This is a genomic window from Paenibacillus sp. JJ1722 (genome assembly GCF_048282685.1).
GTDB lineage: Bacteria > Bacillota > Bacilli > Paenibacillales > Paenibacillaceae > Paenibacillus > Paenibacillus polymyxa_B.
The window spans coordinates 4,473,161-4,588,503 of record NZ_CP182500.1 but is presented as its reverse complement, the minus strand read 5'-3'; the positions used below and the strand labels follow the sequence as shown (position 1 = coordinate 4,588,503).

Genomic DNA, 115,343 nt, shown 5'->3' with positions numbered 1-115,343 from the left:
ATACCGATCAGAATATGAATGATTTTGGCAAACCCGCGAAACAACACCGCACCGAGAACAGTGACCCCGAGTGTAACGAGCGAAAGAGTAATCGTTTTGGGATCTGGAGACCAGGCTTTAGTAGGATCGGCATTGATAATGCCTGCCATGCCTGCTGCAACCGGAACCAGTTCCAGACCGATTAAGGCTACGATGGAGCCCATAACAGCTGGAGGAAAAACGACGTCCAGCCAACGGGTTCCGGCATATTTAATTACCAGTGCGACGAGGCAGAAAATAATACCTGTAACGATGAAAGCACCGAGGGCCATAGCATAGCCGTTGCCGCCGGGATTGTTTTTAAGCACAAGACTGACGGGAGCGATAAAAGCGAAGCTAGAGCCGAGATAGGCGGGAATTTTGCCGCGGCAGATCCATATGTACAACAATGTGCCAATACCGTTCATTAGCAAAATCATGCCGGGATCGACGCCGAAAATATTCGGCACCAGCACAGTGCTGCCAAACATGGCAAACAAATGCTGTACGCTGAGCAGGAACCCGGGTCCTGCCGGTAGCTTTTCATTAACTTGAATTTCGCGTTGCAACGCAGTTCACTCCTTAGTTCTTTCAATTATTCTTATATACATTAATTACTTTTCGTAATTTTTTCAATATAATTCGTTTCATTTCGTCAACAATCCTCATTTTACTTATCCATGTGTGACAGAATAATGCGACAATGCCAAACCTGTAATAGTTGACGTGCGACGTGCTAACCGTCATAATTGTAGGAAATCACTTTTAAAAGGGAACCTTTGCGCGACATTGATCGGCGGGTTCCATTTTGCATAGAAAGGACACGGAATAGAGCAGAATGGGGATAGAGCAATTACTTAAAAAGGCCGGGGCCTATACCAGAGAAGCAGATCTTATCCGCATCAGGGACGCCTATGATTTTGCCGAGCAGGCCCATTCCGGCCAGACTCGTAAGTCCGGTGAACCTTATATTCTGCATCCGCTTGCGGTTGCTGATATCGTCGTTAATATGCAGATGGATACCATCTCCATTATCGCCGCTCTTTTACATGACGTTGTGGAGGATACGACGGTGTCTTTGGCGCAGATTCGCGAGCATTTTGGCGATACATGTGCGATGCTTGTCGATGGTCTGACGAAGCTGGAACGTATCCAGTTCCGTTCCAAGGAAGAACAACAGAACGAAAATTATCGAAAAATGTTTATTGCTATGGCGCAGGACATTCGTGTCATCGTCATTAAGTTAGCAGATCGTCTGCATAACATGCGTACTTTGAAATATCAGTCAGAGGAAAGCCAGCGTCGGATTGCTTATGAAACGTTGGAGATTTTCTGTCCGGTTGCGAATCGACTGGGTATTTCAGCCATTAAATGGGAAATGGAAGATATTGCTCTACGCTATCTGAATCCTCAGCAGTATTATCGCATCGCTAATTTGATGCATAAGAAGCGGGCCGAGCGGGAGCAGTTTATTGATAATGTCATACAGCGTATCAGAGAGAAGCTGGAAGAGATGGGCATTCAGGCTGATCTGTCCGGACGCCCTAAACATATTTACAGTGTGTTTAAAAAAATGACGACGAAGAACAAGCAATTCAATGAGATATATGATTTGCTGGCGATTCGAATTATTGTGGATAACATTAAAGACTGTTACGCCACACTGGGGATTATCCATACGTTGTGGAAGCCAATGCCGGGGCGGTTTAAAGATTATATCGCTATGCCTAAGGCCAATATGTATCAGTCCCTTCATACGACAGTAGTAGGTCCCAACGGGGAGCCTACCGAGGTACAAATTCGCACAGTGGATATGCACCGTACCGCTGAATTCGGGATTGCGGCCCATTGGGCCTATAAAGAAGGCAACGGAGCAAACAACACTAACTTTGAGGATAAAATCACCTTTTTTCGAGAAATCCTGGAGCTGCAAAATGAGGCGAAGGATGCGTCGGAATTTGTGGAATCGCTCAAAATGGACTTTTTCTCAGACCTTGTGTTTGTGTTTACTCCTAAGGGAGAGGTCATTGAGTTGCCGGCCGGATCCGTTCCGCTGGACTTTGCTTTCCGTATTCATACCGAAGTTGGCAATCGAACGATTGGCTCTAAGGTAAATGGAAGAATCGTACCTTTGGATTATCGACTTAAAACCGGTGATATTGTCGAAATTATGACGTCCAAGCATTCTTATGGACCTAGTCAGGACTGGCTCAAAATTGCTCAGTCCTCTCACGCGCGCAGTAAAATCAAACAATGGTTCAAGAAAGAAAAGCGTGAGGAGAATGTTGAAAAAGGCCGCGAAAATCTGGAACGTGAGCTAAGAAAACGTGATATCGAGCCATCGGTGTGGATGAGCGACGACAAGCTTCAGGAAGTGGCACAGAAGTTCTCTTTTAACGATTCCGAAGATATGCTGTCTGCGATTGGCTTTGGTGGTATAACCGCAGCGCAGGTCTGTACACGTTTGACAGAGAAGCTGCGTAAGGAACAAGAAGAGGCACGGTTGATCGAATTGACGACCGAGGTCAAGGAGTACAAGCCGCAGGGCGAACGGAAAAAAACACCGACCAACGGTGTCAGCGTCAGAGGCGTCGATAATTTGCTCGTTCGTTTTGCACGATGTTGTAATCCCGTACCGGGAGATGACATCATCGGCTATGTAACACGTGGACGCGGCGTATCCGTTCACCGGACGGATTGCCCGAATATTCCTTCGGGTACGGGCGAAGATCAGGCGCGCGTGATTGAAGTGGAGTGGGAAGAAGCAGCGGAAGTCAATTACAGCGTCGATATTGAGATTACGGGGCATGATCGCAACGGTTTGCTGAATGAAGTGCTTCAGGCCATTTCTGAGAACAAAACCAGCTTCTCGGCCGTTACAGGTCGTACAGATAAAAATAAAATGGCGATGATTCACATCACGATTCTCATTCGCAACACGGATCATTTGCATTCTGTTGTCGAACGGATTAAACGGGTGAAGGATGTATACACTGTGCATCGGATTATGCAATAACCTTATTAAGCGTACAGATAGGTTTATAGCCTTTGTAACACATCTTGGGTAGAAAGACCCATAGGCTGCTAAAAGAGCCGTAATACGGCTGTGAGCACCTTTTAAAAGGGAAGGTTAAAGGAGATATCGGATAGGCGATGAAGATCATTATTCAGCGCTGTAAAGACGCTCAGGTGACGGTGAATCAAAAGGTGGTCGGCAAGATTGGAACCGGATTAATGCTGCTGGTTGGTATTGGTCAGGGAGATACAGCAGCCGATGCCGTTTATTTGGCGGATAAAACAGCGGGATTACGTATATTTGAGGATGCTGAAGGTAAAATGAATGACAGCGTTCTGGATGTCGGTGGAGCCATTTTGTCTGTCTCTCAATTTACGTTGTATGGTGACTGCCGTAAAGGAAGAAGGCCTAACTTTATGGGGGCGGCCAAACCAGAGGAAGCGGAGAAGCTGTATGATTTCTTCAACAGTCAGCTTCGAGCCAAGGGCCTGGAGGTAGAAACGGGAATTTTTGGGGCTATGATGGATGTTTCATTGACGAACTGGGGCCCAGTGACACTGATTTTGGATACCGAACGTTCGTAACTATGCATTCATGGCGTGATCTGAGTAGAATAAAATAGCTGTTCAGAGGGACCATAATGTCATCCTGATTGGTGATTAGCCAGGCGGATAGCCTAAGGGTGACAGGAGAGACGAAGCTATGCGTCAAACCCCAAAAATGGACGGGCATCGAAGCACTGTGCTGCTTTTTCCCGGTAGTATGCAGGAGGCAATCAGCCTTACTCGTAATGCTGATACGTTATTGCAGCATGTTGCAACAGCCATCGACAAGCCGGGACGCGGTGCTTTGCCGCGCAGGTAACATCGGGTTAAATGGAGCGTTAATGAGGTTCTACCCGAAAGCAGCACAAAGAGGTCAAAAACAAAATATGTAGCATTGAATTAGTGCAGGAGCCGAAAGGCTCCTTTTTCTTTTCCACCGCTGCGAATTGTTATAAAAACTGATCAAGCGGGTAATAACAAAGCGTGATAGACAAACAAACTTAATTTTAAACTTGTTTTGAGGATAACCGGAAAGGAGATCTGAACATTAATGAGTAAAATTGCATTTTTATTGGCTGACCAATTTGAAGATTCCGAAATGAAGGTACCTTATGATGAATTAAAAAAGGCTGGACATGAGGCAGATATTGTTGGGCTGAAGCAAGGTGAGAAAGTGAGCGGTAAGCAAGGTAAAGCAAGCTACACTATTGAAAAAGCCATTGCAGATGTGAAATCAAGTGACTATGATGCAGTTGTTATTCCCGGCGGATCCTCCCCGGAAAATCTACGACTGGATGCAAATGTTCTGAAATTTGTGACTGAAATTAATGAGTCCAAAAAAACGATAGGCGCTATCTGTCACGGACCACAAATTTTGGCGAGTGCTGATTTGTTACAGGGCCGGACGATTACAGCTTATCCTCCATTGAAAGATGACTTGATTAATGCGGGTGCTCATTTTGAGGATCGAGAGGCGGTTGTGGATGGTAACTTTATTACGTCTCGGACCCCTAAGGATGAGCCTGCCTTTGTGCGTGAGTTATTAAAAGTATTGTAATCTAAACGCGAATATTTCTTTAGATTAATGCCAGTACAATTCCCAAACGAGGAGGATTTGATATGGCAAAACAGATTCAGGCTTATTTTCGCACAGAAGATGAAGCTGAGGGTGCCAGAGCTTCGCTTCAAGCTTATAGAACCGAACATTTGGAAGTAGGTGCTTTGGGTGATACGCTCGGCCGGGAGACGAGAGTTTTAATTCCGCTGGTCCCCTATAACAATACAGGCTCTGTGAGCACAGGAGGCTCTGCGGGTGCGGCAATCCCTGCGGCGGGTGCTTATGGCGAGAATATTCTACCAGATGCGAAGGATGACCAGATTAACTCTGGCTCAGCCCAAAGGGATCTGGATGAAGATCGGAACGGAACAACGAATCATGATGGAGGGTTGCTCCGTGCGACAGATGTGTATATTAATGGTGATCAAGATGAATTGCGGTATGTATTATCAGCAAAGGTGAATGACGCCGATTATGATGAGGTCATTTATAAGCTACGTTCCAATCGTGGATATGTATCGCAGTTGGATTAAAGCTGAGAGCGCGCCACAAGATTGTCGATACTTGAGGGATTTAGCCGCAAAAGAGTGACTGTAATACAATTGTAATATTCAAAACATCATTCCTTAATATTCGTTGTTTATAATAACAGCATGACCCCCTTTTGATATATCTTTTTGAACCTGCGGACCGTTTCCGCAGGTTATTTTCTTTTTATAAGCCTTATTTTTCCGATTATAGGGAGAATGTCTTGACTTTGTCGAAGCGGTTCATTAAAATCATAAAATAATGAAAAATGATTTGATGACGGGACCAAGTACTCCGAACCCACAAGCGCAGAGAGGAATTTCCAGGCTGTAAAAATTCCCTTGATGAGCGGATGAATGACCTCCCCGAGAACAGGCGGCGAACAATTGAGGAAACCCTACTGAAAGTGCATTGCAACTGTGCCTACAGTGGATGGTCCTGCATAATAGCCGTACTGCGCGTTACGGGCGTTATACGTATGAGCGGAGTCAGCATAATGCTGACGGGCAATGAGTGATTCTTATGCTGGTTGTCTGGGCAAACTCCGGAATGTGGGTGGTACCACGGGTGATTGTAAACGACAATCCCTCGTCCCTGTTAATGTTAACAGGACGAGGGATTTTTTGTTTTATATTGAAAGTGGAGCAAGAAGAAAGTGCACAATACGAAATACAACGATGGGGGGATACGTTAATGGCCTTTCAAAAACCGACAGGAACACAGGATTTGCTGCCGGGCAGTGTAGAAAAGTGGCAAGTTGTCGAGGAAAAAGCCCGTGAGATTAGCCGCCGCTTTAATTACCGAGAGATTCGTACGCCAATGTTCGAACAAACGAATTTGTTCGTTCGAGGTGTGGGTGAAACGACGGATGTGGTGGAAAAAGAAATGTATACTTTTGAGGATAAAGGGAAGCGCAGCATGACTTTGCGTCCGGAAGGAACAGCAGGGGTTGTCCGCTCCTATGTGGAGAACAAACTATACGGGGAGCCGGATGTAACTAAGCTGTATTATATCGGCCCGATGTTCCGGTATGAGCGTCCACAGGCTGGGCGTCAGCGTCAGTTTCACCAATTTGGAATTGAAGCATTTGGTGCGGTCGATCCGGCGTTGGATGCAGAAGTTATTGCTTTCGGGTATCAATTCTGCCGTGAGCTGGGCTTGAAAGGAGTACAGGTGGAGATTAACTCCGTCGGTAATGCAGCCAGCCGGGCAGCTTATCGTCAGCATCTGGTGGACTTCTTGATGCCAATTAAGGATACGTTGACCAAGGAGAGCCAAGCACGCATTGAGCGTAATCCGCTGCGAGTGCTGGATAGCAAAGATGACCAGGGCAAATTTGGAGGTGCACCTTCGATTTTGGATAGCTTGGACGAGGAATCTCGCACACACTTTGAGAAAGTGAAGCAAAATTTGGATGCCATGGGCGTGGAATATACAGTTAACCCGCGTTTGGTACGGGGGCTGGATTATTATACGTTGACAGCGTTCGAATTCAAAGCTGAAGGAATTGGTGCCATAGATACGATCGGTGGAGGCGGCCGCTACAACGGATTGGTTGGAGATTTGGGCGGACCGGATCAGCCGGGCATTGGTTTTGGCATTGGACTGGAGCGAATTCAGCTGATCCTGGAACATCAAGGTGTCAAACTGAACGAAGCCAAGCCGTTAGATATCTATATGGTAGCATTGGGAGAAGCAGCAGAAACAGAAGTGACCAAACAACTATTCAAGTTGCGTCAAGCCGGATTTTCCGCGGAGCGAGATTATCTGGGACGTAAAATGAAGGCGCAGATGAAATCAGCCGATCGCTTTAAAGCAAGGTATACTGCGATTCTGGGTGAGGATGAGCTGGTTCAAGGTGAAATCGCACTGAAAAACATGGAAACTGGCGAGCAGCGTACCGTTAAACTGGATCAGCTGGTGGAAGAATTAGGCTAAAGAAAATGGTGTAACATCAATCGGTGGAGCTTCCTCTGGTTGTCATATAGCATTAACTACTAAACATAAACAGGAGTGTGTATTATGAAAAGGAGTCATGAATGCGGCGCATTGACTCATGCGCATATCGGAGAAACAGTTACATTGAACGGTTGGGTACAAACCCGTCGTGATTTGGGGGGCGTACTTTTTATTGACCTGCGCGACCGTAGCGGAATTGTACAAATTGTGTTTAATCCGGCATATTCCGGTGACGCACTGCAAATTGCGGATCGTGTTCGTAGTGAATACGTGCTTGAGGTTACCGGTACTATTGTTAAGCGTGATGCAGAAACGATTAACCCGAACCTGCCAACAGGTGAAATTGAAGTGCGTGTCACTGAAATTGAAGTATTGAATGCGTCCAAAACACCTCCGTTCTTCATTGAAAATGGTGTAGAAGTGGACGAGTCTCTGCGTTTGAAATACCGTTATTTGGACCTGCGTCGTCCGGAAATGTACCAGACGTTGAAACTGCGCTCCAAAGCAGCAAAAATATTCCGTGACTTCCTGGACGGAGAAGAGTTCGTCGAGGTGGAAACACCAATTTTGACGAAAAGCTCCCCAGAGGGCGCACGTGATTATCTGGTACCTAGCCGGGTGCATGAAGGTGAGTTTTTCGCCTTGCCGCAATCGCCACAACTGTACAAGCAATTGCTGATGGTGAGTGGCCTGGAGCGCTACTACCAAATTGCACGTTGTTTCCGTGATGAAGATTTGCGTGCTGACCGTCAGCCTGAATTTACGCAGGTCGACATCGAGACCTCCTTCATGCAACAGGATGACTTGCTGCCAATGATGGAGCGTCTTATGGTGAAATTGTTCAAAGAAACCGTTGGGGTAGAACTGGAAACACCGTTCCAACGGATTACACATGCTGATGCGATGGACAAATACGGCTCGGACAAGCCGGACCTGCGTTTTGGCCTTGAGTTGATTAAAGTCAATGATATCGTGGCAACTAGTGGTGTAAAAGTATTCGCTTCCGTAATTGAAAAGGGTGGCGAAGTAAAAGTCCTCAATGCCAAAGGATGTGGCACTTGGAGTCGTAAGGAGATTGATGACCTGGGTCCTTACGCTGCACGCTATGGAGCTAAAGGCTTGGCTTGGATTCAAGTGAAGGAAGGCGAATTCAAGGGGCCTATCGTTAAATTCTTCACACCGGAAGAAATCGAAGCATTGAAGGAGCGCACAGGAGCCGAAGAAGGCGATCTGTTACTCTTCTCTGCGGATAATAAAAAGGTAGTTGCTGATGTATTGGGCGCACTTCGTCTGAAAATTGGCCGTCATTTGGGACTGATCGACGATAACAAATTCAAATTTGCCTGGGTTGTAGACTTCCCGCTTCTCGGCTATGACGAAGAACAAAAACGTTATGTGGCGGAACACCATCCGTTCACCCGTCCGAAGGACGAAGACCTTGGCCTCTTGGATACCGATCCAGGTCAAGTTCGTGCTCAAGCCTATGATATCGTACTGAACGGCTACGAAGTGGGCGGCGGCTCGATGCGGATTTACAAACGTGATGTTCAGGAGAAAATGTTCAAAGCTCTCAACCTGGCGCCGGAAGAAGTTACTGATAAATTCGGCTATCTGTTGGATGCGTTCGAATATGGTACGCCTCCACATGGTGGTATTGCCTTCGGTTTTGACCGCCTCGTGATGTTGCTTGCAGGTCGTACAAACCTGCGTGAAACGATTGCATTCCCGAAAACAGCTAGTGCGACAGACCTGCTTATGGATGCACCAGCCGAAGTAGATCAAGCTCAATTGGAACAGCTTCATATCCGTATTGCTCCGAAGCCTGTTGCTCCTAAAGCTTAAGACGTTTGCAAGTGCCATCCATTGGCATGAGATAGCTTATAGAATGCCATGAACCCGTTACCCTCATATGGATAATGGGTTCGTGGTTTGTATGCTGGAGTTCAGGCATAGAGTTTAAATCAGTGAGGGAGGATATACCATATTGTTGCATCAATTTTCACGAACGGAATTGGCCATCGGAACTGAAGGTCTAGAGGTTATGAAAAATAGCACGGTGGCCGTGCTGGGTATCGGCGGTGTCGGTTCGATTGCAGTGGAAGCGCTGGCGCGCACGGGTGTTGGACGTATCATTTTGATTGATAAAGATGTTGTAGATATCACCAATATTAATCGCCAGATACATGCGTTGACAACGACGGTAGGCCAAAAAAAGGCTGATCTGATGGTAGAGCGTGTGAAGCTGATTAATCCTGAATGTGAAGCGATTGCACTGAACATGTTTTATACGGAAGAAACATATGAGGAGCTGTTCAAGTACGAACTGGATTATGTGCTGGATGCTTCGGATACGATTATTTACAAAATTCATTTGATTAAGGAATGCCTGAAACGGGGGATTCCGATGATCTCCAGTATGGGGGCTGCGAACAAAATGGATCCGAGTCGTTTTCAAGTTGCAGATATTTCCCAGACGAGAATGGACCCGATTGCCCGTGTCATCCGCACCAAGTTGCGCAAGGAAGGTATTACCAAAGGCGTCAAGGTTGTATTCTCCGATGAAGAACCAATGAAGCCACGTGAAGAAATTACAAAAAAAATTGTACCTGCAAACGCACCTGAAATCCGGAAGGCGAAGCAGCCGCCTGCAAGCAATGCATTTGTACCTCCGGTAGCAGGACTGATCATGGTTAGTGTAGCCGTGAAGGATTTGTTAGAACATGCTGGTGTGTAAGTTGCAAAAATAGCATGGCAGTTCATTCGTAGATTTACATCAGTATGTATTCACTTTAAGACCTGTAGTTCTGTGCATCACATCCTTTGTGTCACAGTTGCTACAGCTCTTTTTTGTTTTGAAAAAGCGCAGCTTACTGCAAACAGATTGAACAACTTGCTGGAGGGTTTTGGTATGAAGGATGGACTGTGGTCCAGAAGTCTCGGTTTCAAGCCCGAGCATCATTGGAAAAAGGAATTAGCCGCTGGGGCCATTTCTTATTTTTCCGTTGTATACATTGTTATGGTTAATGCAACTATTTTGGCAGATGCCGGGATTCCTCTCCAAGGGGCGATGCTCGGGACACTGCTGACATCAATGATTGGCTGCCTGCTTATGGCTTTTGGTGGGAAATCTCCAATGGTCGTTGTACCAGGTATGGGGATTAATGCCTTTTTCACTTATACGCTCGTACATTCTATGAAGCTGAGTTGGCAGGAAGCGTTGATGGTGGTTGCCATCACAGGGATCTTATTCGCCATTGTGGCCTTTACATCATTGTACAAGCTGATTAGCCAAGCGATTCCCCATAATTTGCAGCACGGAATTACGGTAGGCATTGGTTTGTTTTTAACCTTTATCGGATTGCAAAAAAGCGGCATCGTGATTGCTCATCAGACGACTTTTGTGGCTATTGGCCATTTTAATGATCCCAAGGTAATTACGGCTTGTGTAACGTTGCTGCTCGCTATTGTATTGTTTGTGCGTAACGTTCAGGGAGGTTTACTAATTAGCATTTTGGCTGGAACTGGGCTTGCTTATTTACTGGGAGCTGTAGAGCCTACAAGCACGGTACGAACCTCTGAAACGGTGCGACAGTATGGGCAATTGTTTGGAGAGCTTTCCTTTTCAGGCATTGTCTCGGTAGCTTTTTGGATCGCTGTCTTTTTGCTCCTACTCATTGTACTATTCGAGAATATTGGTATGATTACTGCACAAACCAACATGATCGGAAGACCGGATTTATTTAAAAACAGCTTGCGTGTGTTGGCTGTAACCAATATCTTTGCCGGTATTTTGGGCAGCAGTCCGGCGGTAGCCGCTGCGGAATCGACGGCTGGTATTGCAGCGGGGGGACGCTCGGGAATGACACCGCTGGTAACTGCTATTTTATTCGGGGCGACGTTTTTCTTTATTCCACTGTTGGCTTATATTCCTGACAGTGCCATTGCGCCCGTGTTGATCATCATTGGGGGTCTAATGGTGCAAAATGTGCGAGAGATGGATTTCAGTGATTTTACTGAAGCGTTTCCTGCATTTCTGATCATGGTGATGATGCCCTTTACTTACAGTATTGTAGACGGGATGGCATTTGGTTTTATTGCATACCCCGTAGCCAAGCTGGCAGCAGGACGGGGCAAGGAAGTGCCTGTCGCATTATATATCATTTCTGTACTATTTGTGGCTAACTTTGTGCTTCATTCTCTGGTGTAGTAAACTCGAAGATAGATTGTACTGTTCATACCCGCGCAGAGCGCGGGTGTTGTTGTTTGAACAAGAATGGTCAGACAGGAAGCGAGGTTGATGGTATATGGAAAAAGAACATCATATACACCGAGATGAGCAGGAGGACCGGATGAAGGAAAAGCCGGGTAAAAGACCCGATAAGGCTGGCATGGGGCGGTTTATCAAATTGATTGCGAGTGCGCATCCGCCCAAGGCCATTCTGATCATCGCCCTGATTCTGACGCTGATTCAGACCACTGCTGGTTTAATCGTACCCATGATGACCAAAGGGTTGATTGATGGCTTGACCTTTTCTTCATTAAACCGTATGGTCATTGTTGGTCTGCTTGGCGCTTTTGTGCTTCAAGCGGTGGCTTCGGCGGTTTCTATCTATATGTTGAACTATGCTGGGCATAAGATTGTGGCTAATTTGCGCAAACGCTTATGGCATAAAATCTTATCTCTACCTATCCCTTACTTTGATCGAAATCGATCAGGAGATACGATGAGTCGTGTCACCAATGATACAAGCCTGATTATGAACTTAATTACGGAGTATCTAGTCAATCTGATTTCTAATGTGATTGCAATTATTGGTGGTATTGCATTGTTATTTTATCTGGATTGGGTGATGACGCTCATTATTATGGCTATTGTTCCGCTAACAGCCCTGATTTTATTTCCTGTAGGCAGAAAAATGTACCGTATCTCCAAAAAACAGCAGGATGAGATGGCAGATCTGACCTCAGTGTTGAGTCAGGTTATCGGCGAAATCAGACTGGTGAAGGCCTACGGAACCGAAAGCAGAGAGGCTCAGGCCGGTGAGGATCGTATTTACCGGATGTTCCGCTTCGGTTTGCAAGAGTCACGCATCCTAGCCCTTGTAGGTCCCATTTCTACCTTCTTGTTGACTGCAGTGCTGGTCATTATATTGGGTGTTGGTGGTGTTCGTGTCGCATCGGGTGTGCTGACCGCTGGGGATTTGGTGGCTTTTATTTTGCTGCTGTTTCAGGTGATCACACCGATGGCACAATTCACGACCCTGTATTCACGACTACAAAAGGTGGTTGGGGCTACTGAACGGATTCAGACGATTTTAGATCATGAAGAGGAACCGCTCGAGTTGAAGCAGGAAGCGGCAAAAGAGAGCAGAGATATTATACTTCGTGATGTTGCCTTTTCCTATACTGAAGGTGAAGAGGTCCTTCATAATGCGAACTTGGTCATCCCGGCTAACCGGACGACAGCATTCGTGGGACCGAGTGGAAGTGGGAAGTCCACCTTGTTTTCATTGTTGGAACGCTTTTATGTGCCGGATACAGGGGAAATTCGTTATGGAGACGAACCGATATCGTCATATACACTTTCCTCCTGGCGCTCCAAAATTGGTTATGTATCGCAGGAAAGCTCAATGATGACCGGAACGGTCAGAGATAACATTACATATGGCTTGGGGCGCGAAGCTGACTTGGAAGAAGTGAGACGAGCAGCCACGATGGCGTATGCGGATACATTTATTATGGATCTACCTCAAGGCTACAACACTGAGGTGGGAGAACGGGGAATGAAGCTGTCTGGAGGGCAGCGTCAACGGATCGCTATTGCGCGTGCGCTTCTTCGTAGCCCTGACATTCTCATGCTGGATGAGGCTACATCTAGTCTGGACAGCTCATCTGAGCATGAGGTACAGAAGGCCCTAGCGAACTTGATGGAAGGACGCACGACGATTGTCATTGCTCATCGTTTGTCTACAGTGGTTCACTCCGATCAGATTATCGTGTTGGACAAGGGCAAGGTGACCGGTGCAGGAACTCATACTGAGTTATTAGAGTCCCATCAGGTGTACCGTGAGCTGGCTCAAAAGCAGTTTGTGGAGATGGGGGAAAGAAGTATGGAGTATTAGAGGCCGCTTCGCGTGTGATTTGATCCTCCGATCGCTCCGCTTCTTCGGATTCAAATCACACGCTCCACTGGTGCCGCAAGGCTTCATACTTTTGTAAAAGAATAGGGAAAAAGGCGTATTAGGAAATAAGGTTGGATTTTTATGGTTAAATGTGTTACGCTTACTTTCCTTTTTTTGTGTCGGAGCAAGTGAATGCGATGCAGAAATCGAGACTTGATATTCTTAGGAGGTAACTGAAATGGAGAATGAGTTTCAAAGTGCCTATCAAGAAGAACAGCATAGGCTGTCGCTTGCTATGGAGGAAATTGATCGGAGATTGGAACGGCTTCGCAATACGCCGGTGTACACCGGGCATGATTTTACGGAGCAAGTGCTGGAATCGGCACGGGAGGAAAAACGTCAGGCTTTGGCCAAAAGCTCACAGGAGCCTTATTTTGGTCGTATGGATTTTGACGAGCGTGGCAGAGGGCAGCGGAAGCCACTTTATATCGGTAAAATTGGAGTGGAGCGTGAAGAAACGTCAGCGTATCCGCTGGTGATTGATTGGCGTGCACCGATTGCCAGCTTGTTTTATTCGTTTACAGGTGGTGAAGAAACCGCGTCTTACGAAGCTCCTGAGGGAACCATTGAGGGCTTGGTCTATCTGAAGCGTAATGTTGTCATTCGCAAAAAAATCCTGGAACGGGTAGCCGATACATATAATCGTGAAAGCGACGAGCCTGCCGTTTCTGATGAGTTTCTCGTTTATCGTTTGGGAGAAAACAAGGATAACCGTTTACGGGATATCGTGTCTACCATTCAGGCGGAGCAGGATAAGATCATCCGCGCGGCCAAAAATACAGCCCTCGTTATTCAGGGGGTAGCGGGTAGTGGCAAGACGACGGTAGCGCTGCATCGTCTCGCATTTTTGCTGTATCAATACAAGGATCAGGTATCAGCGGACAAAATGGTAATTTTCGCACCAAACCATATGTTCCTTGACTATATTTCAGATGTACTTCCAGAGCTGGGGGTCGGGAATATTCAGCAAAGTACATTTGCAGACTGGGCACTGGACTTATTGGGTTTGGATTTACCTTTGGCTGATCCTGCCGAAACATTATCTTATTGGTTTGAGAGTGGCAGTCTGAGAAAGGAATCCATGGATGAGGCGCCGGGAAGATTCAAGGGCTCGGTTCACTTTATGGAGTTGCTTCAAGCTTTTGTTGAACGACTGGAGCCCATCTCCGTGCCCGAGGGGGATTTTTCACCATGGGATGGAGCGGTGCTGCCACAAGCTGAGATTTTGAATTGGTTTAATGAGGAATATAAGCCTTATCCGCTCGCGAAGCGGAAGGAGCGTGTGCTGGCAAGAGTGCACCGCTGGATTGAAATGGAACTGAAAAAGTCGCCTTCGGCGGCAGCGCTCAAGGAACGCAAGAAAAAGGCAGGGACACGGGAAAAGGCATATGCTAAAAAATGGCCACAATATGACGCACTGACGCTCTATAAGCAGCTTTTTCAGGCAGCTAAAGGGTTACCCGCAGATACGGCTGCGGAGATGAAGGCTTCTCTGCCGACTGCTATTTTTAAGACCACACAGTCGGACCTGCGAAAACAGATTATCCGTGAAGAAGATCTGACTGCGTTAGTGTATCTTCACGTGCTGATTCATGAGGTAGAGTCATCTCAACGTTTTGACCATGTGGTCATTGATGAAGCGCAGGATTTTTCACCTTTTCATATCGCATTGCTGGATTTGTTCGTGAAAGGGCATTCCTTCACTATACTGGGCGATTTATCGCAGGGCATTCATGAATACCGTGGCGTACATGCGTGGGAGGAAATGAGTTCTCTTTTTGCGCCGGAACATACAGGGTATTTTGCACTTACGCGGAGCTATAGATCAACCTTGGAAATTATAGAATTTGCAAACACGATTTTGGAGCAGGGAGTTCGCGGCGGTATTACGGCAGTTCCGGTATTTCGTAGTGGCGATCCGGTGCGTACGATGTCTTACGACTCATCGGTGCGTGAGCAGAGTTTGCTCACCGCTCTAAAAGAGCTGTCCTCCAAGGAGTATCGTACTGTTTCTGTGCTGACCCGTACCTTAAAAGAGGCTGTGGAGCTACATGAGGTTTTCACAAGCGCGGGGTTGGATGTGAATTTGATTGACGGTGGTAAAAAGCAATATGAAGGCGGATTGTCGGTACTGCCTGTGTACCTATCCAAAGGTCTGGAGTTCGATGCAGTTATTGTGGCGGATGCCGACCATGAGCATTATGGAGAACGGGCATGGGATGCCAAGCTGCTGTATGTAGGATGTACCCGTGCGCTGCATGAGCTGTGGCTATTGCATGATGGCTCACTTCCTAGTTACGTACAGGCACAGACGGAGTAAACAGAAAAGCGTTGTAAAGCATCGCCTGAGTTGTTGTATTCCTTTTTGTTTACTGTTTATCTTAGTGATGGAAATTAGGAAGTCATGTCAGTCGAAGAACAGCCACGAAATTCATCTTTCGTCTAAGGCTGTTCTTTCTTTTTTTGTGGGCGACTGACTTGGAGATCTACAGCTGTGCCGTGACCATGCTATCTGCAACTTGTTAACGGATATGGTAGAATAAGAGGCGGTTTACACTGTATCAGGATTATAGATGACTTGAATTTTCATGATTTTTAACCGTATGAGCGAACATAATATAGTAGGTTTTCGAAGAAAAAGAGAAAGTGTTCGTTCATAAACCATAAGGAAGTGAATGAAATGGACTTATTTTCATATTCCCAAGAGTCAACGCCAAGCAATCGGTTGCTTGCGGATCGCTTGCGTCCGACTTCGCTGGATGAATATATTGGACAGGAGCATGTTGTGGGTCCGGGTAAGCTGCTGCGAAGAGCTATAGAGGCAGATCAGGTCTCTTCTATTTTGTTGTACGGACCACCGGGGTGCGGCAAAACGACGTTGGCACATATTATCTCGCAACACACGCAAGGCGATTTTGTACGTCTGAATGCTGTAGAAGCATCTGTGAAAGACGTAAGAGAAGTCATTGACCGTGCACAGACGAATAAATCGATGTATGGCAAAAAAACCATTTTGTTTCTCGACGAGGTACATCGTTTTAACAGTTCACGTCAGGATGCACTGTTGCCTGCGGTGGAAAAGGGCACGATCGTGTTTATTGGCGCCACGACTGAAAATCCCTTTCACTACGTCAACGGCGCTTTAATGAGCCGTTCTACGCTGTTCCAGCTTGAAGCGCTAACGCAGGAGCATTCGCTGGCTGCTATGCGCCGCGCCTTGAGTGATGCGGACAAAGGGCTCGGCTACATGCAGCTTCAGGTCGATGAAGCTGCACTGGCTCACATTGCGTCCATGGCGAACGGCGATATCCGCCGCGCTTTGAACGCGCTGGAACTGGCGGCGCTCACGACGCCTCCGCTGGCAGACGGCACGATTCACGTGACACTGGAAGTCGCAGAGGAATCCATTCGCCGCCCGATTGTCAAAGCAGATGAATCCACGCAGTATGACGTGCTGTCGGCCTTTCACAAAAGCATTCGCGGCTCTAGCGACGCCGCGCTGTTCTGGTTCCTGTATGCCGTAGAAAAGCTCGGCATGGACCCGATGACCTTTATCCGCCGCCTCATCGCGGCGAGCAGTGAGGACATTGGCCTGGCGAACCCGCAGGCAATGGTGCAAGCGGTGAGTGCGCTTGAAGCTTATCGCAATAACGGCTGGCCCGAGGCCAAACTGAACATTGCACAGGCCATTTTGTTTGCCGTGGAAAGCCCCAAATCGAATGCCGTATATACAGCGATTTCACGGGCCATGTCGGCTATGGACGATATCAAATCGGCCGAGGTGCCACTCCATTTGCGTGACGCACACTACAAAGGCTCGGAAAAGCTCGGTCATGTTGGCTATCAATATCCACATAATTATCCGAATCATTATGTGAAGCAGCAATATTTGCCCGATTCGATAGCAGACCAAACCTTCTATCAGGCTACTGAGCAGGGGAATGAGTCCAAAATCAGGCAAAACCAGCGGTGGCGGGATTCACAGTCTTAATATATGTGCGACTTCATATACAGAGTGTGTACGATATCGTCACGTTACACCATGATCGTGCAAGAGCGAAGAAGGGGATAAAAAGATGAAAGACGTGCTATTCGTTGCTGCGGGCGGAGCGCTTGGAACCTCTACCCGTTATGGTCTGCAATCGCTGCTGCCTGCGGCGGGTGCGGATTTTCCACTTGGTGTGCTGCTAATCAATTGGATCGGCTGCCTGTTTCTGGGTTGGTTCTTTACGGTAACCTTGCGATCATGGCGGATCAAGCCGCGATTGCGACTTGCCATCGGAACAGGCTTTACAGGGGGCTTTACCACCTTTTCCACCTTTGCAGTGGATGCTGTCCGCCTCACGGTTCACGATCGTATGCTGACGGCTGTGTTGTACCTGCTGCTTAGCGTAGGCGGAGGGCTGTTTTTGACATGGATAGGTATCCGCCTAGGTTCAAAAATGACGCAGGCTGCTCCCAAGGAGGAACGCTTATGATCTGGTGGGCAGCGGCAGGCGGTATCGTGGGTACACTGGCGAGATACGGGCTTGGCATGTGGGCCGGAAAGAGGTTTGGTACCGCATTTCCGTGGGGGACGTGGATCATTAACGTCAGCGGTTCATTGCTGCTAGGCTGGCTCTATGGCGAGTTTACGCAAAACCATTTGTCTCCTGCACTCTGGATGCTGCTAGGAACAGGTTTTTGTGGCGGCTACACCACCTTTTCCACATTTGGCTATGAATCTCTTCAACTGATGGAGCGTAAAGAATACCGACGCATGGCTATGTATGTACTGTCCTCTGTCGTGGTAGGAGTTGTAGCTGCGGCTATCGGGTACAGAGTCAGTTAAGCTTTATACATTTTCGAAATAACACGTAAAAATGCAATAAAAAGCTTCCAATCCCGTACTCAAGGCATTTTCAGCCGTGATAAGGTTTCGGAAGCTTAGTGCTGTACCTATACAGCTATTTTTTATCTCGTTCTTTGTACAATTCAGGTAAAAGGGATTCAAGTTCAGGTCTTGGATCAGGATCAGACAACTTCATTTCCTCCAGCGTTTGGACGGCAATCCGTAGCACAGTATAATCCCTATACCAACGGTTGTCTGAAGGAACGACATACCAAGGAGCTTGTTTGGTTGCGCTTAGCTCTAATACATCCTCATAATACTGGGTATATTGCTTCCAAAATTTTCGTTCCTGCAAGTCACTTGGATCGAGTTTCCAGTTTTTGTGAGGCTTTTCAATTCGGTCGATCAGCTTTTCTAACTGAAATTGCTTTGAAATATGTAAAAAGATTTTAACCACCTTTACACCATTATCCAGCAACAACTGTTCAAAATGCTTGATATGCTTAATATTCCGTTTGGCCTGCTTATCGGATATCTGTCCGTGAACACGTGTAATCAGCACATCCTCGTAATAAGAACGGTTAAATGCTGCAATATATCCACGTCCTGGGGTAACGCTATGAGCACGCCACAAGAAATCATGACTTAATTCCTCAGCCGTAGGTGATTTAAAGCTGTGGACAGTCACCCCCGCAGGGTTAAGGTTGGAAAATACCTGTTTGATGACGCCATCTTTGCCGCTGCAATCCATACCCTGAAATACAAACAAAACGGATTGTTTTTTCTCTGTAAATAATTTGCTTTGTAATTCCGTGAAGCGTTCCTTCAATTGATCTGTTTCCTGTCGGATTTCTTCTTTATTTTTGATATTCTTCGTATCCTTGGGGTCCCATTCTTTCAAAGAAACTTTTTTACCCGGTGTCAGCATTCCTAATGAATCAGACATAAAGGCACGCTCCTTTTCAATTGAAGTATGATCTTGTCTACATCATATACCCAAATGAGGATGTTATCAAAAGTTCCTTATGTATTAATGGTCTTTCAAGTTAATTCGAAAAGGATTACATAGGGAAGAAGTTAGAAGTCCATTGTAGCGATCTTATTTAAATATGACGGTTCCTATTTTAAATGGGAAGCATACCAATGGATTAAAAAAGGGACGTGCATACACCATGGAAAATTTTTTGCAAGGAATGTTTGTCCAGCATGACAGACATCATAAAGAGCAGATTATCAATTCTTTACAAGCCATTACTAAAAACATCTTTCATTAAAAAAGTCGCCTCCCAAATCTGGAGAGACGACTTTTTTAATTCCCTGCTATATCAATGCAAAATGGTCATTTTATTTAAACTGTTTCAGGCTGAAGTTTTTCAACCTTATCAATGGTTCCGCCACCCAGACAGCGTTCCCCGTCGTAAAATACAACAGCTTGTCCAGGCGTAATGGCCTTTTGATGTACATCGAATATGACATGCACGGTTCCATCCGCAAGCCATTGTAAAGTTACTTGCTGATCAGGTTGGCGATAACGGAACTTGGCTGTGCAACGGAATTCGCTGGTCGGACGAGTATCTGCGCCTTCAATCCAGTTCACGTCCGTTGCAATCAGGCTGGTAGAATACAGACTGTGGTGACGATCACCTTGTACCACATACAGAATATTCTTCTCCAGATCCTTATCCGCTACAAACCACGGTTCGCCTGAACCCGATCCGCCAATGCCCAAGCCTTGTCGTTGACCCAGTGTATAGTACATCAGACCATCGTGACGTCCTTTGACTTCACCAGTAGCGATATCCACCATGTCTCCACCTTTTGCAGGCAGATATCCACTCAGAAACTCCTTGAAATTACGCTCGCCGATAAAGCATACGCCTGTGCTGTCTTTCTTCTTGGCCGTATACAGTCCCGCAGCTTCCGCAATTTTACGTACTTCTGGTTTCGGCAGATGACCGATGGGAAACATCGCTCGGGACAACTGTGTTTGGCTTAATGCATTTAGGAAATAAGTCTGATCCTTGTTGCTATCCACACCTCGCAGCAAAGTAAAGTGGCCGTCTTCTTCCACAACCCGTGCATAATGTCCAGTAGCAACATAATCTGCTCCCAAATCCAGCGCTTTATTTAGAAACTCGCCGAATTTAATTTCACGGTTACACATGACATCCGGGTTGGGTGTGCGTCCAGCTTTATATTCATCAAGAAAATAGGAGAATACTTTATCGAAGTATTCTTTCTCAAAATTGACGGTATAGTAAGGAATGTCGATCTGTTCACAGACGCGGCGCACATCCTCCGCATCCTCCTCAGCCGTACAACGGCCAAATTCATCCGTGTCATCCCAGTTTTTCATGAAGATGCCGATTACGTCATAGCCCTGCTCCTTCAGCAGCAGCGCGGTAACGGATGAGTCGACGCCACCGGACATCCCGACGACGACACGGGTTTCATGATTGGCTTTAGCCATGGTCATCACCCAATTCTTTCAATATTGTTGTAGAACCCACCTATTGTAACATAAACGATAATAAGATACGATGTTTGGACGATCAAACGACACGGCGAACGATGGAAGAAAGCTATATAAAATGGGCTAAAGCTGTTCCAAATCGCTCGAAAGCAACTTTTTTTAAGATTGTTACCGTAATGTTTCCCTTTACCTGCCCTAATATGTTAACATAAGCTGAGGGTTAGGATCGGAATAGAGAGGTTTACAACACCAGTTATTCCGCGTGTTTAACGGAATTGTTACTATAAGTGAGGTGGCACAATTGAAAATATCAACGAAGGGCCGTTATGGTCTGACCATTATGATGGAACTTGCAGCCAGGTTTGGCGAAGGTCCAACTTCTTTGAAAAGTATTGCCGAAAAAAATCAGCTGTCAGAGCATTATCTGGAACAGCTCATCGCACCTTTGCGTAATGCAGGTTTGGTAAAAAGTATCCGAGGTGCTTACGGCGGTTATATTTTGGCGAATGAACCGGCAGGAGTAACAGCGGGAGACATCATTCGTGTACTGGAAGGTCCGATTTCTCCGGTCGATTTCACGGAAGAAGACGATCCGGCAAAACGTCAGCTGTGGCTGCGAATTCGTGACAGCATTGCTGAAGTGTTGGATTCTACTACACTTAAGGACTTGATCACATACCAAGAACATGATGAATTGGACAATTACATGTTCTACATTTGAGGTGGATTAACATGAACAGAATTTATCTGGATCATGCCGCATCGACTCCTATGCATCCTGAGGTTGCGCAGACTATGATGGACATCATGACCGGCCAATATGGCAACGCTTCGAGCGTTCATGCCTTTGGCCGCGATGCCAAGCGCACCGTCAGCGCTGCTCGGGATGCCGTTGCGGCCTCTTTGGGCTGCAAGCCTGAAGAAATTATATTTACGAGCGGAGGGACAGAAAGCGATAATCTGGCCCTGTTTGGGACGGCTACGGCAGACGGCCGTACTTCCGGGCATATGATTACAACCGCGGTTGAACATCACGCAGTGCTTCATGCTTGTGATGAGCTGGAAAAAGCGGGGTATGAGGTGACTTATGTCCCGGTCAACGGTTTTGGACGCGTGAACCCTGCGGATATCGAGGCTGCCATTCGTCCGGACACTTTTTTGATCAGCATGATGTATGCCAACAATGAGGTGGGCGTCATTCAGCCGATCTCAGAAGTAGGGCAGATTGCGAGAGAACATGGCATTGTATTCCATGTAGATGCGGTTCAAGCTTACGGTCATATATCCATCGACTGCCGGAATCTCCCAATTGACTTACTGAGTGTGTCGGGTCATAAGATTAACGGACCACAAGGGGTGGGTGCATTATATATCCGCCAAGGTACACGCATTCAGCCGCTAATGCATGGGGGACTTCAGGAAAAGAAACGCCGTGCCGGGACAGAAAACATCGCCGGTATTGCGGGTCTGGCTAAAGCCGCAACTCTAGCTAATGCTTCCATTGAGGAGCGTGGGGTGCACGATACGGTTCTTCGCCAGACACTGCTTAAAGGGTTGGAAGACACTCTGGGTAGCCAAAATTTTGTAATTAACGGTGATCCTGATCATTCTTTACCTAATGTCCTTAATGTTAGCTTTCCGGCCATTGGTACAGAGACCATGCTGATGAACCTTGACATGGAAGGAATCGCAGTAGCAAGCGGATCAGCCTGTACTTCCGGATCTCTAGAGCTATCGCATGTATTGCAGGCGATGGATCTTCCTGAAGATGTTTTACATTCAGCGATTCGGTTTAGCTTCGGTTTGGGTAATACTACGGAAGAAATGGAATACACGGCCAAGAAAATTGAAACCATATGGAAGCGGCTGCGTACTAGGTACTAGGGATTTCTCCGCATTTTAATAAGAAGGGAGGGGCGGTTTTCCATTTCATTGCATGAACGGAAGCAAGGTCTGACAGGCATGTAGGAAAAGGACCGCACCTTCGTTCGGATTGCAGAATGAGGAGGTACCCTATATATGAAGCTTCAAGATATGATCGGACTTGCCGTTTTCGATGTGGAGGACGGGAAGCAGATTGGTAAAATACATGACTTTATGGTGACAGCTGATTGGCGGATCACAGGGATCGAGTTGGAAGGAAAAGGGCTTTTTTCTTCTCACGTGAAAATGGTTGCTTGGGATGACATCGTTGCTTACGGTGAGGATGCGATCATGATTCGCAATCAGCAGGCTGTCCGTAAAACGGAGGCCCATGATATACAACATACGTACTTGCTTGGACCCGGTAAACTGAAGGATCTATCCGTGCTAACAGAGGAAGGGCTTATGCTCGGGCACATCTCGGATGTTTATTTTGACCAGGAAATGGGCAATAACATAATAGGCTTGGAAATCAGCGATGGTTTTGTATCGGATATTATAGAGGGGCGGAAATGGCTGCCCTGCACCGAAGATATGTCCATCGGGGAAAATGCTGTTATGGTTCCCCCGTTAAGCGAGCAGCGTCTGGAAAAAGCCATATATTCTGTTAATGGATAGGGTGAGTTTATTGAGATGTCCGAATTGTAATTCCAAAGATATCGGCAAAATCGGCTCCCATCAATTTTATTGCTGGGGATGCTTTATCGAACTTCAGGTGAATGGTGAAAAAATGTCTGTCTACCAAGTGGAAGAGGATGGAACGCTCAGTTCGCTGGACGACCTATTCTTTGGAGATGAGATGGCACAACAGGACTTGCCGCAAATTCATGCTTCTTCCTAAGCTTGACACCGAAAGTGGACAGGCTGCTTGCTAAGAGGTGTGATCTACATACGCTTAGTAGGTTGGATAATGCTTGATAAAAACAACGAAGAGGGTGCCCCAAACGGCCATATTGGCTGGGGCACCCTCTTTTGTATACCGTTTTTGTGAAGATGGTTAGTTCTACAATTTAAAGCGTTTGACCTCTTCCAATAAAAGATCTGCATGAGAATCGAGTTTGGCAGAAAGGTCGGCAATATTGTTCATGGCATGACCTTGTTCTTGCACAGAGGAAGCCACTTCCTCTGTAGATGCTGCACTTTGTTCAGAAACAGCGACAACGCTGGAAATGACATCGGAAATATGTCCAGCATTCACACGGAGATGATCTGTAGCGGCGGTAACGTCCTCAATTTGGGCAAGCATATGCTGAGAAGCCCCACGAATGGATTCAAACGCCTGTCTCGTTGCAATGGCAGCATGCTCCTGTTCTACAGTTACAGCAAGAGCCTTCTTCATTTCCTCCGCGCTTTGTACTCCTGCAATTTTAATTTCTTCCAGCTTACTCATGATACTGTCACTGGAACTGCCCGCTTGTTCAGCCAGCTTTCTCACTTCTCCCGCGACGACGGCAAAGCCTCGTCCGTGTTCTCCGGCCCGTGCCGCTTCGATGGATGCATTGAGGGCCAGCAGGTTTGTTTGTGCGGCGATATCGTGGATGGCCCCGGCCAGCCGCTCAATATCCTGAGTTTTCAGCGCGAGCGAATCTACGGCTTCTCCTGCCGCAGTCGTCGTTTGTCTGGACTCGGCGGCCAGTTTCGCTTGACGTTCTGCTGTTTCATACCCTGCAAGCACGGCAGAATCTGTTTCGAAAACGGCAGTTTGGGTCCGTTTAACACTTTCGCCAATCTGGTCGATGGAGCCTGTCATGTGAGTCAGCTTCTCAGAGCCGGAATATACAGCTTCAGCCTGATCGCTCGCTCCTTGGGCAAGCTCCTGAACTGCACTGGAGATTTGTGACGCGATGGTTCCAGTATCCTTAGCGTGCTGATGCATATCATGGGAAGCTGAGCTGACATCGCCCGCCGTATCTGATACCTTGCGCAACAGGTGAGAGAGATTATCAGACATGATATTAAAATCTGTCCCCAGGCTGGCAATTTCATCTTTACCTTTAACATCCACACGAGCGGTCATATCGCCTTCAGCTATACGTTTGACATTCGCTTGGAGTCTGCGAATCGGCTTAATAAAGTTGTTTGCCGCCCAGATCGCCAGCAGCATAGCGACAACCAAGATGATAGCAACCGTTATAATCAACATATTACGAGTGGAGTAATACTCCTGAAAAGCAATATCTTTGGAAATGGACAACCCTACAATCCAGCCTGTGCTAGGCATCTTTTTAAAATAAAGCTGACGGTCACTACCATTATAGCTATAGTCTGTTTCTCCCGAAGCTGCGCTCAGCAGGGCCGCGGTTGATGAACCCAACTCGGGATTGTCCTTGAGGTTTTTGCCAGCCAGCTTGTTGTCTGGGTGCGCGATCACGGCTCCATTTTGGTCAATCAAAAATGCGTAGCCCAATCCGTTCAAGTCTATGCTTTTAATTATTTTTGTCATATCGTTGAGCATTATATCCTCGCTGACCACACCAGTGACGGAGCCATTCGAATTTTTGAGAGGCTTCGCAATAGAAATGGTGAAATTCGTACTATTTGCATCAATGTATGGGGACGAGTAATACATTTCTCCCTTGGTTTTGGCATCCTTGTACCACGGTCGAGCGCGAGGATCATAACCTGCTTCAAACCAGCCAGATCCATCCCAGTAGGCTCCATCTTCAAAGCCTGCGTAAATATTGGAAATATTTTGATCTTTATAGTTTTGAAAAGCTGCCTTCAGAGATACGGCTTTGGCATCTGATGAAATATCGCTGGATTCCAGACCTGCAGCCAATGTTTCAATAATTTTGGCATTACCACCTATCCATCCGTCGAGCTGATTGACGGTTTCGGAGGTTTTGCTGTTCATAAGCTCTTGGATATCATGATTGGCCTGATTTTTAACGCTTGTCATGCTAATGATCGACAATGGCCCAGCTGCAACGATAACAATGCAAGTGAAAAGGAGAATAAGCTTGATTTTTAAGTTCATGTAACGACCCCCGATGTTTCAGAAATGTGAAAACTTAAAGTAGTGCTTTGTACTTATATCGTCAGATGGAATGACTTTGTTAATTGTTTTCATCCGTTTTCATCATTTTTTTACAATGGTAATCTATGGGGCATTCCAGACTCGCGGGAAGGATTAAAGTAGAGGTACAGGCATATACTTAAAGGAGGCTAGTCCAGTAAGGGGGCACGAAATGGAGCAATTAACGAAAAGTAGACTGTTCCGGTACGGAATATGGACGCTGCTGGGACTTGTCATTCTATATTTTATCTGGCTGCTGCGACCTTTGTTTTTGCATTTGTATGAATTTCTGAAAACAATCATTGCTCCGTTTGCGGTAGCGATGATCATCTCCTATGTACTTAATCCGGTTGTCAGTATGCTGGGCGGTCGCAAGGTGCCTCGAAGCGTAGCTGTGCTGCTCATCTATGCTGTGTTTTTAGCCAGTCTCGTTGTGATTCTGATGAACCTGATTCCGATGTTCATTGAACAACTGGATGAGCTGAATGAGCATCTGCCTGAGCTGACCATGCATGCACAAGGATTAATGACGAATATGGATAGCGGCATTTTGCCCCAAGGGGTGCGAACGGGTATGAATCAATGGTTTTTCCAACTAGAGAATCGGATGGCAACAGGGATTTCTAACTTTATGGATAACATCGGCGGGATGATCAATATGCTGTTCAATGTGTTCATTGTACCGTTTCTCATTTTTTATATTTTGAAGGATTTTGATGTGTTCGAGCGGACGATTGTGTCTTACCTCCCGCGTTCTCGTCGCAAGGCGATTGTAACGGTACTTAAGGAAATTGATCAGGCGCTTGGCAACTATGTCAGGGGACAATTACTGGTATGCGTCATTATTGGAGTGATGGCTTATCTCGGATATATGCTCATTGGCATGCCTTATGCGCTGTTGCTGGCAGGAGTGGTTGCGATTTTTAACATCGTTCCGTATTTGGGCCCCTTTTTGGGAGCCGCTCCGGCAGTAGTCATGGCTTCTACGGTCTCCTTAAAAATGGTGCTTTTGGTCGTGGTCGTTAACACCTGTATTCAAGTGTTGGAGAGCAATGTCATTTCTCCCCAGGTGGTGGGACGAACGTTGCATCTGCATCCGATAGCCATTATTTTCGCTCTGCTAGTGGGTGGGGAAATTGCGGGAATTACCGGCTTGATTTTAGCGGTTCCCGTGATGGCAGTCTTAAAGGTAGGACTTCAGCATTTTTTTGCTTATTACGTGAAGCGGAAAACAATCTGATTTTGTCCATACACCGTATGTATCTTGTCTGAAATCGCGTTGACACGGCTAAATGACACGGATATACTGAGTTGAGTATGTTTAAATGTGTTTATCCAGTAGGGAAAGCTCATTTCGAAGTGCGGGCTGAACCCGCCGGGATGCTCCCGTTACCAGTGAAAACAAGGCGATCGATCGTCCGTTAAGCAAATGTTGGTGTGCAGCTTGCGCATGGGCATTTCGTACAGAGGGGACGGCGTTAACCAGGGTGGTACCGCGATACAATCGTCCCTGATCCGTTCAGGGGCGTTTTTCTGTTTTTTTATGGCCTGTGCCAGGAACCAGTGACACCATAATTAGGAGGCTACTTATATGAAAGCTAGTGAAATCCGCTCCAAATGGCTGGAGTTTTTTGAAAGCAAGGGACATGTGATTGAACCAAGCGCGCCGCTTGTTCCACATAAAGATCCTTCCCTGCTGTGGATTAATGCGGGTATGGCACCGCTTAAGCCTTATTTTGACGGACGTGTGAAGCCAGAAAATCCACGTATTGCCAATTCGCAAAAATGTATCCGGACGAACGACATTGAGAATGTCGGCAAAACGCGCCGTCATCACACCTTTTTCGAAATGCTCGGCAACTTTTCCATTGGTGACTATTTTAAGGAAGAAGTCATTACATGGGCATGGGAGTTTCTGACGGATCCAAAATGGATTGGTTTTGATCCGGAACGTCTGGCTGTAACTGTGTATCCTGAGGATGAGGAAGCGTACAAGCTGTGGAACGAAAAAGTTGGACTTCCTGCCGAGCGTATCATCAAATTGGAAGATAACTTCTGGGATATCGGTGAAGGCCCTTGTGGACCTTGTACGGAAATCTTTTATGATCGTGGCGAAGCCTACGGAAGCGACATGACGGACCCTGAAATGTATCCGGGGGGAGAAAATGAGCGTTATCTGGAAGTTTGGAACCTCGTATTCTCACAATTCAACCATAACAAAGACGGCAGCTATACGCCGCTTCCGAACAAAAATATTGATACAGGGGCTGGATTGGAGCGTTTTGCATCCATTTTGCAAAATGTGGATTCCAACTTTGATACGGATATCTTCCAGCCACTAATCCAAAAAACAGCGGCGATGGCGGGAGTAAAATATAACGAAAATGTGGACAGTGACGTGGCTCTTAAGGTTATTGCTGACCATGTCCGCACCGTAGCTTTTGCAATTGGTGACGGTGTGCTGCCTTCTAATGAAGGACGGGGTTACGTGATTCGCCGTTTGCTGCGCCGGGCTGTGCGCTATGGAAAAATGCTGGGCATGAACCGTCCATTTATGTTTGAGCTGGTGGAAACCGTTGGGGATGTCATGGGTGTGTATTACCCTGAGGTAGTGGACAAGCGTGATTTCATCATCAAAGTGATCAAAACGGAAGAGGAACGCTTCCATGAAACACTGACAGATGGATTGGCAATTTTGTCCGATATCAGTGCTCAGGCGAAGGCCGAAGGTCGCAATGTCATTAGCGGAGCAGATGCTTTCAAACTGTATGATACGTACGGGTTCCCATTCGATCTCACAGAGGATTATGCGGACGAGCAGGGCTTGAAAGTAGACCGTGAAGGTTTTGATGAAGCGATGCAGGAGCAACGCAAACGTGCCCGTGATGCTCATCAGGACAGCGCGAGCATGAAGATTCAGGGCGGAGCTTTGTCCGATCTGGCGGTTAAAAGTGAATTTGTTGGATATAATGACCTCGTAACTGAGTCTAAAATAGTGGCGATTGTATATGAAGATGTACTGGTGGACAGTGTTAGTGAAGGGCAGTCTTGTCAGGTCGTGCTGGATGTGACTCCTTTCTATGCCGAAAGCGGAGGACAAGTCAGTGACCAAGGCTTGCTGCGTGGAGGTACGGTAACTGCGAAGGTCGAAGGGCTGTTTAAGGCGCCACAAGGTCAGCATGTGCATCAGGTTGTTGTAGAAGCCGGTGAGCTGAACGTTGGCGATACGGTGAAAGCAGAAGTAGATCAAGCTTCACGTGGAGAAATTGAGAAAAACCATACGGCTACACATTTGCTTCACAAAGCGCTTAAAGAAGTGCTGGGTGACCATGTCAATCAAGCGGGTTCTTTGGTAGAGCCTGGGCGTCTGCGTTTTGACTTCTCCCATTTTGGAAGCATTACACCAGAAGAGCTGGCGGATATTGAACTGCGTGTAAACCGTGCCATCTGGAGCCAACTGGATGTTAGTATTGAACTGAAACCGATTGATGAAGCCAAGGCTCTCGGAGCAATGGCGCTGTTCGGTGAAAAGTATGGAGATATCGTACGGGTCGTTAAGGTAGGCGATTACAGCATTGAACTATGCGGTGGCTGTCATGTCAGCAATACTTCGCAAATTGGCTTGTTCAAGCTTGTCAGCGAGAGCGGCATTGGATCAGGTGTACGTCGTATCGAAGCGGTGACTGGACGTTTTGGCTTTGAATATATGGAAGGTCAATTAGAGCTGTTGAAGGTTTCGGCTGGGCTTGTAAAATCCAAGCTGTCTGAGGTGCCAAAGCGTATCGAATCTTTGCAGCAACAAATTAAAGACCTCAGTCGTGAAAATGAATCGCTGCAAAGCAAGCTGAGCGTTATTGAGGCGGGCCAGCTGACCGATCAGGTCGTGCAAGTAGGCGGGGTGCAGCTGTTGGCTGCACGCGTGCAGGCTTCCAGCATGGATGCGTTGCGTGCGATTGCTGATGAACTGAAAGGGAAACTTCCGGCTGCTGTGCTGGTGCTCGGCGCTGCAATGGACGACAAAGTTAATTTTGTCGTAGCAGTTCCGGCAGAGCATACCAAGGCTGGACTTCATGCAGGCAAGCTCGTGAAAGAAATTGCTGCCGTATGCGGTGGCGGTGGTGGCGGACGACCTGACATGGCGCAAGCCGGTGGTAAGGATGCCAGCAAGCTGGACGAAGCACTTCAACGTGCGCATGAACTGGTGTCGGCAGCCTCACAAGGATAAAGTTCGATAATTTTTGCGGATTTTTGGGAAAAAACGGGCTTAGATATTTCCTTGTAGGGCTTTGCTTATGGTATGATGTAAAAGAATAAGCTGGCATAAACATGTACACATGTTTTGTGGAAGCGAGGTGTCAACAATGGATTCCATGGACAAAACGGTCAAATTTAATGTCAAGGCAGATGAGAAGGAAGCTTCTGCTCAGGAGATTTTGTTGACCGTATATGATGCGTTGGTAGAAAAAGAATACAATCCGATCAATCAAATCGTCGGCTATTTGCTATCCGGTGATCCGGCTTATGTGCCACGGCATAATAATGCCAGAAGCCTGGTACGTAAAAAAGAGCGCGATGAGTTGATTGAAGAGTTGGTTCGTTTCTATCTCGCCAAGCACCGTTAGGAGACAGGCATGAAAGTAATGGGATTGGATTACGGGGATCGCCGAATTGGGGTCGCCGTAAGTGATGCCTTCGGCTGGACCGCCCAAGGATTGGAAGTCATAGAACGACGCGGTGACGACAGCGAGTTCGGTAAAATTGCAAATTTAGTTCGTGACAATGAGGTGGGCGAGGTTGTTGTAGGTTTGCCAAAAAACATGAACGGAACCGTGGGTCCACGCGGTGAGATTTGCATCGAGTTTGCGAACCGACTCAAGGAGTTACTGGGTTTACCCGTTCACCTTTGGGATGAACGGCTGACGACGCGTTCGGCGGAGCGTACGCTTCTGGAGGCCGACGTCAGCCGAAAAAAACGCAAGCAGGTGGTAGATAAACTGGCCGCAAGCCTGATCTTGCAAAACTATTTGGACGCACACAGTACAAGGTGAGGGGGATTTCGTAATGGCTGAAAATCAAGTGGGTATGGAAGAAGAGCCGGAAATTATTTATATTGCCGATGACGAGGGCAACGAGGAAGAGTTCGAGGTCATTATGAAGTTTGAGGTAGATGGTTCCGAAGCGAAGTACATGATGGTTGCGCCAGTGGACCCTGAAGCTGATGAGTCCGATGTGTACGCCTTCCGTTACGAGGAAGAAGGCGATGATATTAAATTGTTTGTGATCCAAGACGATGCCGAATGGGAAATCGTCGAAGAGACCTTTAATACATTTGTAGAAGAAGATGAAGAGGAAGACGGGAAATGACGAGCTATTCACGTGAAGACCTGAGTTGGACCTCTGATTTGAAGGAAACGTTCGACGGCGATGTAGAGCTGCAGGATGAACAGGGCCATGCGATTCGCATGGAATTGGAAGCAGAGTTCAAGGTAGGTGAGCAACGGTACGCCGTATTGCGTAGACCTGGGGCTGCTGTTGGCGAACATGAACTTTACCATGTAAGCTCATCCACAGACGGCGAAATCTCCATCACCACCATTGAAGATGATGATGAGTGGGAAGATATTTCCGAGCTGTACGACGAATGTACGTTGCCGGAAGAACTGTAAGTCTGGATAACGATGAGATCAAACCTGAAAGGGCGGACCAGTCCGCCCTTTTTGGCTGTGAAGGAGTTGGGTGGATGTGAAGCGAAGGACAAGGATGTTTACGTTATTTCTACTGCTTATCATTATAGCAGGAGGTGCAGCCCTCTATATCTGGAATGCCATGCAGCCTGTTCAGCCCCAAACACAACCCGTTGCTTTTACGGTGGTGCAGGGAACAGGAACATCGGCTATTGCAGATACGCTGGAGCAAAAGGGACTTATACGTAATGCGCTCGTGTTTAAGGCTTATGTAAAATTCAAACAGCAAGGAAGCGGATTTCAGGCCGGAAAATATGAGGCGAAGCCTGGCGCAACCTTTGATCAGTTGATTACTAAGTTATCGGCTGGAGATGTTGTCAAAGAGGAAATGATTCGTTTTACAATCCCGGAAGGTTTTACGATTAGACAGATGGCTGATAAGCTGCAAAAGGAAGGACTGGCAGACCGGCAGCAATTTTTGCAGCTGGCCAACGATCCGTCCGCTTTTGACGTCGCGCTAGTGCGGGACATTCCAAAGCAGGCGGGGCTTCGCTATGCGCTGGAGGGCTATCTTTTCCCGGAAACCTATGAGCTGAAAAAGGGTAGTACGGCCAAAGATATTATACAGGTGATGCTAGAACAGACACAAAAGCGGTTGGAAACTGTTTCCGATTTGGATGCGAAGCTGAAACAGCGGGGTGAAACGCTGCATCAACTGCTGACAGTTGCTTCTCTCGTAGAGCGCGAAGTGGTTGTGGAAGATGAGCGGTCTGTAGTAGCTGGCGTCATTTATAACCGACTCAAACAGGATAAGAAGCTGGAAATTGATGCTACAGTTCAATATATGCTGGATAAGCAAAAGGAACGGCTGTATTACAAGGATTTGGCTGTGGAAAGCCCTTATAATACGTATATGCATCAGGGACTTCCACCAGGGCCGATTGCAAGTCCCAGTCTGAAATCAGTGACAGCGGCTTTACAGCCGAAAGCTACAGATTATTTGTTTTACGTGACCAAAAAAGATGGGACACATGAACATTTGTTTGCCAAAACGTATAAAGAACATTTGCATAACATTCAGGTAAGTAACCGTAAGACAAATTAGGAGGTGAGCCTATGGCTTACAAACCCGAACTACTGGCAACTGCCAGCTCTCCGGAGGATGCCCGCCATATGCTGGAGGCTGGAGCTACTGCATTACTTATTGGAGATGACCGCTTTGGAATGCGGCTGCCGGGACATTTTACACCGGACCAAATCCGTGAAGTGGTGGAAGAGGCACGGAAGCATACGGCGCAGGTATACGTATCCATGACGAATTTGATGACGAACGAGCTATTACCACTCCTTCCCGAATATGTGCAGACCCTAGCTGGATGCGGCATAGACGCCATTGAGTTTAATGATCCCGCAGTGCTCATGGCCGTGAAGGAGTACGCCCCGCATCTTAAGCTGTTCTGGAACGGTGAGATGATCTCCACCAACTTCGCAACCGCCAACTATTGGGGTGAAAAAGGAGCTTCCCGGGTCATTTTGGCTCGTGAGCTCAGTATGGATGAAATTACCGAAATGATACCAAAGTTGAACATAGAAGCACAGGTTCAGGTACATGGCATGACCAATATTTATCACTCCAAGCGTAAGCTTGTTCAAAGTTATATGCTGCACCAGGGACGTAATGTAGAAGGCGATTTGGGTAGAGGGCGCGGCTTGTTTCTGATTGAAGCAGAGCGGAAGGAAGAGAAGTTCCCCATCTACGAGGATATTAATGGGACACATATTATGAGTTCAGATGATTTTTGTATCATGGAGGACCTGCATATTCTGATGGAGGCGGGCGTGCATAGCTTTAAGATCGAGGGCTTATTGAAACCTACGGCTTACAATGAGGCGGTTGTTCGTGCTTATCGTAAAGCCATAGATAATTATACAGCTGACCCGGATGCTTATGCTTATGATGAAAGCTGGCTGGATGAAGTTCGCCGTCTTCAAGATCCGGAACGGGAACTTTCCTTCGGATTTTTCTATAAAGAGCAGGTTTATTAATTTTAAAATGAATTCACAGAGGGGGGAACGTCATGGGGACGATAACCAAAACGAGAAAATATATAGGTAAACGGAATCGTCTGGATAAGCCGGAGCTATTGGCTCCTGCCGGAAATCTGGAAAAGCTGAAGTTTGCCGTTCACTATGGCGCGGATGCTGTATATATTGGTGGACAAAAATATGGTCTGCGTTCTAACGCCGATAATTTCAGTTTTGAAGAAATGCGCGAAGGTGTAGAATTTGCTAACAAGTACGGTGCTAAGGTGCTTGTAGCCACCAATATCTATGCCCACAATGAGGATATTGCCGGAATCGAAGAATACTTGCGCAATCTGTACGAGGCAGGAATTCATGCCGTTATCGTCGCTGATCCGGCTATTGTATCCGTGGCATTGCGTGCTGTTCCTGGATTGGAAGTGCATTTGAGTACACAGCAGTCCACACTGAACTGGCAAGCGGTAAAGTTTTGGAAAAACGAGGGACTACCGCGTGTGGTACTGGGACGTGAGACCAGTCTGGAGGAAATCGAAGAAATTAAAAAGCATGTGGACATCGAAATCGAAGCATTCGTCCATGGTGCGATGTGCTCTTCATTTTCCGGCCGCTGCGTGTTGTCCAATCACTTTACAGACCGTGATTCCAATCGTGGAGGATGTTGTCAGTCTTGCCGCTGGAAATACGATTTGTTTGAGGATGCCCGCCCAGGTGAGGTTTGGATATCTGAGGAAGAGGCACAGGAGAGCAATGCACTGAAACAGTTCCAGCTTGGTGTTAACCAGCTTCCACTGTTCGAAGAGAGCGATAATGCCTTTTCTATGGGTTCCAAGGATCTGTGTATGATTGAAAATGTCCCTGATCTGATTGATGTAGGTGTAGACAGCTTTAAAGTGGAGGGACGTATGAAGTCCATTCACTATGTGGCTACCGTCGTGAATGTCTATCGTCAAGCGATTGATTCCTACATGGCAGATCCTGAAAATTATGTGCTCAAACCAGAATGGATTGAAGAAATTAACAAGGCAGCCAATCGTCCGTTGAATACAGGGTTTTTCTACGATACACCGGATCATGAAGATCATATTTATGAGCCGGAAGAAAAGGCAGTCCCTTATGATTTTGCCGGACTGGTCATGGACTACGATGCCGCGAGTGGCATTGCAACCATTCAACAACGGAACCATTTTAAACCAGGGCATGAAATCGAATTTTTCGGTCCGAACGGAACATTCTTTAAACAAACGGTCGGAACGATCTGGGATGAGGAAGGCAACGAATTGGATGCTGCTCGTCACCCGCTTCAACGAATTAGAATGAAGGTAGATCAGCCCGTATCGTATTTTGATATGATGCGTAAAAAGAAGTAAATAAGCCTTAAGTCACAGGTGAAAAGATTCAAAAGCCTCTCCTATCGGTTGGAGAGGCTTTTTTTTGAATAGTTTTCTAGGGAAAAAGTTTCACAAAATTTAGTTGATACTCAAAGGAAAGCTACATTCCTTGTCGAATAGTTCCGATAGAAGTTATATAGATAATAGATACATAATGGATGACGTGGAATTAGAAACTAATTATATGGTGGTAGGTGAGAGAAATGGGTTTACGGAAAAAAGAGGGGAATACAGCAAAAAGGCAACCCAAGAAAACGGATCAAATGCAGGGTTTGAAAGGCAGTAAAGTGACAACGGATAAAGAGGAACAAAAGGTTGCGGTGTCTTCGAAGGTTGCCCCCTGGGTAGCTAAGGCGACTCGTAAAGGTACACACAATTTAAAGCGTTTACTTAAGCCGGAAAGGTACAGTAAAGATTTCATGCATTTGGTCAAAAACTATAATCCGATACGTTCGGTTGGAATGAAGTTGTTTCTGATCTTTTTTGCGGCAATTATGTTATTTGTGGTCAGCTTGGGGATGCTCTCATACTACAAGGCTAAAAGTACGATTGAGCAAAATGCAGCTACGGCTTATCAGCAGACCGTTCAGCAAACTTCAGAAAAGCTTGATATTATTCTAGAGCGCTTTCAAGACACATCAACACAGGTATTTTTCGATACTGAATTAAGTGATCAGTTGCAAAAGGCTGTAAAGCAAGATAAAAATCCCTTTGCATCTTTTGTTGCTATGGGCGAAGTGAATAAGAAGCTAACGAATCTTGCTTTTACGAATAAAGCGATTGATTCAATGTACTTGTACCCGGAAGAAACCAATTTAGCTGCTATGGGCACCGGAACACAAAAGGATGTACGGCAGGAAGAGTGGTTTAAGGATATTTTGAAAAACAAAGGAATTGTTTGGCTACCTACGCAGGTGAATGACAATGGTAGCAAGACCTTTCGTCTGGCACGCTCCATGAACAGCATGTCCGGGTTGGGAGGGACTTATGTTCTGGTTATGGATTTAAAGTCCAGTGCGGTGGAGGACGAGTTAAAAGGTATTAATTTGGGTTCAGGCAGTATGATTAGTCTTGTGACAGACAAGGGTGAGTTTGTAGGTTCTAACAATGAGGGCTTGGCAGGAGGAAAGACAAAGCTGGATTACGTGTCCAAGCTTGAAGGGATCGAAGGAAATCAAATTATGGAGCAGGAAGCAGACGGCAAAAAGCAAAGTGTGCTTGCGGTTCATAATACACTGGGAACTTCCAAGTGGATTCTCGTGGGTGTAGTACCTGTATCTGAGCTGGTGAAAGACGCTAAGGGGATACTAACTACAACCTGGATATTTGCCGCAGTGGCTGCACTCATTGCATTGTTCATTGGCCTGTGGATCGTGCGTCTCGTGGCTCGTCCATTGACACATCTGAAGGATTTAATGGTCGAAGGCGCCAAAGGCAACTTGCAAATCCGAACGAACTATAAGGCTCAGGATGAAATTGGGCAGTTGTCAGAAAGCTTTGATACGATGATGGAGCAAATTACATTGCTGGTAGAACAGACGAATGCCTCAGCTCAGGAGGTTCTGAATACAGCGACGGAACTAGGCGATGCCTCGAAGAAGACAGCCATTTCAGCCAAAGAAATTGCAGCAGCAACGGAAGAGATTGCTCATGGCGCCGCCAGTTTGGCAACAGAGGCTGAACGTGGCAGCGGACTTACCGGGAATATATCTCAGCAAATGGATACGGTTATGGCTTCCAATCATGAAATGAGTCTGGTCGCACAAGAAGTTGAACAATCCAGTGAACAAGGGACCATTCAGCTGAAAAATCTATTGAGCAAGACTAAGGTTACGGAAGAAACTACGCATGCTCTGGTGGGCAAAGTAGATGAACTGAAGAAGACAACTTCCGATGTCTTTAAGGTGCTGGACGTATTACAGGATATTGCTAAACAAACGAACATTCTATCACTGAATGCGACGATTGAAGCAGCACGAGCGGGGACGGCTGGGCGTGGTTTTATGGTGGTAGCTAATGAGGTTCGGCAGTTGGCTGAACAATCACGTCAAGCTATTCGTACGGCTACAGGCATTACTAACAACATCGTCAATGAAATGAATGAAACGGTACAGGCATTATCTGAGGTGTACCCGCTGTTCCGGGAACAGATGGGAGCCGTGCAGGAAACAACGGACATTTTCCAATCGGTTCAGCAGCAAATGGGAGAGTTCGCGCTACGATTGGGAACGGTCACTGCCTCCATTCATCATCTGAGTGAATCGCAGACCACTTTGTCCGAGGCAATGACCAATGTAAGTGCGGTAGCCGAGCAATCCTCAGCTACTTCGCAGGAAGTCGCTTCGCTCAGCACTGAACAGGCTAATATTGGTAATCAACTGGTAGGTTTGTCGGATAAGCTGGAAGGAGTATCAGTGAACTTGAAGGAACAGCTTTCGCGGTTTACGGTGTAGATATAACAAAACCATGGAACTCAGGATTGTCACTGATCTCCGTGGTTTTGTACTTTTTATTAGTAGATGTGCTTAAAAATCCCTCAAGAAGGAAAGCAAAAGATGAATACAAACACAAAGGTAGCTTGGGTTGTACTGGCCATTACCATTTTTATTACGGTTTTTTATTCGTTAGACGAGTTTTTAAATTGGAGCCCAGAAGCAGACATCACAAGATACAAATAAATTTGGAAACCCATTCACGTTAAAAGTTGAGTGGGTTTTCTTTTTCAACTACAGGACATACTACTGGAAAAAAGATGAAAGAAGGATGGGTGTGCCGAGGCGTGGTAGCAGTTTCATACGAAAACGTCGAATTGCATATATGGGCTTGGGGGTGATGGCGCTACTGCTGATTTTATTATTCCGACTGGCTTGGATTCAGGGGACAGCGGGCATTCATATGTCCGTCTATGGGGGGCATTCGCTTAAGGAAATGTCAGCACGTCAGCGACAGGAGGGCATTTCTATCGACTCTGGACGTGGACAGTTTACGGACCGGCATGGGCAACCCTTGACTGGCGGAGTCGTATGGGCGCCAGTGCTTTTTCCCGATGTAGATGGCAAAGCGGCTTTACATGGCGAAGAACTGGCCAAGCTACTGCGTACGAATAAAAAGCAACTACTGACACGATGGAAAGGGCTGCAATCCCCGCTCATATGGCGAGATGGGCGCGGAGAGCCCGTACAAATCAATCTGAATGAAGCAGGCAAGCTGCTGAAGCTAGCTCCTTCGCTTATTGAGCTTGTACCTTATGCGAAACGTTACAGGGATTTGCCCAATGGCAGGCAATGGCTTGGCTTTCTGTATGAACGTGCCGACCGAGCGAGTGAACTGCCGATGGGGGCAGCCGGGCTGGAAAGAACGCTGGAGCCGCTGCTGAGCGGCGTCGGTGAAACGTTCGTCTCCCGATTTGTAGATGCGCAGCGTCGTCCATTGACTCATATACCGTTGCGTGTCAGTGCTCCATCCAATGGTCACTATCCTTTACAAGTGCAGACTACAATTGATCTACCTATACAGGAACAGATTGAAAAGCTGACGGAATCTAGTCATTTGGCAGAAGGGGCGGTGGTAGTGCTCGATGCAGGCAACGCGGATGTACTGGCGATGGTGTCTCGCCCTTTTTATAATCCCGGGCATGTTGATCCGCAGAAAAAAACAGACTGGTCTAATCGTGCCCTCAAGGCGATAACGCCTGGATCCATTTTTAAGTTGGTTACGGCTGCTGCTGCACTTGAATCAGGTGTTGTCCAACCGCAGGAACAATTCCATTGTCATGGAACTTATGGCAAGTACGGTTTGGCTTGCTGGAAAAAAGAAGGACACGGTACCCTGAACCTGGAGGAAGGGCTTGCCGTATCCTGTAATAGTGTGTTCGCTCATCTCGGCGAACGGCTTAATCCTAAGCAAATTCAGGCCACAGCCTCTGCACTGGGATTGAGCCGAACTGTGGGCTGGCAGGAGCGGAATCTTGCAGGACTACCTCAATTCAGACCGCTGGATCACGAAGAAAAGGGAGCCGTATTCGGCTCCCATACGAACGCGTCTGATCCGGGCGTACGTGTACAGACAGCTATCGGTCAGCGCGATGTGCTGGTAACGCCTCTCCAAGCTGCCAATCTCATCGTCACCTTGTTGCACGAGGGTCAAGTACATGCACCACGCCTCGTCAAACGCATCAGCTACGCAGACGGTAGCACCTTACTGGAACTACCTGCTCATGCTGCACCTTCACCCGAGGGCAGCCGTTTGATTCACACATCGACGGCTCGCACGCTTCGTGAAGCAATGGAAAAGGTTGTGACACAGGGGACTGGTGTCTCCTTGCGTAATAAATCATGGAATCTGGCCGGCAAATCGGGTACGGCCCAAGCTTTAAAGAACGGTCAACCTATAAATCACCAGTGGTTTATAGGGTATGGTCCGATAGAGCGGCCTCGTTATGCGGTCGCCGTCCTTGTGCAAAATGCTTCAACACATTCTGCAAATCAAGCTACAGTACTGTTTGGTCAAGTAATGGATCTGTTAGCTCAATCCTCCTGAGTACCACGAGTAGCTTCACGATCTTCCTCCTGGATTTTTACGATAAACGGGGGCTCGTCAAATTCCTCTGTCGGAAACCGAATCCATTTCTGCAGATAGCCTTGCTGCCACAATTCCTTGAGCAAAATGATCAGAATGGGAGACAGGATTAATCCGGCCAGTCCAAAGATGGACAACGATATAATGGCAAAGGAAAGCATCAGATAGGCAGATGAAACACCGATGGAATTACCAGTGATTTTAGGCTCTGCCAGCTGGCGGACGATCACCGTCACAGCCATGACAATAAGCAGGCCTACAGCCAGGCCGGTATTGCCTGTGATGAACAGATACACGGCCCACGGAATAAAAATAACAGGCACACCCAGCAAGGGCAGAATATCAAACAAAGCTGCCACGAGCGCTAATGATAGGGCATTATCCACTTGCAAAATGAGTAAACCTATAAATACGAGGACAAAGGTAATCCCTACCAGTAGAGCTTGAGCCTTGAGAAAAGCGGAGATGGCTTTAAGTACGTGATTTTTTAGAAAAAGGTAAGCAGTTTTTAGTGTCTTGGGTGTTTTACTACGGGCAATGCCCTTCCAAAGATTAATTTCCATACTTAAAAAGAACGCTAAAATGATGGCAATGGCAAAGTTGCCCATAAAAACAGTGAAAGAACTGAGGAACTGTATGAAAAAGGATAATCCTAGCTGTGCCCACTTCGTAGCAATGGTGGTGGCAGTCGCAAAATAATCATTCACACGTTCAGTAACACTCGGAGGTAAAGCAGCGATTTTATCTTGAGAAAGATGAAGATATCGCGTGAATTCCGCTTGGATAATCTGAGTATATTGTGGGAGGTTTTGCGCGACTTTCGTAAATTGCGTAACTAGAATCAGGCCCAATCCGAAAAAAATAGCAAGTAAGAGGATGATAAATAGCAATACGGAGAGTGCGGAGGCAAAAGGCTTTTTCATTCCTTTCCGATGAAAATAACGGGCAGCAGGTTCAATGCACCAGAACACGACGAACGAAAGGAACACAGGTGCGGCAAGTTGATACAGTTTGCTGGATACGAACATAATTAAATACACGGTTAATACGATCAAACCGATATCAAAAACGGTACGCCAATATTTTTTGTACAAGGGAAGCATATGTATACAACGACTCCTTTTAGATTTTTATTTATTGTACACTAAATTGGACCTCAATGCTGACCATATGCAATAGCGAAATCTCGGCATGTTTGCTTCATTGTGATAATATATAAGTAAGTGAGTTTTCCTCAGGAAGCCTGCTTGGGGAGTTCAGAATAGAAAAGTGGGGATAAAACGTGCAGACTTTGCTGTTATGGATGTTTTACATTTCAACTTTTTATGCTTTTATTCCGGCGCTGGTTAGTCGTATATTTGGTTTCCGGGTGTTCAGGCGCGGCAAAAGTGAGCAAGAATATGCACTCACCTTTGATGATGGCCCTGATCCAGTGTATACATCACAGCTGCTTGATTTACTGAAGCGTTTTGATGCCAAGGCTACTTTTTTTGTTGTTGGGATAAATGCAGAAAAACACCCTGAGCTTCTGAAACGCATGCATGATGAAGGTCATCTAATCGGTATTCATAATTATGTGCACAAATCGAATTGGCTTATGAGGCCTGTTACCGTCAGAAGACAAATTGCTCAGACAGAGTCAGTCATTCGTCGAGTAACTGGCGAGGGAACGACCTTTTATCGCCCACCTTGGGGGATAGTGAACTTTTTTGATATTTCCAACACCCATGGTCGTCGAATCGTATTATGGTCCTCCATGTTCGGGGACTGGAAGGCCAGCATCGGAGCGAAACAATTAGCGGAGAGAATGCTCAAAAAGCTGAGGGGTGGCGAAGTGATGCTGCTCCATGACTGTGGTACGACATTGGGGGCAGACGTGGAAGCGCCCCAGAATATGCTAATCGCACTGGAGAAGCTGCTGAGGGTCGCCCAAGAACGACAATTACGCAGCGTACGGGTGGATACATTGTTTTGCCGTCAGTCTGTCAATAAACCTACTGCCTCCGAGATGTCCAGTACGGGCTGGTTAAAAAGAACGCTGGTATTTGGATGGCTCCAGTATGAGCGGCTATTCCATGTTTTGTTTCGTCTTCGTCCCGTAAGCAAGGAGGATACGATCTTTTATTATCGTCGCCGTATCTATCATGGGCCAAATGTAAATATGGAGAACAGCAGGTGGTTAGAAAAAGGGGACCCGATAATTGAGCTTCATTTTGATAATAGAAAGTTATTTCAATTGGGTTCGACGGCAAAGTCGATGGTACATCTAGCTATTCAATTAATTCGGATTGTAAAAAAACAACTTCCTGATCTGGCCCAACGCATTGTACATGATTCTGAAATGAAGGGTGTAAAGGCGATATACGCAGTAAGTATGATTCATCGGGGACCAGAGAAGTTGGGATTTCAAGTTCGGGAGCTTCCCAAAGGACTGTTTAAGCATGTGTCCACTGTATATCTAAAGCTGTTATTTCGTGTTATCCATCCTTTGGGTTCAGAGCAATTGAGTGAAAAAAAAGATGTAATGGTACCGAAACTGATTGTGATGCCAATGGATACCTTGTTTGACCGTTTTCATCAGGGAGGCTTACACCGCTCAGACGAAGCTCTTGAGCAAACAGCACAGCGAGATGATGTCCATACACTCAACAGCGAAATGACTGAATAGGCTAACCCTAATGACCTAATAAAAAAATCCTCTCGATCCTTTGTTAGGGTCGAGAGGACTTTTAGCTGTTTATAAAGTAATCCTATCTTGGCAACGCATTTAGATTTTCATAATTCCGCCGTTACTTGCGTTCGTTACCAGCTTGGAATAACGTGCCAGGTAACCCGTTTTTACCTTCGGCTCAAAGCCTTTCCAGTTGGCGCGACGACGTTCAAATTCTTCGTCCGTAATGTGGAGCTCAATCTTACGATTGTTTAAGTCCAGCTCGATGATATCGCCGTCCTCAACAAAAGCGATAGGTCCGCCTTCTGCGGCTTCAGGGGAAATATGACCGATGGAGATACCACGGGAAGCACCTGAGAATCGTCCGTCTGTAATCAGACCCACCTTGGCACCAAGCCCCATGCCCACGATTTGTGAAGTTGGAGCGAGCATTTCAGGCATACCAGGTCCGCCCTTTGGACCTTCATAACGGATAACAACAACGTGTCCTTCATTAATTTTACCGTTGGCGATACCTGCCAGTGCATCTTCCTGTGAATCAAAGCAGATAGCAGGACCTTTGTGATAACCACCAACCGAAGGATCAACTGCACCGACTTTAATGATGGAGCCTTGCGGTGCCAGATTACCGAATAATACAGCTAGGCCGCCACGTTCAGAATAAGGGTTGTCCAGTTTATGGATGACGTTAGTATCCAGAATTTCCTGACCTTCTACGTTTTCACGAATAGTTTTTCCGGTCACAGTAATACAGTCTCCATGCAGTGCGCCCGGTTTCTTCAACAATTCATTCAGCACTGCGCTTACGCCGCCTGCATTATGGACATCCTCAATATGATAGTCGGAAGCAGGTGCCAATTTGGACAAATGAGGTACGCGGTTTGCGACTTCATTAATACGTTCGATAGGGTAGTCAACTTCTGCTTCATGGGCAAGTGCCAATGTATGCAATACTGTATTCGTGGAACCGCCCATTGCCATATCCAATGCAAATGCATTATCAATAGCTTCTTTAGTCACGATATCACGTGGTTTAAGATCCAGCTTAATCAATTCCATCAATTGGCGTGCAGATTGTTTAACGAATTCTTTACGTTCTTCTGCTACTGCGAGAATGGTGCCGTTACCCGGCATAGCCAGACCCATTGCTTCTGCGAGACAGTTCATGGAATTCGCTGTGAACATCCCTGAACAGGAGCCACATGTCGGACAGCCATATTGTTCTAATTCAAGCAAGCTTTGATCGTCGATTTTACCAGCCTGATATGCACCTACGCCTTCGAAGACGGAGGTCAGGGAAATAGAGCGTCCGTTCTTGTCTTTACCAGCTTTCATAGGACCGCCGCTGACAAAAATAGTTGGAATGTTAACGCGCAATGCGCCCATCATCATGCCAGGGGTAATTTTATCACAGTTAGGAATACAAACCATGCCGTCAAACCAATGAGCGGAAACGACAGTTTCCAGAGAGTCAGCTATAATTTCGCGGCTTGGCAGAGAATAACGCATACCGATGTGTCCCATAGCAATGCCGTCATCTACACCGATGGTGTTAAACTCGAAAGGTACACCGCCTGCTTCACGAATGGCTTGCTTGACAATTTTGCCAAATTCCTGCAAATGGACGTGGCCCGGTACGATATCAATATACGAGTTGCATACCGCAATAAACGGTTTGTCAAAATCTTCTTCCTTGACACCCGCTGCGCGCAGCAAGCTGCGGTGAGGAGCGCGGTCAAAGCCTTTTTTAATCATATCGGAACGCATTTTCGTCTTAGCTGTCATGATGCTGGTTCCCCCCCAAAGTATAAAAATAGTATGGCGTTCAATGGACGCCGTAATAGCGCAGATGTTTTCTAAAGAGTCTATCATAGATGTGAGCTTTTTTCTACATATATGAAGATTTTGAAAAAGTACAAGAAGTGTTCTCTAATCAACAATATATAGATATGACCAGTTTTATTTGTCTATATATTGCATTTAGAAGAGTTAGAATTTGATTCTATTAAAAATATGTATACTGACATGTTTACGTATCAGTTAAAATATGAAAGAGCCCATTCTGCAATAAAGCGGATGGGCTCAAGCTTGTTTTATGTTAAAGGAGGGCGGAGGATGACATTACACCTTAATTTCTGCCGCCTTTACGACCGATGTCTCTGTAGAAATTTTTGTCATGCGACTCAGCTGTAGCATCGCCGCCTTTTTTGCCGATTTCCTGATAAAATTCTTTATCGTGAGAGTTTGCGGTTGCTTCCCCGCCTTTTTTACCAATCTCCTGATAAAATTCCTTATTGTGCTTCTTGGAAGTAGCTTCTCCACCCATACGACCTGCTTCTTCGCGACTCATTTTCCCCTGATTTTGATTACGTGCCATTACAAATCACTCCTTAATAAAAAAGTTGTTTTTTGTTGCGCGCATCCTTTACTTACCACATCACGCCTGTATGAAACAGGCCCCAAGTGGAGTAAAGAGGGGGTAGACTCGCTTACATGTTCGTCTGTGAGTGGGTTGTCGCGTGTTCAATGTTAAATAAAAAATGGATAAAAGATTACGCGGACCGTCTAAAAGGATAAGGAGCTGGCTTTAGCATCCACTCTACCTGTGGCTCAATCAGAGGTCGTGTTGCAGTTCGAACCCAAGGCATGGTCAACATACAGCACAGACCTGCAGCACACACTACAATCAACATGACTTCCACTGGAGTATCTATATATTCGTAGACTCCCTTTGCAACGACGGTACGGACGATCAAACCATGGAGTAAAAAGACATATAGTGTCCGTCTCCCCATCTCGGTTATACGTCCTGTGACAGCTGGAACAAAGCTTAGGAACGCCATGGATGCTATCCATTGAACTCCATAAATGCCGATGCGGTAAATTCCTGCGTACCATTCGGTATGGCCCAATTCACCGTAAGTCATGTTGCCATACAGCCAGCCTGCTGGGATGCCGAAATACGACGTTCCCGCCAGTACCATAAGCAGAAGAGATACAACGCCAGCGATTATGCGGACTGGAGCTGTGAAGAACCGTCGAACGTCTGCATAATTCAAATGATAACCTGCTACAAAGTAAGGCAAATAAACAAAGGTTCTGCATACGCTCAGCCATATACCATCCACAGGGAGATACCCGACGAGGATACCCAGCAGCACGGATATACCCAATTGGAGGACAGGTGGTATTTTCTGAAAAGACAGCATCAGCAGTCTCCAACAGATATGGCTGGCAAGGAACCAGAGTAGCAGATAAGGAGCAAAGAACGAATGATGGATATGGGGAACGTGGAAGAGTGCAACATCCAAGATCGAATAGAGCGATTGAAAAATAAGATATTGCATACCGATCTGAAGCAGAACTTTTCGGCCTGCTGATCCGGTCAAAGAAGTTTGGGCAAAGTAGCCTGTAACGAGTACAAACAACGGCATATGAAACATGAATATCCAGCTGAACCATTGTTGGGCAATATGAAGTGAACCGACTAGAGGCTCCAGAGCATTCCCTGCAAATACGCATATGATCAACAGAAATCGCAAATTGAGAAAGAAGCTTTCCCCTTGTACATCATGGCTTGTCGTCATGTGTTTCCCTCCGAACGGCTTCTGCCGACTAAACTATTTAAAAAATAATTCTTTACAAGGAACAAGGTACGATACTCTGGACATTACTATTGTGATTTTATTCACAATAGTAAGCGTTATCATAACCTTATTGTGTGGCGAAAGCTTGAACACCGGACAAAGATGGGCTAAGACGTGGAAATGTATACTGATTTGACCCTGTATGTGCAACGATGTTACCCTAACAAGGCTAGTTACGCTGATGAATACAGCGGTACATTTTATATTCAATTACGAATTACGAGGTACGAAAGGCGAAAGGAACTTTTACAATGAGAAGAAGAACAAGAAGATCATACAATTCATATGGGACACGTGGTCCTCGGAAAATATGGAAAGTTCTCTTAGGCATCCTGATTGTTATTGCACTGATCGCAGGGTGGGGAGCATGGAAGGTATTTACGCCTTATCAGCCTGACGAGACGGCTGCTGCTGCACTAGCTGAAGTAGCGGATGCTGTGAAAGTAAATGAACAAGAACATTGGGTCGGTTTTGAGCCTGCAAAAAGAAGCGGAGCCGGAGTCATTTTGTACCCAGGGGCATTGGTGAAGCCCGAAAGTTATGCGCCCTTGGCACGCCGTCTGGCGGAAAAGGGTCATCATGTGATCATTGCAAAAATGCCACTCAACCTTGCATTGATCTCCCCGGATTTAGCGAATGAAGTGCTAAAGGCATATCCGAAAGAAGCGTTTGTTATTGGAGGCCATTCGTTAGGCGGTGTGATGGCGGCCCGATATGCAGCTGCACATCCTGATCAGGTCAAAGGTGTATTTTTCCTCGCCTCCTACCCGGATAACAAGGGTAATTTAAAGGATAAAAATCTGCCCGTTATTTCTCTACTGGGAAGTGATGATGGAGTCGTCCAGATGGAAAATGTCCAAAGTGGAAGAACTTATTTACCAGCCAACACGCTGTATTTTACAGTCGAAGGGGGAAATCATGCCCAATTCGGCAGTTATGGTGTCCAAAAAGGGGATAATCCTGCAAAAATTAGCGCTGCCGAGCAATGGAATCAGACGGTAACGGCTTTACAGGACTGGATGAAAGAGAGTGTGGATGGGGCTCCTAAGAACCAGTAAAGGAGGTGTGCTGCATGTCTGAGCTGATCGTGCAGGGGGAGCGGTACCCATGCCGTGGTATTTTATTGGATAAAGATGGAACGTTGCTGGATTTTATTCAGTTGTGGGGCCCCTGGGCTCGTTCTATACTGGATATGATGGAGCAGCATCTTACCGTGGCGGGTGCCGGTTTTACAGTGGAAAAAGGTACCGTTCTAGGTACTGTTCACGATCTAGAGGGACGTGTGATCGGTTACGATCCTTCTGGCCCACTAGCCATGGGGACGGTGGACGAAAGTACGGGGGTACTGGCTTGGCAGCTTTATACTGCTGGTGTACCGTGGAATGAGGCTGTGCGGCTTGTCCGCGACTTTAATAAAACGGCGATGGCTGATATTCGGCGACATCGGGCAGCGAAGGTGTTTCCAGGATTGCGGACGTTGCTTGAGCAAAGCCGCCATGCCGGGCTGAAGCTGGCGGTTGTGACCTCTGACAGTACAGAGGCTGCACAGGAGCATTTGGAGTGGATGGGGCTGACATCCTATTTTGACGAGATTATCGGACATGATAGGGTTACATACGGCAAGCCTGACCCGGAAATGGCTGAAAAAGCCTGCGCATTACTAGGATTGTCGCCGGCGGACGTGGTAGTCATCGGAGACAGCAATGGGGATATGCAGATGGGCAAGCGTGCCGGAGTACGGCTCGCTATTGGATTTGCGCCAGAAGCAGAACGTTCTGGTCATTTGCTGGATGCGGATAAGGTTGTTCGTGGATATGAAGAGCTGGAGGTGCGTAGGGTATGAAAGTTAATACGTTGGCGGAATGGATACAGCAATCGCAGAATATTGTTTTTTTCGGCGGAGCAGGGACATCGACGGAAAGCGGTATTCCGGATTTTCGTTCGGCAGCAGGCCTGTATCAAAGTGAGGAGAAATTGCCTTATTCCCCTGAGGTTATGCTGAGCCGTTCATTTTTTGTGAAGCATCCTGAAGTGTTCTTCGACTTCTATCGTAGCAAAATGCTGCATCCCGATGCGGAGCCGAATGGTTGTCATCATTTCCTCGCGTCATTGGAAAAGCAAGGCCGTCTAAAAGCGGTTGTGACACAAAATATTGACGGATTACATCAGGCGGCAGGTAGTGTGAATGTACTAGAACTTCATGGCTCGGTGCATCGCAACCACTGTATGGAATGCGGACGCTTTTACAATCTAGATGAAGTGATGAACAGCTCTGAGGTTGTACCCAAATGTCCGATAGATGGAGGAATTATCAAACCGGATGTCGTTTTATATGAGGAGGAGCTGAATCAGGATACCATTATTCAATCCGTTCAGGCTATTTCGCAGGCTGATTTGCTGTTAATTGGAGGAACGTCGCTGACAGTACATCCTGCTGCGGGCTTGATTACTTATTTTCGTGGTAAACATACGGTGCTGCTGAATACAGATCCCACCTCGTATGATCATAAGGCGGATCTTTTGATCACCGATCCAATCGGTAAAGTTATGGAAAAACTTGCTCATCAATTAGGTCTGTAATCGTTTTCTTGTCAACGCCTGGATAAAAGCGCTATGATGATGTTGTGATGGACATTACAATGTTTCGAGAGAGGCTGGGATAGCATGGTTTATTTAGCTGGCGAAGATCGTTATGAAAGTATGAAATATAACCGTACAGGGAGATCAGGTCTAAAACTGCCGGCTATTTCGCTGGGCTTGTGGCACAATTTTGGCGGAATTAACAACGCGGAGAATGGCCGTAGCATGATTACTCGCTCCTTTGATCTGGGAATTACGCATTTTGATTTAGCTAATAACTATGGCCCTCCTGCGGGATCAGCTGAGGAGTTTTTTGGACAAGTATTAGCCAGTGATATGAAACCGTACCGGGATGAGTTGGTCATCTCCACCAAAGCGGGCTACAATATGTGGGCAGGGCCTTATGGTGACTGGGGATCTCGCAAGTATATGATATCTAGTCTGGATCAGAGCCTGAAGCGGATGGGGCTGGACTATGTCGATATATTCTACTCTCACCGATTTGATCCTAATACGCCGCTGGAAGAAACGATGGGAGCACTGGATCATATCGTACGTTCAGGCAAAGCGCTGTATGTGGGTGTGTCCAATTATAGTGCGGAGCAAACAGCAGAAGCAGCTCGCATTCTGAAGGAGCTGGGAACACCGCTTCTGATTCATCAGCCGAAATACTCCTTGCTCGACCGCTGGATTGAAAACGGATTACAAGATGTACTGGACGAAAACGGGGTAGGCAGCATTGCCTTTTGCCCGCTGGCTCAGGGGTTGCTGACCAATAAATATTTGAACGGAATCCCCGAGGATTCACGTGCAGCGAGTACATCGGTTTTCCTGAATGAGAACCATGTAACGCCAGAGACACTTCGCAAGGTACGCGCCCTGAATCAGATGGCTGCTGCACGCGGACAAAGTTTGGCTCAATTCTCGCTGGCCTGGGCTCTGCGCGGCGAACGTCTGACCTCTGTCTTGATTGGGGCAAGCCGTGTAAGCCAAATTGAAGAAAATGTTGCTACCTTATCCAATCTGGACTTTTCTCAGGAGGAATTGGATCGAATTGATTCGATTCTGAATGCCGGGAACTGACAGGACGGCGGCACAGCCTAATGGCGAAAGTTAATTTGTAGTCATCGGCCTAATTTCGTGTTCTCTTATACAATATAAATTAACAGCCCGTATCCGTTTGAAGGATGCGGGCTGTTTAAGTCTGCTTTACGACTGTGGGTACTGCTTAACCTTGCTTCGGTACTCGGTTGGAGACTGACCACAGAAGCGCTTGAATTGACGTGAGAAATATAAGGAATCGGTTAGTCCGACCGAAGCGGCCACTTGCTCTACTGATAGTTCAGGACGCTCACGCAGCAGTTGACGTGATTTGTCGATTCTTAGCTTAAGCAGATAGGTGACGGGGGAGATGCCCGTTTCCTTTTTGAATATCCGTGACAAATACGCACGGTTATAACCAAGTCCTTCAGACATTTGCTCAATGGAAACGGGATGTGCGTACTGAGTGGACATATATTGCACCATCTGCTTGACTGTACGTTGAATTTGCGAATCCGCCCCGGACGGATCAGCCCAGTCACTCAGGTAATTGCCTGCTTCCCCCATAATCAGATACAAATAGCCCAAGGCTGAAAGATGAGAACTAGATTTTCTGCTGTAAAAGGCCAATTGCATTTGTTCCAAATAACCGGGGATGGGACTCTGATCGGAAGCATGGAAGACAGGCTGGTGAACACGCAGCCCTGCCTCCTGTACCACCTGCTCAGTATGGTGCCCGGTAAACGCAGACCAACGATAACGCCACGGTTTCTCTTCATCAGAGGTATAGCTCACCAGCTGACCGGGATGAATAAGGAAAAAATCGTTTTCTTCAAGCTGATATGTGTGCTGTTCCGTTCGGAAGATACCTCTGCCCGATTCTACAAAGTGTAGCAGATAGTAATCATAGATTTTCGGCCCTACGGCATGACCGGATTTGGTTTGGCTCTCTCCTGCAAAAAGCACATGCAGCGGGCTATTTTCATAAAACACCGGATTAGAGGCGACGGCATAACTATATGAATACGCTTGCAAAATAGGGTCATCCTTCCTGCATTTGTGAATGGTTTAGCGGATGCGGTATACTTACATTGTACATATCCAAGTCACATTTATCCATAGCTTAAACACATGGATGCATTACATTGTGTGACGCTTTCATTTATACTGAAATCATAAGAGATGTCAACCTGATTAAGATGTTACAGGGAAGTCAGGGGGACCTTTACTAACGGTATATGAGGTGGATGCGGATATGAACTCTACTGAATTAAAGAAACATTTTATTGAGAAATATGGTGAAAGCAGCAATGAACTGCGGATATTTCATGCACCTGGACGTGTCAATCTGATTGGAGAGCATATCGACTATAACGGTGGTTATGTACTCCCGGCTGCGCTGGAATTCGGAACGACGCTAATCCTTCGTGCGCGCAATGATGATGAAATTCATTTTGCTTCAACAAACCTGTCGTATGAAGTGTCTATCCCCCGTGGAGAAATAGGTAAAAATAAAACGGATGAGTGGGTGGACTATCCGGTGGGTGTGCTGGTGGAATTGGCTGAAAAGGGAGTTTATCCGTCTAACGGATATGACCTGCTCTATCATGGAGAAATACCGAATGGTGCTGGATTATCCTCCTCAGCCTCCATTGAGGTTGTTACAGGATACGCGTTTCTCACGATCGAAAAACAGGAAACAGATACGGTCGAAATCGCTTTGTTGTCCCAGCGGGCAGAAAACAATTATGTTGGTGTCAATTGCGGCATTATGGACCAGTTCGCTGTAGCGAACGGAGCAGCTGATCATGCAATTCTACTGATGTGCGATACGTTGGATTACCGTAAAGTGCCATTCCGCACGGGGGCTTATAAGCTCGTGATCGGCAATACAAACAAGCGTCGCGGTTTGGTGGACTCAGCCTATAACGAGCGTCGTAGCCAGTGTGCCGAAGCACTGTCCATTTTACAGCAGCAGGAGCCGTCACTGGAATACCTCGCTCAGCTGGATGAGGCGCGTTTCGGAGAGCTTCAGCATCACATCGCGGACCAAACAGTGCGTCGGCGGGCACAGCATGTGGTGGAGGAAAACGCTCGTGTGTTGGCCTCTGTTGATGCTCTCGCGGCGAATGAACTTGCAGCTTTTGGTCAGTTAATGAATGCTTCTCATGATTCATTACGCGATTTGTATGAGGTCAGCTGCACGGAGCTGGACGTCATGGTTGAAGAAGCACGACGCATTCCTGGCACGCTGGGTGCTCGTATGACAGGAGCCGGATTTGGAGGTTGTACGGTTTCATTGGTTCATGAGAACGATGTGGAACGTTTTGTGAAGGAAGTCGGCGAAGCTTATCAGACCCGCACAGGGCTGGAAGCCAGCTTTTATGTATGCAAGGCAGGAGACGGAGTTAAAGAACTGAAGGAGGACGAATAACATGGCCATTTTAGTCACAGGTGGAGCTGGATATATCGGTTCACATACCGTAGCAGAATTGTTGGATCTGGGAGAAAAAGTTGTGGTGCTGGATAATTTGCAAACCGGGCACAAAGCAGCATTGCTTGGAGGCAAGTTGTATGAAGGGGATTTGAGGGATAAAGAACTACTGTCCAAACTGTTCTCTGAAAATAGTATCGACGCAGTTATCCATTTTGCAGCCAACTCGCTGGTTGGAGAAAGTATGCAAAATCCTGGTAAATATTACGACAACAATGTATTTGGCACGCTGAGCTTGCTGGAGGCAATGAAGGATGCTGGAGTGCGCCGAATCGTGTTTTCCTCTACTGCGGCTACCTACGGCGAACCGGAAAAGGTACCGATTGAAGAGGGAGACCGTACAGAGCCAACCAACGTGTATGGTGAAACAAAGCTGATGATGGAGCGCATGATGTCGTGGTTTGATAAAGTTCTAGGCATCAAATATGTGTCTTTACGGTATTTTAATGCGGCTGGTGCGCATGAGAGCGGCAAGATCGGTGAAGATCACCGACCAGAAAGCCATCTGATCCCGTTAGTGCTCCAGACAGCCCTGAAACAGCGTCCACACATCGCTGTGTTTGGTGAGGATTATGCGACACCTGACGGCACGTGTGTTCGGGATTACATTCACGTGAGTGACCTGGCGGATGCTCATGTGCGTGCAGTAAATTACTTGCGCGAAGGCAATGACAGCAACGTATTCAACCTGGGCAACGGGCAGGGCTTCTCTGTGAAAGAAGTTATTGAGACGGCACGCAAGGTCACTGGGCTCGACATTCCAGTTGTTACAGAGCCACGCCGCGCAGGCGATCCAGCGATATTGGTTGCATCTTCTGACAAGGCTCGTTCGGTGTTGGGCTGGAGTCCAGCACGTACCCAACTAGAGGACATTATTAGCGGAGCATGGGGATGGCATCAGTCGCACCCTCACGGCTACGGCGACGAATAGACGGGAGACGATGACATATGAGCGAGCGCCAATCCGCAGATAAAGGCCAAGGCCGGGAACATTCCCGGCATCTGGCCAATGACATCGACGAAACTGTACAGCAATCGGCTCTATATGCGGTGGAGCAACTGGTTGCATTCGCACAAAACAAGGGCTTGATCGGTCCGCAAGATACAGATTACAGCCGTAATCTGCTGTTGGAGCAGTTTGGGTTTTCGGAGCCTTATTCAGGTGGGGAAGCAGGGGGCGTTATGGCCCCCGAAGCTCTCCAGCCTGTGCTTAATGTATTGATAGATTATGGTTTTGCCATAGGACTTATCCCTGAAAACACAGATACGTATCACGATTTGCTTGATTCCAAAATCATGGGACTGCTGATGGCGAGACCGTCTGAAGTCATCCGTGACTTTCATCAAACGGAGGCTGAACGTGGCATAGAGGCGGCGACAGATGCTTTTTATCAATTATCCATCGATTCGAACTACATTCGAATGGATCGGGTTGCCAGCAATGTGTACTGGAATCAGTCGACATCTTACGGAGATATGGAAATCACGATTAATTTGTCCAAGCCAGAAAAAAGTCCCAAGGAAATTGCGATGGCGAAGCTTTTGCCGCCGCCTGTTTATCCCAAGTGTCAATTATGCCGTGAAAACGTCGGATATGCAGGAAGAGTAAATCATCCGTCCCGTCAAAATTTGCGCATCATTCCGGTGGAATTGAATGGGGAACCGTGGTTTTTTCAATATTCACCCTATGTGTATTACAACGAGCACTGCATTGTGTTCCATCATGATCATGTACCGATGAAGCTTACGAAGGATACACTGCGCCGATTGCTGGCCTTTACGAAAGCGTTTCCGCATTATTTTATTGGCTCCAATGCGGATCTGCCGATTGTCGGCGGATCGATTCTGACCCATGATCATTTTCAGGGTGGTCGTCATACATTCCCAATTGAAAAAGCGGGTGTGGACGGCATATACCATAATGAAGCGTTCCCGCAGGTTACAGCAGGGATTGTAAACTGGCCGATGTCGGTCATCCGTTTTACGTCAACAGATGCCGAGGCGTTGTTGGAAGCGGGAAATGCTGCTTTTGAAGCCTGGAAAGCTTTTAGTGATCCTGTAGCTGATGTCCTCTCTCATACAGAGCAGGAAGGGGAAACGATTCCGCATAATACCGTGACGCCGATTGTGCGCCGTGATGCCGAAGGCAGGTACCAGATGGATCTCGTACTGCGTAACAACCGAACGAGTGAAGAGTATCCGGAAGGTATTTTCCATCCTCACCGCGAGATGCATCACATCAAGAAGGAAAATATCGGTCTGATCGAAGTTATGGGACTTGCCATATTACCGGGGCGGCTCAAGGATGAACTGGATGGAATTGCAGATATTTTGTGTGGGGATGACAAGCTGGCTGTGGCTATGCAGCAGGAAGGACATCCACTGTTTAAGCATGCAGACTGGATTTATCAGTTAAACACCCGGTTCGGTCGTTTGCCTGACAAGGAGACGGCTGTTCGTACCGTACAAAATGAGGTTGGACTGAAATTCAGTGAAATTTTAGAGCATGCAGGAGTGTATAAACGAAATCCGTCCGGTCATCAGGCCTTTGGTCGTTTTATGAAACAATTGGGATATACTTTGGGAGAATAAAATTGCTTGCGCAGCACATAATACTCTACGAGAACCCTCCCAAGATATGACATGGAACCATGCTCCTCAAGGAGTGTGGTTTTTTTCTGAAAATAAAGCAGATTTGTTTCCTGTAACCGAAAAGGTTATAATAGAGTAGTTTCTTAACATTAAACTTTAGAACTATTGGAGGCGAGCGTTTGCGATGAAAGCATTCGAATTTTATAATCCTACACAATTGATCTTCGGTAAAGGACAATTGGAGGCTCTCAAGCGTGAAGTTCCTAAATATGGTAAACGTGTACTGCTTGTATATGGCGGCGGCAGCATTAAGCGCAGCGGTTTGTACGATAATGTAATAAGTTTGCTTGGTGAAATCGGTGCAGAGGTAACGGAACTGGCTGGTGTAGAACCGAATCCTCGCTTATCTACAGTACATAAAGGCGTGGAATTGTGTAAAACACATCAAATCGACCTCGTTCTGGCTGTAGGCGGTGGTAGTGTGCTGGATTGCTCCAAAGCCATTGCTGTTGGTGCAAAATATGATGGCGACATGTGGGATTTTGCAGAGCGTAAAGCGGCACCACAGGCTGCATTGCCATTAGGTACGGTTTTGACCATGGCAGCTACCGGTTCTGAAATGAATGCGGGTTCTGTTATTACAAATGAAAAAACACAGGAAAAATTGGGCTGGGGCAGCGTATTTGCGTTCCCTGCGTTTTCTATTCTTGATCCTGTGAACACATACTCTCTGCCGCAAAATCAAACCGTTTACGGAATCGTAGATATGATGTCACATACGCTGGAGCATTATTTCCATTTGGAATCCAATACTCCGGTCCAACTTGGCTGGTGCGAAACGATTTTGCGTACGGTCATGGATGCGGCTCCAGGTCTGGTCAACGATCTGGAAAACTACGAGCTGCGTGAAACGATTATGTATTGTGGTACGATGGCGCTGAACGGCTTCCTGAACATGGGGCTGACAGGTGACTGGGCTACTCACAATATCGAACATGCTGTGTCTGCTGTTTATGATATTCCACATGGTGGAGGACTGGCTATTCTGTTCCCGAACTGGATGAAACACAATTTGCATGTGAAGCCTGAACGCTTCAAGCAACTGGCGGTCAATGTGTTCCATGTGAAACCAGAAGGCAAGAGTGATGAGGAAGTGGCGTTGGAAGGTATTCAGGCGTTGCGTGATTTCTGGAACTCGATTGGTGCACCAAGCCGTCTGGCTGATTACGATATTGATGCGTCCAAAATCGATGTTATGGCTGATAAAGCTGTGAAATTCGGGTCTTTTGGTGGCTTTAACAAGCTCAATCGCGAAGATGTAGTCGAAATTTACAAAGCATCCCTGTAAACCGACATTTGTATCATTTTAAGCACGTTTGTGCGTCATTAGACGTACGAACGTGCTTTTTTGGGGTTAATTTGGGATATTAGAGGAAAATTTTGAAACTTTTTAAGGTTGAATACGTAAACATAGTTATAGACTGGAAACCAGACTGAAAAGGTACATGGAAGGAGGAGTCGCATGGAAACCATATTTTGGTGGTTACTCGCAGGGGGCGCTATCTTTACCGTGGTCAGTGTGCTGATTGGAGATGTACTCGGTGGTTGGCTGGATGGTGCATTGGAGCTACCGGGCCTCGATTGGTTCAGACCTGTCGTTTTACTTGGAGCCATGACCGCTTTTGGCGGAGCTGGAGTACTGCTGACAAAGTATACTGGGCTGAGCATGGGGTGGGTCGTCGTGCTTGCTTTAGGGATTGCGTTTGTCATCGGAATACTCGTGTTCTTTGCGTTTATCAAACCCATGGCGAATTCGGAGGTATCCAGTGGCTTCTCCATGCGTGAGCTGACTGGCCGGATCGGTGAGGTCACCATTCCTGTACCTGAGGTTGGTTACGGGGAGGTTATGATCCGCTTGGGTGCAGGCAACACCATACATACAGCATCTAGCTTCGATCACAAACCGCTTGCTGCGGGAACCCGTATCGTCGTGGTTGAGGTCGCAGAGGGCGTCGTCCGCGTAGCGTACCTGGACACATAGACGGCGCATTCGCTTAACTTGAAGGGAGCGTGATCGGGAGTGTCAAATTTGCAAGATATTGTGTTGGTCCCTGGGATTGTTGTCATCGTTATCGTTATATTAGGGATCGCTTTTTGGGCCCGTTACAAAACGGTAGGGCCGGATGAAGGAATGATCGTGACGGGTTCTTTTCTAGGAAATAAAAATATTTCCGAGGATGACTCTGGACGAAAAATTAAAATTGTACGCGGCGGGGGGGCCTTCATTTGGCCTATTTTTCAGCAGTCCGAATTCATCTCTCTTTTGTCCCATAAACTGGACGTAACCACACCGGAAGTGTATACGGAGCAAGGAGTTCCCGTGATTGCGGATGGTGTGGCGATCATCAAGGTCGGCAGTTCTATTGAGGATGTGGCTACAGCAGCCGAGCAGTTCATCGGGAAGCCACTGGAGGCTCTTAGGGGAGAGGCTCAGGAAGTGCTGGAGGGACATTTGCGCGCAATCCTCGGTTCGATGACAGTGGAAGAAGTTTATCGTAATCGGGATCGGTTTGCGCAGGAAGTACAGGGCGTGGCTGCTCGTGATCTGAAAAAGATGGGCTTGCAAATCGTTTCATTCACCATCAAAGATGTGCGTGATAAGCACGGATATCTGGATGCGCTTGGTAAGCCGAGAATTGCCGCTGTGAAACGGGATGCTGAGATTGCAGAAGCCGAGGCTGTGCGGGATGCCCGGATTCAGAAGGCGCGTGCGGAACAGGAAGGCCAGAAGGCCGAACTGCTGCGGGATACCAACATTGCCGAGGCAGCCAAGGAGAAGGAACTGAAAGTGGCTTCGTTTAAGAAAGAACAGGATACAGCGAAGGCAGAAGCCGATCAGGCTTATCACATTCAGGAGGCCCGTGCCAAGCAGACTGCTGTCGAGGAGCAGATGAAAGTCGAGCTGGTGCGCAAAGAACGGGAAATTGATCTTCAATCCAAGGAAATACAGGTACGTGAAAAGCAATATGATGCGGAAGTGAAAAAGAAGGCAGAAGCTGATCGGTATGCGGTCGAGCAAGCGGCGGAAGCAGATAAATCGCGTAAAATGCGTGAGGCTGAATCGCTGCAATACTCGATTGAGACACAGGCTAAAGCGTCAGCTGAACAAAAACGTCTCAACGGGCAAGCAGAAGCGGATGCCGAACGCGCCAAAGGTACGGCAGACGCAGATGTCATCCGTTTGCGTGGACTTGCAGAAGCGGAGGCCAAGGAAAAACTGGCGGAGGCGTTCCAGAAGTTTGGAGAGGCTGCCGTGCTCGATATTATCGTAAAAATGTTGCCTGATCTGGCTGGACGTATTGCCGAACCGATTGCGTCCATTGATAAACTCACCGTAGTTGATACGGGAAAAGGAGAGGGAGCAGCGCGTGTCAGCAATTATGTCACCGAACTGATGGCTACGGCACCTGAGATGCTGAAGAGTGTATCCGGCATTGATGTGGAGCAGTTAATCAAGGGGCTGACGACTGGGAAAAAAGGCCTTCATTCCGTGCCGTCCTCCGGTGAAGGGAATAAGCAGCATCTTCCAGCCTCGGTGGAGGCAGCACTAACAGATAAAGAATAACGGTAAGTCTTTAGGGAGCATCTACCCCTAACCAAAAGACCGCTTTTCATCACAGCATTTCCCGGCAATGTGATGAAAAGCGTTTTCTTTTTATTGACCTTTAGCCGAATATTTGGTACTTTAACGTGGATTCCTCTGAGCTTCATGCTATAATTCTTAGGATCAAGGTTCTGATAAAAGAGGTGCGGATGTGAGCAGCCTAAAAGTGGCCAAAGCGCTGAATAACAATGTGATTATAGGGATGCATCCCGAGCATGATGAGGTTGTTGTGATTGGAAAAGGAATCGGTTTCAATCGCAGACCCGGTGATCTTATGCCGTTGGATTCAGTTGAAAAATTATTTATATTAAAAAGCCATGAAGAACAGGAGCAATACAAACGGTTGCTTCCTGAGCTGGATGAAAAGCTCATTGAGGTCATCGGTGAGGTACTTCATCTTGTTCAGCTTCAAGCAAAGAAGCCTCTAAATGAGCACATACTGATTGCTTTAACTGACCATATCGCTTTTTCCATCAACCGTCATAAACAGGGAATTACGATTCATAATCCGTTTTTGTATGAGACTAGGGAAATATATCCTCAGGAATACAAGATGGCTGAGCAGGCTGTTGCTCTAATCAGGGATAAGATGGATGTAGATCTGGGAGAAGATGAAATCGGATTCGTGGCCCTGCATATTTATAGCGCCATGACAAACCAGCATATCTCCGAGGTGAGGAAGGATTCTCGTCTGATTGCTGATATGGTTCAGGTTGTCGAGACCACACTGGATTATCGTATTCCTCTCCAATCTCTTGATTATTCTCGACTGCTGACTCATCTGAGGTTTGCGATTGAACGTGTGCGCCGGGGAGAAATTGTGCAGGAGATTTATCGATTGGACAAGCTTTTGAATGAGGAGTACCCGGAAATGTATATGCTGGCCTGGAAGCTCACGAAAATTATGGAGAAAAGACTCCGTAAATCTGTGTATCCAGCTGAGGTTAGTTATTTGACAATGCATCTGCAGCGGTTGTCCCAACGCAAAGAGCAGGGGGAGCAACAAAAGTGATAAAACCGGAATAAAAAAGTATTGCCTCGCATTTAGCGGGGTGCTATAATCAATTTTGCAATGAGGAAGACAACAACTGAACATTAAACGTGTTACTGATTCGATCAGGCATGAGTTGTTTTAAGTTATGATTGTTTACAGCCTACTGGGGCAAGCTATATCCCAAGGTTGTTTTCAAACATACTTAAATCGGCTCATGCCTTTTTTGTTGTTTTGCCTCTGTTCTAAATTTCAGAGAAGGATGTGGAAGGTATGTTTAAAAAGCTTTTCGGCGTTTTACAGCGTGTCGGTAAAGCATTAATGCTTCCTGTAGCGATTTTGCCAGCTGCGGGGCTTTTATTGGGTATCGGTAACATGCTGGTCAATCCTGATTTTCTCCAGTACATTCCGGCATTAAATGCGGGCTGGGTTCAATCGGTAGCGACGATCATGATGAATGCCGGACAAATCGTTTTTGATAATCTGGCACTGTTGTTCGCAGTCGGCGTAGCCGTCGGTCTGGCGGGCGGTGAGGGTGTAGCAGGTTTGGCTGCCATCATCGGTTACCTCGTTATGAACATTACTCTGGGTACAGCCGTGGGTGTCACACCTGGTCTGATTGCTCAAAAAATACCGGGTTATGCAAACGTGTTGGGGATTCCAACGCTTCAAACCGGGGTGTTCGGCGGGATAATCATCGGTATACTGGCCGCGGCCATGTACAACCGCTTTTTCAAAATTGAGCTTCCATCGTATCTGGGCTTTTTCGCGGGTAAGCGTTTCGTTCCAATTGCAACGGCGGTATCCTCACTGATTGTCGGACTTGCACTGGTTCTGATCTGGCCTCCAGTTCAACAAGGACTTAACGCAGTATCTCACTTTATGGTGTATTCCAACCCGACTTTGTCGGCGTTCCTGTTCGGTGTTATCGAACGCGCGCTGATTCCATTTGGTTTGCATCACATCTGGTATTCACCGTTCTGGTTTGAGTTTGGTGAATATGTTAACAAGGCAGGTCAAACCGTTCACGGTGACCAGCAGATCTTCTTCAGCCAGCTTCGCGACGGAGTGGCGTTGACAGCAAGTACGTTCCAAGTGGGTAAATTCCCATTCATGATGTTCGGTTTGCCGGCAGCAGCGCTTGCAATGTACCATGAAGCAAGACCAGAACACAAAAAATATGTAGCAGGTATTATGGGTTCAGCAGCATTGACTTCGTTCTTGACAGGTATTACGGAGCCACTGGAATTTTCCTTCCTGTTCGTAGCTCCACTGCTGTTTGCAGTACACTGTATATTCGCAGGTCTGTCATTTATGACCATGCAAATTTTACATGTCAAAATCGGTATGACCTTCTCAGGCGGATTTATTGACTTCCTGATTTTCGGGATTATTCCAACCCGTACGCCTTGGTGGTATGTAATTATCGTCGGTCTGATTTTGGCAGTTATTTACTACTTCGGATTCCGGTTCATCATACGGAAGTTCAACTTGAAAACACCAGGACGTGAAGAAGCTACAGATAATGTGGATGGCGCAGCAGTCGGTAGTAGTGATGAGCTCCCGCACAACATTTTGGCAGCTTTCGGTGGTTCATCGAATATCAAGCATCTGGATGCTTGTATCACACGTCTTCGGATCGAGGTTAATGAGAAATCGAACGTTGACAAAGCTCGTCTGAAACAACTTGGCGCATCTGGTGTCCTTGAAGTCGGTAACAACGTACAGGCAATTTTCGGTACACGTTCCGACACCATTAAATCTCAAATGGCTGATATCATGGCTGGACGTACACCTGCACCAGCTCCGGCGCAACCTGCTCCACAAGAGGAGAAGGAAGCTGGAGAAGAACAACAAACCATTATTGTAGAAGATATTGTAATGCCTGTTAACGGCGAATTGGTTGATATCTCGACGGTTCCCGATCCGGTATTTGCAGAACGTATGACAGGTGACGGTTTTGCGGTCGTGCCAAATGATGGAACGATTGTGTCCCCTGTTTATGGTAAAGTATTCAATGTATTCCCAAGCAAGCATGCGATTGGTATTCAATCCGATGGCGGTAAAGAAGTGCTTGTTCATATCGGGGTGAATACTGTGAAGCTTAAAGGCCAAGGATTTGACGTTTTGGTGAACGAAGGCGATCTTGTGTCAGCTGGCCAGCCTATTATGAAAGTAGACCTGGAATACGTGAAGGCAAACGCTAAATCCATCATCTCACCTGTCATTTTTACTAACCTTCCAGAAGGTTCTTCGGTAACTTTAAACAAAACTGGAGTATTGAAGGCTGGCGAAGATGGTATAATTACGATAAAATAAACTCTATGTGTTTCGGATTAGTTGATTAGGCGGCTTAGGCCGTCTGATCAATGATCTGGTATACTGCGTGTAAACAAATATTATCTTTAGGAAAGTGGGAGGAACAAATTATGCAAACAACTTTTAGAATTACGGATGAAGACGGTATCCATGCACGTCCTGCAACTGCGCTGGTAAATACAGCTAACAAATTCAGCGGTGCTGAATCTTTTGCCGAAGCTAACGGTAAAAAAGTAACTTTGAAATCCATTCTGGGTGTATTGTCCCTGGGTCTGGAACAAGGCGATACTATTAACATTATCTGCGAAGGCGCTGAAGCTGCCGAAGCACTGAAAGCTCTTGAAAATGTAATCGTTAACGAAGGGCTGGGCGAAGTTCATGCTTAAAATTTCCGGGATTGCCGCTTCGGCAGGCATAGCCATTGCCCGGGCGTTTATCTTGGAGCATCCGAATTACGCTGTAGAGAGACGCGCGGTTGGTGATGTTGAAGCTGAAATCGCGAGATTGGATGCGGCTTTGGCACAATCTCAAACCGAATTGGAATCGATTAAGGAGAAAACGCTTCAGGAGCTGGGAGAGAAAAAAGCAGAAATTTTTGCATCTCACCTGCTCATCCTGAATGATCCTGAATTGATCGATCCGGTTAAAGCTAAAATCAGAGACGAGCAGCTTAATGCTGACTATGCTTTGAATGAAGTAGCTACACAGTTCATTTCCATGTTTGAAAACATGAAAAGTGCCTATTTGCAAGAACGCGCATCGGACATGCGTGACGTAACCAAGCGGATCCTGAATCACCTGCTTGGTGTTCATTTTGTTAGTCCTGCAGAAATTGCCGAAGAAACGATTGTGCTTGCAGAAGATTTGACACCTTCCGACACAGCTCAGCTGAACCGTGAATTTGTTAAAGGTTTTGCAACGAACATCGGCGGACGTACTTCGCATTCGGCTATTATGGCTCGCTCACTTGAAATTCCTGCAGTTGTGGGAACGAAAAATATATTGTCTCAAGCTAAAAGCGGTGATTTGATTATCGTTGATGGTTTGGATGGTCACGTATTCGTGAACCCTACCGAAGAGATTGTTGCGGAATACCGTGCTAAACAGGTGGCATACGACAAGCAACGCGAAGAGTGGCGTAAGCTGCGCGGCGAAGCTACGGTTTCTGTCGATGGTGTCCATGTCGAACTGGCAGCCAATATTGGTACGCCTAATGATGTAGCTGGTGTTCTGGACAACGGTGGTGAAGGCGTTGGCTTGTACCGTACGGAGTTCTTGTACATGGGACGCGATAAGCTTCCATCCGAAGAAGTACAGTATACGGCGTACAAAACCGTTCTGGAAAGAATGGAAGGTAAACCGGTTGTAGTCCGTACTTTGGATATCGGTGGCGACAAAGAACTTCCTTATCTGGACCTGCCAAAAGAAATGAATCCGTTCCTTGGATTCCGTGCTATTCGTCTGTGTCTGGATCGCCAGGATATTTTCCGCACTCAATTGCGTGCTTTGTTGCGTGCGAGTGTGCATGGTAACCTGCGCATCATGTTCCCAATGATTGCTACGCTGAACGAATTCCGTGAAGCTAAAGCTGTTTTGTTGGAAGAAAAGGAAAAGTTGGTAACCGAGGGTGTATCCGTATCTGAAGAAATTCAGCTGGGCATCATGGTAGAAATTCCTTCTACAGCGGTATTGGCTGACCAATTCGCAAAAGAAGTGGATTTCTTCAGTATCGGTACAAATGATCTGATTCAATACACAATGGCAGCGGATCGCATGAACGAGCGGGTTTCTTACCTGTATCAACCATACAATCCATCCATTCTGCGTCTGGTGAAAATGGTTATTGATGCCGCTCACCGTGAAGGGCGTTGGGTTGGTATGTGTGGCGAAATGGCAGGAGATACAACAGCAATTCCGTTGCTGCTGGGTCTGGGACTTGATGAGTTCAGTATGAGTGCAACTTCCATTCTGCCAGCACGTAGTCAAATCTCCAAGTTGTCCCGTGCGGACATGGAAAAACTGGCTACAAAAGCTCTGGACATGCAAACAGCAGAACAGGTTGTTGAATTGGTTCAAAGCATCGAAGGTTAAGGAAGGGTATTACATTTCAAAGGTTATATCTTTTTCCAACAAAAAAATTGCTGTGTACATACAGCAGCCGGTATCTAATAGATACCGGCTTTTTTGCATGCTTTAAGTAGAATTTGTTTTAACTGCATGAGCAATTCAGTACAGGTTTGCGAGCTGCGGTAGTTTCGTCCAATCGCGTGACTGGAGTAGTATATGGTGCATTGAGCACCAGCTCAGGGTTCTCTTCTGCTTCCCGCGCAATATGAATCATAGTGTCGACAAAAGCATCAAGTGTTTCCTTACTTTCCGTCTCCGTGGGCTCGATCATGATGCATTCCTCTACATTCAGAGGGAAATAAATTGTAGGCGGATGGTAGCCGAAATCAAGCAGCCGTTTGGCTACATCAAGCGTACGCACTCCAAATTTTTTCAAGCCTCGCCCCGACATTACAAATTCGTGTTTACAATGTCCAGGGTAGGGCAGGTCAAAATGTGGAGCGAGCCGATGCATCATGTAATTGGCATTGAGCACAGCGCATTCCGATACACGCTTTAAGCCATCAGGACCGTAGCTACGGATATAGGTATAGGCACGGACGAGAATACCGAAGTTGCCGTAAAAGGCTTTAACCCGTCCAATAGAATCTCCCTGTTCCCGGTCCCAGTGGTACACCCCCTGCGGATCCCGTACGACAAGCGGCTTGGGCAAATAAGGGATGAGCCGTTGCTTTACGCCGACAGGCCCAGCGCCGGGGCCACCGCCGCCGTGCGGGGTACTCATCGTTTTGTGCAAATTGAGATGCACTACATCGAAGCCCATATCTCCGGGACGGGTAATCCCCATGATGGCGTTGGAGTTTGCCCCGTCATAGTAAACCAGACCACCCGCTTCATGCACGATGGCAGCAATGTCAGTGATTTGCTTCTCGAACAGCCCAAGCGTGTTCGGATTGGTCAGCATGAGCGCCGCGGTGTCGTTGCCTACGGCTTGACGTAACGCATCCAGATCCACCAGCCCCTCAGGGGTGGAGGGAAGGGTGACTGTTTCGAAGCCCGCGACGGTTGCGCTGGCGGGGTTCGTTCCGTGCGAGGAATCCGGCACGAGCACCTTGGTACGTCGCTCACCACGTGCTTCGTGGTATGAGCGAATCATCATCAGCCCGGTCCATTCGCCATGGGCGCCCGCGGCGGGCTGAAGCGTGACGGCATCCATGCCAGTTAACGCAGCCAAATCATTTTGGAGCGTATACAGCAGCTCCATGGCACCCTGGATGCTCTCCTCGGGCTGATATGGATGGATTTTGGCGAAGCCTGTATATCGGGCGACATCCTCATTCACTTTCGGATTGTATTTCATCGTACAGGAGCCGAGCGGATAAAATCCGTTGTCCACGCCGAAATTGCGCCGGGACAAGGCAGTATAATGCCGAATAACGTCTACTTCGTATACCTCGGGTAATGCCGCAGGTTCGCTGCGCAGCGCATAATCTGGCAAAAGCTCTGCCACCGGGCGACGGGGAACGTCGCACTCGGGAAGGGAATAGGCGATGCGACCCGGACGGCTCAATTCAAAAATGAGCGCTTGATCGTGTTCCTTCAACAGCCCTTGTTTCTGATCCTGTCCGGTGTGTGTCATAGCAATCCCCCCAAGGTGTGTACAAATTGGTCAATCTCTTCTTTGGTCCTTTGCTCCGTCACGGCAATCAACATGTGACCAGCAAGTTCCTCATAGTCCCGGCCCAAATCGTAGCCAGCGATAAATCCAGCAGCTAGCAGCTCGGCCTGGAGTTTGCTCATATCCGTACCCTCAGGCAGTCTAAGGGCAAACTCATTAAAGGTTGGTGCGTTAAACGAGGCAGTTATGCCCTTCAAGCTCAGCAATTGCTCTAAAGCATAACGGCTTTTATGCAAATTTAGCTCGGCTACTTCCTTGATCCCCTGTCTACCCATGACAGACAAGTATACAGATGCAGATAAAGCTAGCAACGCTTGGTTGGAGCAAATGTTAGAGGTGGCCTTTTCGCGGCGGATATGCTGTTCCCGCGCTTGCAAGGTCAGCACGAAGCCGCGTTTACCGTTGCGGTCTGTGGTCTGACCCACAATACGGCCGGGGATACGGCGCATATGTGCCTGAGAAACGGCAAAGTATCCACAGGTCGGACCGCCGAGAGAAGAGGAGATGCCAAGTGGCTGCGCGTCTCCTACCACAATATCCGCGCCCTGTTTGCCGGGTGTTTCCAGCAAGCCAAGTGCTAGTGGATTGGCACTGACGACCAAAAGACCTTTGTGCGCATGGATGAGGTCAGCCATCGGCTTCAGGTTTTCCACGGCTCCGAAAAAGTTGGGGCTTTGGACCAAAACAGCCGCGGTCTGTTCCGATACGGCTGCCGCTAGCGCATCAGCATCCGTTACGCCGTCCGAACAGCCGATCTCCACGATGTCCAAATCCAATCCGCGTGCATAGGCTGCCAATACCTGACGTGCCTCCGGATGGACGGACCTTGATACGATAAGCTGTTTACGGCGGGTAGCTGCGGCGGACAGTGAGCCCGCTTCCGCCAGTGCAGTCGCTCCGTCGTACATGCTGGCATTAGCTACAGCCATGCCCGTCAATTCGCAAATATACGACTGAAACTCGAAAATGGCTTGTAGCTCGCCTTGGCTTACTTCCGGCTGATAGGGGGTGTAGGCTGTATAGAATTCCGAGCGTGAAGTGATGTGCTGGATGACGGACGGAATATGATGATCATAAATTCCTGCGCCAAGGAAGCTGGCATGTGTGTCTGTATTGGCGTTGTGTCCGGCCAGCTCGGCCAAGTGGCGGGTTAAGGCTTTCTCATCGAGTCGAGAAGAGAGAGGCAGTTCCCCTTGATATCGAATGGCCTCTGGAATGTCACTGAATAAATCATCAATAGATGATACACCCACCACACGCAGCATTTCGGTTTGATCCTGTTCAGTCATAGGGAGATAACGATGCTGCTTCATAGGTTCTGACTCCTTTCGAAAAGCAAGATTTTAGATCGTAAATTAGCTAATAAAAAAGTGTGTGAGATGAAAAACCCAGAAGTTCATATCTGACATATTTGCTTTATAGAAATAAAAAGAGTTTAAGATCAGCGCGGGCGTTTATAAAAGGGTGCTGCCACCACCTCGGCACGCAGGCGTTTGCCACGAATCTCAACCTCCAACGGTGTGGAGAGGGCGCTAAAACGACTGTCCACCAAGGCGAGGCCCAGATTACGCTTCAAGGTGGGCGACTGAGTCCCCGTTGTGACCTCACCAATGTGTTGTCCTTCTGCGAATACCGGGTAATGGGCGCGTGGGATACCGCGATCAATCATTTCCAGCCCGATCAATTTGCGAGGAATCCCTTGTTCTTTCTGACGTTGCAGTGCTTCTCTACCGATAAAATCTCCTTTATTCAGCTTGACGAAGAAACCTAGACCAGCTTCGAGTGGCGAAATCGTGGCAGATAACTCCTGACCATATAGCGGCAACCGTGCCTCAAAGCGTAGTGTATCCCGAGCACCAAGTCCAGCGGGAATCAGCCCATACGACTCACCGGAACGAAGCAAACCCTCCCATACGGCTGGTGCTTCCGCAGCAGGTATATAAAATTCAAAACCGTCTTCGCCCGTATATCCGGTTCGTGAGACAAGTGCTTTTGCTCCGAACAATGGCACATTCTCATGGAAGCGGAAAGATGCCAGATTCGTAATGTCCGTATCTGCCACGGCTGCGGCAATACGTGCTGCCTCCGGTCCTTGCAACGCTAGCAATGCTATCGCATCAGACACATTCTCCATGTGAACGGATGCAGGCATATGGCGAATTAGCCAATCCCAATCCTTATCGATGTTGGATGCGTTCACAACGAGCATGTAGCGTTCCGGTCCTTTGCAGTAAACAAGTAGGTCGTCTACTACCCCTCCATCGGGGTAACACAGGAGTGAATATTGTGCCTGACCTGGTTCCAACTGGCTGACATCATTCGTGGTCACCCTTTGCAGAAAAGCTTCGGCTTCTTTGCCTTCAACCAAAAATTCGCCCATATGCGATACATCGAATAAACCCGCACGTTGCCGGACGGCCTCATGCTCCTTTTGAATGCCGCTAAACTGAACCGGGAGCTCCCAGCCGCCAAAGTCAATACAACGAACCCCAGACTGCGTCCCGTAGGACGAATATAGCGGTGTTTTTCGCAAATTAGTCATTATTCCACTCCTATCCGGTGTGATCGGCTAAACAAAAAAGACAGGCCGAAAAAAACGTATAGACGGCAGTCTACACTCTTTTTTTCAGCTCTGTCCTTGATACCAGAAAGTTACCCCGGTATGTACCGGGTTTCCCCTTGGGTGATCCGCTCCAATAGCGAATGCTCTCCAGAGATGCGTCCGGCAGAGGTCCTTTTGCCTGAGAGATTCACCTGCAATGCAGGTTTACTCCTTCGGCGCTACCTTCGGGATCAACGGTATATTACCTGGCTTTGCAGATAACAACTTGATCCGATTCGCGTGCACTTATGTCTCACAAGCGGCAACAGCTATGCGAATCTTTTTGGCAGTCTCTCCCTCCGCGTTCATCCGCGTTTGCAGTTGTCGGGGTGTTTCCCAAAGCATTTGCTATAACCCATTAATACGCAAATTCATTCAAAATGTCAATAAAAATGTCATCAAAAACAATAGAAAAAACATTTAATATATAAATAAGGATATGTAAGCGTTTGTTATAAGCTATCATATTTTTATATAGTACGCTATATGAGGTGATATGAAGTATTTTTGTTAGTATTATTGACATGAGTGTTCTTGTTGTCATAATCTTAACCTGTCTAGTACAGTGAGCAAAAGCGATTTTATTCATATGGAAGTGAGGGGAACAGAATGGGTGAAGTAAAGCAGCAACTTTGGTATACAGACGAACATGAGTGGGTTCAGCGGACAGAGAATGGAACGGTACGAATTGGTATTACAGACTTTGCACAGCATCAACTGGGTGATATTGTTTTTGTAGAATTACCTGAGGCGGGAGCAACGATTGAGCAGGGAGCGGAGATCGGTACGATTGAATCGGTGAAGACAGTATCCGACCTTTTTGCTCCGGTGACGGGAACCATACTAAAAGTGAATGAAACGCTGGAAAGTACACCTGAGCTAGTGAATGAATCTCCCTATGAAAAAGGTTGGATGATCGAAGTAGAGATGGATAAAGATGTGGAGGAAGCCTTGGGCAAGCTACTGTCTGCGGATCAGTATGAGCAGTTGATTTCCGATGAGCAATAATGGAGCATTGTAGTATGGAGTAAGAGGGTTATTTGTCTGCTCGATTTTTGTATAAAATAGTCGCTATGATTTGACGTAGCGGCTATTTTTTTGTCTTTTTGCAAACGTAATTACGTGTTTTATTCTGATTTAGAGGGTTGTCCCCATATAAGAATCATACATAATCCAGCACGGTTTTTCGACTAATTTCTATAGCTACAGGTCATATTAAGAAGAATTATGCAGGTATAATACCTTCCCGGATAATTTAAATTTAAATGTTGTCATCAACGTTCATGACGAAAGTACGTTTTCATTTCGTTGATGAAGATAGCGCTGTCATTTAGTATGAATTTTAAGAAAAGGTAGTGATGCTTACCTACAAGGAGGATTTGAATATGAGTACATTGGACGCAAAGCCAAGTTCAAAAGGAGGCACTCGTGTCGCCGTACAGCGTTTTGGCCGTTTTCTTAGCGGTATGGTTATGCCCAATATGGGAGCATTTATTGCGTGGGGGCTGATTACGGCACTCTTTATTCCGACCGGATGGTTCCCGAATGAAGGTTTTGCACAATTGGTTGACCCGATGAAAAATTATTTGTTGCCGTTACTGATCGGTTATACAGGGGGCACGATGATTCACGGACAGCGTGGAGGTGTGATTGGTGCCATTATGACGATGGGTGTCATAGTGGGAGCCGATATCCCGATGTTCCTGGGCGCGATGGTAGCTGGTCCGCTGGCTGCGTGGATATTGAAGAAGTTCGACAAGGCCATTGAAGGCAAAGTCAGATCAGGCTTTGAAATGCTGGTCAATAACTTTTCGGCCGGAATTATCGGTGCCATTCTAGCGCTGCTTGCCCATGTGGCGATTGGCCCGATTGTACAAATGATCAGTCAAGTGTTGTCGGCAGGGGTACAGTTCCTCGTGAACGCAGGGCTATTGCCGCTTGTCAACCTCATTATTGAGCCCGGAAAAGTATTATTTTTAAACAACGCGCTGAATCACGGAGTATTGAGTCCGATTGCGTTAGAGGAAGCTGCAAGAACAGGAAAATCCGTACTGTTTATGCTGGAATCCAACCCTGGGCCGGGGCTCGGTATTTTGCTAGCCTACTGCCTGTTCGGCAAAGGCTCTGCGAAGTCATCGGCTCCTGGAGCGGTCATCATTCATTTTTTCGGCGGGATTCATGAAATTTATTTCCCTTATATTTTGATGAAGCCGATTTTGATTCTTGCTGCTATAGCTGGGGGCGTTGTGGGAACCTTCTGTTTTATGTTGACAGGTGCCGGACTGGTTGCTGCTCCTTCACCGGGCAGCATCATCGCCTATTTTCTAATGACGCCAAAAGGCGGATATTTGCCAATGCTGAGCGGGGTGATCGCTGCTGCGGTCGTATCCTTTGCTGTTGCCGCAGTGTTACTCAAGACTAGTAAGCAAAAAGAAGAGGGGCTGGAGGAAGCTGCATCCCGCCTGAAAGATATGAAAAATCAAAGCAAGAGTGCAAGTGCTAACGCCACTGTAATGGAAGATAATCACGAATCTGAACGTGCTGCTGAGATTGCCGCAGCTCGAACGCTCAAGGATAAATCCGAAGTGAACAAGATCGTCTTTTCCTGTGATGCAGGTATGGGCTCAAGCGCTATGGGCGCCTCGATTTTACGCAAAAAAATGAAGCAGGCGGGTGTAGGCGTAACAGTTACGAATACGGCAATCAGTGAAATTCCACAGGATGCGGATATTGTCATTACGCAAAAAACGTTGACAGACCGGGCTAAAACAGTAGCCCCGAATGCTGAGCACATTTCCATTGACAATTTTCTGAAGAGCCCTGAATACGAAGCGCTGGTTGAACGTCTGAAATCCGATTCTTAATCCCCGTCGTATGCAGTGTACGTCTCCTGCTGGAGGGATGAGCTTGGGAAGGAACGGTATGCGCTTATGAATATTACGAAACGACAACGTGACATCGTGGAATATCTTCTGGAGCAGTCCAAAGAGGTTACAGCCGGGGAAATTGCCACGAAGATCAATGTCAGCACAAGGACGGTTCATCGGGAACTGGGCGCAGTCGAGCATTGGCTGGCTGCTCATGAGGTGAAGCTGGAGAAAAAGTCAGGGATTGGTATCTGTATAGATGCTGACCCAGCTCAGCTTGTATGCCTGCGAAGGCAATTGCTGCATACGAAGTCAGACGAATATTCGGCTGAGGAGAGAAAGATCGTGGTTCTCTGCATGCTGCTGGATACACGGGAGCCGATCAAGCTGCTGGCGCTGGCTTCGGACTTGAAAGTCACGGTAACTACGGTCAGTCATGATCTGGACGAATTGCAAGGCTGGATTGGGGAACGTGGACTCATGCTTGTGCGCAGACGGGGGTACGGGGTCGAGATTACAGGGCGGGAGACAGACAAAAGACGGGCGATTTCCGAGCTGGCTCTCGAATATTTGGATGAATCCGATCTGTTTTCAGCCCGGGAAGAACTTCGTTCTGTAACCCGTGTCGCCGACAAGTTGCTGGAGATGATTGGCAGAGATAACCTGCTGATTGTGGAAAAGGCCCTCTGGCAGCCCCATGAAAAATGGTTGGAAAACATGGTGGAAAGCAAATACATGGAGCTGCTGATTCAAATTTGCGTTTCGCTGGTACGTCTGCGACTCGGGTATGTTATAGATCCTCTTCTCTCGTATTTAAAAACAGATTCAGATGAAAATATCATGCTTCGCACAGCTATGGTGGAACGCATATGCACGGAGTTGTCAGAGGCGCTGGATATTGAATTTCCAGAGCCGGAACGATCTTATCTCAGGCTGCTATTTCGTGATGCCGAGGATCACTCTACCCGACTACTGCCGTTGGATGATCTCGTACTGTTGGAGTCGGTTCATGAGTTGATTCGTCGTGTGGAGGAAGAGACAGGCACGCCATTGGAAGAGGACCGTGTTCTGCGTGAAGGACTGATTGCCCATATGGCCCCGGTGTTCAAACGTTTGAAGGAAGGCAGGTCGATTCGTAACCCCCTCCTTCAGCAAATCCGCAAGGATTACAGCAGCTTATTCGACTCAGTGAAAAAGGCTGCGGCGGACATGACAGAAATGAAAGTACCAGATGAAGAGATCGGATTTCTCGTCATGCATTTTGGCGCTTCGCTGGAGCGGCTACGACAATTGCGGCGGGAGGTGCGGGCCATCGTAGTCTGCACGAGCGGTATTGGATCATCCAGACTTTTGGCAACAAGGCTCGCCAAAGAGCTCCCACAGATCAAAATTGTGGATAGGGCTTCATGGTACGAGGCGGCGCGGATTCCCAAGGAGGATTATGATCTGATCATTTCGACAGTAGAGCTACCGCTTGAACCGGATCGGTATCTTAAGATCAGCCCGTTGCTGACGCAGGAGGAGAGTGATCGCCTGCGTCAATTCATCCAGCATATTACACTCAATCATCCCAATGACCATCAGCAGGAACAGGCTGTTCAGCCTGGTCAGGATATAGAGTGGCTTACCGGTCTGCGGAAAAGTCTTGAGGAAATTGTACACATTGTACAGCAATTTCAAGTGTATCCGCTGGAAAATCAGGGGATGGATATGGCGGCGACCGTAGAGGCTATATGCATGTTGGAGGCGGGGCGGGGGAATGTGACAGAGCCTTCTGCGGTTGCTGCACAGCTCATGGAAAGAGAGCGCCAAGGTAGTCAGGTGATCTCTGATACCTCCATTGCTTTAGTTCATACGCGCAGCCACTATATTCGCAAGCCTTCGCTTACCTTGTATAAGCTGGCAGAGCCGCTGTTGGCGGATACAGGCGAACAGGTAGAATGCGTGCTGCTCATGTTGGGACCTCGTGAGCTGCCGAGAGAAAGCTTGGAGGTATTGAGCGAGATTAGTGCATTACTCTTGCAGGAAGACATGGTTACGCTACTGGAACACGGTAGCAGGGATCATATTGTCAATTATATATCGAGTGAGCTAGCTGAATTTTTCCACAGTAAATTAGGGACAGGGAGGAACCTACCGTGAGTATTATGACGATAGACAAAGTAAAAATGAACGCAACCGCCAAAGACAAATATGAGGCGATTCGTATGGCTGGACAAATCCTGCTGGATGCAGGACATATTTCAAGTGAGTACATTGACAAGATGCTGGAACGCGAGGAGATCGTGTCCACCTATATCGGGAACGGGTTGGCTATTCCACATGGCACCAAGGAATCCAAGATGCTTATTCAATCCACAGGCATCTCCATCGTTCAGTTTCCACAAGGCATAGATTTTGGGGAAGAAAAAGCATACATGGTAATCGGCATTGCAGCACAAGGCGGCGATCATATGGAGATTTTGACGAGTATCGCTGTGGTGTGTGCGGAGGAAGAAAATATGGATAAACTTCGCAACGCGGTGACCCCACAGGAAATTATAGATCTGTTCGAAAGTGAGATGGAGCTATGAGAGCCGTCCACTTTGGAGCAGGAAATATTGGTCGCGGCTTTATCGGATTGATTCTGTCGCGTGCAGGCTATGAGGTTGTCTTTTCAGATGTCAACGACACCCTTGTATCCGAGTTACGTCGTCGTAAACAATACACCGTAGAGCTAGCCAATGATACAAAGGATACGGAGCTGGTCACGAATGTAACGGCGATTGACGGCAGAGATGCATCCGCTGTAGCGGATGCGGTAGACCATGCTGATCTGGTAACGACCGCGGTAGGGGTTAGCATCCTCAGGCATATTGCAGCAGGTATTGCCGAGGGAATAGCGCGGCGGGTGGAGCGAGGGGCAGGCCCGCTGCATGTGATTGCTTGCGAAAATGCAATCGGAGGCAGCGCCCAACTGAAAGAGCATGTTTTTGCGCTACTGGATGAGGCGACTCGTGCCAAGGCAGAGGCTTCGGTATATTTCCCCAATGCTGCTGTAGACCGGATTGTGCCGATCCAACACCACGAGGACCCGTTACATGTGCAGGTAGAGCCTTTTTACGAGTGGGTGGTGGATCGTTCACAAATGGCACCTGAGCATGAAGAAATCGAAGGCATCCTGTACGTGCAGGATCTAGAGCCTTACATTGAACGAAAGCTGTTCACGGTGAATACGGGGCATTGCGTGGCAGCCTATCTTGGTTATACCGCAGGTTATGCTACCATCCAGGAGGCCATGAAGGATAGCAAGGTGGTGGATTCGATACAAGGGTCACTGGAGGAGACAGGAGCAGTGCTTGTGAAGCGCTTCGGTTTGGATCAAGGGGAGCATAAGAAGTACATCTCTAAAATTTTGGATCGCTTCCGCAACCCTAATCTGACAGACGATGTTACTCGAGTCGGACGTTCACCGTTGCGTAAGCTGTCTCCCAATGACCGTCTTGTACGTCCCGCGCTGCAAGCGCAGGAGTATGGCATCCCGACGGATCATCTGGCGTTAGGAATGGCGGCTGCCTGTAAATTTGATATTACGGAAGACCCCGAGGCAGTCGAGCTTCAGCAGGTGATCCGCAGTGAAGGACTGGGTGTGGCGCTGACGCGTTATACTTCCATAACCGCAGATCACCCGTTACATCGGCAGATATTGGAGCAATATGATATTATAAATTCATAAAACAACGAATTATCAACATCTATTTTCGATAATCCTCTTGAAGATAAAGCATCCACATCAACACTAACGTGTTCTGTAGAGATGTGCTTCAAGAGGATTTTTATATGCGTGATTTACATCACATAACAACCTGCTTAAATTGTTTATATTGATAATGATTATCATTATCTATAAAATGAAATCATTACTATTATAAGTATTAGGGAGGATTATAGTGAAACCGATCTATATTACCTTAGGGTTTTTATTTTTGGCGCTTGGAGTTATTGGTGTAGTGCTACCGTTGCTACCGACTACACCGTTTCTGCTGCTAGCGACCTTTTTCTTTATGCGGGGATCCGAAAGGATTCACCAGTGGTTTTCGAATACCGCTCTGTACCAAAAGCATCTAGAGAGTTTTGTTCAAACAAGGTCGTTGAAGCTGTCTACGAAAATCACGACATTGGGCTTAGCGTCAGCGATGCTGATTACAGGCTTTATTTTCACCCCTAATGTGTGGGGCAGAACGCTCATCGTCTTGGTCATCCTTTTTAAATACTATTACTTTATATTCCGAATCGGAACAGTGGGAAACGCTGCAGCAGAAAAAACGTCTTCATCTTCACCTGCACCTACTCTGAAAAAAAGGTCTAAAATGGTCGACAGCCGTCTGCTCGGTCTAGTGGAACATTCTCGGAAATATATCGTCTTGGGTGTGCTTGTGCAGTGGATCGGTCTTTTGGGGAGTATAGCCGCTGTGTTGTCTATGGCCTTTGTTATGCAGCAGGCATGGGAAGGACAAGTGACTCGCAAGCTGATTCTATCTATGACGGTCATTGTTATTACTGCTATTGCAGTTCGCTGTCTGAGCAATTATGCAGCCAGTATGTTATCCTATCGTGCTTCGGTAAATGCTAAAAAAACGCTGCGCTCGCAAATTTACGGCAAGTTGCTCAAAATGGGACCCGCATATACAGATCATACCTCCACCTCGGGGGTTATACAGGTTGCTGTAGAAGGGGTAGAGCAGCTTGAAACCTATTTCGGTAGATACATGCCTCAGCTATTTTACAGTCTGCTTGCCCCCGTAACGTTATTCATCACCCTCTCTTTTGTCAGCTTCAAAGCAGCCATTATACTATTGATCTGCGTTCCCTTAATTCCAGTGTCGATCATTGTCATTATGAGGATGGCTAAAAAGCTTTTTCGGAAATATTGGGGCAGTTACGTCAATCTGGGCCACAGCTTTTTGGAGAATGTACAAGGTCTGACTACGCTCAAAATGTACGGAACAGACCAGGATAAACATCAGGAAATGAACACAGCAGCGGAGGATTTTCGAAAAATGACGATGAAAGTGCTGACTATGCAGCTTAACTCCGTGGCCATTATGGATCTTATCGCATTTGGTGGTGCCGCTGCGGGTGTACTGGTCGCGGTAAGCGAATATTCTTCAGGCCATATTGGCTTGGCAGGAGCAATCATCATTGTTTTGCTGTCGGCAGAATTTTTCATTCCTCTGCGTCTGCTGGGTTCTTACTTTCATATCGCCATGAACGGAATGGCAGCAAGCGACAAAATATTTCAAATGTTGAGTACTGAGGATCTTATACAAGGACAAGAAAGCATAGAAAACACAGATATTCGACTGGAACAGGTGAGTTTCGCCTACGACGAAAGAGATACCTTACGAAATATATCCATGGATATTCCCCAGGGCAGCTTTGTTTCAATTGTTGGGGAATCAGGCTCTGGTAAAAGTACGGTAGCCGGATTGATCGTTGGGCATCACGAGGGGTATCGAGGAAGTCTGACGATTGGAGGAAAAGAGCTTACCGATATTTCAGAAGGAAGCCGCATGCGTCACATGACCTGGATCGGTTTTAACAGCTATATTTTTAAAGGCACAGTGGAAGCAAATTTAAAAATGGGCAATGAGCACGCGGATGAGCAACAAATGCTGGAAGCTTTGCGACAAGTGAAGCTGTATGATTTTATCCTTTCAGAAGGAGGACTGGAAGCAGAACTGGAGGAGCAAGGGGCAAATCTGTCAGGAGGACAGCGCCAACGGCTAGCACTAGCCAGAGCATTGCTGCATGATAGTCGTGTGTACATTTTTGACGAGGCCACCTCTAACATTGACAGTGAAAGTGAGGAAGGCATTATGGAGGTTATACATGCGCTGGCAGGTCAAAAAACAGTGATTCTTATCTCTCACAGACTGGAAAACGTAGTTCAATCCGACTGTATCTATGTGCTGCAAAACGGTTTGGTGGCAGAATCGGGAACGCATCATGAGCTGTTGAGCCAGCAGGGACATTATGCGGAGATGTATCTCAGTCAACACCGGGTAGAGCAGTTTGTAAAAGGAGGGGCTGTATATGCGTAGACATGGATTACGGATCATGGGCCAATTATTGGTATTGGCGGGGCCTCTTTTACCTGTGCTACTCATCACGATTGTTACAGGAGTGCTTGGTTTTGTTTGTGCTATTGGCATTATAGTGTTTGGAGCCCTAGCTCTGCTTACAGCAACGGGCATCACGACAGGCTACACCATGTCGTTTTTGCTGACGGCGATCGTGGTTTGTGCCGTACTACGCGGCGTATTCCGTTATGGTGAGCAAATGAGTGGTCATTATCTCGCTTTCAAGCTGCTGGCTGTACTGCGTGATAAGGTACTTCAAGCCCTGCGTAGACTCGCTCCAGCCAAATTGGAAGGCAAGGACAAGGGGAATCTGATTTCACTCATTACGAGTGATATTGAGCTACTGGAAGTATTTTATGCGCATACGATAGCGCCTGTTATAATCGGCATCATCACTTCACTACTCATGGTGTTTTTTATCGGTTCTTATGAGCCTCTATTAGGCTGGCTTGCTGCGCTTGCTTACCTAACTGTCGGTTTATTTATTCCTTTACTCACGTCACGTATGGGCAAACGTCAGGGGATGGAATACCGAAGTAGCTTTGGCAAGCTGAGCAGTTATTTTTTGGACAGCTTACGGGGTATGAAGGAAATTGTGCAATATGGGCAAGGAGAACAACGTTTGAATGAGATTAACCGTCGTACGGATCAATTGGATGCCAAGCAGAAGGACTTGAAGCATCATGAAGGTATCACAAGAGCCATCACAGATGCGGCTGTAGTTGGATTCTCATTCTTGATGCTGCTGGCTGGATTGTACGGTATGTCTAATGGTCAGGTTGACTTTACAGGTATGCTAATTTCTGTCATTGCCCTGTTTAGTTCATTTGGTCCTGTCGTCGCACTGAGCAATTTGTCCAACAATTTGCTTCAAACGCTGGCGAGCGGGGAACGAGTGTTGAGTCTATTGGAGGAAACCCCGGAGGTAGAGGAAAATATCGAAGGGATGAGTGTTGCCTTTACTGGGGCACAAGTAGATAAGGTGACTTTTGCATACGATGGTCAAACGGTGCTGAATGATGTAAGTCTCACGATACCGCATAAGCGGATTTTAGGCATTCAGGGTAAAAGCGGCTCTGGTAAGTCTACGCTGCTGAAGTTGCTGATGCGATTTAGGGACCCGCAGCAAGGTGGAATTTTGCTATCCGGACACGATTTGAAGGAAATTGGGACCCGACATTTGAGAGGGTTACAGAGCTATGTAGACCAGCATACGTTCCTGTTTGATGATTCAATTGCAGCTAATATCAAAATCGGAAAGCCTGATGCTACGCATGAGCAGGTTGTGGAAGCAGCACGTAAGGCATCAGTGCACGATTTTATTATGACCTTGCCTCAAGGGTATGACAGCCGAGTTGGAGAATTGGGGGACAGGCTGTCCGGTGGAGAACGCCAACGCTTGGGGTTGGCGAGAGCCTTTGTCCATAATGCGCCTCTCTTACTGCTCGACGAGCCTACCAGCAATTTGGACAGCCTGAACGAGGCGATTATTTTAAAATCGTTAAAGGAACAGCAGCAAGATAAAACGGTTGTCCTTGTTTCGCACCGAAGTTCTACCATGCGGATTGCAGACGATATTTTTGAAATGGATAACCGTAGATTGTCCTGACTTTTCTAACGTGTTTTTTAACGTACTTATTTAGCGATAAGTGATGAAATCTAGGAAATTATTGTTATGCTTGAGGGCAAAAGCTGTAGCCTGTTCATGGTTTTGTCATAAAATGGAGTGTGCGTTGAAATGGAAGCGTCATCCTTATTTAAATCATCCAGCTTTTCAAGCTTGTCTTATTTTGATAGCCTATTAGGTGAAGATTTTACAAAATCCTGAGGTATATTGACAAGTCATAAACATCATAAATGATGGATGAACAGAGGCTGTATGCCGATGTACAGAAATGGGTGGTGAACAGGAATGTCAGATTTCAATCAGCTCAAAGAGCTTGAGCACACAACATATCCCATATATGAAGGCTATGATTTGGGTCTTACTTATACGCCTGTGGGCAGCAAGTTCAAGGTATGGGCACCGACTGCGCAGCAGGTCCATATAGCGTTGTATAACGATGCGGGGGTGTACGATCAGGAGGGGAACGTTCAGGAGCACGACGGTGGTCAAGAATTTCTCATGAACCGTGATGATCAAGGTGTATGGTCTATAGAGCTGGAAGGGGATTGGAACAAATATTATTACATGTACAGGCTGGAGTGGGCGGACAACACCATTCATTATGCTGCCGATCCATATGCCACAGGGGTATCAGCCAACGGGCAGCGTACAGCGATCATTGATTTGGCTCAAACCAACCCGGACGGATGGGAATTGGATGCGGGGCCTCCACTTAAGCGGCCGACGGATGCCATTCTCTATGAGCTTCATGTACGTGATTTTTCGATGGATACCCATTTTAATACGGGGGAAAAAGACTTATCTGCTGCTCAGGGACGGTTTGAGGCCTTTACGTATACGGGATTGAAGGATACTGAGGGGAACAGCATCGGGCTGGATCATCTACTGGAGCTGGGCATTACACATGTTCATTTGCTTCCAGTAGCTGATTTTCATACGGTGAATGACTTTGCGAAATTAGATACTGAATATAACTGGGGCTATGATCCGCAGCATTATAATGTGCCGGAGGGGTCTTATTCTTCCAATCCGGCTGATCCGGAGACACGCATACGAGAGCTGAAACTGCTGGTACAGTCTTTGCATACTGCCGGCATTGGTGTCATTATGGACGTTGTGTACAACCATACTTATTCGGTGGAACAGGGGCCATTTGAGCCTGTTGTACCTGGATATTATTACCGTACAGATGAACAAGGGCAGCTCACCAATGGATCAGGGGTAGGTAATGAGGTGGCAACCGAACGTCCGATGGTGCGCAAGTATATCAAGGATTCACTACGCTATTGGGCAGAGGAATATCATATAGACGGCTTTCGATTTGATCTGATGGGTCTGATTGATACCCCAACCGTGGTGCGGCTTACGCAAGAAGTTCGCTCTGAAGTGCGTTCGGATCTGCTTATCTATGGTGAGCCTTGGACGGGAGGAGAATCTCCGCAACCCTTGCTTACGCTAAAAGGAACGCAACGGGACAAAGGCTTTGCTGTTTTTAACGACAACTACCGTTCTGCTATTAAGGGGGATAGCGACGGTACTGGGAGCGGGTTTGCCACAGGTGCAGAACATCAGGAGGAACAGGTGCTTAAAGGTGCTTTTGGGGCTATTCATGATTTCACAGCTCAGCCATCGGAGACCGTCAATTATGTAACTGCCCACGATAATCTCAATCTGTGGGATAAAATTTTGACGGTAAGACATTTGCGGGAGCATTGTCGTTTTCCACAATGGGAGCAGGGGAAGCCACAGGATGGGAGGACACCTGAACAAGCTGTTGCCGAAGCAGACCCGTATTGGGAACTGGATGAAAATAACTTGCTAGAGGACGAAACCGTACGCAAGTCCCTGTTAGCTAACGGCATGGTACTCACATCTCAAGGTATTCCTTTTATTCATGCAGGGGATGAACTGCTGCGCTCCAAATGTGGAGACCATAATAGCTACCGAAGCTCAGATGTAGTCAATGCCATCCGTTGGGATAACAAGGCGAGGTTTCGCCCAGTGTTTGATTACTACCAAGGCTTAATTGCTTTGCGACGCAGCCACCCGGCATTCCGAATGGATCATCGTGAGCTGGTGGAGCAGCACATGGAAGTGCTGCAAAGCAGTGGGCATGTGGTGGCTTTTGCTTTGAGGCACCATGCTAACGGTGATGCCTGGAATCATATTGTGGTGATTTATAACGGCTCGGATGCAGAGCAGACGATAGCATTGCCTGCGGAATCGGATCGTTGGCATGTGGTCGTGGACGCACACGGGGCTGGTAATGAGACACGGTATGAAGTCGTAGGCCATCGTGTAACCGTATCACGTTGGTCGATGATGGTGTTATATGATCAGGAAGAACCTGCACGAGTCTCATTTGTGACTGAACAAGATCAGGCTAATCGTCAGGCGGAGAACGAATTGGAAGACTCGGATGAAGGGACAGATCAAGAAATTGCAGGTACAGCCATAGCGTTGACAGATGTCCAGCTTGGAAAAGATAGTGAAGTCGCCCCATTTCGCACGATTGAACTGATCTACGAGCGTGCGGATCGGCAATACACTGGCTGGAACGTATGGGTATGGGGAACGGGGCACCGCGACGGACATGTCGAATTCCGTGATTTGGATGATGGTCGTGCAGTAGCGCGTATTCAGGTGGCCCCTGATATACAGCGAATCGGCTACATTGTCCGGCTTAATCACTGGGATGCCAAGGATGTGGAGGCAGATCGATATATTGATATAGACCCGAACCAGTCTGTGATGCAGGTATTGATTCATAGTGGCAGAGAAGAATATTTGCTACTGGTAAATGATAATCGGGCCGGATAGACTTGTATGCTTGGTCGCTATATACACGCAAGTAGCATTTTTCGATCATTTCGAGAAATGCTATTTTTTTATGCAAACGTGTGTCAGTTTCAGAAAAAAGGGGTAAAATAGAATTATGGACTTGTTTAGTTTTGCCAGCTTGCTGGCTTATATCCTGTAGTACGACTGGTAAACAGGCAAGATTCTTGGAGGAAAATCATTTGTAAGGTAACCTGAAGGAGGTTGTATATCATGAGTTCTAATGGAGGAAGTATTCAACTGACCGCCCAGCCGAGAACAGAGAAGAAGGGTTCGGCTATTCGTGAATTGAGGTTAAAAGGACGGATTCCAGCTGTGGTTTACGGCTCTGAGCTTGAAGGAACCCCTGTACATGTCGATGCCAAGGAATTTAATAAAGTAGTCAGAACCGGACGTTCAGAGGTGTTCAACCTCACTGTAGAGGGTGGAGAAACCATTCCAGTTATTATTAAAGATTATCAACAGCGTGACAACCAATGGTTGCATGCGGATTTTCTGAAAATTTCCAAAAATAAACCGCTTCGCGTGCGTGTTTCTATTGATTATCAGGGTACACCTGTAGGTACAAAAACAGGCGGTATTCTGCAAGTTCAGGAAACGGAAGTAGAAGTCGAAGGTCTTCCTGCTGATTTACCATCTACCATTGAGGTAGATGTATCCGCACTGGATGTTGGCGACAAGCTGAGCGCTAGCGACTTGAAGCTCCCTAAAGGAGTAACGCTGCACGTCCCTGAAGAAGAACTGCTTGCTTCTATTATCGTTCCGCGTGCAGTTGAAGTAGAAAATGCTGCTGTGGAAGGTGATGCAGCGGCAACCGAAGGCGCTGAAGAGGCTTCCGAAAACAAGGAATCCTAATGTTGTCAGCTGGTACATGAACCTTTTCCAATTGCGAAGATCATCAAAAATGAATTCAAAATCGCTCCCTGCTTGGGAGCGATTTTTTGCATTCATTTATTTACAATTACATACTCTTTCTCTTTAAAAAAGTTGTCCTGTTGTGATTTTGTGTTTAAAAGGAATGTGGTGTTTGTACGATTTTCATTCACTACGTGTTCTGATATGACGATATATAAAGTATGGCATTTACATTTTTATTTTATAAATACCTAATATATATCTAAGGAGCGCGTACACAATCATGGACAGAACGAGTGAATTGTTGTGGCAAAGAAACAAATTGGTGATCATTATTTTTTGGATTATGGCCTTGAGCGGCATCGTCCCGGCATTATCTAATCCCTCGATGTGGGTATCTAATGGTGTAGGATTTGTAGTCGCGGCAGTTTTAACGATCCTGAATATGAAAAAGAAAGGAATCCGCCTTATTCCATGGATTACTACGTTTTTTAGCGTATTAATGTGTATATTTTTGAACTTATCTAGCGTCGAGGTAGTGACCACCATATTAATTTGCTCTTTGTTTCTGCTGTATCCGTCTTACCGATATTTTCTGGTAGCTATGACCTTAAATCTCTGTAATATTTTTGTGCAAATAACAATCGGTACGCCCGCAGTTCCCCCAGCTACCGGTTCTTTGCGCTATGTGCATGAGTTTATTATTGTTTTACTCATTGGTTTACTACTGTTAGTGGTATCGGTGTTAAATCAAAAGCAGTTTAAGAAAAGTGAAGAGCAAAATAAAGATATCGATGCTACAAGGCAACGAATTGAATTTCTGTTTGAGCAAGTTAAACAAGCAGTGGCTGGATTGCATAGCTTTACAGAACGATTCAGGAATCAAGTGGATGCTACGGGCAGCGTGACGAATGAAGTCGCTATCGGGTTTCAGGAGGTTGCCAAAGGGGTAGAAATGCAAGCTTCGAATATCACCGAGGTTACGGATAACTTGGCCCAATCTGACCAGCACGTGCGAGAGGTAGCTGATCATTCCCGAGAACTGAAGCAGCTTTCCGAAGATACGAAAAATGCCGGGGACAGAGGGAGTAGTCAACTGCTGGCATTAACGTCTCAAATCAAGGATTTGGGTCAGGTCATGAGTCGTACCAAAGAAGAACTGGACGAGTTTAAAGTACAAAGTGATAGCATGTCTGCCATGCTTAAAGATATTACTCAAATCTCAAAACAAACTAATTTGCTGTCCTTGAATGCATCCATTGAGGCCGCCAGAGCGGGAGAGCATGGAAAAGGATTTGCCATCGTAGCTGGAGAAGTGCGTAATTTGGCTGAAATGGTAGGGAACACCTCGGTAGCGATGGAAGGTATCTTGGCTCAACTGAGAACTCAGATGGATTCTGTCGTAAGTCAATTTGACATGGGACAGCAAAGGCTACAGCAAAGTATGGAATCGGCACATTCGACCGAAATTGTACTGGAGGATATCCTGCAAAATGCCAATAAAGTGTTGCAGCAGGCCGTAGATGTGGAAAACAGTACGAATAGCATGCAGCAATACTCATCTCAGGTTGTTCAAGAAATGACGGAATTTTCAAGTGTAACGGAACAAGCGAGTGCAGCGTCAGAACAAATTTTGGCTGGAGTAGAGGAGCAACGAAATATAACCTCCAATATGGTGACCGGGTTTAGTGAGCTGGAGGCGTTGATTATCCAATTAAAAGAATTGGTACATGATCAGAAGGAGGACAACATTCCTATCGAAATCAGCAAAAGCAAATAACCGAAATGCTTCATTATCGGACTAGAGATCCGGGGATTATCGCTATCTAGCGGTACTCTCCGGTTTTTTACTGTGTTTGAAGAAGGGAAATGAAGATGGGATTTCTAGAAGCTATAATTAGATGGAAGTTGATGGTATAATTTGTGGCAGTTTAAATGCTTTGTAACTAAGGGGGGATAAATTCTTATGGAGCTTAAATATTTGTTGATCGGCGTGTTGAGCCTATTGGGTAGCGGAGTGATATATACGATGGAGCGCTTTATATCCGTCATTCAATGGGCTGCGAATTCCGTCCCTGTTAAATTGAATAATTCGGGCATGTCTATGCCGAAACCTGACATGCCGAGTTTTGTTGATAATATATTTGTTATTATTTTATTTGTATGTGGCTTGATGATACTTGGGTATGGTGTGTATGAACGACGTACACGATAACACAACCTATGTAGGCATATCCGTTTTTATTTGGGAGGAACGCAGGTGAACGCCTTGTTGGAAATGCTGATGCAGCTATTTGAGCGCGCAGCGTTGTTACTGATTTGTTTATTTTTTATTACACGTATCCCGCGCTTTAAGGAAACCTTGCAAAAGAACAGCCATTCTCCGGCAGAGCTGGCCATATTAACATTGATCTTTTGTATGTTTGCGCTGTTCGGCACCTACACCGGGATTGAAGTCGAAGGTTCGCTTGTTAACGTTCGAATCATTGCAATTATGGCAGGCGGTATTTTGTTCGGACCATGGGTTGGGATCGTTACAGGTATTGTATCAGGTATCCATCGTTATCTAATTGATATCGGGGGAGTGACCTCGATTCCGTGTCTGATTACAAGTATTTTGGCAGGTGTGGTGTCAGGATACATCGGCCGCCGGGTCAACCGTTCCAAGAGATGGCTAGTCGGTATCGCCGCAGGTATGGTCTGCGAAGCATTGACGATGCTGCTCATTCTGGTGATGGCACAACCCCATAACCTTGGAGTGGACATCGTTTCTAAGATTGGTCTACCGATGATTATCGGAGAAGTCAGTATCGGTTTAATCGTTCTGTTGATCCAGAGTGTGGAGGGGGAAAAGGAGAATATCGCGGCCAGACAGGCCAAGCTGGCACTGGACATTGCCAATAAGACGTTGCCTTATTTCCGCTCCATTAATGCGGAATCCTTACACACCATTTGTTCGATCATAAAAGAAGATATCAAGGCAGACGCGGTGGCGATTACGGATACCAGAGATGTGCTGGCCTATGTCGGTTTTGGCGAAGAGCGTTATCACATCGGAGATGAGATCATTAGCGATGTGACTAAAACGACGATCCGCAGCGGTAAAATCACGATCCGCAACCATATTGCAGACGATAAAACACCCCAAATCCAGTCTCTGCTCATTATCCCTTTAGAGGAGCGGGGAGAAGTAACCGGCACCTTGAAGATTTACTATCGCAAAGCTTACAAAATCACGTATCCGTTGCAAACGATGGCGATTGGCTTGTCTCAAATCATTTCCACGTTAATGGAAGTGTCACGTGTGGAGCAAATTAAGGAAGCCGCGAATAAAGCCGAGCTAAAGGCGCTCCAAACGAAAATTAATCCCCATTTTCTGTTTAACGCGCTGAACGCCATTGCCTCTACGACACGCACCAAGCCGGATAAGGCACGAGAGCTGATCATTAATTTATCGGGCTATCTGCGCTATAATTTGGAGCTGAATGATGATTTGATCGAAATTCATAAGGAGCTTCAGCAGGTGTCTGATTACGTAGAAATTGAAAAAGCACGCTTCGGCAACCGACTTCAGGTAGAGTATGTAATGGATGAGGTGTCTGTGCGTATTCCAAGTCTTATTATCCAGCCCCTGGTTGAGAATGCGATTAATCATGGAATTCTCAAGAAAAAAGGATCAGGTACAGTAACCATTTCTGTAAAGGATCGTGGAGAAAAGGTGCGCATTTCTGTAGCAGATACCGGGGTAGGTATACGGGATGATGTTGTGGATAACCTGTATCATGATCGGGTTCCGGCTAAACAGATCGGCTTGTACAATGTGCACAGACGGCTCAAGCTTATGTACGGCGAAGGAGTTATTATTCTGAAGCATGAACCGGGCACCGAAGTTTATTTTGACATACCAAAGGAGAAGTCATGAAGGCCATAATTGTAGAAGACGAGCTTCCGGCGCGTGAAGAGCTGGAGTATCTTATTCAGACTCATAGCAACATTGAGGTGACCGATAGTTTCGAGGATGGGCTAGATGTGTTTCGGTTTCTGCAAGATCAGGAGACGGACGCGATCTTTCTGGACATTAACATTCCTTCATTGGACGGGATGCTACTGGCACAGAACATTAGCAAATTTGCCAAAAAGCCCTATATTATTTTTACGACCGCCTATAAAGAACATGCGGCGCAAGCCTTTGAGCTGGAGGCGTTCGATTACATCCTCAAACCATATGATGAAAAAAGGATCGCATCTATGCTGCGTAAGCTGGAAAATGCTTATGAGCAGCAGAACGTTCCAATACAGGAGCCTGTCCAGACTGCACAATCCCGAGCTGCTGAAGCCAGTACTGTTGCTGCGCCAGGTCGTATTAATTTGCTGAAAAATGACAAAATCATTGTGACGGATGCGAACGATATTTACTATGCGTGTGCGCAGGAAAAGGTGACCCGTGTCTTTACAAGGCACGAAGAATATACGATGCCGATGAGCATTTCGGAATTTCATGCCCGGCTGCCGCAGCAGGACTTTTTCCGCTGTCACCGTTCATACACGGTGAATCTATCGCAGATCCGTGAAATTGTACCTTGGTTCAACCATACGTATCTCCTGCGTTTGCGTGGACTAGAAGCAGAGATTCCGGTGAGCCGTAGTAAAGCCAAGGAATTTCGGCAAATTATGCGACTTTAAAGGCATTTCATTCCGCTATATGTGCATTTCATTCCTCAAACGATTTCTGGCTAACATGCAGGGTTATAATAATCGATGTAGAGAGAATCCTTACAGACTTGCTCCTCCACAGGCGCAAAGCGTACTGGATTCCCGGTTATCATGATAACAAACTGACGCTGTAGAGCCGGAATGAAAAGAGGAGATTTATATGAAAACAAACAGCGGAAATCGTTGGCTTGTCGTGCTTGGAACGATAATTGTCCAGATGGGATTAGGAACCATTTACACATGGAGTTTATTTAATCAACCGTTGGTGGACCGCTTTGGCTGGAACCTCAGTTCGGTTGCCATTACATTTTCAATTACCAGTTTTGCACTGGCGTTTGCTACATTATTCGCAGGCAAACTACAGGATAAATGGGGACTACGTCGTTTGATTTTGTGTGCAGGTGTCGTGTTAGGAGCAGGGCTTATGCTCAGTTCGCAGGTAACATCGCTGTCCCTGCTTTACATTTTGGTGGGTATTGTCGTAGGTTTTGCGGATGGAACGGCATATATTACATCATTGTCGAATCTGATTAAGTGGTTTCCTGAGAAAAAAGGACTTATTTCCGGTATTTCGGTTGGGGCATATGGAACAGGCAGTCTTATATTCAAGTATATTAATGGTTCGTTGATTCAGTCCGTTGGCGTATCACAAGCGTTTTTATATTGGGGAATGATCGTGCTGATCATGATTGTGGGTGGTTCTTTCCTGGTAAGAGAAGCTGTAGTTGTGAACAAGCCTTCGGTACAAAATGGGGTTGTACAGCGAGATTACACCGTCAAAGAAATGCTGCGCACCAAGCAGGCATATCTGTTGTTCGTAATGTTCTTTACCGCTTGTATGAGTGGTCTCTACCTGATTGGGGTAGTCAAAGATATCGGCGTACGGATGGCCGGCCTAGATGTAGCAACAGCTGCTAATGCGGTCGCTATGGTCGCAATTTTCAACACGGCGGGCCGGATCATACTGGGTGCACTATCGGATAAAGTAGGTCGTCTGAAAGTAGTAGCGGGTGCGTTGCTGACAACGGCGGTCGCAGTCACAGTGCTGAGTCTGGTACCGCTGAATTATGGTTTATTCTTTGCCTGTGTAGCAGGAATTGCTTTTTGCTTCGGCGGCAACATTACAGTCTTTCCTGCCATTGTAGCTGATTTCTTCGGTCTGAAAAATCAAAGCAAAAACTATGGTATTGTGTATCAAGGCTTTGGCCTCGGTGCGCTGGCGGGGTCATTTATTGCAGCCTTGCTCGGTGGATTCATCCCGACCTTTACCACGATTGCTGTGCTGTGTGTCGTATCGTTCCTAATTGCCCTCACCATTCGCACTCCAGAACAAGGCAAAGGCAAACTGCGCAGTGAACGGAAGAAAAATACGAACAGTGTGCGCAGCATGAAGCCCGGAACGAAACTGGGTTAAACGATTTGAGAAAAAAGAACCAGATGAATGCCAAAAGACCTGTCATCATTTCTCTAAGGGAGATTATGGCAGGTTATTTGTTTTTCCAATAATCTATTTTACGGTATAATAAAAAGATGTGTAATAAGCCGATATATACAAAAGACATAAGCTAAGAACCTGACAGGAGGACGAGTCATGATCGTGGATACAAGCGGGAATCTGCTTGCCCGCAATACGAAGCTGCGAAATACATATCAAATTCGAAGCGCCTTGTCCCGCAGTGAGCTGGCCATCGTGTATACGGCAAGGCTGTTGGATAACCGAGAAAAGGTCATTGTTAAGGAATTTTTTCCGAATGCACTGGCTTTGCGGGGGATGGATCGAAAAACGGTCACTTGCGGTGCTTCTATGCAATCCAAATACGTGGAGTTTATGCATTATTTTTTGCGTGAAGGGCAAATGTTGAAGGAGTTAAGTCATCCGGGAATTGTCGGTTATATAGATCACTTTGAGGAAAATGGAACTGCCTATCTGGTCATGGAATACTGTGCAGGCAAGACATTGGATCGAATGATGAAAGAAGAGGCTGTGCCAACGTATGATCCCACTTTTTTGTACCACACGGTGCTACCTTTAATTGATGCCATGGAGTACATTCACGACAAAGGAATTATTCACCGGGATATTAAGCCGGGCAACATTATGATTGGGGAAAATGGCAACATCAAGCTGATTGATTTTGGTTCGGCTGTGCATTTTGAAGGTAAAGAGCATCCGATCTTCACCACGGCGGGCTATTCTCCGCTGGAATTTTACTCTAATCGTTCGCAGCAGGGGCCTGTATCGGATATCTATAGTTTGGCCGCCACGCTGTATTATTGCCGAAAAGGAACACCTCCGCCAGATGTGCCAGGCCGATTGTTTGCAGATCATTCCGAGCGGATTCAGATTGAAAATGCGGGACTTTCTCTGCTGCCGTATGTCATTCGGCGTGGTCTGGAGGTACAGGCTAACAAGCGTTGCCGCTCACTTCGATGGTTTAAAGCCGCACTACGTGCGGAATATTGGATAAAAAAAGGGAAGCGCCCTACTCTTACGGTTCGTTAATCGTAAGAGACGGTGCTTCTCTTTTTTTACGTTGAACGGACATTATCCTGTCGGAGCTTGGATATGGTCGGTGTACACTGAAGTATTCGGTTTAATCGCTTTGTATCGCAGCTCGATTTCAGTCACACCATCCTCGAATGTAATGTACAGTTTGTCGCTGTACTCCATGACCGCTTTTTTGTTGCGGGCTAATCTGATCTTTCCATGCTGTAAGGCACAGCGTGTATCATGTTTCACGATTAGGCTCCCTTTTTTGCCTGCGGAAAATAGAATCCGTTCCGCTTCTGGCAACGGTTCGTGAACGTCAAGCGTACGGAACAACTCCTGTAAGCTGACCTTACGACCCGGAAAGGAGGTGAGCGGCCAAGATTTTACCGGAATCTCCTGTCCACTTGCTGTAGCGAGAAAATATCCTTCGATTCTTCCGGCAAACTGCGGCTTCGGCCGCAAGAACCAATACAGAAAAGCGGCTACCACGACACTGATGGCTACCGTCCACTTAATGGCTGTATACCGGGATTGTACGGAAACGGTTAGTGTAGCGCTGCTGGATGCGCCTTCCGGATCGGTAGCGGTAATCTTTAGCTGAGTGTCACCTGTGTGGAGCTCGGATAGCAGCAGATCATTACCGTTAATCTCAGCATGGACCGCATCCCCAGAGGCTTCTGAATCCAGCTTATAGTTCAGCTTGTCATGATTCGGGTCAATGATAAAATCCGATAAACTTCGACGGGAATCGCCGTCTTCTTTTACCAGGCGAATCGTCAGGTCTTTCAAGACTTGTGGCGCTGCATTGGCCGCGTGAACTTTATGTACAGTTCCCTTACGGTACCATTGCGGACTATCCAGGGATAGCTGCCATGTATAATCCCCGGTTTGAGGGAACGCATATTCGGTATGGAAGGCTCCTGACTTATAGGTCATAGGCACCTTTTTGGCTGTGCCCCCCTTTGGAGTAACTATAATATGGGCTTGGAGAGACGTATATACGGCTTCATCCGTAAGCTTTTGACTGTCGGGTAACAGGAGCTGAGCTTGAAACGGTGTGGCTTGACCTTTCAGCAACTGCACAGGCTTGTCGCCATGAGTTGCCGTTGCTTGCTTTCCTCCCATGGTAGCTTCGGCTTCCAGTCGATAGCTGCCAAGTAAATTGATTTTTACCAAATCCCCGCGTATGCCCCGTAGTTTCAACTTCACTTTACCTGCCTGTGGATGCTCGATTTTTAAAATCGCATATCGGCTCGACTTGTACCTGCGGACATTTTCTGAATTGGAATATAGCTGTGTTTCCAGAAGGGGATGCTCCGACAAAAGCACCAGATTGGCTTCCTCCATACTAGAATCAGGTAGAGTTACAGTTAATTCTTGCATCTCGCCAGTGGTCGTAATTGCAGCAATTGGAACGAGCTTGGAGCGAATTTGACTGGCGAAAATACGGTTCAGAATTTCCGGCAGATCCTCGGCACTACTCGTAATAAAAGAAGCTCCACCCGTTTGAGAAGCGATCCGTTCGAGTTCTTGTCGGTTCACTGTGCCATCATGGTTCAGACCAATCGTGTACACCGGATATCCCTTGGTCTGTGCAGATTTGATGACAGAGGACACATCGTTATTGGAGTCACCTTTAGATCGGGAACCAGAGGAGGCACCAAAATCAGTCTCTCCATCTGACAATAGAATCATAAAAGGCTGACGCCCTTGGGATGCTCCTGCCGCTAGCAGCTCCGAGCCTTTGCGCAACCCAAGTCCCAAATCCGTATAACCGGAACGGTTTAGCGTTCTGATATCCTGCTGGATTTGGGATTTTTGCGCTGCCACGGCAATCGTAGTCAGTGGTTTCGAGGCGACCACGTTGTGATTGTAGGCAACGAATCCTACGCGTGTGCGGTCTGCATCACTCAAATCCATAAACATATTGATGACTTCGGCAGCAATGCCCTCAGGATCAGTATCCCTCATGGAATAACTGGTATCCAATACAAAAACGGCATCATAACCCTCGATCGGGACAGCACCCAAAGATGCTGCATTAGCCTGATTTACAGTGCAAATGCCCCCATTTAAGCCCATTTGTAAAAATAGTACAAAAGTCATGAAAACAATAATCCCTAGTTTCCTTATTCTGAACATAAGCTCCTCCATCGTCGAGACCAACATGGGGGGATCAACTCTCCTAATCCTTGGGATATAAGGGATAAAGGATCAAAACAGCTGATAAACCTCACATTAGCCATGAATTTGATTCTTTTACGCTTATCAGAAATATCCAATGGACTTCTATCGGTAATTGGGTTCCATTTGTGAATATTTCCCTGAAGAAACAGGTCTAACATATCATGAAAATTACGTATTCACGCATAAAATGAGTCAAAATGCCCTGTTTCAATCTGAGACTACAGAAATTGACAAAACTGAAGGGTACTTTGTATGATAGCTCTCGTATCAACGGCAAAAATTGGGATTGAAGTTAGGAATACGAAATCATAAATTTAAAATTTCTGTGTTATCTGACTTTTGAATTTGAAAAACATCTCATTTGTATACTTTGCCGTTAAAAGCCGAATAACGCTTCGGACCGATTTTCGAGGTTACATGCCTGTACCGTAAATGTGGTATAAGCTCAATCCTTTGACGAATTTAAATGTTAAGTAGGGGGGAGGAGGCAAAAGAACTAAAAATGAGTATTCGTCCGTTTCAAATTGGACATCCCGTGTCCGTATATGGAGCAATGGACCTATAACTCATACTTTATTCATTTGCCGACAGCGATGGAAATCATTTATCAAACCAACCGTACAATGCTTTTTGAAGAGATTAACCCGGAAAAGCTGGACCTGATCACCATTGTAGGTGATGTGAAGGGTATTGACAGCTTGAGCGATGAAAAGATCAAGGAAATTAATCAGCACCTTCTGGTGCGCAGCTTTGACGAATTTTTGGATAAGTTTTCACCAACCGTGTATTCGTTTTTTAACGCGGCCAATCAAAAAGTCGTCTACACCCTTAAAAAGCCAGAGGGAATTGATGAGGATAGCATTTCTGAAATTCGTGTAAATCAAAGTAATGACTTTCTGAAAATGTTGTTTACGCTCATCGATACCAAGCGCAGTCAAGGAATTACAAATGTAGATTTCAAATTTGAAAATCTGCTGGATATGATTTCACCGAAAAAGGTCATGGATGATATTCGTCAAGTCCGCAAAGAGATTCACTATATGTATGGTGAATACGACAAGCTGGATGATGGCGATCCAAAGAAACTCGACATGGGTGACAAGCTGAATGGAATGTTCGAGGAAGCGAGTCAGAACTATAACAATGTTATGGCTATGCTCCCACTGGCAATTGAGGACATCAAAACCCGCCTTCTGCTCGGTGGCGCCCAAGAGGAAAACTCCGGCGAGCTGATTCAGGTGGGTATGCTCTCCATTGGGGAAAGCGGCGAACTGAAAATTATTGAAGCGCCGAAGAGCGACAGTACTGAGCTGATGTTATTGGATGAGAACAGCACTGGCGATCTCTCCCAAGTATTCGAAGAGGATTATAACTCCATCACAGATACGCCTTCTGACTATGTGAAGGATTTGGTGGTTCGCACGTTTGTGCCACTGCCGGCAGTTCAGACCAAGGTGGATACAGCGGTTGAAGTTCAAAACTACAACACGTATCTGGAGTTCTATAAAAATGCCAAGGACGATTTCGTAAAGGCAGTTAAGCCGCTTGTGGAGAAAATTCTCGGTGTCAAAATGTTCTTCGATCAATATGCAACGAAGAGCAAAGGCATGCTGCCGACAATGCTGGTGGCGAACAACAAGCTGGACATGCTGGTGAAAAGCAGCAATATCCCGCGCCTGGAAACATACCTGAACACTGTGAATGCTAAGAATGAATTCAGCGACACGATCTGGTTCGGTATCGTTCCATCCGTCGAGCTGGAAGCAGCCGGTAAGGTAAAGGTTTCACGTGAACGCTTCAAGGGTAACGAGAAGGTCGTTAAGCAGGGCGGAAATTCTATGGAATCGCTCTCGATGCTGCTGCAAGTCGTGAAGGATTACAAAATTCAAATGTTCTTTAACTTTGAATCCGGTGAAGAAACGACTTTCAACAGTATGGCGACAGCAGGTATCGACAAATATGTCGATAAATGTGCCAGTCTCGTTCGCAGAGAATATAGCGAATTTGCCATTCCTTGTGTACCGAACTTTACGATTATTCCGAAGGACAAATCGGGTGTCATTATCGACAGCAAAATGCTACAGACCGAAGATGGTGTACAGCTCTCTAAGGAGAAAGAGGATATTCTCAAGCTGTGGATCGAGGGCGTTTATGTGGGTGCAGCCTATGTTGCCGCCGGCTTGGTCGCTTCCTATCAGTGTCCTGAATACCTGCGTGAGACGTTCAAAACGGTCAATAAGAACTTCCCTGGCGTACGCTTCGACATTGAAGCGGGAGACAACAGTCTGCGCACGGTGACGACGATGGCCAAGGAAATCACCGGATTCACCAACACGATCAAGGATGCCATCAACCGTAAAAACTTCGGCTTTGTATTCTCGTCGGAGAATGCTCAGATCCAGGATAAGGATATCCGCCGGATTACCGTCTACAAGGCGAGAAGCATGGCGATGTCCGAGGACGGTTTTGACTCCATCTACAAGACGCTGGTCAGCACGTACATTGAACGTATTTTGCGCTACCAGACAGGGGACTTCAAACACGAAAATATCGTCCGCTTCTTCAGTAACAATCCGAGCAGTCAGAAGAGCAAGTGGCTGAGCAGCAGAGGATCTGTTAACTCGATCATTCAGGACGGAGACGATATGAGCTTCATTATTGATGAGAAAAGCAATATGTGCCATATCGATCTGGTCTTCAACGGTAATGTGAAGAACCTGGAAGTCATGATCACTAAGGGAACCAGCTCGGTCAAATCATGATCCGAGCACTACGAAAGATGTTAGAGGCGTTTCTATCCAGAACCGCCTTTATACATAAATCGCGGAGAAGCTCTGCATCTCCCGCCATCATATTACCTAATTTCAAGGAGGCAACACACATGGGATTCAGATTGAAAGTAGAAGGACAAGAAACAATCGAGCTGGGCTTGGATAACATCCAAACGGTTATTTATGACACCGATACACCGGACGATTCCAATGCACGCTCCACTGACGTAGGCTCCACGCTGCGCATCAGCGGCAAAATCATCACAGCAGTAGATGGTGACAGCGCGGATGACACGCTGAAACTGGCTCTGTGGTCTCTGGTTCCTGCTGAAAAAGCAGACAGCTACCGTAAAGTAACACTGGAAGTTATCGCAGCTGATCAAGTTGTGCGTAAAATCCACTTCCCGAATGCTTTCGTTGTAGACTACAACGAGCACTTCGGCGACACAGAAGGTGTAGGTGCATTTACACTCTACATCAAACAAAAGAAAGACAAAACCGAGCTGGCTACAATCGACGGCGGATATCCGGTTTAAGCTTAACGTCTTCACGTTAAGTGCAGCTTAAACACACACTCACCCGGCACACAAGTGCAGGGTGGATAAATATTAAGAGGCCTACGGGTCTCTTAATATTTATTTTTTTCGGAGAGGGGAACATCACACAATGACCAACTACTATGAGCTGCTCGGTGTCAGCCGGGATGCTTCGGAGGCAGAGATTAAGCAGGCTTACCGTAAACTGGCCAAAAAGTATCATCCTGATACCAACCAGGGAAGCGAGGAAGCAACGCGCAAGTTCAAGCTAATTCACGAGGCTTACAATACCTTGCGTGACGAAGCATTGCGGCAGGCATACGATGCCGAGCTCATCCGAAAAACTGAGGGAGCTGGCGGGGAACAGCGAGAGAGAGGCAGAGGGGCTGCATCCTCCGGCGGTGCGCGTACGGCAGCCAAAGGATTCAATCCAGCTGATATAGGAACTGATTTTGAGCAATTTTTTGGTTTTCATCCGAAAACGAAGGAGGGCTCACCAGGGAAAAAAACGAAAAAAACCGGTGATCCGACGGATACCTCAGCGATGTTTAACCAATTTTTCGGTATTCGTAAAAAGTGATGATTTCAGGATAGAAATGGGGGAAGCAAGCAGTGAAAACGGCGCAGAACAGATGGGTTTTCATCATAGATGTTGCCATGTTCGGGCTGATGCTGGCGATCGCCTTTTATGTGTTTAATCGTACAGGCTACAGCGGTTTGAAAACCGTGGTCGCGATAGGTATTGGAATCGGCGTGCTTGTATACATATTGCGCAATCTGGTGTCCGTTGTACCCGTGGCCAAGCCAAAGGCACAACGTCATCGGATTGCCAAGCTGGTGTTGATTGATGAAGAGGGCGAGTCCATTAAAGAATGGTATATCGAAGGCGAAACGTCGCTCTTAATCGGTAAAACAACGTCACGTTCAGAGGCGGATATTGATTTGGTAGGTACAGACTATGCCTCCCTGGTAAGTGTGGAGCATGCGGTACTTAACCGGGTGAACAGCGACTGGTTTGTGGAGGATGTGGATTCCGGTAATGGTACAGGCTTGCGGTCTGCCAACGAAAGTGTAACCAAGAAGTTGGAAAGCGGTGAGCCATACCGGATTTACTCAGGTGACTTATTATATATTGCCAATACGAGACTGCTCGTTAAATAGATGAGGATGCTGCAAAATCCTTAGATCGCTGAAAAGACAATTATGACAATGGGGGAAGGAACCGACTATGAGTTTGACAAGATGCCCGAACGGACACATGTTCAGTACACGAAAGCACGGAAATACGTGTCCTTATTGCAACACGGTAGTAAATATAGCTGCACCCAAGAGCGCGGAGCCAGCGGCGAAAACAAACGTCGCAGGAGATAATGACAAAACAATGCCGTATTTGGGTGAGACGGTGGGCATTCATCCGGTAACTGGATGGCTGGTATGTATCGAAGGAGCACAGGTGGGTCAGGACTATCGCATTATGGCGGAGAAAAACTTTATCGGGCGCGCAGAGGAAATGCATGTCCGCATTATCGGGGACAACACGATTTCCCGCAGAAATCATGCGGTTATTGTTTATGATCCGAAGAAACGTAACTTTTACTTGCTGCCAGGCGATTCATCAGGTTTGGCGTACCACAATAACGAGGCGGTATATTCACCAGCAGAGCTGGCTGCCTATGACGTGATTCAGCTGGGACACAGCAAATTTATCTTTATCCCGCTGTGTGGCGCCCATTTTGAGTGGGATAACGAAAACTAGGACGGAATTGGGCAATGGTGCAGGGAGGTAACGATATGCAGCCTTATTTTGTTGTAAGTGGAGCTGCGGTACTATTCGCTGTTCTGCTCATGATCCGTATACGACTGACGCGAATTTCCGGCAGCCGTACCGTGAGTGGAATTGAGATCGGAAATGGTCAAACGATCGGGAGCCGGAGCGAGCAGGATGATTATTTCTCCAGTATGACGACACCTGTCGGTACGCTGGCTGTTGTCGCAGACGGTATTAGCGGACTGGCCAATGGACGTATGTCCAGTACCTTGGCTGTGACGACTTTTACGAAGGCGTTTGCCAAGCTGGAAGATGCAACAAATTTGAACGGATATTTTGCAGAGGCGGCAACTCAAAGCAATCGCGGCATTTTGCAAAATTTGAATGGACAGGGCGGAGGAACGACGCTGGCTGCGGTCATTGTGTGCGGTTATCAGCTGTATTACGGAGCGGTGGGCGACAGCCTGATTACGATTTACCGTAATGGTCATTTCCAAACAGTCAATTCCAAGCATACAGCGGAAACACTGCTGGAGGAACGAGTGCTTGCTGGACAAATGACCTCGGAGGAAGCCAAAACGAGTCCAGTGCGTAATCAACTGGTCAACTACTTGGGCTATGAGGGCTTTGAGAGCATGGAGCTGGGTAGTGCACCGATTCGTCTGTATTCGGGCGATCATGTGCTGCTGTGCAGCGATGGCATTCAGGAGGCGCTGACGGAGATTGAACTGGAAGAGATTATGCGCAAGGGTGGAACACCACAGGAAACAGCGGATGCCATGATCGACGCCATTAATGATAAGGGCTTTAAAAGTCAGGATAATGCAACAGTACTTATTTTGGCGATAGGATGAAACAAGAAAGACGGGGGTAGCGATGCGCAAGGACAACAGCGATTTTAGTACCGCCTTTGTGTCGGAAGCGGGCTCTTACATAGACAACCGGGACTATTTTGCATTCATGGAGACGGACGACATGGCCTGTTATGTCCTCGCAGACGGTCTGGATTCGGATCAGGAGCTGCGCAGCGCAGAAATGGTTGTCAAAACGGTGCTGGAAAACTTCATGGAGAAGCCTTCCATGTCCAAACGGCGCTTGATGAGAGATCTGCGTGAAGCGCAGGATTGGCTGCAATTTGAAAGCCGTCGTGTTCGGCTCAAAGCCAGTCTGCTGATGGTAGTGACCAACTACAACAAAATGGTGTATGTTTCGTGCGGTAATGTGCGACTATATCATTTTCGCAATGGAAGGCTTAATTTTCGCAGTAAGGATCATAGCCTGGCTCAGTCATTGGCAGATGATGGACGCATTCCAGACGAAGCGACCAGCACACATGAGGAACGAGGCAATCTGCTGGAATACTTGGGAAATCCCAATGGAGTTCATGCCCATTACGCCAAAAAGACGCAGCTTGCAGATGGAGATGTAATCCTGCTCGCTACGTCAGGGATGTGGGAGGACGTCGAGTTGGCGGAAATGCTGGGAGCACTAGAGGAAGCGAAGGACCCGGTCATGCTGACGGATACATTGGAAGAGGTTCTGCTAAGCAAACAGCACCGGACGGTGAATAATTACACGGCAGCGGCCATTTATGTAAATAAAGTTTTTCAGGAAAAGCCTAAAAACCGCCGTAAGCTGATCAAACGGATTTTGATTGCGTTGCTTGTCTTTATTGTTGTGGGCGGGGGAGCATGGATTACGCTGGCTCGTATGGCTGCGAATAAGGCAGCTGCACTGGAAACGATGATCGAATCAGCCCAAGCCGCAGACGATTATGCAAGGACAGGAGATTATGCGAAGGCGCTTAAGTCCTACAGCGAAGCGAAAAACGCGGCGGTTAAAATTAACGATAAGATTCATAAGCGACTGTATACAGCCGAACAGAAACTATCTCAATTGCTGGTGGACGGAGACGGCTACGTGGAAAAGGCGGACTTTACCAAAGCTGAAGCCAGTTACGAGAAAGCACGGAAAAGCGCCGGGCTATATCCACCGTTTAATGTGAAGGATATTGAGCATAAAATCGATCAATTGGACAGCTATACCGAGACAGCGAGCTGGATGAAGGACGGAGATTTAAAATTTCAGGGCGGCGATTACACGAATGCGCTTAAGCTATACAAGAAAGCAAACAAGGCTGCGATGGAATCCGGTTATACGTCCGCGCAAAAAGAACTGGAGAAGAAAATTACCGAGGCCAACGATAAATTGACAGCTATTCAGCAGCAGCTCAAGGAGATTCAAGCTGGAAAACTTCAGGCCAAAGGGGATCGGATGATGAAGGATCTCGATTATGAAGGGGCCATTGATGCCTATAGCGGGGCACAGGAAATTTATCAGGAGATCGATAAGCTCGAAAGTGTTCTGGCATTGGAGCGGAGCATAGCCAAGGCGGAAGAAAAGCAGAGCGCGGAGCAGCAGAAAAACGGTCAGCTTCCTGCTGCATTGGGATTGTCTGACGGAGCGTTGAACGACACGGACGCAGGGGACGCAGCGGGTGGAGCTTCATCTTCCGCTGCTGCAATCCCTGCTGCAGAATCGCAAACGAAGGCTGCGCCAACGGCTTCAGCGGGAACTACACCTGCGAAGAAGGAAGCCTCTTCGGCTGCAAAGAGCATGAGCACAGGCGATGGAACTGCCCCTTCGGCCAAGGTGGATACCAACAAAGAGCAAGGAACTGCTGATTCTGCTTCTAAAGCAGCAGGGGCGTCTGATTCAGAGAACCAAGATCGGGCTGCTGCGAACGGAAGTTAAGTTTTTCATGTTCAATGAAGCTGGAGCCGGAAAGGAGTGAGACGTCGTGAAAGAGCTGGTACAAGACCGTTTGAGCAAGATGGACGATTTAGAGCAGAGACGTTTACTGAAAAATATGATGGCGGGGGTATTTATGAACCTCGTCGAATATCAGGAAGAAATGACCCGCCAGCTAGAACGGCGGGTATTTGAGGAAATTGAGAATACGGAAGAAAAGATTGATGTGTACGTGTCATTGACATCGCGTGAGGACTATGACCCGATTCATGAATTTTTATATCCTGTGTTACCGTCTGATACGGAAGAAAAGCAGATGGACATCAGCCGTGTGGCAGAGGTGGTACGCGAAGGCGGTGCGATGCCGCTGTTTACGCTTTTTCTTGAGATGGAGACCGAACGAATCTCAGCGCTGGTGCGCAGCAAGCGAATTTTCTCAGGAATGTTGGTCACGGAAACCGGCAATTATCCGATTCGTTTTCGTTTGGAGCATAACCGTTCTTATATTTTGGAGATTGAGCAGTTATATCATACCTTTATGCAAAATGGCATGCCGTGGAAAACAATTAATCACCCATACGCTTATAAGTTTGTGGACTGTGTATTGATTGGTGGAGACGGCGAGCCGGCTGCCCATGAAGAAATTCATGAAATTACAATTTCATTGGAGGAATTCGATGTTTTTAAGAAGGGCGACGTTTTTCCTCTTTGGAACATTGAAAGGCTATCTCTAAAGAACAGCGGTTTTCCTATACCCGCTATGGATCGTGTGAATTATGAGCATGTGCTGCCTTTGCGAAAAACAGGTCCTGAGCATGGTTATTTGATTGACGGGACTGAAGGTGATATCCGGTATATCAAGCGTACAGAAGAGGAACTGACGATTGTCACACCACGTGATAAGTCTGGCGAATGGAATGTGTTGAAGGTTACGAAGCCTGTTACAACGAGACTTAGTCGTCAGACTTATCCGTTATTGTCCAATCGGCGACAGGACAGCTTTTTGGGCCGCTATGCAGGAAAACAGGCCGTGATTGTCCGTGCCAAAGCGGAAATCATGCGCATCGTAAACTCGTTTGAAGCAGCGCAGGGGCTGGAGCTGGAACGTGTGGACATCTGGGGAGGTGCAGGGAGAAATGATGTAAGCAACCTGTTAACCAAAACCCAGACGTATCCATTAAATCCGTTTGTCAGCGATAACGTACGGACAGAGGAAGGAAAGCAGATCATGCGTTTGGGGTTCAGACGTGGTTCTGACGATGTTTTGCCCACCGCGCCTGCTTATATTTTATCCGATTTAATGAGCTTTCTGGTATCGGAAGTGCAGATGTATTTTCCAGAGTACAAGTGTGAAGGAGAATGGGTGTGAATTACGTCTGGGATTTGCTCATGCGCGCGAGAGAACAGGGGCTGGATGTAGATAAATTCCGCTTCGTACCCGCTGTCAGCTACTCTCCGTATATGGAGCTTAGTCTGGCAGAGTTGAATACTTCCCATTTGGAGCAGGTAGTGGAAATAAATCCGTACTACCGCTTTTATTCTATTTTTCGGGATCTGTTTCCACCGGATGCTGAAGAGTATCTGGAGCTGAGAGAATCGCTATTTGATATTATGATGCATTTTCTGGCGGAAATGGACTTGTATCAAGGGATGAATCGGCGGGAGTACCATATCCGGTTTATTCGGCGTGATATTGCAGAGGGCATTTTTGGCCCGAAGGTAAAGGAAGGCTTTGGACAATTAAACCGTGAGGATCAGGACGCGATTGCTGAAGGACTGCTGCGGCTGTATGAGACGGGAGAAGCCGTACATCTGCTAAAAGAAACGATGCGGCGCATCTTTCATCGCTCAATCATTTACACCAATTGTGAGGAAAAAGACGAACTGCTCATCTATATCGGCCAAGAGGAGACACCGTTGTCACGGATTAAAGTGGATTTGATTCTGGATTTGTTTCTTCCGGCACGTTTTACGACGGAATTGTATTGGACAAGTCATTTCGGCATTTTAGAGGAAGATCCTACGATGAAAATAGACGCTATCGCCCTCTATTAAGGCTAAATGGCTAAGAAAGGACATGTGAACGATGAACGGACCCTATACATACAGGTTGCTAGACCCGCTCACCGATCGAAAAAGCATACGCTTCACGGCGAAATACACGCGGGCGGAATTGGAACAAATGACGACCTTTCAGTTACGCGGAATATGCGATAAGGAACGACTGGTCGAGGGCTTTGCCAATCGCCTGGCGCGTGAAGAATTGATTCGCGTGATTTTGCGATTTCGGAGCGCGGAAGAGCATTTACTCATCACAAGGCCGAACCCTGGCGGTTTTGAACGCATGGAATCGGCTCTACAGCGAAACTGGAACGACCGTCGGCAGGAGAGCAGCGGTATCCGGGTTCCCGCTAAAATCATGCTGTATCAGGGTGTACGCACAGGTCGCATGGACAACTACCGGATCGAATCCGATTTGCCCTGGCTGAGCTCATCTAATGTGCTGCTGGTGAATGCGACAGGAGAACTGTGCGGTGTTTTGAATTTGGTGAAGGATGAGGGACGAACAGGCGTATATTATCTTTCTCGTCATCGCGACGCTGAACTGCGAGAGACGTCCAATCATAGTTATAGCCTGCTATTTCTGCGAAGACAGGAATCAGAATATTTTTATAACCTCTACTATGGAGATAAGCCGATGCTGCCGCTGAAGCTTCAAGGTCACCGGGTTCCGGTGGCAGAGCTGATCGTTCGAGGCACGGAAACTACAGATGCGGTACTTGCGATTGATTTTGGCACCTCTAACACCACAGCAGGTGCTTATTTGGATAGTTCCTACGTTACGGCCCCTGATACAGGTATGAGCAGCACAGTAAGGCTGAACGCCATCAATTATGTGTCATTCCCCGGCCCAGAAGGGGCAGAAGGCGACTGGATCGAAGTATTGCCGACTGCTATTCGCGTCGCAGACTGCTCCAATCCAGAACATATCCTTTATGTATTTGGGGAGGATGCACTACGTGGATCTGACGTGGCAGGCAGCCGTGCGACAGTATTACGGGGAATCAAGCGTTGGGTCAACGATTATAAGCGAATCGAGGAATTAATGGATTCCGAAGGGAATACAGCAACTGCCTCCCGCAGCGATATTTTAGCTGCTTTTATCCGTTATGTGATTGCTACAGCCGAGCAGCAATTTAAGTGTCGGTTCCGCAATCTGCACTTTTCTGCTCCGGTCAAGCTGCAGCCCCAGTTTATAGAGATGTTTAGCGATATTTTGCCTGATTACCGGATTGAAGCGGAGGATGCGTTGGACGAAGGGCTGGCGGTGCTGTACAACACGCTGGCAGACCAGATGGAACGAGGGACTTTTGCGGACGGTGAGGAGTATCAGGCACTTGTCATTGATTGTGGTGGAGGCACGACAGATTTGTCTTCCTGCCGATTCCGAATTGAGGACGGACGTATTGCTTACAAGCTGGATATTCACACAACGTATGAAAATGGGGATACCAATTTTGGCGGAAACAATCTGACGTATCGGATTATGCAGTTTATGAAAATTGTATTTGCAGGTTATTATGCTGCGGAGACTCGTTTGCCTGACACCGATATTGATGCCCTGATCGGTATTCCTTCGGGAGATTTGTACCGTCATGTGGATGAGTTTGGTGTAGATGCTGTATATGCGGGACTGGAGGAACGCTACCGTGAGGCAGAGGCCATCTTGCCTACCGCATTCAAACAGTATGAGCATGCTACACGGGATGAATATCAGCGGGTACTGAGTAATTTTCATCTGTTGTGGAGCGCGGCAGAAAATATGAAAAAGGAATTTTTTCTACGTACGGGGATCTTGCGCAGCCGCTTCGAATCCGAGCAGGTATTATCTGCTGAAAGCGACCTGAACATTGCAGTGATGGATCGTTGGCTGGTTTCAGTCATCGAGAACGGACGGTTTCGTGATGAATATGGTTTGCCTGATGTGGTGTTTAACATTCGGGAGATACAGCAACTTCTTAAGGCAGACATCTACAATATTGTGCGCAAGTTTCTGGATGATTTTTATCTGGAGGGGCGCTTGCAGGATTATTCGATTATCAAGCTAACCGGGCAGTCCTGCCGGATTGACGTATTTCGCGAAGCACTCAAGGAATTTGTACCAGGGCGCAGTATTGAGTTTCGTCAAAAGGCAGAGGACCTCAGCCGGGTACCTGAGTTGAAAATGGCCTGTCTGCGCGGGGCTATCCGTTACCTGAACGCTAAAAAAATGGGCACGATTGAGCCTGTCATTACCAATCATATTCCGGCTATTCCGTATACGGTCAGCGCATGGACACATACGGGACGCGAGAAGGAGCTGATTGCGAGTTTGGAGAGCAACCGGGTACGCGGTTCTATTTCCCGGCCGTCTCATGCGGCTGAGGTGGAGTTCTTCCTGACGGCCGACGGTGGCAAGCTGCGTCAGCGCCATGTGTATCGTAGTCGGCCAGAAGCTTTTGAACCCATGCCGTATGAGGAAATTGCCGTGTTGTATGGGCGGGATATCCCGCAAGATGATACGGACTCCATCCGCAATGAGGAAACGAAATATTTTGTTTTTGTCGGGGATAGCCGCTGGGGCTTTTATGTAGTCCCGATTACCCGCCGAGATGAATTGTTGCATCTGGGTCCCAAACGCTTTTTTGCCTTCGAAAATGATCTCTCCGAGCTGGATTTCTTTGACGGCACGAAATAATTGAATAAGAAAAGTAAACACATTTGGAGGGGACAGCATGCTGTATGCGGGTTTTTGGAAACGCACCTTAGCTTATATCATCGATAGTCTTATTCTATGGTTTGTATTTTTAATAATTGGATTGATCTGGATTGTAATTCGGGCCTTAGGGGATTGGGTACCCTCTCCAGCAGAAAGCTCTTTGCTCTCAGACGGATCGCCTTATATTTTTACAATGAAAACAATAGGACAGACCTTGCTGAATTGGGGGGCTATATGGCTATATTATGCGCTTATGGAATCATCCAAATGCAAAGCCACGGTGGGCAAGCTGGCTCTCGGCATCGTTGTGGTAGATGAGTTTAATCACAAGCTCAGCTTTGGACGTGCAAGTGCCCGCTACTGGAGTAAGCTTATATCGGTCATCATTTTGTTCGTCGGCTTTATCATGGCAGCCTTTACGGCGAGAAAACAGGCCCTCCACGATCTAATTGCCCGTACCTATGTTGTGGACAAACGCGAGCTGGACTATATCCTTCGTGAGCAGGCTCAACGGGGAGCCGGGATGTAAAGGTGGATAAATAGATTCTAAGATTATTATGAACCGTAGTTTTCAATCAGGGGGAGCACGATGGATATACGCAGATTTTTAGAAAAGAATATTCGCCTATTTACTGGACTACTTGGAGTAAGTAAAGCTCAACCCATCGATGATGCAGTTCCTGTTCCGCCTCCTGCACCCGGTGTGAATCGGCTATCTGTTCCCCTAAATAAAGAAGAATAGGGAAAGGAGGGGAGCACCATGTTAACGCATATCGTTCCGAAGTTTGAGAAGGGCCGTATTCTTAAAACCGAGATGCTAGAGAACCTGCGAGACTACCCTCGCAGTTTTCTGGATATCCGGTATCAGGATTTTTCGGATGGCATTATTACCGGAATGAACGTAACTGTAGGGGAGTACACGCTGACCATTGGTAGAGGCATCGTGAAGCACAAGGACAGACTATACCTGCTGGAGCAGGAGCAGGAAGTGCCGTATGCGGCCACGGGGCGGCTGTCGGTGTTGAAGCTGCTCTTTTTGGAACAAACAGATCGCCCGGATTTCACAGCCCATCATGCAGATATCGTGCTGGAGGATGAGGCAGAGATCGGTCTGGATGAGATGGAGCTGGGCCGATTCAAGCTCAAAGATGGAGCCGTGCTTCGCTCGGATTATCAGGATTTTGCTGACATGGCTACCGAATTCAATACATGGAGCGATATTTATGCTCCTTTTGCGGGTTTGAAGCAGAGTACATTGCGCCCGGAAACGATGCGCTACTTCGCATCCGAACTGCTTAAAAGTGGTGCCACAGATCCGATGGATTGTATGTTTGCGCTTATGTGCCTGAACCTGGAAGCCGTGGACAGAGAATCTATCCAGCATTACATTGCAAACCGAAATGGTGCGGAATACAGAGATTATTCTCATGCTCAGTTGCATAGACAGCTAGTTCTTATTCTAGAAGGCGCCGGACGTGGAAAACGAACAGCAGGCCGTTGGCAGGGCGGCGGAGCAGGACGGATGATTGTGGATTAGAAAATCAGGTAGAGGAGTGTGCATTATGAAATATGAGGATGAAAAGATTTTGGATCAGCTCCGCGAGATGGAGAAGCTGAAGAGGCCTAACAATATTTTAGCAGGACCCATAATCATTGACGGTCAAACCTATGTGTTTGAAGAGCGATCTTTCTTTAAAGATCGGCTGAAAATGCATGTCCCCTCTATCTTTACTCCAATGCCCAAGCATTTGCAAAAGATTAAATATCCTCATGAGCAACGTCCAGAAATGATTTTGACGAATGATTTGGGCAGTGTGGATGTTACCCTGAATCGGGTGGACCAGACGCTACAAGATGAATGGGTGGAACAGCTCACTTCTGGCATGAAGGCAATGATGAAAAATATGAATCCTGCCCATGTATTTTATGAAGAAAAAATAGAAGAGGTACATGGTAAGCAGATTGGCTATTTTGACTTTAAAAGTCCTGCACTGGACCAGCCCATCTACCACAATATGTTCTACTTTGAGCTGGAAGGAAAGACGGTGATGGGAACATTTTGTTGTCCGTATAAGCAGTATGCTGAATGGCGGGATGTCGCCCTACAGATGATTCGTACCATTCAAACGGTTGACGAGGCAGAAAAGGAGGGATATGAATGAGTAACCCCATTTACACCACAGCAGATGTTCAGGTGGCCCCTTATCAGTTTCAGCGTGTATTAAGTATCCATCTCATTAAACAGTTAAACGAACATGTGAGTTTCTGCATACGTGGAATTGTTTCGGAGGACAAGCTGGATCAATACGTAGAAAAAGCGGATGAAGATGAGCACATCGAAGTCTTTTTAAAGAGTGAAGGCAAGGAGATCCGGTTTTTTCAGGGAATTGTCACGAATATTGCTGTAAAAGCTGTAAACGGAGTACGCGAGCTTACGATTGAGGCTAGCAGTGAAACCTTAATGATGGACATTCGCCCTAAACGTCGTTCATTCCAAAAAACAGGAGAGTCGTATAACAAACTGTTTTCGCATGTTACAAGTTCATATACTGATGCAGAAGTGATTGATGAGGCTTCTCATGGCGCAGCTATCGGTGAATTATTAGTGCAATACAATGAAACGGACTGGGCTTTTGTCAAAAGAATTGCTTCTCGGCTACATGCTGCTTTAATTCCAATTACGATGCAACAAGGACTGAAATATGTAATTGGTGTCCCCCATTCTAGTGCCCCTCAACCGCTGAGCGAACATAACTATTCCATAAAAAAAGACTTGAAGGAGCACAAGCTCATGTCCCGTAACGGACTGCCGGAATATGGCGAGTCTAACAGCTTGAGCTATGAAGTGACCAGCAACAAAGTGCTAGAACTCGGTAGTTCCGTCATTTTTCATAAAAGAACTCTTTACATAGCCAAGGCGGAAACGACCACAGAAGGAAATCTGATCGTGAATCGTTACATTTTACGGGATGCACATGGGTTAAAATGCCCAACCGTCTATGCCTATGATCTGTCAGGAGCCTCTCTGTTTGGCAAGGTGATTGATATTTCCAAAGAAAAAGTGAAAATCAAGCTGGAAATTGATCAAGACTCGACTGCATCCGGGGCTATGTGGTTTCCCTATTCTACGGTTTATTCTTCTCCTGATGGCAGCGGCTGGTATGTTATGCCAGAAGCAGGGGATCAAATTCGTCTGTACTTTCCGGATGAACGGGAGCAGCATGCTTTTGCCGCCAGTTCTGTCGATCTTGCCTCCTCTGATCCGGTTAAAAGGAGTGATCCTGCGGTCAAAAGTATCAGCACCAAGTACGGCAAACAAGTCGTTTTCAAGCCTGGTGCAGTAGAAATTATCAACAGTGGGCAAATGCTCATGCGTCTCACGGATGAAGGCGGGATTGAAATTAATAGTAACAAAAAAATAACCCTGTCTGCTCAGGAAGATATCCAAATTACAGGGGGAGCGAAAATTATTATGGAGGGGAAAGAAGGCGTAAGTTTTATTCAATCCGGAGCCAAACTCGACATCATGGACGATGTGAGATTAACCGGGGGGAAGGTGAACATTGAATGAAGCTCATGGATGGGGATGCTGCGTTGGAGGATTTGCTGGAAAAGCACGTATTTACGGAATGGCTACATGATTTGGCACTTATTGAAAACAACTTTCTGGCACGGCAGCAAGCCATTGAAGAGGAGCTTTTAGCAGCTTTAGAGTCGCTATGCCAGCTCGCTACCCTTCAGCACGAGCAAGGTCGCAAGGGGGATATTCGATATATTTATATCTCCTTGCTCAGAACCCGTGTTATGAAAAATAGAGCGGTTTATCGTATAGATGCCTATGATGAGAATTGGTTTCTGGATGAGGCTGAATGCGCTGTGGAATGGTCGGCAAACTTTGTTTTCGAGCCTCTGTTCAATCGCATGGCTAAGCTGGAAAAGCTCAAGTCCGATTATGCCCGTAAGATTACGACGATGGATATTGAGCAAATTCAACAAATTGAAGCGGTTAAATACCATCTGCTCACCGTTGAGTTTCTGAAAAGTCAGATGCCCGCCTTCGTTGCTTCCCCTTCACTAGAAAGGTTGCCGAAAGCTGACATATGCACGATATTTGCCGGAGAGTATCGAGATGATAGCGAAATATTGTGCCGTTTTACGCATAGTGAGGGAGCCGAGACACGAGAGGGGGAATCTTCATGGATTATTTCCTCTTAAAGCAGGATGTGCGGTATACCAATGTTCCTACGCTACAAAAGGTGATGGAAACGATTGATCCGTGGAAGCTGTATGATTTGCAGCCGGAGGATATTGTCAAGCCATTGATGTTTCACGTGAAGGCAGATGCAGAAAGTATTTTTATTGATTATCTAGAAGGTCCCATTCCTCTTATTTCAGATGCTTTAAAGCGTCTTGTCCAGGCCTATGTGCCGGAGATGCCTATGAAATTAACGATACTTACTCAGATCGAACAGAGGATACAGAAGAATTACTATATTCCTTTTGTGGAGCGGCTCACAGCTGTACATCCGGAAAGTGAATGGAATTTGGATCAAAGTGTGTTTCGAAAGCTGGTATTACAAGCAGATGCTATTCGGAGCCACAAGATATTTACAATCCAGGAGAGTGCTATCCCGATGATCATCGTCCGTTTAGACGTGGCGGAAAGTATATTGCGGCGTGATTACACAGGGATCGCTTTGGAGCAAGTCGAGGTGAAATAGGGAGGGAAAGGGCACATGTCAGACAATGAGTATTATGTCGTACGGGGGGCCTGTATGCGTTGCACTTGCGGGACCCATCCTCGAAAGATCAATTTGCCGAACAGCCACGGGGCTTTTGTTAATGGTAAACCCATGATGAATGAAGGAGATTATTCTCCTGAAAATGTCCCTCATTTTGGAATTTGTAACAGTCCGGAACAGCCGAGTGCCGAGACTATATATCTGATCGCCGAAGATGGCTCCACTATTTCTGGAAAGCCATGCCTGCCGATGCTGACGGATAAGTGGAAAAACACAAAAGAACAGACAAAGGTGGAAGGCCAGCCAGCCTTGACGACCTCTTCATTTCAGACTTGTTTATATCATGGATTTATCGAATTTCATACGAATGGCCAGCAGGAGGAGTAGCTGGAAGGGAGGTTTGAAAACATGATAGGATATGATCAGATTCGAATAGATTCCCCCTACCCCATTCAGGTCTTAAAGGATGTTCAGATCGAGTGGAAGCCGAGTGAGCATGGGCGTATTACACTCACAGGCATTTGTAAGGAGTCGAGTCATGCCACGGCTGCGCTAGATGCGACCTCAGAGGATCAGCTACATGTGTATGCGCAGAATGGACAAGAAGAAATCAGCTTGTTTAAGGGTGTCGTCCATACAGTGGAAGTTGAGAACCATAATGGAGTATATACACTTACACTGGAAGGAATCAGTGGCTCATTTGAGCTGGATATTGTCAAAAGAAAGCGGTCTTTTCCTGAGGAAAAACAAACATATAGACAGTTAGTGCATAAGCTTGCTCAAGGCTATGAGCAAAGTGATGTCTTGTTCCAGACCGGAGAGCAGTCGGTAGGCGAAGCCATTTTACAATATGATGAAACCGATTGGGAGCTTATGAAACGGATGGCGAGCCGTTTACATACAGTGGTGGTCAGCGACATATGGGAGTCCGCAGCGCCGAAGCTGTATTTCGGCATGCCTGCTGGCACCCAACGAACGATTCGGAAGGATACGCCTTATACGGCAAGTAAAGATTTAAAGGGCTATCAGTGGGCAGGCGGAACGTCAGCCGGGCTACATGATACCGACTTTTTCAAATACGAGATCGAAAGCGGAGAACGGTATGCTCTTGGAGACGAGGTGCAATTTCGCCAGAAAACAATGATTGTAACTGAATTGCGAAGCCGCATGGAAAAGGGGCATTTGCTATTCAGTTATGTGTTGGCCCGCGCGGAGGGCATTCGCAGTGATTTCATCCCCAATCCCAAAACAATCGGAATTTCTCTGGAAGGAGAGGTCCTCGCGGTACGGGGAGAGGAAGTGAAGCTGCAGCTGACGATTGATAAGGATGATGGGGTATCCGAGCCGCATTGGTATCCATTCGCTCCCCCAACGGGAAGTGCGATGTACAGTATGCCGAAGGTGGGAACACAGGCAAGCCTGTATTTTCCAGATGCGTCTGGTTCCAGAGCAATGATTTTGGGTGCGGTTCGTACAAATGGAGACGGTTGCGCGAAAACGAGTAATCCCAATGATCGATATTTTGGTACGGAGCATGGAAGTGAGCTGAAAATGGCACCGGGTCGCATCCATATCATGGGTGATCCGGGTGGGACATTGCAGATGAGTCTGGACGATGCTACTGGGATTGAAATAACTAGTCCCAAAAAGCTAACACTAGAAGCAGAGCAGAAAATCATTCTGAATACGCCGAAGAAAATCATTATTGACGGAACCAGTCAGGTCATGGCGTACCAGACGGGAGGAAGCACGGGACTTTCGGTAGAGAACGAATACCACGTGTTGGGAGGAAATGTATGGGCGGACGGTAGCGACCGAACCGCGTACCCGCCGTTCGACGATGAGCCGAAGGAAGGGCAGCCACCTCCACCGCCGCCACCCCCTGAACCGTTTAACTGGGGCAAGCTGGGGATGAATATTTTGGGCGGTTTGGCGGTTGTCGCAGCCGTAGCCGTGGTAGCAGCCATTACGGTAGCGACGCTTGGAGCGGGTACGGTGGTCATTGCGGCGGTAGCCGGAGGAGCACTGCTGGCGGGTGGTTTGGGCGTAGCGAGTTTGGCGGCATCGGATATCGCTCGAGGGGAAGTGAGCGACTTTAGTGACTATGCCCTGACCGGCTTAAAAGAAGCGGGGATCGGGGCAGTGTCTGGAGCGATCTTTGGTCCACTCGGTGTAGGAGGAACGTTGCTAAGAAAAGCAGCGATCGGCGGTGTAACAAATGCCGCGGAAAATTTGGCGAGTCAGGTGCTAAGTGGTGAAAAGATCAACTGGGGCTCAGTAGCAAAAGACGCAGGACTAGGTTTTGTCACCGTAGGCGTACTGGATTCCAAAGTAGGCAAGGCCATCGGCGGATTCGCGGAAAAGGTAGGCAGCAAAGTTACACCGCAATGGATTAGCAAAGGTGTAGATGCAGTCGGGGCAGGCTTTGGTAAAGCTGTAACCAAACTGGAGCAGACCGGCAGTAAACTGGGTCAGAAGTTCAATGAGCAACTAAGTAAAATGGCAGACGGCCTCAGCCCCGGGAAGTTGGCCACAGCCAACGGAGCGCCAGTTCCGCACGTTAATAAGATGGACAGCGGACCACTTCCACAGACGGATGTGCAGAAGAATTACAACAAGGTCATGAAGGAAATGGAAGAGAGCGCGGCGAAAAAGGTTGAGGGGACGGGTAAAGGTGATTCAGGTGGTAGTAAGGCTGACAATATCAAAAAAGAAATTAAAACTTTAGATGAACAAATAGCGAAATTGAAAAAAGAAGGAAATGAGGATGACCTCAAAAGATTAACACGTAAAAGAAACAAATTGGCAAACAAACTAGATACTAAAGATGAAATTAGTGATAATTTTGACTTGAAAGACGCAAAAGAACATGAAAGAAAAATCGATAACTCTAAATATTTTAGTCATGATAAAGGTGATTTTGGAGAAGAAGTAGCGAAAAAAGTAGCAAAAGATAACAATTTAGGTGAAGACATTTCAGATTTTTTCCAAATAGGTAGGAACGGTGTAGATGCGACATTTTTATCAAAGGGTCCTCCACCAAAATTAACAATGATTGAATCAAAAGCATCAGATTCCGCCAGTTTTAGTTATTCTAATAAACAAAAATTAGGAGGGGAAGCTTATTTTCAAGATATGCTAAAAAGTAGCAATTCAATATATGCGGCTTTTCAGACTAAATTGAAAAAACTAAAAAAGGAGTATCCTGGATTGCAATTTGATTTTATTAGGGTAGAAACAGATTTAAAGATAACCAAAACTGGATTTGGTGTAGACGAATTAAAGATAAAAGATTGGAACAAAGCAATAGACTAACCTTAAGGAGGACATAATGCTAAATCCAAAAAAACTAGAAATGGCGTATAGAAGATACAGTAAAAACTTTGTTGACGGGATCAAATTTGAAGAAATTAAAAATGAATATGAAGAGTGCCAAAGTGAAATAATTAATATCGTCGATTTGAATGCTGTAGAGAAGGATCATATTTTATTAATAGATTTAGACTCAGTTTTCTCATATTACCTCTCAAAATGGAAGTACGATGTTTTAATTAATGGTGGAAATAGAGTAGAAGAATTGAAAAAGATGCAAATGGTCGTTTTTTACCAGTGTATGGGGCAAGATCTTTATAAAATCCGTTACCCTGGGATGATGCCAGAATACTCGTTTCGGGAAGTCATAACAGCCTTAATTCATTTCACGATGTTTGGGTGGGAGAAAGAAGAAAACATATTATTTGACTTTATAGAGAACAACCTTGGAAGTAATATACTAGAAGCTAATGAATGGAACAAACATACGTGGTTTTTATTGGAGTTATACTTACAATATAGAAATAAAACTATTGCGGGAACGAGTCAATACTTGCATATAGCTGTGAAAGAAAAATTCAAGGAAGCTGGGCTTCGATACGATTTAATACCGGAAGACCTGGATGTTTATAAGGGAGTGTTGGAGCAATGGAAAACTCGTGATTCGGAAGTAATTAACCGCCTGATTGGTGAAATGTCACTTTACCACTCGATGTTAGCCTCAGAAATAGGCGAGTCCATGGAATTTGGCGACTTTAGATATGGATTCTATCCATATGAAATATTGTTCTTGCTTTACGTAAGGAATAAATTGAGTCTACCTGTTTTCAATCATTTTGACGATGTATTGATGAACACGCCAGAAGCGAAAATGGAAATTGGAGATCATGAATCTTATCCGGAATGGGACACGCTGTTGCGCCTCATAGATAACTTTTATCGTAAAAATTATCCCGAATATATTCCGAATAAACATGGGGAATTGTTTCAATAATTATAAGCGGAGGAAATCAACATGTCTGATGAGGAAATCGTACAGCTCATATTTGAAGATCGCCAAGACATGGAAGTCATTCTAAGTGATTTGGAGGAGTTAAGTATCTACGAAAGTGTATTAAAATATGGTCTGTCTACGAAGAAATTTCTCTATCTTGATTATCGAGGTGAGCAATCTATGGAGATTGTTAACTATATTTTGGATTATGAATTTGCTCATAACCTTGAATTGGCTTCCCGGGAGGAATTGGAGAAATTGGGGGAATTTGAATATGAGTATGTGCCTGACAAGATAAAAGAAGTCAATAATCTCATTTATCCAAAAAAGTATGGATTGTTTGCTTATCCAACTGGTGGCGACTATTATGCTTTATTTATTGCCAAACTGGAGCACAAATCTAAACTGCTGCGAGAAGATCTATTGGTTGATGAATGGACACCTCCCAAAGAAAGATGTATACAGTATTATTATTAACCCCACTTTCGTACTATAAATCTCTGATCTAACTCCTTGTAAACTTTCCAAAGCTTGTTCCAACTTGAATGATGAGGGGGAATGAGCTTTTTTGCATGCTCAAAATCAAAGGAGGGCAAGAGAAATGGCAAAGCAGGTTCAGGCAGGAGAAGAAAAATTGGGATTGATTTCACAGACACAAGCAGAGTATCAGGAGATAAGAGGCTACTGCCAGAAAGTACAAGGGTCACGGCAACAGGCGGACAGTTAAGATGCGCTGATAGTAGTCAACATTATTTACGGCATGATGAAGGACAAAACAGTATTCCGCATGCCTGAACAAGCAGAAAAAAAGAAAACTAAACAGATGGAAATACTAGTATTTTAGCAACCATCTTACTTTTCAATAGATTAGCTTTACAACATAGGGAACGGGTAGTGCTAAAGACAAAAGCTAATTGAGAATTAGAGATCTTGCTAGGGAGCAGTTAGAGAAGCATGTTCAGTTCCTCAAAGACGAGAGTAACAATTCAATCCAAGTGTAATGGAATCCTGACTTAATTAAGAAAGTACAAGAAACAAGAGGAAAGCCAAAAACGACCCCAAAAATCCGTACAAGGATGATGAAAGTTTCAAATCATGGCATGTTGAAAATTGTGCTGAGATTCAGGCGGTCATCGACTTTTATAGTCAACATTAAAAATAGAAAATATACTAGTAAGTATCTTTAAAGGTAAAGAGAAGTACTACCAGCCATGTAAAACTGTGAAAAGACATTTTTTGATTTTATTGATGACTTTCATGAATAGTATTTTTGAAAAAATAGGAGAATGCTTATGGATAACTTATCATATGATGCGAGAGAAATACTAATACCAGCAGGATGGAAACCAATTAATGAGGTTGACTTAACCGCAACAGTAAAGTTATTAGAAGCAATGGGGTATCAAGTATTCGATTCAGTGATTGATGCACTAAGCGTATTTGGTGGAGTCGAATATAAATTTAAGCATCCCGATGGAAGTTTGGAAACCTTTATTTTTAGTCCTGAAGAAGCTGTAGGGGATTATTATGAAAAAGAAGACTTCGAGGAATTTGAGGCATGAGTAAAAGAGCCGCTTGTTGTAGTTGAAGAAGCATATCGCGGAAATTTAATAATGTTTATTTCGAAATCCGGGAAGGTATACGGAAAAAATGGATATTCATTATTCAAGTTCGGAGATAACATCTTCGAAGCACTAGATACTCTATGTTTATTTAGAAAACCAGAAGAGGTAGAATAATAAAGTTCAGCTATCGGCTGAAAGGAACCTAGGCAAGATGACGGCGGACATGAATTGCAACTTTTAATAAGGTTAGTACAACAACTATAGTAATGAAGGTAGACAAAGAAAGTTACTTTAATCGCAGTTCAACTACGCGTAGCAGGGATTATTGTGTGAGAAAACCATTTGGTGACGACCGGTCAACCGATACAGGTAAAAGGATAAGTTTTAGGTTAGCACCCTTACCCTCTAATACAATCCGAAATTAACTTTACCTTTGTTTCTAAGTCGTGAGCCTGTTTGGGACAGAGGCGGGGGCGTAACAATAGATTTGTGGGAAAGGTGGTTTGATAAGCTATGAATTACGGAGTACACAGTAATTTAGTTGAAGAGGTTATTCAATTCTCAAATTCTATGATGGATTTTCCAAAAACACAGAGACCTCAAAATATTGTTACAATTAATCAATATGAAGAGGCGAAAAGGCTAGCCATTACTGAAGTTTTCGGTGAAGATGAATATACTTGGTCCGATATAAGACAACTTGAAATGGGAAAAGTTAAGGGGAAGTTGTATAAATTAGATTCTTCCCAAAAACCTAGTGGTTTGGATGAATTAACTGGATTAATAGCTGATGGTCTTAGAAGTCAAATAACGGACTCTTATAGTGATTTTTTTGAAAGTGTTGTAGTAGATTTGAGA

General features: G+C 46.6%; 96 protein-coding genes, 1 pseudogene and 1 riboswitch (2 of these 98 running past the window's edge). Of the genes and pseudogenes, 84 read left to right on the top strand and 13 right to left on the bottom strand.

Translation table 11 applies throughout. The features are described from left to right. Positions 1–587, bottom strand: the 5' portion of a protein-coding gene (gene uraA / locus ACM1ND_RS20295; RefSeq protein ID WP_075154637.1) for a uracil permease. Its footprint begins 724 nt before the window's first position; 587 of the gene's 1,311 nt are visible here — the first part of the coding sequence; its start codon is at positions 585–587; the stop codon falls past the left edge of the window. Between the two features lie 269 nt (positions 588–856). On the opposite strand from uraA, the gene ACM1ND_RS20290 reads away from it, so the two are divergent. The 14 genes from ACM1ND_RS20290 to crcB (ACM1ND_RS20225) all read left to right on the top strand — a co-directional run bounded on the left by ACM1ND_RS20290 (position 857) and on the right by crcB (ACM1ND_RS20225) (position 18,136). Beyond that, positions 857–3,034 (top strand): RelA/SpoT family protein, encoded by a 2,178-nt coding sequence (locus ACM1ND_RS20290; protein WP_025720225.1) that lies wholly within the window; start codon positions 857–859, stop codon positions 3,032–3,034. Between the two features lie 137 nt (positions 3,035–3,171). Continuing rightward, positions 3,172–3,618: a D-aminoacyl-tRNA deacylase gene (gene dtd / locus ACM1ND_RS20285; RefSeq protein ID WP_023989923.1), complete on the top strand. Its 447-nt coding sequence runs from the start codon at positions 3,172–3,174 to the stop codon at positions 3,616–3,618. A gap of 118 nt (positions 3,619–3,736) precedes the next feature. Continuing rightward, the gene (locus tag ACM1ND_RS20280) at positions 3,737–3,898 is read left to right on the top strand and encodes a hypothetical protein (RefSeq protein ID WP_023989922.1); all 162 of its coding nucleotides are present in this window, start codon (positions 3,737–3,739) and stop codon (positions 3,896–3,898) included. Positions 3,899–4,129: 231 nt separating this feature from the next. Then, the gene (locus ACM1ND_RS20275) at positions 4,130–4,636 is read left to right on the top strand and encodes a type 1 glutamine amidotransferase domain-containing protein (protein ID WP_013311559.1); all 507 of its coding nucleotides are present in this window, start codon (positions 4,130–4,132) and stop codon (positions 4,634–4,636) included. Positions 4,637–4,698: 62 nt separating this feature from the next. Further along, the gene (locus tag ACM1ND_RS20270; RefSeq protein WP_028542430.1) at positions 4,699–5,169 is read left to right on the top strand and encodes a hypothetical protein; all 471 of its coding nucleotides are present in this window, start codon (positions 4,699–4,701) and stop codon (positions 5,167–5,169) included. Between the two features lie 688 nt (positions 5,170–5,857). After that, positions 5,858–7,102 (top strand): histidine--tRNA ligase, encoded by a 1,245-nt coding sequence (hisS, locus tag ACM1ND_RS20265; protein ID WP_418026518.1) that lies wholly within the window; start codon positions 5,858–5,860, stop codon positions 7,100–7,102. An 84-nt stretch (positions 7,103–7,186) separates the two neighbouring features. Then, complete coding sequence (aspS, locus tag ACM1ND_RS20260; RefSeq protein WP_068941969.1) at positions 7,187–8,965, top strand: aspartate--tRNA ligase; 1,779 nt, start codon at positions 7,187–7,189, stop codon at positions 8,963–8,965. A 142-nt stretch (positions 8,966–9,107) separates the two neighbouring features. Next, positions 9,108–9,857, top strand: a complete 750-nt coding sequence (locus ACM1ND_RS20255) for a tRNA threonylcarbamoyladenosine dehydratase (protein WP_013311554.1) — start codon at positions 9,108–9,110, stop codon at positions 9,855–9,857. A gap of 174 nt (positions 9,858–10,031) precedes the next feature. Further along, positions 10,032–11,330, top strand: a complete 1,299-nt coding sequence (locus ACM1ND_RS20250; protein ID WP_075154635.1) for an NCS2 family permease — start codon at positions 10,032–10,034, stop codon at positions 11,328–11,330. 97 nt (positions 11,331–11,427) lie between these two features. Next, positions 11,428–13,245 (top strand): ABC transporter ATP-binding protein, encoded by a 1,818-nt coding sequence (locus tag ACM1ND_RS20245; protein ID WP_023989917.1) that lies wholly within the window; start codon positions 11,428–11,430, stop codon positions 13,243–13,245. Positions 13,246–13,483: 238 nt separating this feature from the next. After that, a complete protein-coding gene (locus ACM1ND_RS20240; protein ID WP_418026517.1) occupies positions 13,484–15,625 on the top strand; it encodes a HelD family protein in 2,142 nt (713 codons plus the stop codon). A gap of 360 nt (positions 15,626–15,985) precedes the next feature. Next, entirely contained in the window at positions 15,986–17,296 is a 1,311-nt protein-coding gene (locus tag ACM1ND_RS20235) for a replication-associated recombination protein A (protein WP_023989915.1), read from the top strand. Between the two features lie 85 nt (positions 17,297–17,381). Further along, complete coding sequence (gene crcB, locus ACM1ND_RS20230; RefSeq protein ID WP_075154633.1) at positions 17,382–17,783, top strand: fluoride efflux transporter CrcB; 402 nt, start codon at positions 17,382–17,384, stop codon at positions 17,781–17,783. Continuing rightward, the gene (gene crcB / locus ACM1ND_RS20225) at positions 17,780–18,136 is read left to right on the top strand and encodes a fluoride efflux transporter CrcB (RefSeq protein ID WP_075154632.1); all 357 of its coding nucleotides are present in this window, start codon (positions 17,780–17,782) and stop codon (positions 18,134–18,136) included. The genes crcB (ACM1ND_RS20230) and crcB (ACM1ND_RS20225) overlap by 4 nt, the downstream gene beginning before the upstream one ends. Positions 18,137–18,251: 115 nt before the next feature. Here the strand turns inward: crcB (ACM1ND_RS20225) and ACM1ND_RS20220 are convergent, their stop codons facing one another. Then, entirely contained in the window at positions 18,252–19,082 is an 831-nt protein-coding gene (locus tag ACM1ND_RS20220; protein WP_025723903.1) for a PPK2 family polyphosphate kinase, read from the bottom strand. A 402-nt stretch (positions 19,083–19,484) separates the two neighbouring features. After that, positions 19,485–20,606 (bottom strand): tRNA 2-thiouridine(34) synthase MnmA, encoded by a 1,122-nt coding sequence (mnmA, locus tag ACM1ND_RS20215; protein ID WP_023989910.1) that lies wholly within the window; start codon positions 20,604–20,606, stop codon positions 19,485–19,487. A gap of 304 nt (positions 20,607–20,910) precedes the next feature. Between mnmA and cymR the strand changes: the two genes are divergently transcribed. The 4 genes from cymR (at position 20,911) to ACM1ND_RS20195 (ending at position 23,373) form a co-directional block, all read left to right on the top strand. After that, a complete protein-coding gene (cymR, locus tag ACM1ND_RS20210; RefSeq protein ID WP_013311532.1) occupies positions 20,911–21,330 on the top strand; it encodes a cysteine metabolism transcriptional regulator CymR in 420 nt (139 codons plus the stop codon). A gap of 11 nt (positions 21,331–21,341) precedes the next feature. After that, positions 21,342–22,493, top strand: a complete 1,152-nt coding sequence (locus ACM1ND_RS20205) for a cysteine desulfurase family protein (protein WP_053325958.1) — start codon at positions 21,342–21,344, stop codon at positions 22,491–22,493. 135 nt (positions 22,494–22,628) lie between these two features. Further along, complete coding sequence (locus tag ACM1ND_RS20200; protein WP_013311530.1) at positions 22,629–23,150, top strand: PRC-barrel domain-containing protein; 522 nt, start codon at positions 22,629–22,631, stop codon at positions 23,148–23,150. Between the two features lie 10 nt (positions 23,151–23,160). Beyond that, positions 23,161–23,373, top strand: a complete 213-nt coding sequence (locus ACM1ND_RS20195; RefSeq protein WP_013311529.1) for a hypothetical protein — start codon at positions 23,161–23,163, stop codon at positions 23,371–23,373. A 162-nt stretch (positions 23,374–23,535) separates the two neighbouring features. Here ACM1ND_RS20195 and ACM1ND_RS20190 read toward each other — a convergent pair whose 3' ends face one another. Beyond that, complete coding sequence (locus ACM1ND_RS20190; RefSeq protein ID WP_023989908.1) at positions 23,536–25,509, bottom strand: methyl-accepting chemotaxis protein; 1,974 nt, start codon at positions 25,507–25,509, stop codon at positions 23,536–23,538. Between the two features lie 211 nt (positions 25,510–25,720). On the opposite strand from ACM1ND_RS20190, the gene ACM1ND_RS20185 reads away from it, so the two are divergent. The 12 genes from ACM1ND_RS20185 (at position 25,721) to ACM1ND_RS20130 (ending at position 39,202) form a co-directional block, all read left to right on the top strand. Continuing rightward, the gene (locus ACM1ND_RS20185) at positions 25,721–26,788 is read left to right on the top strand and encodes an AI-2E family transporter (protein ID WP_023989907.1); all 1,068 of its coding nucleotides are present in this window, start codon (positions 25,721–25,723) and stop codon (positions 26,786–26,788) included. A gap of 351 nt (positions 26,789–27,139) precedes the next feature. Further along, positions 27,140–29,773 carry an alanine--tRNA ligase gene (alaS, locus tag ACM1ND_RS20180; RefSeq protein WP_053325956.1) on the top strand — a complete coding sequence of 878 codons (2,634 nt, stop codon included), beginning with the start codon at positions 27,140–27,142 and terminating at the stop codon, positions 29,771–29,773. A gap of 136 nt (positions 29,774–29,909) precedes the next feature. Then, the gene (locus tag ACM1ND_RS20175) at positions 29,910–30,170 is read left to right on the top strand and encodes an IreB family regulatory phosphoprotein (RefSeq protein WP_007431624.1); all 261 of its coding nucleotides are present in this window, start codon (positions 29,910–29,912) and stop codon (positions 30,168–30,170) included. A gap of 9 nt (positions 30,171–30,179) precedes the next feature. Continuing rightward, a complete protein-coding gene (ruvX, locus tag ACM1ND_RS20170) occupies positions 30,180–30,596 on the top strand; it encodes a Holliday junction resolvase RuvX (protein ID WP_014282932.1) in 417 nt (138 codons plus the stop codon). Between the two features lie 13 nt (positions 30,597–30,609). Further along, entirely contained in the window at positions 30,610–30,912 is a 303-nt protein-coding gene (locus tag ACM1ND_RS20165) for a DUF1292 domain-containing protein (protein ID WP_023989904.1), read from the top strand. Beyond that, a complete protein-coding gene (locus ACM1ND_RS20160) occupies positions 30,909–31,214 on the top strand; it encodes a DUF1292 domain-containing protein (protein ID WP_013311522.1) in 306 nt (101 codons plus the stop codon). The genes ACM1ND_RS20165 and ACM1ND_RS20160 overlap by 4 nt, the downstream gene beginning before the upstream one ends. 94 nt (positions 31,215–31,308) lie before the next feature. After that, entirely contained in the window at positions 31,309–32,337 is a 1,029-nt protein-coding gene (gene mltG / locus ACM1ND_RS20155) for an endolytic transglycosylase MltG (RefSeq protein ID WP_418028042.1), read from the top strand. A gap of 11 nt (positions 32,338–32,348) precedes the next feature. Beyond that, positions 32,349–33,278 carry a peptidase U32 family protein gene (locus ACM1ND_RS20150; RefSeq protein ID WP_023989901.1) on the top strand — a complete coding sequence of 310 codons (930 nt, stop codon included), beginning with the start codon at positions 32,349–32,351 and terminating at the stop codon, positions 33,276–33,278. Positions 33,279–33,310: 32 nt separating this feature from the next. After that, complete coding sequence (locus tag ACM1ND_RS20145) at positions 33,311–34,642, top strand: peptidase U32 family protein (protein WP_013311519.1); 1,332 nt, start codon at positions 33,311–33,313, stop codon at positions 34,640–34,642. Positions 34,643–34,866: 224 nt separating this feature from the next. Next, positions 34,867–37,116, top strand: coding sequence for a methyl-accepting chemotaxis protein (locus ACM1ND_RS20140; RefSeq protein ID WP_069079959.1), 2,250 nt, complete (start codon positions 34,867–34,869; stop codon positions 37,114–37,116). A gap of 102 nt (positions 37,117–37,218) precedes the next feature. Then, positions 37,219–37,341 (top strand): hypothetical protein, encoded by a 123-nt coding sequence (locus tag ACM1ND_RS20135; protein ID WP_023989899.1) that lies wholly within the window; start codon positions 37,219–37,221, stop codon positions 37,339–37,341. Positions 37,342–37,426: 85 nt separating this feature from the next. After that, positions 37,427–39,202: a peptidoglycan D,D-transpeptidase FtsI family protein gene (locus ACM1ND_RS20130; protein ID WP_418026516.1), complete on the top strand. Its 1,776-nt coding sequence runs from the start codon at positions 37,427–37,429 to the stop codon at positions 39,200–39,202. On the opposite strand, the gene ACM1ND_RS20125 is transcribed toward ACM1ND_RS20130, so the two are convergent. Beyond that, on the bottom strand, positions 39,190–40,344 hold the full coding sequence (locus ACM1ND_RS20125) for an AI-2E family transporter (protein WP_023989897.1): 1,155 nt from the start codon (positions 40,342–40,344) through the stop codon (positions 39,190–39,192). The genes ACM1ND_RS20130 and ACM1ND_RS20125 overlap by 13 nt on opposite strands. A gap of 179 nt (positions 40,345–40,523) precedes the next feature. On the opposite strand from ACM1ND_RS20125, the gene ACM1ND_RS20120 reads away from it, so the two are divergent. Further along, on the top strand, positions 40,524–41,909 hold the full coding sequence (locus ACM1ND_RS20120; protein ID WP_068941984.1) for a polysaccharide deacetylase family protein: 1,386 nt from the start codon (positions 40,524–40,526) through the stop codon (positions 41,907–41,909). 99 nt (positions 41,910–42,008) lie between these two features. Here ACM1ND_RS20120 and ilvD read toward each other — a convergent pair whose 3' ends face one another. The 3 genes from ilvD to ACM1ND_RS20105 form a co-directional block, all read right to left on the bottom strand. Further along, complete coding sequence (ilvD, locus tag ACM1ND_RS20115) at positions 42,009–43,697, bottom strand: dihydroxy-acid dehydratase (RefSeq protein WP_023989895.1); 1,689 nt, start codon at positions 43,695–43,697, stop codon at positions 42,009–42,011. A 343-nt stretch (positions 43,698–44,040) separates the two neighbouring features. Next, positions 44,041–44,289 (bottom strand): KGG domain-containing protein, encoded by a 249-nt coding sequence (locus tag ACM1ND_RS20110; RefSeq protein ID WP_023989894.1) that lies wholly within the window; start codon positions 44,287–44,289, stop codon positions 44,041–44,043. Positions 44,290–44,464: 175 nt separating this feature from the next. Beyond that, the gene (locus tag ACM1ND_RS20105) at positions 44,465–45,499 is read right to left on the bottom strand and encodes an acyltransferase family protein (RefSeq protein ID WP_023989893.1); all 1,035 of its coding nucleotides are present in this window, start codon (positions 45,497–45,499) and stop codon (positions 44,465–44,467) included. Positions 45,500–45,810: 311 nt separating this feature from the next. Here ACM1ND_RS20105 and ACM1ND_RS20100 point away from each other — a divergent pair, with 311 nt between their 5' ends. The 4 genes from ACM1ND_RS20100 (at position 45,811) to mgrA (ending at position 49,222) form a co-directional block, all read left to right on the top strand. Continuing rightward, complete coding sequence (locus tag ACM1ND_RS20100; RefSeq protein WP_418026515.1) at positions 45,811–46,617, top strand: alpha/beta fold hydrolase; 807 nt, start codon at positions 45,811–45,813, stop codon at positions 46,615–46,617. A 14-nt stretch (positions 46,618–46,631) separates the two neighbouring features. Next, complete coding sequence (locus ACM1ND_RS20095; RefSeq protein ID WP_076157643.1) at positions 46,632–47,402, top strand: HAD family hydrolase; 771 nt, start codon at positions 46,632–46,634, stop codon at positions 47,400–47,402. Then, positions 47,399–48,139, top strand: coding sequence for an NAD-dependent protein deacylase (locus ACM1ND_RS20090; RefSeq protein ID WP_418026514.1), 741 nt, complete (start codon positions 47,399–47,401; stop codon positions 48,137–48,139). The genes ACM1ND_RS20095 and ACM1ND_RS20090 overlap by 4 nt, the downstream gene beginning before the upstream one ends. Before the next feature lie 84 nt (positions 48,140–48,223). Further along, on the top strand, positions 48,224–49,222 hold the full coding sequence (mgrA, locus tag ACM1ND_RS20085; RefSeq protein WP_028542446.1) for an L-glyceraldehyde 3-phosphate reductase: 999 nt from the start codon (positions 48,224–48,226) through the stop codon (positions 49,220–49,222). Positions 49,223–49,348: 126 nt separating this feature from the next. Here the strand turns inward: mgrA and ACM1ND_RS20080 are convergent, their stop codons facing one another. Then, a complete protein-coding gene (locus ACM1ND_RS20080) occupies positions 49,349–50,215 on the bottom strand; it encodes a helix-turn-helix domain-containing protein (protein ID WP_418026513.1) in 867 nt (288 codons plus the stop codon). A 220-nt stretch (positions 50,216–50,435) separates the two neighbouring features. On the opposite strand from ACM1ND_RS20080, the gene ACM1ND_RS20075 reads away from it, so the two are divergent. The 10 genes from ACM1ND_RS20075 (at position 50,436) to ptsP (ending at position 63,331) form a co-directional block, all read left to right on the top strand. Further along, complete coding sequence (locus tag ACM1ND_RS20075; RefSeq protein ID WP_076295862.1) at positions 50,436–51,614, top strand: galactokinase; 1,179 nt, start codon at positions 50,436–50,438, stop codon at positions 51,612–51,614. 1 nt (position 51,615) lies between these two features. Continuing rightward, positions 51,616–52,605: a UDP-glucose 4-epimerase GalE gene (gene galE, locus ACM1ND_RS20070; protein ID WP_071558370.1), complete on the top strand. Its 990-nt coding sequence runs from the start codon at positions 51,616–51,618 to the stop codon at positions 52,603–52,605. Positions 52,606–52,622: 17 nt separating this feature from the next. After that, positions 52,623–54,266 (top strand): UDP-glucose--hexose-1-phosphate uridylyltransferase, encoded by a 1,644-nt coding sequence (locus ACM1ND_RS20065; RefSeq protein WP_418026512.1) that lies wholly within the window; start codon positions 52,623–52,625, stop codon positions 54,264–54,266. Positions 54,267–54,450: 184 nt separating this feature from the next. Continuing rightward, positions 54,451–55,614 (top strand): iron-containing alcohol dehydrogenase, encoded by a 1,164-nt coding sequence (locus ACM1ND_RS20060; protein WP_023989885.1) that lies wholly within the window; start codon positions 54,451–54,453, stop codon positions 55,612–55,614. A 174-nt stretch (positions 55,615–55,788) separates the two neighbouring features. Continuing rightward, positions 55,789–56,307: a membrane protease regulatory membrane protein gene (locus tag ACM1ND_RS20055; RefSeq protein WP_023989884.1), complete on the top strand. Its 519-nt coding sequence runs from the start codon at positions 55,789–55,791 to the stop codon at positions 56,305–56,307. Between the two features lie 48 nt (positions 56,308–56,355). Continuing rightward, positions 56,356–57,891 carry a flotillin family protein gene (locus tag ACM1ND_RS20050; RefSeq protein ID WP_028542452.1) on the top strand — a complete coding sequence of 512 codons (1,536 nt, stop codon included), beginning with the start codon at positions 56,356–56,358 and terminating at the stop codon, positions 57,889–57,891. Positions 57,892–58,081: 190 nt separating this feature from the next. Further along, positions 58,082–58,942 carry a glucose PTS transporter transcription antiterminator GlcT gene (glcT, locus tag ACM1ND_RS20045; protein ID WP_023989882.1) on the top strand — a complete coding sequence of 287 codons (861 nt, stop codon included), beginning with the start codon at positions 58,082–58,084 and terminating at the stop codon, positions 58,940–58,942. A gap of 252 nt (positions 58,943–59,194) precedes the next feature. Continuing rightward, on the top strand, positions 59,195–61,240 hold the full coding sequence (gene ptsG, locus ACM1ND_RS20040; protein WP_023989881.1) for a glucose-specific PTS transporter subunit IIBC: 2,046 nt from the start codon (positions 59,195–59,197) through the stop codon (positions 61,238–61,240). 110 nt (positions 61,241–61,350) lie between these two features. Further along, entirely contained in the window at positions 61,351–61,626 is a 276-nt protein-coding gene (locus ACM1ND_RS20035) for an HPr family phosphocarrier protein (protein ID WP_013372579.1), read from the top strand. Then, positions 61,619–63,331: a phosphoenolpyruvate--protein phosphotransferase gene (gene ptsP / locus ACM1ND_RS20030; RefSeq protein WP_023989880.1), complete on the top strand. Its 1,713-nt coding sequence runs from the start codon at positions 61,619–61,621 to the stop codon at positions 63,329–63,331. Before ACM1ND_RS20035 ends, ptsP begins: the two co-directional genes overlap by 8 nt. A gap of 118 nt (positions 63,332–63,449) precedes the next feature. Here the strand turns inward: ptsP and gcvPB are convergent, their stop codons facing one another. From gcvPB to gcvT, 3 genes are all read right to left on the bottom strand, one after another. After that, on the bottom strand, positions 63,450–64,946 hold the full coding sequence (gene gcvPB / locus ACM1ND_RS20025) for an aminomethyl-transferring glycine dehydrogenase subunit GcvPB (protein ID WP_341062703.1): 1,497 nt from the start codon (positions 64,944–64,946) through the stop codon (positions 63,450–63,452). Beyond that, positions 64,943–66,298, bottom strand: a complete 1,356-nt coding sequence (gcvPA, locus tag ACM1ND_RS20020) for an aminomethyl-transferring glycine dehydrogenase subunit GcvPA (protein ID WP_023989878.1) — start codon at positions 66,296–66,298, stop codon at positions 64,943–64,945. Before gcvPA ends, gcvPB begins: the two co-directional genes overlap by 4 nt. Before the next feature lie 128 nt (positions 66,299–66,426). Continuing rightward, on the bottom strand, positions 66,427–67,527 hold the full coding sequence (gene gcvT / locus ACM1ND_RS20015) for a glycine cleavage system aminomethyltransferase GcvT (protein ID WP_069079966.1): 1,101 nt from the start codon (positions 67,525–67,527) through the stop codon (positions 66,427–66,429). A gap of 177 nt (positions 67,528–67,704) precedes the next feature. Continuing rightward, positions 67,705–67,896: riboswitch (glycine riboswitch) on the bottom strand. A 300-nt stretch (positions 67,897–68,196) separates the two neighbouring features. On the opposite strand from gcvT, the gene gcvH reads away from it, so the two are divergent. The 15 genes from gcvH (at position 68,197) to ACM1ND_RS19940 (ending at position 89,112) form a co-directional block, all read left to right on the top strand. Then, positions 68,197–68,595, top strand: coding sequence for a glycine cleavage system protein GcvH (gcvH, locus tag ACM1ND_RS20010; RefSeq protein ID WP_023989876.1), 399 nt, complete (start codon positions 68,197–68,199; stop codon positions 68,593–68,595). 377 nt (positions 68,596–68,972) lie between these two features. Continuing rightward, entirely contained in the window at positions 68,973–70,451 is a 1,479-nt protein-coding gene (locus ACM1ND_RS20005; protein ID WP_023989875.1) for a PTS mannitol transporter subunit IICB, read from the top strand. A gap of 66 nt (positions 70,452–70,517) precedes the next feature. Beyond that, positions 70,518–72,596: a BglG family transcription antiterminator gene (locus ACM1ND_RS20000; protein WP_023989874.1), complete on the top strand. Its 2,079-nt coding sequence runs from the start codon at positions 70,518–70,520 to the stop codon at positions 72,594–72,596. Continuing rightward, positions 72,593–73,027, top strand: a complete 435-nt coding sequence (locus ACM1ND_RS19995; protein ID WP_028542458.1) for a PTS sugar transporter subunit IIA — start codon at positions 72,593–72,595, stop codon at positions 73,025–73,027. Before ACM1ND_RS20000 ends, ACM1ND_RS19995 begins: the two co-directional genes overlap by 4 nt. Continuing rightward, a complete protein-coding gene (locus ACM1ND_RS19990; protein ID WP_023989872.1) occupies positions 73,024–74,169 on the top strand; it encodes a mannitol-1-phosphate 5-dehydrogenase in 1,146 nt (381 codons plus the stop codon). Before ACM1ND_RS19995 ends, ACM1ND_RS19990 begins: the two co-directional genes overlap by 4 nt. A 214-nt stretch (positions 74,170–74,383) precedes the next feature. Next, positions 74,384–76,537: a DUF454 family protein gene (locus tag ACM1ND_RS19985; RefSeq protein WP_418026511.1), complete on the top strand. Its 2,154-nt coding sequence runs from the start codon at positions 74,384–74,386 to the stop codon at positions 76,535–76,537. Next, entirely contained in the window at positions 76,530–78,185 is a 1,656-nt protein-coding gene (locus tag ACM1ND_RS19980) for an amino acid ABC transporter ATP-binding/permease protein (protein ID WP_023989870.1), read from the top strand. The genes ACM1ND_RS19985 and ACM1ND_RS19980 overlap by 8 nt, the downstream gene beginning before the upstream one ends. A 303-nt stretch (positions 78,186–78,488) precedes the next feature. Beyond that, a complete protein-coding gene (gene pulA, locus ACM1ND_RS19975) occupies positions 78,489–81,023 on the top strand; it encodes a type I pullulanase (protein WP_023989869.1) in 2,535 nt (844 codons plus the stop codon). A 231-nt stretch (positions 81,024–81,254) separates the two neighbouring features. After that, a complete protein-coding gene (locus ACM1ND_RS19970) occupies positions 81,255–81,896 on the top strand; it encodes a 50S ribosomal protein L25 (RefSeq protein ID WP_076295857.1) in 642 nt (213 codons plus the stop codon). Positions 81,897–82,179: 283 nt separating this feature from the next. Further along, positions 82,180–83,676, top strand: coding sequence for a methyl-accepting chemotaxis protein (locus ACM1ND_RS19965; RefSeq protein WP_418026510.1), 1,497 nt, complete (start codon positions 82,180–82,182; stop codon positions 83,674–83,676). A 186-nt stretch (positions 83,677–83,862) separates the two neighbouring features. Next, positions 83,863–84,111 (top strand): hypothetical protein, encoded by a 249-nt coding sequence (locus ACM1ND_RS19960; RefSeq protein WP_316244091.1) that lies wholly within the window; start codon positions 83,863–83,865, stop codon positions 84,109–84,111. Between the two features lie 45 nt (positions 84,112–84,156). Beyond that, positions 84,157–85,818, top strand: coding sequence for a sensor histidine kinase (locus tag ACM1ND_RS19955; protein WP_175405291.1), 1,662 nt, complete (start codon positions 84,157–84,159; stop codon positions 85,816–85,818). Next, a complete protein-coding gene (locus tag ACM1ND_RS19950) occupies positions 85,815–86,579 on the top strand; it encodes a LytR/AlgR family response regulator transcription factor (protein WP_023989864.1) in 765 nt (254 codons plus the stop codon). Before ACM1ND_RS19955 ends, ACM1ND_RS19950 begins: the two co-directional genes overlap by 4 nt. 190 nt (positions 86,580–86,769) lie before the next feature. Next, a complete protein-coding gene (locus ACM1ND_RS19945) occupies positions 86,770–88,023 on the top strand; it encodes an OFA family MFS transporter (protein ID WP_316244090.1) in 1,254 nt (417 codons plus the stop codon). A gap of 177 nt (positions 88,024–88,200) precedes the next feature. Beyond that, positions 88,201–89,112, top strand: a complete 912-nt coding sequence (locus ACM1ND_RS19940) for a serine/threonine protein kinase (RefSeq protein WP_053325941.1) — start codon at positions 88,201–88,203, stop codon at positions 89,110–89,112. A 42-nt stretch (positions 89,113–89,154) separates the two neighbouring features. Here ACM1ND_RS19940 and ACM1ND_RS19935 read toward each other — a convergent pair whose 3' ends face one another. Beyond that, positions 89,155–91,242, bottom strand: a complete 2,088-nt coding sequence (locus tag ACM1ND_RS19935) for a vWA domain-containing protein (protein ID WP_254664483.1) — start codon at positions 91,240–91,242, stop codon at positions 89,155–89,157. Between the two features lie 638 nt (positions 91,243–91,880). Here ACM1ND_RS19935 and ACM1ND_RS19930 point away from each other — a divergent pair. The 24 genes and pseudogenes from ACM1ND_RS19930 to ACM1ND_RS19815 all read left to right on the top strand — a co-directional run. After that, entirely contained in the window at positions 91,881–94,049 is a 2,169-nt protein-coding gene (locus tag ACM1ND_RS19930; protein WP_023989860.1) for a hypothetical protein, read from the top strand. 119 nt (positions 94,050–94,168) lie between these two features. Beyond that, the gene (locus tag ACM1ND_RS19925; RefSeq protein WP_013311475.1) at positions 94,169–94,594 is read left to right on the top strand and encodes a hypothetical protein; all 426 of its coding nucleotides are present in this window, start codon (positions 94,169–94,171) and stop codon (positions 94,592–94,594) included. 130 nt (positions 94,595–94,724) lie between these two features. Then, positions 94,725–95,174 (top strand): J domain-containing protein, encoded by a 450-nt coding sequence (locus tag ACM1ND_RS19920; RefSeq protein ID WP_023989859.1) that lies wholly within the window; start codon positions 94,725–94,727, stop codon positions 95,172–95,174. Positions 95,175–95,206: 32 nt separating this feature from the next. Beyond that, the gene (locus ACM1ND_RS19915) at positions 95,207–95,755 is read left to right on the top strand and encodes an FHA domain-containing protein (protein WP_028542469.1); all 549 of its coding nucleotides are present in this window, start codon (positions 95,207–95,209) and stop codon (positions 95,753–95,755) included. A 67-nt stretch (positions 95,756–95,822) separates the two neighbouring features. Continuing rightward, on the top strand, positions 95,823–96,350 hold the full coding sequence (locus ACM1ND_RS19910; RefSeq protein ID WP_028542470.1) for an FHA domain-containing protein: 528 nt from the start codon (positions 95,823–95,825) through the stop codon (positions 96,348–96,350). Positions 96,351–96,385: 35 nt separating this feature from the next. Beyond that, the gene (locus tag ACM1ND_RS19905; RefSeq protein WP_023989856.1) at positions 96,386–97,216 is read left to right on the top strand and encodes a PP2C family protein-serine/threonine phosphatase; all 831 of its coding nucleotides are present in this window, start codon (positions 96,386–96,388) and stop codon (positions 97,214–97,216) included. A gap of 22 nt (positions 97,217–97,238) precedes the next feature. After that, positions 97,239–99,116: a serine/threonine protein phosphatase gene (locus ACM1ND_RS19900; RefSeq protein ID WP_028542471.1), complete on the top strand. Its 1,878-nt coding sequence runs from the start codon at positions 97,239–97,241 to the stop codon at positions 99,114–99,116. Positions 99,117–99,162: 46 nt separating this feature from the next. Continuing rightward, a complete protein-coding gene (locus ACM1ND_RS19895) occupies positions 99,163–100,482 on the top strand; it encodes a hypothetical protein (RefSeq protein ID WP_023989854.1) in 1,320 nt (439 codons plus the stop codon). After that, positions 100,479–101,168, top strand: coding sequence for an iron-dependent peroxidase (locus ACM1ND_RS19890; protein ID WP_071558382.1), 690 nt, complete (start codon positions 100,479–100,481; stop codon positions 101,166–101,168). The genes ACM1ND_RS19895 and ACM1ND_RS19890 overlap by 4 nt, the downstream gene beginning before the upstream one ends. Positions 101,169–101,199: 31 nt before the next feature. Further along, a complete protein-coding gene (locus ACM1ND_RS19885; RefSeq protein ID WP_076295854.1) occupies positions 101,200–103,851 on the top strand; it encodes a molecular chaperone in 2,652 nt (883 codons plus the stop codon). Between the two features lie 37 nt (positions 103,852–103,888). Continuing rightward, positions 103,889–104,401 (top strand): RDD family protein, encoded by a 513-nt coding sequence (locus ACM1ND_RS19880; RefSeq protein ID WP_076295853.1) that lies wholly within the window; start codon positions 103,889–103,891, stop codon positions 104,399–104,401. Between the two features lie 60 nt (positions 104,402–104,461). Then, a complete protein-coding gene (locus tag ACM1ND_RS19875) occupies positions 104,462–104,614 on the top strand; it encodes a hypothetical protein (protein WP_023989850.1) in 153 nt (50 codons plus the stop codon). 18 nt (positions 104,615–104,632) lie between these two features. Then, a complete protein-coding gene (locus tag ACM1ND_RS19870; RefSeq protein WP_023989849.1) occupies positions 104,633–105,409 on the top strand; it encodes a hypothetical protein in 777 nt (258 codons plus the stop codon). A gap of 25 nt (positions 105,410–105,434) precedes the next feature. Then, positions 105,435–106,034 carry a hypothetical protein gene (locus tag ACM1ND_RS19865; protein WP_076157599.1) on the top strand — a complete coding sequence of 200 codons (600 nt, stop codon included), beginning with the start codon at positions 105,435–105,437 and terminating at the stop codon, positions 106,032–106,034. Continuing rightward, a complete protein-coding gene (locus tag ACM1ND_RS19860) occupies positions 106,031–107,443 on the top strand; it encodes a phage tail protein (protein ID WP_068942041.1) in 1,413 nt (470 codons plus the stop codon). The genes ACM1ND_RS19865 and ACM1ND_RS19860 overlap by 4 nt, the downstream gene beginning before the upstream one ends. After that, entirely contained in the window at positions 107,440–108,087 is a 648-nt protein-coding gene (locus ACM1ND_RS19855; RefSeq protein ID WP_418026509.1) for a hypothetical protein, read from the top strand. The genes ACM1ND_RS19860 and ACM1ND_RS19855 overlap by 4 nt, the downstream gene beginning before the upstream one ends. After that, entirely contained in the window at positions 108,069–108,593 is a 525-nt protein-coding gene (locus tag ACM1ND_RS19850) for a hypothetical protein (protein ID WP_028542476.1), read from the top strand. Before ACM1ND_RS19855 ends, ACM1ND_RS19850 begins: the two co-directional genes overlap by 19 nt. Positions 108,594–108,608: 15 nt before the next feature. After that, positions 108,609–109,001, top strand: a complete 393-nt coding sequence (locus ACM1ND_RS19845) for a DUF4280 domain-containing protein (protein WP_023989844.1) — start codon at positions 108,609–108,611, stop codon at positions 108,999–109,001. A 21-nt stretch (positions 109,002–109,022) separates the two neighbouring features. Further along, positions 109,023–111,929 (top strand): hypothetical protein, encoded by a 2,907-nt coding sequence (locus ACM1ND_RS19840; RefSeq protein ID WP_076157595.1) that lies wholly within the window; start codon positions 109,023–109,025, stop codon positions 111,927–111,929. Between the two features lie 16 nt (positions 111,930–111,945). Beyond that, positions 111,946–112,920, top strand: coding sequence for a hypothetical protein (locus ACM1ND_RS19835; protein WP_023989843.1), 975 nt, complete (start codon positions 111,946–111,948; stop codon positions 112,918–112,920). 21 nt (positions 112,921–112,941) lie between these two features. Continuing rightward, positions 112,942–113,397: a DUF6630 family protein gene (locus ACM1ND_RS19830; RefSeq protein ID WP_068942047.1), complete on the top strand. Its 456-nt coding sequence runs from the start codon at positions 112,942–112,944 to the stop codon at positions 113,395–113,397. A gap of 124 nt (positions 113,398–113,521) precedes the next feature. Beyond that, positions 113,522–113,647, top strand: coding sequence for a hypothetical protein (locus ACM1ND_RS19825; protein ID WP_023989841.1), 126 nt, complete (start codon positions 113,522–113,524; stop codon positions 113,645–113,647). Positions 113,648–114,206: 559 nt separating this feature from the next. After that, a pseudogene (locus ACM1ND_RS19820) lies at positions 114,207–114,659 on the top strand (SUKH-3 domain-containing protein). Positions 114,660–114,998: 339 nt separating this feature from the next. Beyond that, positions 114,999–115,343 carry the 5' portion of a hypothetical protein gene (locus ACM1ND_RS19815; RefSeq protein WP_023989839.1) on the top strand. 144 nt of this gene lie beyond the right edge of the window, so the window shows 345 of its 489 coding nt (coding positions 1–345); it begins with the start codon at positions 114,999–115,001; the stop codon falls past the right edge of the window.

Excerpts from the sequence above, each read along its gene's own strand:
- ruvX (WP_014282932.1), top strand. The coding sequence starts at position 30,180 with ATGAAAGTAATGGGATTGGATTACGGGGATCGCCGAATTGGGGTCGCC.
- gcvT (WP_069079966.1), bottom strand. The coding sequence starts at position 67,527 with ATGACTAATTTGCGAAAAACACCGCTATATTCGTCCTACGGGACGCAG.
- ACM1ND_RS19860 (WP_068942041.1), top strand. The coding sequence starts at position 106,031 with ATGAGTAACCCCATTTACACCACAGCAGATGTTCAGGTGGCCCCTTAT.
- ilvD (WP_023989895.1), bottom strand. The coding sequence starts at position 43,697 with ATGACAGCTAAGACGAAAATGCGTTCCGATATGATTAAAAAAGGCTTT.
- ACM1ND_RS19905 (WP_023989856.1), top strand. The coding sequence starts at position 96,386 with ATGCAGCCTTATTTTGTTGTAAGTGGAGCTGCGGTACTATTCGCTGTT.
- mgrA (WP_028542446.1), top strand. The coding sequence starts at position 48,224 with ATGGTTTATTTAGCTGGCGAAGATCGTTATGAAAGTATGAAATATAAC.
- ACM1ND_RS19920 (WP_023989859.1), top strand. The coding sequence starts at position 94,725 with ATGACCAACTACTATGAGCTGCTCGGTGTCAGCCGGGATGCTTCGGAG.
- ACM1ND_RS19830 (WP_068942047.1), top strand. The coding sequence starts at position 112,942 with ATGTCTGATGAGGAAATCGTACAGCTCATATTTGAAGATCGCCAAGAC.
- ptsP (WP_023989880.1), top strand. The coding sequence starts at position 61,619 with ATGCTTAAAATTTCCGGGATTGCCGCTTCGGCAGGCATAGCCATTGCC.
- ACM1ND_RS20280 (WP_023989922.1), top strand. The coding sequence starts at position 3,737 with ATGCGTCAAACCCCAAAAATGGACGGGCATCGAAGCACTGTGCTGCTT.
- ACM1ND_RS19970 (WP_076295857.1), top strand. The coding sequence starts at position 81,255 with ATGAGTTCTAATGGAGGAAGTATTCAACTGACCGCCCAGCCGAGAACA.
- ACM1ND_RS19840 (WP_076157595.1), top strand. The coding sequence starts at position 109,023 with ATGATAGGATATGATCAGATTCGAATAGATTCCCCCTACCCCATTCAG.
- crcB (WP_075154632.1), top strand. The coding sequence starts at position 17,780 with ATGATCTGGTGGGCAGCGGCAGGCGGTATCGTGGGTACACTGGCGAGA.
- ACM1ND_RS20245 (WP_023989917.1), top strand. The coding sequence starts at position 11,428 with ATGGAAAAAGAACATCATATACACCGAGATGAGCAGGAGGACCGGATG.
- ACM1ND_RS20000 (WP_023989874.1), top strand. The coding sequence starts at position 70,518 with ATGAATATTACGAAACGACAACGTGACATCGTGGAATATCTTCTGGAG.
- ACM1ND_RS20185 (WP_023989907.1), top strand. The coding sequence starts at position 25,721 with ATGGAGCAATTAACGAAAAGTAGACTGTTCCGGTACGGAATATGGACG.
- ACM1ND_RS20270 (WP_028542430.1), top strand. The coding sequence starts at position 4,699 with ATGGCAAAACAGATTCAGGCTTATTTTCGCACAGAAGATGAAGCTGAG.
- alaS (WP_053325956.1), top strand. The coding sequence starts at position 27,140 with ATGAAAGCTAGTGAAATCCGCTCCAAATGGCTGGAGTTTTTTGAAAGC.
- ACM1ND_RS20145 (WP_013311519.1), top strand. The coding sequence starts at position 33,311 with ATGGGGACGATAACCAAAACGAGAAAATATATAGGTAAACGGAATCGT.
- gcvPA (WP_023989878.1), bottom strand. The coding sequence starts at position 66,298 with ATGAAGCAGCATCGTTATCTCCCTATGACTGAACAGGATCAAACCGAA.
- ACM1ND_RS19885 (WP_076295854.1), top strand. The coding sequence starts at position 101,200 with ATGAACGGACCCTATACATACAGGTTGCTAGACCCGCTCACCGATCGA.
- mnmA (WP_023989910.1), bottom strand. The coding sequence starts at position 20,606 with ATGGCTAAAGCCAATCATGAAACCCGTGTCGTCGTCGGGATGTCCGGT.
- ACM1ND_RS20090 (WP_418026514.1), top strand. The coding sequence starts at position 47,399 with ATGAAAGTTAATACGTTGGCGGAATGGATACAGCAATCGCAGAATATT.
- ACM1ND_RS19945 (WP_316244090.1), top strand. The coding sequence starts at position 86,770 with ATGAAAACAAACAGCGGAAATCGTTGGCTTGTCGTGCTTGGAACGATA.
- ACM1ND_RS20140 (WP_069079959.1), top strand. The coding sequence starts at position 34,867 with ATGGGTTTACGGAAAAAAGAGGGGAATACAGCAAAAAGGCAACCCAAG.
- ACM1ND_RS20250 (WP_075154635.1), top strand. The coding sequence starts at position 10,032 with ATGAAGGATGGACTGTGGTCCAGAAGTCTCGGTTTCAAGCCCGAGCAT.
- ACM1ND_RS20160 (WP_013311522.1), top strand. The coding sequence starts at position 30,909 with ATGACGAGCTATTCACGTGAAGACCTGAGTTGGACCTCTGATTTGAAG.
- ACM1ND_RS19865 (WP_076157599.1), top strand. The coding sequence starts at position 105,435 with ATGAAATATGAGGATGAAAAGATTTTGGATCAGCTCCGCGAGATGGAG.
- ACM1ND_RS20105 (WP_023989893.1), bottom strand. The coding sequence starts at position 45,499 with ATGACGACAAGCCATGATGTACAAGGGGAAAGCTTCTTTCTCAATTTG.
- mltG (WP_418028042.1), top strand. The coding sequence starts at position 31,309 with ATGTTTACGTTATTTCTACTGCTTATCATTATAGCAGGAGGTGCAGCC.
- gcvH (WP_023989876.1), top strand. The coding sequence starts at position 68,197 with ATGGGTGAAGTAAAGCAGCAACTTTGGTATACAGACGAACATGAGTGG.
- ACM1ND_RS20065 (WP_418026512.1), top strand. The coding sequence starts at position 52,623 with ATGAGCGAGCGCCAATCCGCAGATAAAGGCCAAGGCCGGGAACATTCC.
- dtd (WP_023989923.1), top strand. The coding sequence starts at position 3,172 with ATGAAGATCATTATTCAGCGCTGTAAAGACGCTCAGGTGACGGTGAAT.
- ACM1ND_RS19930 (WP_023989860.1), top strand. The coding sequence starts at position 91,881 with ATGGAAATCATTTATCAAACCAACCGTACAATGCTTTTTGAAGAGATT.
- ACM1ND_RS20110 (WP_023989894.1), bottom strand. The coding sequence starts at position 44,289 with ATGGCACGTAATCAAAATCAGGGGAAAATGAGTCGCGAAGAAGCAGGT.
- ACM1ND_RS20275 (WP_013311559.1), top strand. The coding sequence starts at position 4,130 with ATGAGTAAAATTGCATTTTTATTGGCTGACCAATTTGAAGATTCCGAA.
- ACM1ND_RS20235 (WP_023989915.1), top strand. The coding sequence starts at position 15,986 with ATGGACTTATTTTCATATTCCCAAGAGTCAACGCCAAGCAATCGGTTG.
- ACM1ND_RS19855 (WP_418026509.1), top strand. The coding sequence starts at position 107,440 with ATGAAGCTCATGGATGGGGATGCTGCGTTGGAGGATTTGCTGGAAAAG.
- ACM1ND_RS19825 (WP_023989841.1), top strand. The coding sequence starts at position 113,522 with ATGGCAAAGCAGGTTCAGGCAGGAGAAGAAAAATTGGGATTGATTTCA.
- pulA (WP_023989869.1), top strand. The coding sequence starts at position 78,489 with ATGTCAGATTTCAATCAGCTCAAAGAGCTTGAGCACACAACATATCCC.
- ACM1ND_RS20060 (WP_023989885.1), top strand. The coding sequence starts at position 54,451 with ATGAAAGCATTCGAATTTTATAATCCTACACAATTGATCTTCGGTAAA.
- ACM1ND_RS19900 (WP_028542471.1), top strand. The coding sequence starts at position 97,239 with ATGCGCAAGGACAACAGCGATTTTAGTACCGCCTTTGTGTCGGAAGCG.
- galE (WP_071558370.1), top strand. The coding sequence starts at position 51,616 with ATGGCCATTTTAGTCACAGGTGGAGCTGGATATATCGGTTCACATACC.
- ACM1ND_RS19850 (WP_028542476.1), top strand. The coding sequence starts at position 108,069 with ATGGATTATTTCCTCTTAAAGCAGGATGTGCGGTATACCAATGTTCCT.
- ACM1ND_RS19910 (WP_028542470.1), top strand. The coding sequence starts at position 95,823 with ATGAGTTTGACAAGATGCCCGAACGGACACATGTTCAGTACACGAAAG.
- ACM1ND_RS20200 (WP_013311530.1), top strand. The coding sequence starts at position 22,629 with ATGAAGCTTCAAGATATGATCGGACTTGCCGTTTTCGATGTGGAGGAC.
- ACM1ND_RS20220 (WP_025723903.1), bottom strand. The coding sequence starts at position 19,082 with ATGTCTGATTCATTAGGAATGCTGACACCGGGTAAAAAAGTTTCTTTG.
- ACM1ND_RS20290 (WP_025720225.1), top strand. The coding sequence starts at position 857 with ATGGGGATAGAGCAATTACTTAAAAAGGCCGGGGCCTATACCAGAGAA.
- gcvPB (WP_341062703.1), bottom strand. The coding sequence starts at position 64,946 with ATGACACACACCGGACAGGATCAGAAACAAGGGCTGTTGAAGGAACAC.
- ACM1ND_RS20035 (WP_013372579.1), top strand. The coding sequence starts at position 61,351 with ATGCAAACAACTTTTAGAATTACGGATGAAGACGGTATCCATGCACGT.
- ACM1ND_RS20100 (WP_418026515.1), top strand. The coding sequence starts at position 45,811 with ATGAGAAGAAGAACAAGAAGATCATACAATTCATATGGGACACGTGGT.
- ACM1ND_RS20175 (WP_007431624.1), top strand. The coding sequence starts at position 29,910 with ATGGATTCCATGGACAAAACGGTCAAATTTAATGTCAAGGCAGATGAG.
- ACM1ND_RS20240 (WP_418026517.1), top strand. The coding sequence starts at position 13,484 with ATGGAGAATGAGTTTCAAAGTGCCTATCAAGAAGAACAGCATAGGCTG.
- ACM1ND_RS20055 (WP_023989884.1), top strand. The coding sequence starts at position 55,789 with ATGGAAACCATATTTTGGTGGTTACTCGCAGGGGGCGCTATCTTTACC.
- ACM1ND_RS20135 (WP_023989899.1), top strand. The coding sequence starts at position 37,219 with ATGAATACAAACACAAAGGTAGCTTGGGTTGTACTGGCCATTACCATT.
- aspS (WP_068941969.1), top strand. The coding sequence starts at position 7,187 with ATGAAAAGGAGTCATGAATGCGGCGCATTGACTCATGCGCATATCGGA.
- ACM1ND_RS19940 (WP_053325941.1), top strand. The coding sequence starts at position 88,201 with ATGATCGTGGATACAAGCGGGAATCTGCTTGCCCGCAATACGAAGCTG.
- ptsG (WP_023989881.1), top strand. The coding sequence starts at position 59,195 with ATGTTTAAAAAGCTTTTCGGCGTTTTACAGCGTGTCGGTAAAGCATTA.
- ACM1ND_RS20005 (WP_023989875.1), top strand. The coding sequence starts at position 68,973 with ATGAGTACATTGGACGCAAAGCCAAGTTCAAAAGGAGGCACTCGTGTC.
- ACM1ND_RS19880 (WP_076295853.1), top strand. The coding sequence starts at position 103,889 with ATGCTGTATGCGGGTTTTTGGAAACGCACCTTAGCTTATATCATCGAT.
- ACM1ND_RS19990 (WP_023989872.1), top strand. The coding sequence starts at position 73,024 with ATGAGAGCCGTCCACTTTGGAGCAGGAAATATTGGTCGCGGCTTTATC.
- ACM1ND_RS19965 (WP_418026510.1), top strand. The coding sequence starts at position 82,180 with ATGGACAGAACGAGTGAATTGTTGTGGCAAAGAAACAAATTGGTGATC.
- ACM1ND_RS19875 (WP_023989850.1), top strand. The coding sequence starts at position 104,462 with ATGGATATACGCAGATTTTTAGAAAAGAATATTCGCCTATTTACTGGA.
- ACM1ND_RS20150 (WP_023989901.1), top strand. The coding sequence starts at position 32,349 with ATGGCTTACAAACCCGAACTACTGGCAACTGCCAGCTCTCCGGAGGAT.
- ACM1ND_RS19980 (WP_023989870.1), top strand. The coding sequence starts at position 76,530 with ATGCGTAGACATGGATTACGGATCATGGGCCAATTATTGGTATTGGCG.
- ACM1ND_RS20075 (WP_076295862.1), top strand. The coding sequence starts at position 50,436 with ATGAACTCTACTGAATTAAAGAAACATTTTATTGAGAAATATGGTGAA.
- ACM1ND_RS19835 (WP_023989843.1), top strand. The coding sequence starts at position 111,946 with ATGCTAAATCCAAAAAAACTAGAAATGGCGTATAGAAGATACAGTAAA.
- ACM1ND_RS19925 (WP_013311475.1), top strand. The coding sequence starts at position 94,169 with ATGGGATTCAGATTGAAAGTAGAAGGACAAGAAACAATCGAGCTGGGC.
- ACM1ND_RS19950 (WP_023989864.1), top strand. The coding sequence starts at position 85,815 with ATGAAGGCCATAATTGTAGAAGACGAGCTTCCGGCGCGTGAAGAGCTG.
- ACM1ND_RS20165 (WP_023989904.1), top strand. The coding sequence starts at position 30,610 with ATGGCTGAAAATCAAGTGGGTATGGAAGAAGAGCCGGAAATTATTTAT.
- ACM1ND_RS20205 (WP_053325958.1), top strand. The coding sequence starts at position 21,342 with ATGAACAGAATTTATCTGGATCATGCCGCATCGACTCCTATGCATCCT.
- ACM1ND_RS19935 (WP_254664483.1), bottom strand. The coding sequence starts at position 91,242 with ATGTTCAGAATAAGGAAACTAGGGATTATTGTTTTCATGACTTTTGTA.
- ACM1ND_RS19845 (WP_023989844.1), top strand. The coding sequence starts at position 108,609 with ATGTCAGACAATGAGTATTATGTCGTACGGGGGGCCTGTATGCGTTGC.
- ACM1ND_RS20095 (WP_076157643.1), top strand. The coding sequence starts at position 46,632 with ATGTCTGAGCTGATCGTGCAGGGGGAGCGGTACCCATGCCGTGGTATT.
- crcB (WP_075154633.1), top strand. The coding sequence starts at position 17,382 with ATGAAAGACGTGCTATTCGTTGCTGCGGGCGGAGCGCTTGGAACCTCT.
- ACM1ND_RS19870 (WP_023989849.1), top strand. The coding sequence starts at position 104,633 with ATGTTAACGCATATCGTTCCGAAGTTTGAGAAGGGCCGTATTCTTAAA.
- hisS (WP_418026518.1), top strand. The coding sequence starts at position 5,858 with ATGGCCTTTCAAAAACCGACAGGAACACAGGATTTGCTGCCGGGCAGT.
- ACM1ND_RS19960 (WP_316244091.1), top strand. The coding sequence starts at position 83,863 with ATGGAGCTTAAATATTTGTTGATCGGCGTGTTGAGCCTATTGGGTAGC.
- ACM1ND_RS20125 (WP_023989897.1), bottom strand. The coding sequence starts at position 40,344 with ATGCTTCCCTTGTACAAAAAATATTGGCGTACCGTTTTTGATATCGGT.
- ACM1ND_RS20130 (WP_418026516.1), top strand. The coding sequence starts at position 37,427 with ATGGGTGTGCCGAGGCGTGGTAGCAGTTTCATACGAAAACGTCGAATT.
- ACM1ND_RS20190 (WP_023989908.1), bottom strand. The coding sequence starts at position 25,509 with ATGAACTTAAAAATCAAGCTTATTCTCCTTTTCACTTGCATTGTTATC.